General features: G+C 64.7%; 93 protein-coding genes, 13 pseudogenes and 1 riboswitch (1 of these 107 only partly in view). Of the genes and pseudogenes, 68 read left to right on the top strand and 38 right to left on the bottom strand.

Going from position 1 to position 115,343, the window contains the following annotated elements:
• From ACQ86E_RS33120 to ACQ86E_RS33110, 3 genes are all read right to left on the bottom strand, one after another.
• Positions 1-576 carry the beginning of a sugar ABC transporter ATP-binding protein gene (locus tag ACQ86E_RS33120; protein WP_431203519.1) on the bottom strand. Its footprint begins 927 nt before the window's first position, so only the first 576 of its 1,503 coding nucleotides appear in the window; its start codon is at positions 574-576; the stop codon falls past the left edge of the window.
• Between the two features lie 6 nt (positions 577-582).
• Positions 583-1,605, bottom strand: coding sequence for a sugar ABC transporter substrate-binding protein (locus ACQ86E_RS33115; RefSeq protein WP_375314398.1), 1,023 nt, complete (start codon positions 1,603-1,605; stop codon positions 583-585).
• Positions 1,606-1,757: 152 nt separating this feature from the next.
• Entirely contained in the window at positions 1,758-2,162 is a 405-nt protein-coding gene (locus ACQ86E_RS33110) for a globin (RefSeq protein ID WP_431203518.1), read from the bottom strand.
• Positions 2,163-2,642: 480 nt separating this feature from the next.
• Between ACQ86E_RS33110 and ACQ86E_RS33105 the strand changes: the two are divergent.
• The 11 genes and pseudogenes from ACQ86E_RS33105 to ACQ86E_RS33055 all read left to right on the top strand — a co-directional run bounded on the left by ACQ86E_RS33105 (position 2,643) and on the right by ACQ86E_RS33055 (position 13,870).
• Positions 2,643-3,019, top strand: a pseudogene (locus ACQ86E_RS33105) (DUF2946 domain-containing protein).
• A 96-nt stretch (positions 3,020-3,115) separates the two neighbouring features.
• On the top strand, positions 3,116-5,518 hold the full coding sequence (locus tag ACQ86E_RS33100) for a TonB-dependent receptor family protein (protein ID WP_431203517.1): 2,403 nt from the start codon (positions 3,116-3,118) through the stop codon (positions 5,516-5,518).
• Between the two features lie 26 nt (positions 5,519-5,544).
• Entirely contained in the window at positions 5,545-6,756 is a 1,212-nt protein-coding gene (locus ACQ86E_RS33095; protein ID WP_431203516.1) for a sialidase family protein, read from the top strand.
• The gene (locus ACQ86E_RS33090) at positions 6,753-7,250 is read left to right on the top strand and encodes a TlpA family protein disulfide reductase (RefSeq protein ID WP_431206629.1); all 498 of its coding nucleotides are present in this window, start codon (positions 6,753-6,755) and stop codon (positions 7,248-7,250) included. Before ACQ86E_RS33095 ends, ACQ86E_RS33090 begins: the two co-directional genes overlap by 4 nt.
• A 28-nt stretch (positions 7,251-7,278) precedes the next feature.
• On the top strand, positions 7,279-7,800 hold the full coding sequence (locus ACQ86E_RS33085) for a copper chaperone PCu(A)C (RefSeq protein ID WP_431203515.1): 522 nt from the start codon (positions 7,279-7,281) through the stop codon (positions 7,798-7,800).
• Positions 7,801-7,820: 20 nt separating this feature from the next.
• Positions 7,821-8,234: a hypothetical protein gene (locus ACQ86E_RS33080; RefSeq protein ID WP_431203514.1), complete on the top strand. Its 414-nt coding sequence runs from the start codon at positions 7,821-7,823 to the stop codon at positions 8,232-8,234.
• 20 nt (positions 8,235-8,254) lie between these two features.
• The gene (locus ACQ86E_RS33075; protein ID WP_431203513.1) at positions 8,255-8,773 is read left to right on the top strand and encodes a YcnI family protein; all 519 of its coding nucleotides are present in this window, start codon (positions 8,255-8,257) and stop codon (positions 8,771-8,773) included.
• On the top strand, positions 8,773-10,335 hold the full coding sequence (locus ACQ86E_RS33070; RefSeq protein WP_431203512.1) for a copper resistance CopC/CopD family protein: 1,563 nt from the start codon (positions 8,773-8,775) through the stop codon (positions 10,333-10,335). The genes ACQ86E_RS33075 and ACQ86E_RS33070 overlap by 1 nt, the downstream gene beginning before the upstream one ends.
• Before the next feature lie 151 nt (positions 10,336-10,486).
• Positions 10,487-11,806 (top strand): proline--tRNA ligase, encoded by a 1,320-nt coding sequence (proS, locus tag ACQ86E_RS33065; RefSeq protein ID WP_431203511.1) that lies wholly within the window; start codon positions 10,487-10,489, stop codon positions 11,804-11,806.
• Positions 11,807-11,878: 72 nt separating this feature from the next.
• Positions 11,879-13,159 (top strand): lipoprotein-releasing ABC transporter permease subunit, encoded by a 1,281-nt coding sequence (locus ACQ86E_RS33060; protein WP_431203510.1) that lies wholly within the window; start codon positions 11,879-11,881, stop codon positions 13,157-13,159.
• A gap of 7 nt (positions 13,160-13,166) precedes the next feature.
• Positions 13,167-13,870: pseudogene (locus ACQ86E_RS33055) on the top strand (ABC transporter ATP-binding protein).
• Between the two features lie 129 nt (positions 13,871-13,999).
• Here the strand turns inward: ACQ86E_RS33055 and ACQ86E_RS33050 are convergent.
• Positions 14,000-15,078, bottom strand: a pseudogene (locus tag ACQ86E_RS33050) (zinc-binding dehydrogenase).
• A gap of 108 nt (positions 15,079-15,186) precedes the next feature.
• Between ACQ86E_RS33050 and ACQ86E_RS33045 the strand changes: the two are divergent.
• A complete protein-coding gene (locus ACQ86E_RS33045) occupies positions 15,187-15,960 on the top strand; it encodes a helix-turn-helix transcriptional regulator (RefSeq protein ID WP_431203509.1) in 774 nt (257 codons plus the stop codon).
• Between the two features lie 69 nt (positions 15,961-16,029).
• Here the strand turns inward: ACQ86E_RS33045 and ACQ86E_RS33040 are convergent, their stop codons facing one another.
• From ACQ86E_RS33040 to ACQ86E_RS33030, 3 genes are read right to left on the bottom strand one after another with little or no spacing between them, the layout of a single operon-like run.
• A complete protein-coding gene (locus ACQ86E_RS33040; RefSeq protein ID WP_431203508.1) occupies positions 16,030-17,220 on the bottom strand; it encodes a class I SAM-dependent methyltransferase in 1,191 nt (396 codons plus the stop codon).
• Between the two features lie 17 nt (positions 17,221-17,237).
• A complete protein-coding gene (locus ACQ86E_RS33035) occupies positions 17,238-18,035 on the bottom strand; it encodes a DUF1365 domain-containing protein (RefSeq protein ID WP_431203507.1) in 798 nt (265 codons plus the stop codon).
• On the bottom strand, positions 18,032-19,375 hold the full coding sequence (locus tag ACQ86E_RS33030) for an NAD(P)/FAD-dependent oxidoreductase (RefSeq protein ID WP_431203506.1): 1,344 nt from the start codon (positions 19,373-19,375) through the stop codon (positions 18,032-18,034). Before ACQ86E_RS33030 ends, ACQ86E_RS33035 begins: the two co-directional genes overlap by 4 nt.
• A 194-nt stretch (positions 19,376-19,569) precedes the next feature.
• On the opposite strand from ACQ86E_RS33030, the gene ACQ86E_RS33025 reads away from it, so the two are divergent.
• The gene (locus ACQ86E_RS33025; protein WP_431203505.1) at positions 19,570-20,382 is read left to right on the top strand and encodes a DUF1295 domain-containing protein; all 813 of its coding nucleotides are present in this window, start codon (positions 19,570-19,572) and stop codon (positions 20,380-20,382) included.
• A gap of 1 nt (position 20,383) precedes the next feature.
• A complete protein-coding gene (locus tag ACQ86E_RS33020; protein WP_431203504.1) occupies positions 20,384-21,418 on the top strand; it encodes an SAM-dependent methyltransferase in 1,035 nt (344 codons plus the stop codon).
• A gap of 4 nt (positions 21,419-21,422) precedes the next feature.
• On the opposite strand, the gene ACQ86E_RS33015 is transcribed toward ACQ86E_RS33020, so the two are convergent.
• The 4 genes from ACQ86E_RS33015 to ACQ86E_RS33000 all read right to left on the bottom strand — a co-directional run bounded on the left by ACQ86E_RS33015 (position 21,423) and on the right by ACQ86E_RS33000 (position 23,836).
• Complete coding sequence (locus ACQ86E_RS33015) at positions 21,423-21,827, bottom strand: DUF2177 family protein (protein WP_431203503.1); 405 nt, start codon at positions 21,825-21,827, stop codon at positions 21,423-21,425.
• A 53-nt stretch (positions 21,828-21,880) separates the two neighbouring features.
• A complete protein-coding gene (locus ACQ86E_RS33010) occupies positions 21,881-23,047 on the bottom strand; it encodes an MFS transporter (protein ID WP_431203502.1) in 1,167 nt (388 codons plus the stop codon).
• 200 nt (positions 23,048-23,247) lie between these two features.
• Positions 23,248-23,496 carry a DUF3551 domain-containing protein gene (locus ACQ86E_RS33005; protein WP_431203501.1) on the bottom strand — a complete coding sequence of 83 codons (249 nt, stop codon included), beginning with the start codon at positions 23,494-23,496 and terminating at the stop codon, positions 23,248-23,250.
• Between the two features lie 19 nt (positions 23,497-23,515).
• Positions 23,516-23,836 carry a DUF3551 domain-containing protein gene (locus ACQ86E_RS33000; protein WP_431203500.1) on the bottom strand — a complete coding sequence of 107 codons (321 nt, stop codon included), beginning with the start codon at positions 23,834-23,836 and terminating at the stop codon, positions 23,516-23,518.
• Positions 23,837-24,090: 254 nt separating this feature from the next.
• Between ACQ86E_RS33000 and ACQ86E_RS32995 the strand changes: the two genes are divergently transcribed.
• The 15 genes and pseudogenes from ACQ86E_RS32995 (at position 24,091) to fabZ (ending at position 44,600) form a co-directional block, all read left to right on the top strand.
• Positions 24,091-24,810, top strand: coding sequence for an outer membrane protein (locus tag ACQ86E_RS32995; protein WP_431203499.1), 720 nt, complete (start codon positions 24,091-24,093; stop codon positions 24,808-24,810).
• A gap of 487 nt (positions 24,811-25,297) precedes the next feature.
• Positions 25,298-28,800, top strand: a pseudogene (gene dnaE, locus ACQ86E_RS32990) (DNA polymerase III subunit alpha).
• Positions 28,801-29,043: 243 nt separating this feature from the next.
• Positions 29,044-29,814, top strand: coding sequence for a carbonic anhydrase (locus tag ACQ86E_RS32985; RefSeq protein ID WP_431203498.1), 771 nt, complete (start codon positions 29,044-29,046; stop codon positions 29,812-29,814).
• Between the two features lie 171 nt (positions 29,815-29,985).
• Positions 29,986-32,513 (top strand): annotated as a pseudogene (locus ACQ86E_RS32980) (caspase family protein).
• Between the two features lie 207 nt (positions 32,514-32,720).
• Entirely contained in the window at positions 32,721-33,716 is a 996-nt protein-coding gene (locus tag ACQ86E_RS32975) for a 30S ribosomal protein S2 (protein ID WP_431203497.1), read from the top strand.
• 137 nt (positions 33,717-33,853) lie between these two features.
• Positions 33,854-34,777 carry a translation elongation factor Ts gene (tsf, locus tag ACQ86E_RS32970; RefSeq protein WP_015685823.1) on the top strand — a complete coding sequence of 308 codons (924 nt, stop codon included), beginning with the start codon at positions 33,854-33,856 and terminating at the stop codon, positions 34,775-34,777.
• Positions 34,778-34,837: 60 nt separating this feature from the next.
• Positions 34,838-35,554, top strand: a complete 717-nt coding sequence (gene pyrH, locus ACQ86E_RS32965) for a UMP kinase (RefSeq protein WP_151649973.1) — start codon at positions 34,838-34,840, stop codon at positions 35,552-35,554.
• Between the two features lie 69 nt (positions 35,555-35,623).
• Positions 35,624-36,172 (top strand): annotated as a pseudogene (gene frr, locus ACQ86E_RS32960) (ribosome recycling factor); the annotation flags it as partial.
• 24 nt (positions 36,173-36,196) lie between these two features.
• Positions 36,197-36,955 carry an isoprenyl transferase gene (locus ACQ86E_RS32955; RefSeq protein ID WP_431206628.1) on the top strand — a complete coding sequence of 253 codons (759 nt, stop codon included), beginning with the start codon at positions 36,197-36,199 and terminating at the stop codon, positions 36,953-36,955.
• Entirely contained in the window at positions 36,952-37,794 is an 843-nt protein-coding gene (locus ACQ86E_RS32950) for a phosphatidate cytidylyltransferase (RefSeq protein WP_431203496.1), read from the top strand. The genes ACQ86E_RS32955 and ACQ86E_RS32950 overlap by 4 nt, the downstream gene beginning before the upstream one ends.
• 4 nt (positions 37,795-37,798) lie before the next feature.
• The gene (gene dxr, locus ACQ86E_RS32945) at positions 37,799-39,022 is read left to right on the top strand and encodes a 1-deoxy-D-xylulose-5-phosphate reductoisomerase (protein ID WP_431203495.1); all 1,224 of its coding nucleotides are present in this window, start codon (positions 37,799-37,801) and stop codon (positions 39,020-39,022) included.
• Between the two features lie 44 nt (positions 39,023-39,066).
• Positions 39,067-40,218, top strand: a complete 1,152-nt coding sequence (gene rseP, locus ACQ86E_RS32940) for an RIP metalloprotease RseP (RefSeq protein ID WP_015685829.1) — start codon at positions 39,067-39,069, stop codon at positions 40,216-40,218.
• 173 nt (positions 40,219-40,391) lie between these two features.
• Entirely contained in the window at positions 40,392-42,950 is a 2,559-nt protein-coding gene (gene bamA / locus ACQ86E_RS32935; RefSeq protein ID WP_431203494.1) for an outer membrane protein assembly factor BamA, read from the top strand.
• Positions 42,951-43,075: 125 nt separating this feature from the next.
• Positions 43,076-44,142: pseudogene (lpxD, locus tag ACQ86E_RS32930) on the top strand (UDP-3-O-(3-hydroxymyristoyl)glucosamine N-acyltransferase).
• The gene (gene fabZ / locus ACQ86E_RS32925; protein WP_008131325.1) at positions 44,139-44,600 is read left to right on the top strand and encodes a 3-hydroxyacyl-ACP dehydratase FabZ; all 462 of its coding nucleotides are present in this window, start codon (positions 44,139-44,141) and stop codon (positions 44,598-44,600) included. The pseudogene lpxD and the gene fabZ overlap by 4 nt, the downstream one beginning before the upstream one ends.
• Positions 44,601-44,609: 9 nt before the next feature.
• Here the strand turns inward: fabZ and ACQ86E_RS32920 are convergent, their stop codons facing one another.
• Positions 44,610-44,933 carry a KTSC domain-containing protein gene (locus ACQ86E_RS32920; protein WP_431206627.1) on the bottom strand — a complete coding sequence of 108 codons (324 nt, stop codon included), beginning with the start codon at positions 44,931-44,933 and terminating at the stop codon, positions 44,610-44,612.
• Between the two features lie 176 nt (positions 44,934-45,109).
• Between ACQ86E_RS32920 and lpxA the strand changes: the two genes are divergently transcribed.
• The 3 genes and pseudogenes from lpxA to lpxB all read left to right on the top strand — a co-directional run bounded on the left by lpxA (position 45,110) and on the right by lpxB (position 47,957).
• A complete protein-coding gene (lpxA, locus tag ACQ86E_RS32915; protein ID WP_431203493.1) occupies positions 45,110-45,904 on the top strand; it encodes an acyl-ACP--UDP-N-acetylglucosamine O-acyltransferase in 795 nt (264 codons plus the stop codon).
• A 7-nt stretch (positions 45,905-45,911) separates the two neighbouring features.
• The gene (locus tag ACQ86E_RS32910) at positions 45,912-46,781 is read left to right on the top strand and encodes an LpxI family protein (RefSeq protein ID WP_431203492.1); all 870 of its coding nucleotides are present in this window, start codon (positions 45,912-45,914) and stop codon (positions 46,779-46,781) included.
• Positions 46,778-47,957 (top strand): annotated as a pseudogene (gene lpxB / locus ACQ86E_RS32905) (lipid-A-disaccharide synthase). The gene ACQ86E_RS32910 and the pseudogene lpxB overlap by 4 nt, the downstream one beginning before the upstream one ends.
• Positions 47,958-48,077: 120 nt before the next feature.
• On the opposite strand, the gene gltA reads toward lpxB, so the two are convergent.
• Together gltA and gltX are read right to left on the bottom strand one after the other, a co-directional pair.
• The gene (gltA, locus tag ACQ86E_RS32900) at positions 48,078-49,382 is read right to left on the bottom strand and encodes a citrate synthase (RefSeq protein ID WP_431203491.1); all 1,305 of its coding nucleotides are present in this window, start codon (positions 49,380-49,382) and stop codon (positions 48,078-48,080) included.
• A 145-nt stretch (positions 49,383-49,527) separates the two neighbouring features.
• Positions 49,528-50,955, bottom strand: a complete 1,428-nt coding sequence (gltX, locus tag ACQ86E_RS32895) for a glutamate--tRNA ligase (RefSeq protein ID WP_431203490.1) — start codon at positions 50,953-50,955, stop codon at positions 49,528-49,530.
• A 154-nt stretch (positions 50,956-51,109) separates the two neighbouring features.
• Here gltX and ACQ86E_RS32890 point away from each other — a divergent pair.
• The 4 genes and pseudogenes from ACQ86E_RS32890 (at position 51,110) to ACQ86E_RS32875 (ending at position 55,913) form a co-directional block, all read left to right on the top strand.
• A pseudogene (locus ACQ86E_RS32890) lies at positions 51,110-52,792 on the top strand (glutamine--tRNA ligase/YqeY domain fusion protein).
• Between the two features lie 39 nt (positions 52,793-52,831).
• Positions 52,832-53,218, top strand: a complete 387-nt coding sequence (locus tag ACQ86E_RS32885) for a nuclear transport factor 2 family protein (protein ID WP_431203489.1) — start codon at positions 52,832-52,834, stop codon at positions 53,216-53,218.
• 83 nt (positions 53,219-53,301) lie between these two features.
• Positions 53,302-53,535 (top strand): DUF2171 domain-containing protein, encoded by a 234-nt coding sequence (locus tag ACQ86E_RS32880; RefSeq protein ID WP_431203488.1) that lies wholly within the window; start codon positions 53,302-53,304, stop codon positions 53,533-53,535.
• Between the two features lie 95 nt (positions 53,536-53,630).
• On the top strand, positions 53,631-55,913 hold the full coding sequence (locus ACQ86E_RS32875) for a ComEC/Rec2 family competence protein (RefSeq protein ID WP_431203487.1): 2,283 nt from the start codon (positions 53,631-53,633) through the stop codon (positions 55,911-55,913).
• Positions 55,914-55,923: 10 nt separating this feature from the next.
• Here ACQ86E_RS32875 and ACQ86E_RS32870 read toward each other — a convergent pair whose 3' ends face one another.
• The 7 genes from ACQ86E_RS32870 to ACQ86E_RS32840 form a co-directional block, all read right to left on the bottom strand.
• A complete protein-coding gene (locus ACQ86E_RS32870; protein WP_431203486.1) occupies positions 55,924-56,352 on the bottom strand; it encodes a hypothetical protein in 429 nt (142 codons plus the stop codon).
• A 188-nt stretch (positions 56,353-56,540) separates the two neighbouring features.
• On the bottom strand, positions 56,541-56,756 hold the full coding sequence (locus tag ACQ86E_RS32865; protein WP_431203485.1) for a hypothetical protein: 216 nt from the start codon (positions 56,754-56,756) through the stop codon (positions 56,541-56,543).
• A gap of 172 nt (positions 56,757-56,928) precedes the next feature.
• Positions 56,929-57,630 carry a transcriptional repressor LexA gene (gene lexA / locus ACQ86E_RS32860; protein ID WP_014494969.1) on the bottom strand — a complete coding sequence of 234 codons (702 nt, stop codon included), beginning with the start codon at positions 57,628-57,630 and terminating at the stop codon, positions 56,929-56,931.
• Between the two features lie 176 nt (positions 57,631-57,806).
• Positions 57,807-59,018: a molybdopterin molybdotransferase MoeA gene (locus tag ACQ86E_RS32855; protein ID WP_431203484.1), complete on the bottom strand. Its 1,212-nt coding sequence runs from the start codon at positions 59,016-59,018 to the stop codon at positions 57,807-57,809.
• Between the two features lie 256 nt (positions 59,019-59,274).
• Positions 59,275-59,457, bottom strand: a complete 183-nt coding sequence (locus tag ACQ86E_RS32850; RefSeq protein ID WP_431203483.1) for a hypothetical protein — start codon at positions 59,455-59,457, stop codon at positions 59,275-59,277.
• 143 nt (positions 59,458-59,600) lie between these two features.
• Complete coding sequence (locus tag ACQ86E_RS32845) at positions 59,601-60,230, bottom strand: HAD family hydrolase (protein ID WP_431203482.1); 630 nt, start codon at positions 60,228-60,230, stop codon at positions 59,601-59,603.
• An 8-nt stretch (positions 60,231-60,238) separates the two neighbouring features.
• Entirely contained in the window at positions 60,239-61,372 is a 1,134-nt protein-coding gene (locus ACQ86E_RS32840) for an alpha-hydroxy acid oxidase (RefSeq protein ID WP_431203481.1), read from the bottom strand.
• Positions 61,373-61,666: 294 nt separating this feature from the next.
• Here ACQ86E_RS32840 and ACQ86E_RS32835 point away from each other — a divergent pair, with 294 nt between their 5' ends.
• Positions 61,667-63,004, top strand: coding sequence for a S41 family peptidase (locus ACQ86E_RS32835; RefSeq protein WP_431203480.1), 1,338 nt, complete (start codon positions 61,667-61,669; stop codon positions 63,002-63,004).
• Positions 63,005-63,079: 75 nt separating this feature from the next.
• Here the strand turns inward: ACQ86E_RS32835 and ACQ86E_RS32830 are convergent, their stop codons facing one another.
• The 6 genes and pseudogenes from ACQ86E_RS32830 to ACQ86E_RS32805 all read right to left on the bottom strand — a co-directional run bounded on the left by ACQ86E_RS32830 (position 63,080) and on the right by ACQ86E_RS32805 (position 71,441).
• The gene (locus ACQ86E_RS32830) at positions 63,080-63,835 is read right to left on the bottom strand and encodes an SDR family oxidoreductase (RefSeq protein WP_431203479.1); all 756 of its coding nucleotides are present in this window, start codon (positions 63,833-63,835) and stop codon (positions 63,080-63,082) included.
• Positions 63,836-64,142: 307 nt separating this feature from the next.
• Positions 64,143-66,875: a bifunctional diguanylate cyclase/phosphodiesterase gene (locus tag ACQ86E_RS32825; RefSeq protein ID WP_431206626.1), complete on the bottom strand. Its 2,733-nt coding sequence runs from the start codon at positions 66,873-66,875 to the stop codon at positions 64,143-64,145.
• A gap of 291 nt (positions 66,876-67,166) precedes the next feature.
• On the bottom strand, positions 67,167-67,691 hold the full coding sequence (gene moaC / locus ACQ86E_RS32820; RefSeq protein WP_431203478.1) for a cyclic pyranopterin monophosphate synthase MoaC: 525 nt from the start codon (positions 67,689-67,691) through the stop codon (positions 67,167-67,169).
• 1 nt (position 67,692) lies between these two features.
• A complete protein-coding gene (gene trpC / locus ACQ86E_RS32815; protein ID WP_431203477.1) occupies positions 67,693-68,511 on the bottom strand; it encodes an indole-3-glycerol phosphate synthase TrpC in 819 nt (272 codons plus the stop codon).
• 7 nt (positions 68,512-68,518) lie between these two features.
• Positions 68,519-69,531 (bottom strand): annotated as a pseudogene (gene trpD, locus ACQ86E_RS32810) (anthranilate phosphoribosyltransferase).
• Positions 69,532-69,545: 14 nt separating this feature from the next.
• Entirely contained in the window at positions 69,546-71,441 is a 1,896-nt protein-coding gene (locus ACQ86E_RS32805; protein ID WP_431203476.1) for a SurA N-terminal domain-containing protein, read from the bottom strand.
• A gap of 222 nt (positions 71,442-71,663) precedes the next feature.
• Between ACQ86E_RS32805 and tpiA the strand changes: the two genes are divergently transcribed.
• The 8 genes from tpiA to glsA all read left to right on the top strand — a co-directional run bounded on the left by tpiA (position 71,664) and on the right by glsA (position 81,624).
• A complete protein-coding gene (gene tpiA, locus ACQ86E_RS32800) occupies positions 71,664-72,419 on the top strand; it encodes a triose-phosphate isomerase (protein WP_431203475.1) in 756 nt (251 codons plus the stop codon).
• 153 nt (positions 72,420-72,572) lie between these two features.
• Positions 72,573-72,959 (top strand): preprotein translocase subunit SecG, encoded by a 387-nt coding sequence (gene secG, locus ACQ86E_RS32795; RefSeq protein ID WP_431203474.1) that lies wholly within the window; start codon positions 72,573-72,575, stop codon positions 72,957-72,959.
• A gap of 166 nt (positions 72,960-73,125) precedes the next feature.
• Entirely contained in the window at positions 73,126-74,757 is a 1,632-nt protein-coding gene (locus ACQ86E_RS32790; RefSeq protein WP_431203473.1) for a CTP synthase, read from the top strand.
• 85 nt (positions 74,758-74,842) lie between these two features.
• Positions 74,843-75,169, top strand: a complete 327-nt coding sequence (locus ACQ86E_RS32785; protein ID WP_431203472.1) for an NIPSNAP family protein — start codon at positions 74,843-74,845, stop codon at positions 75,167-75,169.
• 124 nt (positions 75,170-75,293) lie between these two features.
• Positions 75,294-76,157: a 3-deoxy-8-phosphooctulonate synthase gene (gene kdsA / locus ACQ86E_RS32780; RefSeq protein WP_431203471.1), complete on the top strand. Its 864-nt coding sequence runs from the start codon at positions 75,294-75,296 to the stop codon at positions 76,155-76,157.
• The gene (locus tag ACQ86E_RS32775) at positions 76,157-77,368 is read left to right on the top strand and encodes an MFS transporter (protein ID WP_431203470.1); all 1,212 of its coding nucleotides are present in this window, start codon (positions 76,157-76,159) and stop codon (positions 77,366-77,368) included. The genes kdsA and ACQ86E_RS32775 overlap by 1 nt, the downstream gene beginning before the upstream one ends.
• A 143-nt stretch (positions 77,369-77,511) precedes the next feature.
• Positions 77,512-79,605 carry a methyl-accepting chemotaxis protein gene (locus ACQ86E_RS32770; RefSeq protein ID WP_431203469.1) on the top strand — a complete coding sequence of 698 codons (2,094 nt, stop codon included), beginning with the start codon at positions 77,512-77,514 and terminating at the stop codon, positions 79,603-79,605.
• A 144-nt stretch (positions 79,606-79,749) separates the two neighbouring features.
• Positions 79,750-81,624 (top strand): glutaminase A, encoded by a 1,875-nt coding sequence (glsA, locus tag ACQ86E_RS32765; protein ID WP_431203468.1) that lies wholly within the window; start codon positions 79,750-79,752, stop codon positions 81,622-81,624.
• Positions 81,625-81,658: 34 nt separating this feature from the next.
• Here glsA and ACQ86E_RS32760 read toward each other — a convergent pair whose 3' ends face one another.
• The 6 genes from ACQ86E_RS32760 to ACQ86E_RS32735 are packed head-to-tail and all read right to left on the bottom strand — an operon-like array spanning position 81,659 to position 87,716.
• Positions 81,659-82,564 (bottom strand): HpcH/HpaI aldolase/citrate lyase family protein, encoded by a 906-nt coding sequence (locus ACQ86E_RS32760; RefSeq protein ID WP_431203467.1) that lies wholly within the window; start codon positions 82,562-82,564, stop codon positions 81,659-81,661.
• Complete coding sequence (locus tag ACQ86E_RS32755; protein WP_431203466.1) at positions 82,561-83,823, bottom strand: CaiB/BaiF CoA transferase family protein; 1,263 nt, start codon at positions 83,821-83,823, stop codon at positions 82,561-82,563. Before ACQ86E_RS32755 ends, ACQ86E_RS32760 begins: the two co-directional genes overlap by 4 nt.
• A complete protein-coding gene (locus ACQ86E_RS32750) occupies positions 83,807-84,205 on the bottom strand; it encodes a hypothetical protein (RefSeq protein ID WP_431203465.1) in 399 nt (132 codons plus the stop codon). The genes ACQ86E_RS32755 and ACQ86E_RS32750 overlap by 17 nt, the downstream gene beginning before the upstream one ends.
• Positions 84,190-84,909, bottom strand: coding sequence for an ABC transporter ATP-binding protein (locus ACQ86E_RS32745; protein WP_431203464.1), 720 nt, complete (start codon positions 84,907-84,909; stop codon positions 84,190-84,192). The genes ACQ86E_RS32750 and ACQ86E_RS32745 overlap by 16 nt, the downstream gene beginning before the upstream one ends.
• Positions 84,902-86,641, bottom strand: a complete 1,740-nt coding sequence (locus ACQ86E_RS32740; protein WP_431203463.1) for an ABC transporter permease — start codon at positions 86,639-86,641, stop codon at positions 84,902-84,904. Before ACQ86E_RS32740 ends, ACQ86E_RS32745 begins: the two co-directional genes overlap by 8 nt.
• On the bottom strand, positions 86,631-87,716 hold the full coding sequence (locus tag ACQ86E_RS32735; protein WP_431203462.1) for an ABC transporter substrate-binding protein: 1,086 nt from the start codon (positions 87,714-87,716) through the stop codon (positions 86,631-86,633). The genes ACQ86E_RS32740 and ACQ86E_RS32735 overlap by 11 nt, the downstream gene beginning before the upstream one ends.
• A 135-nt stretch (positions 87,717-87,851) precedes the next feature.
• On the opposite strand from ACQ86E_RS32735, the gene ACQ86E_RS32730 reads away from it, so the two are divergent.
• On the top strand, positions 87,852-88,523 hold the full coding sequence (locus ACQ86E_RS32730) for a GntR family transcriptional regulator (protein WP_431203461.1): 672 nt from the start codon (positions 87,852-87,854) through the stop codon (positions 88,521-88,523).
• A gap of 213 nt (positions 88,524-88,736) precedes the next feature.
• On the opposite strand, the gene queF is transcribed toward ACQ86E_RS32730, so the two are convergent.
• Positions 88,737-89,174 carry a preQ(1) synthase gene (queF, locus tag ACQ86E_RS32725; RefSeq protein ID WP_431203460.1) on the bottom strand — a complete coding sequence of 146 codons (438 nt, stop codon included), beginning with the start codon at positions 89,172-89,174 and terminating at the stop codon, positions 88,737-88,739.
• Positions 89,175-89,349: 175 nt separating this feature from the next.
• Between queF and eno the strand changes: the two genes are divergently transcribed.
• Together eno and ACQ86E_RS32715 are read left to right on the top strand one after the other, a co-directional pair.
• Positions 89,350-90,633 (top strand): phosphopyruvate hydratase, encoded by a 1,284-nt coding sequence (gene eno, locus ACQ86E_RS32720; RefSeq protein ID WP_431203459.1) that lies wholly within the window; start codon positions 89,350-89,352, stop codon positions 90,631-90,633.
• A gap of 34 nt (positions 90,634-90,667) precedes the next feature.
• The gene (locus ACQ86E_RS32715) at positions 90,668-91,804 is read left to right on the top strand and encodes a zinc-binding dehydrogenase (protein ID WP_431203458.1); all 1,137 of its coding nucleotides are present in this window, start codon (positions 90,668-90,670) and stop codon (positions 91,802-91,804) included.
• Positions 91,805-91,833: 29 nt separating this feature from the next.
• Here ACQ86E_RS32715 and ACQ86E_RS32710 read toward each other — a convergent pair whose 3' ends face one another.
• Positions 91,834-92,571, bottom strand: coding sequence for an SDR family oxidoreductase (locus ACQ86E_RS32710; protein ID WP_431203457.1), 738 nt, complete (start codon positions 92,569-92,571; stop codon positions 91,834-91,836).
• Positions 92,572-92,670: 99 nt separating this feature from the next.
• Between ACQ86E_RS32710 and ACQ86E_RS32705 the strand changes: the two genes are divergently transcribed.
• From ACQ86E_RS32705 to ACQ86E_RS32650, 12 genes and pseudogenes are all read left to right on the top strand, one after another.
• Positions 92,671-93,651, top strand: coding sequence for an AraC family transcriptional regulator (locus ACQ86E_RS32705; RefSeq protein ID WP_431203456.1), 981 nt, complete (start codon positions 92,671-92,673; stop codon positions 93,649-93,651).
• Between the two features lie 118 nt (positions 93,652-93,769).
• A complete protein-coding gene (locus ACQ86E_RS32700) occupies positions 93,770-94,768 on the top strand; it encodes an MBL fold metallo-hydrolase (protein WP_431203455.1) in 999 nt (332 codons plus the stop codon).
• Positions 94,769-94,946: 178 nt separating this feature from the next.
• A complete protein-coding gene (locus tag ACQ86E_RS32695) occupies positions 94,947-95,498 on the top strand; it encodes an NADPH-dependent FMN reductase (protein WP_431203454.1) in 552 nt (183 codons plus the stop codon).
• A 164-nt stretch (positions 95,499-95,662) separates the two neighbouring features.
• The gene (locus ACQ86E_RS32690; protein WP_015685876.1) at positions 95,663-95,980 is read left to right on the top strand and encodes an FtsB family cell division protein; all 318 of its coding nucleotides are present in this window, start codon (positions 95,663-95,665) and stop codon (positions 95,978-95,980) included.
• A 313-nt stretch (positions 95,981-96,293) separates the two neighbouring features.
• On the top strand, positions 96,294-97,316 hold the full coding sequence (gene pdhA, locus ACQ86E_RS32685) for a pyruvate dehydrogenase (acetyl-transferring) E1 component subunit alpha (protein ID WP_431203453.1): 1,023 nt from the start codon (positions 96,294-96,296) through the stop codon (positions 97,314-97,316).
• Positions 97,317-97,345: 29 nt separating this feature from the next.
• Positions 97,346-98,749 carry a pyruvate dehydrogenase complex E1 component subunit beta gene (locus ACQ86E_RS32680; protein ID WP_431203452.1) on the top strand — a complete coding sequence of 468 codons (1,404 nt, stop codon included), beginning with the start codon at positions 97,346-97,348 and terminating at the stop codon, positions 98,747-98,749.
• A gap of 3 nt (positions 98,750-98,752) precedes the next feature.
• Positions 98,753-99,055, top strand: coding sequence for a DUF5076 domain-containing protein (locus ACQ86E_RS32675; protein WP_431203451.1), 303 nt, complete (start codon positions 98,753-98,755; stop codon positions 99,053-99,055).
• Positions 99,056-99,057: 2 nt separating this feature from the next.
• Positions 99,058-99,510: a nucleoside deaminase gene (locus ACQ86E_RS32670; protein ID WP_431203450.1), complete on the top strand. Its 453-nt coding sequence runs from the start codon at positions 99,058-99,060 to the stop codon at positions 99,508-99,510.
• A 63-nt stretch (positions 99,511-99,573) separates the two neighbouring features.
• Positions 99,574-100,941, top strand: coding sequence for a pyruvate dehydrogenase complex dihydrolipoamide acetyltransferase (locus ACQ86E_RS32665; protein ID WP_431203449.1), 1,368 nt, complete (start codon positions 99,574-99,576; stop codon positions 100,939-100,941).
• Positions 100,942-101,076: 135 nt separating this feature from the next.
• Positions 101,077-102,497, top strand: a pseudogene (gene lpdA, locus ACQ86E_RS32660) (dihydrolipoyl dehydrogenase).
• A gap of 27 nt (positions 102,498-102,524) precedes the next feature.
• Positions 102,525-103,766 (top strand): threonine synthase, encoded by a 1,242-nt coding sequence (locus ACQ86E_RS32655; protein ID WP_431203448.1) that lies wholly within the window; start codon positions 102,525-102,527, stop codon positions 103,764-103,766.
• Between the two features lie 82 nt (positions 103,767-103,848).
• Positions 103,849-104,820 (top strand): tripartite tricarboxylate transporter substrate binding protein BugD, encoded by a 972-nt coding sequence (locus tag ACQ86E_RS32650; protein WP_431203447.1) that lies wholly within the window; start codon positions 103,849-103,851, stop codon positions 104,818-104,820.
• A gap of 103 nt (positions 104,821-104,923) precedes the next feature.
• On the opposite strand, the gene ACQ86E_RS32645 is transcribed toward ACQ86E_RS32650, so the two are convergent.
• Positions 104,924-107,110, bottom strand: coding sequence for a lytic transglycosylase domain-containing protein (locus ACQ86E_RS32645; RefSeq protein ID WP_431203446.1), 2,187 nt, complete (start codon positions 107,108-107,110; stop codon positions 104,924-104,926).
• A 322-nt stretch (positions 107,111-107,432) separates the two neighbouring features.
• On the opposite strand from ACQ86E_RS32645, the gene ACQ86E_RS32640 reads away from it, so the two are divergent.
• The 7 genes and pseudogenes from ACQ86E_RS32640 to ACQ86E_RS32610 all read left to right on the top strand — a co-directional run bounded on the left by ACQ86E_RS32640 (position 107,433) and on the right by ACQ86E_RS32610 (position 113,612).
• A complete protein-coding gene (locus ACQ86E_RS32640; RefSeq protein WP_431203445.1) occupies positions 107,433-109,169 on the top strand; it encodes an adenylate/guanylate cyclase domain-containing protein in 1,737 nt (578 codons plus the stop codon).
• A 277-nt stretch (positions 109,170-109,446) separates the two neighbouring features.
• Entirely contained in the window at positions 109,447-109,659 is a 213-nt protein-coding gene (locus ACQ86E_RS32635) for a hypothetical protein (protein ID WP_431203444.1), read from the top strand.
• 100 nt (positions 109,660-109,759) lie between these two features.
• On the top strand, positions 109,760-110,017 hold the full coding sequence (locus ACQ86E_RS32630; RefSeq protein WP_431203443.1) for a hypothetical protein: 258 nt from the start codon (positions 109,760-109,762) through the stop codon (positions 110,015-110,017).
• A gap of 89 nt (positions 110,018-110,106) precedes the next feature.
• On the top strand, positions 110,107-110,328 hold the full coding sequence (locus ACQ86E_RS32625; protein WP_431203442.1) for a hypothetical protein: 222 nt from the start codon (positions 110,107-110,109) through the stop codon (positions 110,326-110,328).
• A gap of 75 nt (positions 110,329-110,403) precedes the next feature.
• A riboswitch (cobalamin riboswitch) is annotated at positions 110,404-110,618 on the top strand.
• A 114-nt stretch (positions 110,619-110,732) separates the two neighbouring features.
• Positions 110,733-111,293: pseudogene (locus ACQ86E_RS32620) on the top strand (TonB-dependent receptor); the annotation flags it as partial.
• Positions 111,294-111,472: 179 nt separating this feature from the next.
• On the top strand, positions 111,473-112,972 hold the full coding sequence (locus ACQ86E_RS32615) for a TonB-dependent receptor domain-containing protein (protein ID WP_431203441.1): 1,500 nt from the start codon (positions 111,473-111,475) through the stop codon (positions 112,970-112,972).
• A 61-nt stretch (positions 112,973-113,033) separates the two neighbouring features.
• Positions 113,034-113,612, top strand: coding sequence for a hypothetical protein (locus ACQ86E_RS32610; protein WP_431203440.1), 579 nt, complete (start codon positions 113,034-113,036; stop codon positions 113,610-113,612).
• Positions 113,613-113,636: 24 nt separating this feature from the next.
• Here the strand turns inward: ACQ86E_RS32610 and ACQ86E_RS32605 are convergent.
• Positions 113,637-113,859: pseudogene (locus ACQ86E_RS32605) on the bottom strand (hypothetical protein).
• Entirely contained in the window at positions 113,859-114,299 is a 441-nt protein-coding gene (locus ACQ86E_RS32600) for a hypothetical protein (RefSeq protein ID WP_431203439.1), read from the bottom strand. The pseudogene ACQ86E_RS32605 and the gene ACQ86E_RS32600 overlap by 1 nt, the downstream one beginning before the upstream one ends.
• A gap of 85 nt (positions 114,300-114,384) precedes the next feature.
• Between ACQ86E_RS32600 and ACQ86E_RS32595 the strand changes: the two genes are divergently transcribed.
• Positions 114,385-114,783 carry a MerR family transcriptional regulator gene (locus ACQ86E_RS32595; protein WP_431203438.1) on the top strand — a complete coding sequence of 133 codons (399 nt, stop codon included), beginning with the start codon at positions 114,385-114,387 and terminating at the stop codon, positions 114,781-114,783.
• Positions 114,784-115,343 lie beyond the last annotated feature (560 nt).

The following is a 115,343-nucleotide window of genomic DNA, read 5'->3' as shown; positions in this document are numbered from 1 at the left end:
GCGCAACCGCCGCAGTGTTGCAAACAGCCGCTCGACCTCGGGCGGGGAGAGGGCGGAGGTCGGCTCGTCCAGGATGACGATGCGGGCGCCGGAGAACAGCACGCGCGCGATCTCGATCAGCTGCTGCAGCCCGATCGAGAGGTCGCCGAGCCGGCTCATCGGATCGACGTCGAGACCCAGCCGCGCCAGCTGTTCGCCCGCCTCTCGCGCCATCCGCCGCCATTGCACGAGGCCGAGCGCGTTGGTCGGCTGGTTGCCGAGGAACACGTTCTCGGCGACCGTGAGGTCGGGCGCGACGCTGAGCTCCTGATGGACCATGGCGATGCCGGCCGCGCGCGCGTCGCGCGCCGAGCGGAAATGGGTCTCCGTCCCGTCGATCAGGAAGCGGCCGGAGAATTCGTTGTGCACGCCGGCGATGATCTTCATCAGCGTGCTTTTGCCGGCGCCGTTCTCGCCGACGAGACCGTGGATCTCGCCGGGGGAGAGCGTGAAGTCGACACCACGAAGCGCTTCGACGCCGCCGAAGCTCTTCGTGATGCCCTGTAGTTCCAGGATGGGCGGACGCACCTCGGGCATGCTGGCTCAGATCAGGAAATGATCCTGCATCCACTGCATGCCCGCAGCGTTGGCCTTGGTCACGACCGGGCCGTCGGTGACGACGTTCTTGGGAATGCCCTGTCCGCTCTTCTCGCCGCCGACGACCGCGGAGACGCCTGCGATGATGGCGCCGCCGTGGATGCGGCAGGACGGGTTGCGCACGGTCGCGAACATGCGGCCTTCGCTCACCGCCTGGATCGCCGGCGGCATGGCATCGACGCCGCCGATCAGGATGTTGGTGCGGCCCCGCGCCTTCATGATGTTGGCGGCGGCCAGCGCCATGTCGTCATTATGGAAGAACGCCGCGTCGATCTGCGGATACTTGGTCAGATAGGTTTCCCAGAGCCGCGCGGTCTTCGAGACGTCCCAGTCGGCGGGCTGGGTGTCGAGCACCTCGATGCCGGGGAATTGCTTGACGACATTGTTGAAGCCCTTCGCGCGTCCTTGTGCGCCGGTATGGCCAAGGGCTCCCTGCGTCATGATGATCTTGCCCTTGCCGCCCATGGCGTTGCAGAGCGCCTGCGTGACGGATGCGCCCATGAACTCGTTGTCGGGAGCGAGGAAAGAGTGGACGTTGATCTGGTCGAGCGGCGCGATCAGCGTGTCCATGTCGATCACCGGCGTGCCGGCGTCGATCATCTTCTGTACCGGCTGGGTGAGGGTGCCGATGCCGAAGGCCTGGATCGCGACGAAATCCCATTTCTGCGAAGCCATGTTGTCGATCGCGGCACGCTGCTTCACCGCATCGAGCTGGCCATCAAACCAGGTGACTTCGACATTGAACAGCTTGCCCCAGAACTCCGCGGCCTGCTTGCCCTGCGCGCACCAGGTGGCCTGGAGACCCGCATTGGAGAAGGCCGCTTTCAGCGGCTTCTCGCTTCGTCCGACTTCGGCAGCCAGTGCTGGATTTATGCCTAGGCTGCCGAGGATGGCGGCTCCGGCGCCGGCGGTCGCTGCCGCCTGAAGAAGATCGCGCCTCGTCGTCGAGAAATCTTTCGTCCCGGACATCGCTCGCTCCCATATATTTTATCGTCGGCGCGTCATTGGTTGCGCAACCGATCCCGGAAAGTCTCTCACAATCGAAGAGTTCACGCCACCCAATCTGCAATCGCGCGAGGAATCGTCGCGGGCCGCGTTGGTCGTTGGTGCAGCGCAAAGTGCTACGCTGCAATGCCAGCGAAGGCTTCGATCTCGGCGAGCAATGCGTCCCAGGCCTGCGCGATCGCGGGCGACCATTCATCGCCGAGCAACTCGCGCAAGGTATCCCTGATCACGGCGAAGAACGCGATGAACAGCTCGCGCGGGGTCCCGTAGCCGTCGTGCGAGACGACCTCGCAGGCGATCAGCCGGAACGGCCCGCGACGCTCACCGGCGAAATCGAGGATCGCCTCGATCGTCAGCGCAAGCATCGAGCCCTTCACGAGCGCGCTGCCTTGCGAGCGGAACATCGCCTGCGTTTCGGGATGCTCGGTGAACAGGCGTTGGTAGACGAAAGGCGTCAGATCCGCGCAGCGCAAGGCCGCGAGTTCGAAGCTATTTTCGATGGGATGAGAGGAAACATTCATTGGCGCTTCCGCGCTACAGACAAAAAAAGAGCGGGGCCCTAGCCCCGCTCGAAAATTGTGTCGACCCTATTATCCCCGATTCTAAGATTTGCTCTTGATTGACGGGGCGACGCTGCGTTTTGCGCGCCAGGGGCTCCTCCCGAGACTTGGACCACCAGACTTTGACCTCGCGGCTAGCCTGAGCAAGGGGGATGCTAGATCAACTTTTCTCACTTGTCATCATTTTCGGCAACGATTGTTCAAAATTAGAGCAACTGACGAAATGATCGGGCTGTCTCCGGTGTAAACATATGACAAATATAAGAAATCTGTGGACGGGGCTGGCTTACCCGACTGCCTCAAATGCCGGACATCCCGTTCCGTGGGGCGGCGGGACCACAGTTTTCGAGAAATTTGCGCTGGACCAAGGATGCGGCGGAACTGACCTCGACTCAGGTCCCTGCGCGGTGTTTAGTTAGCGCACGAACGAATGGTTCGCGGATGCACGCACGGCTGCAAAAATTCCTCCCCCTGGTCCTGCTCGCGCTGGCGATGCAGGTGCTGGCGCCGATTGCCGCCTGTCTGGCGGCCGGCCAGGCCGTGGCCGATCCGCTGTCTGCCGGCATCATCTGTCACAGCGCGAGCGAGCAGGGGTGGCCCGACCGACCAGAGCGGCGGGCCGACCGCACATGGTGCTGCGTGCGCACTCTGCTGTCTGGCGCAGGCCAGCGCATCGCTCGATCTCGCCGCCGCACGCCGCGCTCTCCGGTCCCTTCCGCCACGCAGAGCGCGTGGTGTGGCATGTGGCGGATGCGTCCACCGTCGTAGCCCATAAGGGCACAAGCGCCCAGGCGCGCGCGCCTCCGCACTCCTCCTGACCTAGCGACAAACCGAACCATTGGCGGGCGATCTGGCTGCGCCGGTGTCGTGTTCAATGGACCGGCCGAAGGTGCCGGATGTCAGGAATTCCAGTGATGTTACGCATTCGTGCGATCGGCAGCGCGAGCTTGCCTGTTCTTTGCGGCGTGCTGTCCTCGATCAGCTCCGACGCGCTCGCCCAGGCTAGCCCGCAGGCGCTCCCCCCGGTTACCGTTGAGGCGCCGCGGGGCCCCCGTCCCAAACCAGTCACGCGGTCGTCGCGGCCCCGTTCGGCTTCGACAAGTCGCGTTGCGAGGCCTGTCGCTACGCCGATCGCGAGCGCCAGCGTACCAACCCAGACCGGGGCAGCGACTGCGAGCGCAGCCCGAGACGGTCTCAATCAGACTCCCTCCGGCCAGACCGCCACGACCATCGATCGCAGCCAGTTCGACAACCGCCCGTCGTTTTCGGTCAGCGATGTCCTGCGCGACAGTCCGGGCATTTCGGTCAAGCAGGGCAATGGCCCGCGCGATTTCGGCATCTCGATTCGCGGATCCAATGCCCGGAACGGTTTCGGCATCCGCAACCTCGTCATCTTCGAGGACGGTTTCCCGGTGACCCAGCCGGACGGCCTGTCGCGCAGCGACCTGATCGATCCGCACGCTTATGGCGCCATCGACGTCGTTCGCGGGCCTTCGTCGGCGCTCTACGGCAATTACGCGACCGGCGGCGCACTCAATTTCCGGACGCGGCCGGGCGGCACGATCGACGGCGTTGAATATGGCGTCGACGGCGGTAGCTACGGCTATCTCAACAACTATCTGGCTGCCGGCAAGAAGGTCGGGAATTTCGAGGGCTCGCTTTTCGCAAGTGACACGCGGGGCGACGGCTATATCGGCAACAGCTGGTTCAATACGCAGACCGTCAACTTCCTCGGAACGCTCAAGGCAACGCCGGACGATCGCTTCACTGTCAAGATCATCAACAACGACCTCAGCACCCGGTTGCCGATCCGGCAGTCGCTGAACCAATACTACACCAATCCCTTCCAGCAGGGATGCGCGACCGGGGCCACGGCGGCAGCCGGATGCGGCACTGTCACGCTGAACAACAACGGCTTCAACCCGACGGCCGGAACCGACAAGGAGACAGCCGTACAGGCCGGGCTCGGCCGCAACGACCGCCGCACCATCGTCGGCGGGCGATGGGAGCACGATTTCGACAACACCACGACCTGGCGCAATCAGCTCGTGTTCGACGACCGGAACATCAGCCAGCCAACCGGCACGACCAGCGCGATCGGCGACTTCCCGTCGTACAATTACATGAGCGATCTGACCAAGCGCGGCGAGGTCTTCGGCCTGGAGTCGATCGCGTTCTTCGGCGCCTTCTACAACACCCTGACGGCATCGAGCGACACGCGGGCCGTGATGCCGGGAGGGAACGCGACGCTCGGAAGGCTGTCGAGTAATCTCTATAGCCAGACGACCAACTATGGTCTGCGCGCGCGAGAAGAGCTCAAGCTGACGACGTCCTTGACTGCTGTCGCAGGCATTGGCTGGGAGACCACTGTTCTGAAGGGGATCAATACAGCGTATGCGTACGCTGGCCCCACTGGTAGTACAACGACAACGCTCACGACGGCGGACCGGCAGTTTCAAAATGCTGCGCCGGAGCTGGCACTCCTCTACAATCTCAACAACGAATGGCTGTTCCGAGGGCGCGTTGCCATGGGCTACGGTACTCCGCAGGTTTCGAATCTTTTCATCCTTCCGACGGGATTGTCGGGCAACAACACCCAGCTCCAAACTCAGAAGAATCTCGGCTACGACCTTGGCTTTGATTGGACGCCGAACAACACGCTCAAGCTGAGCGCAACGGGGTTCTACGAATTTTTCCGCAACGAGATCGTCAGTCAGGCGACTCCAATTGCCGGCACATCCTACACGTTCAACGCTCCGCGTTCGGAGCACCGGGGCGTCGAGCTCGCTGCCGACTGGACGTTCCATCCAGGCTGGCGGCTCATGGCGGCGTACACCTATCTCGATGAAGTCTATACGGAGTATGTCGAGAGTATCACCAACGTCACGTTGTTCAGTTTTAACCGGGCCGGCAACAAGATCCCTGGCATTTCGCCGAACGAACTGACGGCCCGGATCGGCTACGATGAGTTTGGTGGGCCGCTGGCGGGCCTCGGAGGCTTCGTCGAGGTCCAGTGGAAGGATTCCTTCTACATGGACAATGCGAATTTGCTGAAGGCGCCCGGGTACGAACTCGTCAACGCGAATGTCCACTACAAGACCGACTTGGTGTCGGACACCTTTAGGTCCCTGAACCTGTTTCTCGAGGTCAGGAACGTGTTCGACCGCACCTATGTCGCGTCGGCAAACAACATCGCGAACACGGTGACGACGGCCGGCCTTCAAAATCCTGCGAGCACGCTCGCAAACACCACGGGATCGATCTATGCAGGCTCGCCGCGCACGTTCGTCGCGGGTATGAAGGTGGCGTTCAAATGATCCGGGCTCTCAAGGGGAGTCGGCCCATGCTCCGAAGTTGCTTGCTCGGGATCGTCGCTCTCGCATTCCTGCAAGGCGCAGCGTTTGGACAGATGCACGCTCAACATGCCTCCGAAGCGGCTTGTGACGAGCCGGTGCTGCGCTGTGCAACGAAGGTGACGCCGGCCTTCGGTCCGGACGGAACGCTGTGGCTGGCTTGGATGGCGGGCGGGCAGGTTTCGGTCGCGAGTTCGCGGGATGCGGGGCGAACGTTTTCGGCGCCCGTTCAGGTGACGACCAAGCGATTGAATCTCGATTGGGGGCCCGACGCGCGGCCGAAGATCGTGGTCGATCGCAAGGGCGGCATCGCCCTCGCATTCTCGATCTTCAGGGATGAGGCCTTCAACGGTCAGGTGCTGTACACGCGCTCGACCGATAGCGGGAAGAGCTTTGCCGAGTTGAAGCCGATCACCGCCAGCAACGAGAGCCAGCGTTTCGAGGCGCTGGCGCTCGATCAGGACGGAACGGTCTTTGCGGCTTGGCTGGACAAGCGCAATCGTATTCTCGCGAAGGAAGCAGGACAGAAATACGAGGGAGCAGGGCTTTTCTTCGCTTCGTCACACGACGGCGGCACCACATACGCAGAGGCCGCGCTGGCGCGCGAAGGTACCTGCGAATGCTGCCGGTTGGGGCTGGCGTTTGCAGCTCCTGGACGGCCGGCTGTGATCTTTCGAAATATCTTCGACGGCGGCGTGCGTGATCATGCTGTGATGACCTTCGCCGATATCTCGACGCCGGGTGAGGTTCGCCGCGTTAGCAACGACGATTGGCAGATCAACGCCTGCCCGCACCACGGGCCGAGCCTCACCGTTGCACCGAACGGAACCTATCACGTCGCCTGGTACACGAATGGGAAGGTGCGGAAGGGCTTGTTCTACGCCCACTCCCGCGACGAAGGCCGCACATTCTCTGCACCTGTGGCGCTGGGGCAGCCGGGACACAACCCGACGCGCCCCTATGTGCTTGCGGGCGCGGCTGGGACGGTGATGGTGTGGAAGGAGTTCGACGGCGAGAAGACTTCGGTTCAGATGACGATTTCGCGCGACGATGGCGACACGTGGTCGCCGCCGAAGACGATATCGAGCACGACCGACACCTCCGACCATCCCTTGCTGATTTCCAATGGCCGACAGACCTATCTGTCATGGATGACGAAGGCGGACGGCTACCGCCTTACAGCGATCGAGGACCAACCATGACACGTCGATTTGCAGGCATTGTGGGGCTTGGTATCCTGATCGCATCGGTGGCCGCGCTCGGGGCGGCGCCGGCCCTGAAACCGTTCGAGCGCGGCACCTGGCAAAGCGTTCTCAGGGGGCATGCGGGCCGTCCCACGCTCGTGCATTTCTGGGGCGTGACCTGTGGTCCCTGCAAGGTCGAGCTGCCGCTGCTCGGGCAGTTTGCGAAGGACCATCCGGGAATCGATGTGGTCACGATCAGCGCCGATCTCGTGCCGAACCTGCCGGCGGCGACTCAATCGATGCTCGACAAGGCTGGGCTGTCATCCACCGAGAATTTCATCTTCAATGACGGTTTTGTCGAGCGTTTGAGGTTCGAGATCGATCCCGCCTGGCAGGGCGACATCCCCAGGACCTTGCTGGTTTCCCGTGACGGGACCGTCACGACGATCGAAGGTTCTGCTGAAATGGCCGATCTCGAAAAATGGTCGGCCCAACAACTCTCCACACACTGACATTCAATCTGCAAACGGGAAGACTGATATGAAGACGATCTTGAAAGACGTGATGCTCGCGGCGTTCGCACTGGCGCTCTGCGCTGCACCAGCCGTGGCCGACGACGTCAAGGCGGGTGATCTCGTCATCACGCAGGCGTGGAGCCGGGCGACGCCGGGCGGCGCCAAGGTTGCCGGAGGCTATCTCACCATCGAGAACAAGGGAGCGGCGGCCGACAGGCTGGTCAGCGTGTCCGCCGACATCGCGGGGAAGGCCGAGATCCACGAGATGGCGATGGACAATGGCGTCATGAAGATGCGTCCGCTCGACAAGGGCCTCGTCATTGATCCCGGCAAGACGGTAAAGCTCGCCCCCGGCGGTTATCATCTGATGCTCCAGGAACTGAAGGGCGCTTTCAAGCAGGGCGACAAGGTCCCGGTGACGCTTCAGTTCGAGAAGGCCGGCAAAGTCGCCGTCTCCCTCGATGTGCAGGGCGTCGGCGCGCAGGCACCTGGCGACGGCGGACATATGATGAAGAAAATGCCGGATCATTCGGGAATGAAGATGTGATCAGACCGATCAAGGCTCCCATGACCTCGCGTCGAACTAGCATGGGCCTCGTGCTCGGAGCGGCCGCGTTGCTGTCGGTTGCGGTGACGCCGCTTGCGGCGGCGACCGACGACGACAGCTTCTTCACTCATCTGCACACCGATAAGGCGATGGCCAACGTCACGGTCTCGCCGGGCCGCGCCGGCCCGGTCGAAATCGCCATCCAGCTCGAGACGACGGATGAGGCGCCGCTCACGGCTAAGGCCGTGTCGGTGACGCTCGTGGAGTCAAAGACCGGCAGGACCCTCGCGCCGGTCGAGGCTTCACGTGACGGCGAGGACAGCTGGCACGTGAAGGTCGCGCAATTGACGCCGGGACGCTGGATGCTGGGTCTTGGAATTGCGATCTCCGAGGCCGATCATGTCAGCATTGAATCTCCGATCCTGATCAAATGATGATGTTCAAGAGGAAGACCATGTTGAAGAAATCCTGCCTGGTTCTCATCGCAGCGCTCGCCGCATCGCCCGCCGCGGCGCATATCACGCTCGAGACCAAGCAGGCGACGGTCGGCTCCTACTACAAGGCCGTCTTCGCCGTACCGCACGGTTGCAAGGGCTCGCCCACGGTGAAGATCCGTGTGCAGATTCCAGAAGGGGTAATCGCCGTGAAGCCGATGCCGAAGGCGGGCTGGAGCGTCGATGTCGTCGAGGGCAAGTACGCCAATGAGTACGACTATCACGGCAACAAGCTCTCCTCTGGCGTCAAGGAGGTGGCCTGGTCCGGTGGCAAGCTGCCGGACCATAATTACGACGAGTTCGTCATCAGCAGCTTCCTCACCGACACCCTGAAGCCGAACACGACACTGTTTTTCCCGGTCGTGCAGGAATGCGAGACCGGCGTCAGCCGCTGGATCGAGATCCCCGTCGAGGGGGCAAAGCATTCCCACGAAGGTAATTCGCCGGCGCCCGGCCTGAAGCTGTTGCCAAAGCCCTGATGCGTCTGCTCGCCGCGCTCGCGACGCTGCTCCTCGTTGTCGGCTTCGCGACCGGTGCGTCGGCGCATGCCGCGCTTGTCTCGGTCGAGCCGGCGAGCGGCAGCATACTTTTGGGCGCCCCAAAGGCGGTGGAGCTGCGCTTCAACGAGGCGGTAACGCCAGGCGCAATCCAGTTGATCGACGGCGCGGGCAGGGCGCGGGACGATACACGCGTCACCGCATCTGGCGAGACGATCTCGATCGCGATGCCGCCGAACCTGCCGCAGGGCACGGCCGTTGTTAGCTATCGCGTGATCTCGCAGGATGGCCATCCGGTCGCGGGATCGGTTATTTTTTCGATCGGCATGCCGACGGGAACGCAGCCTCCGGCCAATGCGAATGGCGGATTGAACGCGCTGATCTGGCTGGCGCGGGTCGGCCTTTATCTTGGTCTGTTCGTCGGCGTTGGCGGCGTGTTCTTTGCGAGATGGATTGCGTGGGCGATGACCGGCATGACCGTCCCGCGCGTGGCGCTCGTGCTCGGCCTTGCGAGTGCCATTGTCTCTCTCGGTGCGTTGGGCCTCGATCTCCTCGGCCTGCCGCCGGCAGCCCTCGCGACGGCCGCTCCCTGGAAGATCGCGTTCGCGACCAGCGCAGGGCCGGCGCTTCTGGTCGCTATGGTTGCGATGCTGTGCGCTCTGCTGGCGCTGCGTAGCGCGTGGTACGCGCGGGCGCTGGCGATCGTTGCCTTGGTCGGCGTCGGCCTGTCGCTCGCCATGACCGGGCATGCGGCCACGGCGCCGCCAGAGGCGCTGACACGGCCGGCGGTCTTTCTTCATGGGCTCGGCGTCACCATCTGGATCGGTGCGCTCGCGCCGCTGGCCGCTCTGATGTCGAGGCCGGCGATCGCGACGCTCCCTGTGGTGAACCGCTTTTCCCGCATCGCCGGGCTTGCAGTCGGCGTGCTGGCCTTGACCGGCCTTGCACTCGCGCTCGTCCAGCTCGAAAGGCCGTCTGCCCTGGTCGATACCCGTTACGGCCTGATCCTCTCGATCAAGCTCGGGCTGGTCATCCTGCTGCTGGGACTTGCCGCACTCAATCGGTTCCGGCTTACGCCGGCCCTGGCGCGCGGGGAAAAGGCTGCGTCCATCCTCAGGCGTGCGATCCTGCTGGAATGTGTCCTCGCGCTGGCGATTTTCGCTGTCGTCGCCGGCTGGCGCTTTACGCCGCCGCCCCGAACGATCATTCCGGAGACGCCGCTGGCGATCCACATCCATGGCGACAAGGCGATGTTCCAGGTGCTGGTCTCTCCGGGCAAGGCGGGCGTCGACGATTTTGTACTCCAGCTCATGACCGGCGAGGGGGCGCTGCTCAAGGCCAGGGAGGTGACCCTGACGCTCAGCCTGCCCGAACGAGGCGTCGAGCCGATGGAACGGGACGCCTCGCTGGGGCCGGATGGCTACTGGCATGTGCGCAAGGTCGAGCTGCCCTTTGGCGGTCGCTGGCATGTGCGGATCGACGCGCTGGTGAGCGATTTCGAGAAGATCACGCTGGAGGACGAACTCGACGTTTCGCCGCCTTAACAGCCATCATTGCGGCTCAAGCTGAACCTGAAGCCAACGGAAAAATGACAGGAATTCCGTCGCCTTAGCGGCTTTTCCTCATTCCCGGTCTTGTGTTTTCGCTCTCAATCCGGTTTCACTGCAGGCGATCACTGATTCCCAGAGTATTGCCATGCGGTTGTCGCGGTTCTTTCTGCCCATTCTGAAGGAAAATCCGAAAGAGGCGGAGATCGTCTCGCATCGCCTGATGCTTCGCGCCGGCATGATCCGCCAGGAGGCGGCCGGCATCTATGCCTGGCTACCGCTCGGGTTTCGGGTGCTGAAGAAGATCGAGCAGATCGTTCGCGAAGAGCAGGACCGCGCCGGTGCGCTGGAACTGCTGATGCCGACGCTCCAGCTCGCGGACCTCTGGCGTGAGAGCGGGCGCTACGACGCCTATGGCCCGGAGATGCTGCGCATTGCCGACCGCCACAAACGCGAGCTGCTGTACGGGCCGACCAACGAGGAAATGATCACCGAGATATTCCGCGCCTACGTCAAGTCCTACAAGAGCCTGCCGCTCAATCTCTATCATATCCAATGGAAATTCCGCGACGAGCAGCGTCCGCGCTTCGGTGTGATGCGCGGCCGCGAGTTCCTGATGAAGGACGCCTATTCGTTCGACCTCAACGAGGCGGCGGCGCGCGTCGCCTACAACAAGATGTTCGTGGCGTATTTGCGCACCTTCGCGCGGATGGGCCTGGAGGCGATCCCGATGCGCGCCGAGACCGGCCCCATTGGCGGCGATCTCAGCCACGAATTCATCGTGCTGGCCGAGACCGGCGAATCCGGCGTCTTCATCAATCGCGACGTGCTGGACCTGCCGGTGCCGGGCGAGGACGTCGATTACGAGGCCGATCTGACGCCAATCATCAAGCAGTGGACCTCGGTCTACGCTGCCACCGAGGACGTCCACGACGCCGCGCGGTTCGAGCAGGAAGTGCCCGCCGACAAGCGGGTGAACACCCGCGGCATCGAGGTCGGCCAGATCTTCTATTTCGGCACGAAATATTCCGACGCCATGAAGGCGCTGGTGGCCGGCCCTGACGGCGTCGACGTGCCGATCCATGGCGGCTCCTATGGCGTCGGCGTCTCGCGCCTCCTCGGTGCCATCATCGAGGCCTGCCATGACGATGCCGGCATCAAATGGCCCGAAGCGGTCGCACCGTTCCGCGCCGTGGTGCTGAATCTCAAGCAGGGCGATGCCGCGGTCGATGCGGCCTGCGAGAAGCTCTACGCCGAACTCGCCGCCAAGGGCGTCGATGTGCTCTACGACGACACCGATCAGCGCGCCGGCGCCAAATTCGCTGCGGCCGACCTGATCGGCATTCCCTGGCAGATCATGATCGGGCCGAAGGGACTTGCCGACGGCAAGATCGAGCTGAAGCGGCGCGCCGACGGCACACGCGAGAATCTGTCGCCTGCGGACGTGATTGCTCGGCTGGTCGCCTGAATAGTGTTCATCGCGCGATAATGGGCCGGCAATCCGGCCACAATTGACCCCGAATCATGGGATTATCAAGCGATGGATGAAACCATGACCGAGACCAAGCCAACCGCACCTTTTGCGCCTTTCGAGTGGATGCTGTCGGCGCGCTATCTGCGCGCACGCCGCAAGGAGGGATTCATTTCGGTCATCGCCGGGTTCTCCTTCCTCGGCATCATGCTGGGCGTGGCGACGCTGATCATCGTGATGGCCGTCATGAACGGCTTCCGCAAGGAGCTGCTCGACAAGATCCTGGGGCTGAACGGCCACATCCTGGTGCAGCCTTTGGAATCGCCGCTGACCGACTGGAAGGACGTCGCCGACCGCCTCAGCCAGGTTCAGGGCATCCGGCTGGCTGCTCCCGTCGTGGACGGCCAGGCGCTGGCGTCCTCGCCGTGGAACGCGTCGGGCGTGCTGGTGCGGGGCATTCGCGCCGACGACCTCAACAACCTCACCTCGATCGCCAAGAACATCAAGCAGGGCTCGCTGGAAGGCTTCGACGACGGGCAGGGGGTCGCGATCGGCAGGCGCCTCGCCGACCAGCTGTCGCTGCATGCCGGCGACAGCATCACGCTGGTGGCGCCGAAGGGCGCAGTCACGCCGATGGGCACGACGCCGCGCATCAAGCCCTACAAGATCGTCGCCGTGTTCGAGATCGGCATGTCCGAATACGACCTCGGCTTTGTGTTCATGCCGCTTGCGGAGGCCCAAGCCTATTTCAACCGCAGCAATGATGTCACCTCGATCGAGGTGTTCACCACCAATCCCGATCAGATCGTCGCCTTCCGCAAGGCGGTGACGGAGGCCGCGGGCCGGCCGGTTTTCCTGGTCGACTGGCGGCAGCGAAACTCGACCTTCTTCAACGCGCTCCAGGTCGAGCGCAACGTGATGTTCCTGATCCTGACCATGATCGTGCTGGTCGCGGCGCTCAACATCGTCTCCGGCCTGATCATGCTGGTGAAGGACAAGGGGAGCGACATCGCGATCCTGCGCACCATGGGGGCCTCGCAGGGCTCGATCATGCGCATCTTCCTGATCACGGGCGCCTCGATCGGTGTGGTCGGCACGCTGGTCGGGTTCATCGTCGGCCTCGTGATCTGCCTCAACATCGAATCGATCCGGCAGTTCCTGTCCTGGCTGACCAGCACCGAGCTGTTCTCGCCGGAACTCTATTTCCTGTCGAAACTGCCCGCCGACATCGACGTCGGCGAGACCACGGCCGTCGTCATCATGGCGCTGACGCTGTCGTTCCTTGCGACGCTCTACCCGTCGTGGCGCGCCGCGCGCCTCGATCCCGTCGAAGCGCTGCGGTATGAGTGAGGGGCTGATGGAGCAGCAGCAGGGGGCGGAAGATGTACCGGTCATTTATCTCCACGAGATAAAGCGGCAGTACTTGCAGGGCGAGGTGCCGCTGACGATCCTCGACGGCGCCAAGCTCGCGCTGTGGGCCGGCCAGTCGGTCGCGCTGGTGGCGCCGTCGGGCTCGGGCAAGTCGACGCTGCTGCACATCGCGGGGCTGCTCGAAGCCCCGATTCCGGCGAGGTCTACGTCAACGGCGCGCCGACCTCGCAACTGCCCGACATCGAGCGCACCCAGCTTCGCCGCACCGACATCGGCTTCGTCTACCAGTCGCACCGGCTGCTGCCGGAGTTCTCGGCGCTGGAGAACGTCATGATGCCGCAGATGATCCGCGGCCTGAAGAAGTCCGAGAGCGTTAAGCGCGCGAAAGAGATTTTGGGCTATCTCGGCCTCGGCGACCGCATCACCCATCGCCCGGCCGAGCTGTCGGGCGGCGAGCAGCAGCGCGTCGCGATCGCCAGGGCGGTTGCGAACGCGCCGCGGGTGCTGTTCGCGGACGAGCCGACCGGCAATCTCGATCCGCACACCGCGGACCACGTGTTCCAGGCGCTGATGCAGCTGGTCAAGGCAACACGCGTCTCGATGTTGATCGCGACCCACAACATGGAGCTGGCCGGCCGCATGGACCGGCGCGTCTCGCTGTCGAACGGCCAGGTCGTCGAGCTCGAATAATCAAAACTGCGAAAACAACCCCATGCACAGTAGCCGGCTTTGGCCGGCTTCGAGCGAGGTCATAGCTCCCAGCCCTTTGACATGGCGCTCAAAACCGCTGCGGCGGCGCATCGCCGCCGCGGACGGCCGTTATGGCCGGATCACCGTCAGTTTGAACGGTCCGCCATTGGCCGCCGCATGCGCGACGGCGTCGTTGGCGTGGTCGAGGTCGAAGTCCGTCGCCCCGTACTCCTCCAGCCGAAGCAGCCCTGATCGTACCAATGCGATCAGACGGCTTGCGGCGTCCGGCGGATACATCCAGACGCCGTGGATTCTGATGCAATTGCGCATGATCCAGGGATAAGGCAGCTCGAGACCGGCGCCGCCGGACATGCCGACGCCGCCCATCAGCACGACGCGGCCATATGGGCGCACCGTCATGATCGCCGCGCGCACGACGGTGGTGCTGACCGAGGGCGGCATGATGTCGAACACGCAGTCGATGGGCCCGGCGCTGCGCGCTTCATGCTCTCGCGGTCTTCGTCTTCCTTGCCGGTGAGCTTGACCGGCTTCACCCGATCGCCGAAACGGCGGACGAGATCGGCCAAAATTGTCTCGTTACGGCCCGGCGCCACCACGCAGGCGGCGCCCATCGCCAGCGCGACCGATACGGCCGCACTGCCGAAATTGCCGGTGGCCCCGCTCACCAGCACGATCTCGCCCGGCTGAAGGTTGGCGGCGAGGAACCCGCCATAGGGCACCAGCAGCGTCCCCAGTGCGCACCATTGCGTGGCTTCGTCGGATGTGATCGTACCGAGTCGTTTGACGTTCTCGGTCGGCACCCGCATCTGCTCGGCAAACGAGCCATGGCGGAAATGCTGTTGCAGGCGCATGCCGCCCGGACCGGCGGCCGTGAGGCCTTGCAGGGCGATGTCCGGCGCGACGGCGTCGTCGCGCGAACGCACCGTCGGGTCGCAGAACACCCAGTCGCCGATCTGAAGCTTCGTTGCGTCAGGACCGATCGCCCGTACCCGGCCAATGCCGCCTGGGCCCGGGATGATCGGCAGGTCGAGCGCATAATTGCGCTCGCCGCTGAAAACCTCGTTCATGTAGGACAGCACACGCGTGGCGACGATGTCGACGACGACCTCGCCGGTGCCGACGGTTGGTGCCGGAACGTCCTCGATGACGAGCGGCGATCCAAAGGATTTGAGTACGGCGGCTTTCATGATCTCACCTCAAGGTCGGGTGAAGCTGATATGTGCCGTCTTTGCAAGAGCAAGAAGGCCTGGTATTATCCTAGTATCCGCTAGGCCCTCCATCGCGGGAGCGACATCATGGCCGACCCACGCCGCGTCGAATTCGGCGACTTCCTGCGGTCCCGCCGCGAAAAGCTGACGCCGAAGACGGTTGGACTTCCCGCAGGCAGCCGGCGTCGCACCACGGGGCTCCGCCGCGAGGAGGTCGCGCAGCTCGCCGGCATCGGCGTCGACTGGTACATCCGGCTCGAGCAGGGCCGCACCGTCAGCCCGTCCGTCACCACCGTCGACGCGCTGGCCCGCGCGCTACGGCTGAGCAAGACCGAGCACGCCCATCTGAAAGCGCTGGCGCGCGACGGCGATAAGCGCGCGTTCACGCGCGAGATCGTGCCGCCGCCGATCCAGCGGCTGGTCGAGAGCCTGCCGCATCCGGCCTACATCACCGGGCGGCGCTGGGACGTGCTGGCCTGGAACGAGGCCGCCGAGCAGGTGTTCGCGTTCGGGCGATTGCCGGAGGGAGATCGCAACACGATGCTGCTGATGATGACTAACAAACAGACGCGCAAGGCCTACGGCGCCGGCTGGGCGGAGGTCGCCAAGCGCATGGTCGCGATGTTCCGCGCCACCCACGACGTCTGGGCCGGCGATCCCGCCTTCGCCGAATTGCTGACGCGGCTGCGGCAGGGCAGCCCGGAATTCGTCAAATGGTGGGAAGCCCACGAAATCCGCTCCACCGCCTCCGGCCTGAAGACGATGTCGCATCCGACCCTCGGCGTGCTGCATTTCGAGCACACGAGCTTTCAGGCCAATGACGATCCCGCGCTGAAGCTGGTGATCTATACGCCGGTGTAGGGGCAGTGCCATTGAAGATGGCGCGAGAAGCCTGGCGCTCTGAGGAGCCCGGGCAGATGTTCGGCCCAGTCACCGCGTCAGCTTGAAGATGCTGACGTCGATGGCGCTGTGTCGAAACCCGGTTTCGCAGTAGGCGAGATAGTATTCCCACATCCGGCGAAACCTTGTGTCGAAGCCGAGAGATTCGATTTCGGGCCACGACCCCAGGAAGCGATCGCGCCAGTCGCGAAGCGTGCGGGCATAGCTCAGACCGAACGACTCCCGATCCGTTACCGTGAGCATGGCGTTGGCGGCGTGCTCCTCCACGATCTCGGCGGTCGGCAGCATGCCGCCCGGGAAGATGTGACGTTGAATGAAATCGGGACAGGCGCGATAGGCATCGAAGCGCGATGGCGCGATCGTGATGATCTGCAGCACTGCAACGCCGCCCTTGACCAGGCTCGACCGCAGCTTCTCGAAATAGAGCGGCCAGTAGCGTTCGCCGACCGCCTCGAACATCTCGATCGAGACGATTCGATCGAAACGTCCGACGATGTCGCGATAATCCTGGAAGAGAATGGAGGCCTTGCCGGCCTCGATTTCCGCCGCGAGGCGCTTGCGCGCATACTCCAGTTGCGACGTGGAGAGGGTCACGCCGGTGACGGCCGCATCGTAGCCACGAATGAGATGCTCGGCCAGTGATCCCCAGCCGCACCCGATCTCGAGAACCCGCTCGCCGCCCTTGAGGCCGAGATGGCCGGACACCCGTTCGAGCTTGTTTCGCTGCGCGGCTTCAAGCGAAAGCTCCGAGTCATAGATCGCGGAGGAGTAGTTCATGCCCTGATCGAGCCAATGGCGATAGAAGTCGTTACCAAGGTCGTAGTGGGCGGCAATGTTCTTCTTGCTGCCGGTCCTGGTGTTTTCGTTGGCGCGGTGCCGGATCCAATCCAGGAAGCGAGCCGGGCGAGAGCTGGCGAGACTGGCAAAAACCGTTTCGTTTCGAATGAGAAAGTCCAGCACGCCGACAAGATTGTTGGTCGACCAATCACCGGCAATATAGCCATCGGAGAAGCCGGCCTCGCCGGTGAGCCAGATTCGCCGCAGGGCCCGCCAGCGATGCACCGTGATGGTGACGTCGCTGCCCAAATCCCGTGTGCCGAAATCGAGATGCTGACCATTCGGTAGGGCGATCCGCAAATGGCCCGACTGAACCCGTGGAAGCAGCCGTTCAAACATCCAGGTTGCGAGCCGCGAGGGCCCGGAGGCGACGTCGGAGGACATCAAGGAGGAATCGGACCTCAAGATTGCATACCTCGACCGTTGACGACTTTGACCGCGCCATGCGCCGGCTGACGTGCATGAAAGCGAAAGCCCTTCAGCACCATCCGCAACGCATGCCAATGAATGCCCGCGATGACCTTCATGGTCAGCAACGGGTGGCTGGCAAAAGCCTTCAGAAGGACACCGTCGGTCAATTCGTGACGGGCTCCGGAAAGCGATGCGGCGATGATGGTCTTGTCGTTCTCCTTGCCTTGGATGGAAACCTCCACCCGCGCGGCCGGAGGCCGGACGCGAAATCCGTAGGACATGTCCATGCCGAGAAACGGCGAGACGTAGAACCCTTTGGGGCAATGCTGCTCGACGATCTCCGACGCGCGGCCGTTCACCGGCCCCTGGACCGGCATCACATAGCTGTGCCGCTCTCCGAAGGTGTTGTGAACCTCGTAGATGATCGCCTCGAGCGAGCCGTCTTGCCTGACGCAAAAATAGACGCTCAGCGGATTGAAACCATAGCCGAGGATGCGGGGCATGCAGAGCAGCTTGATGACGAGCTGGTCAGCCTGGCATCCAGCCTGCCGCAGCAGGGCCCTGGCCTGCTTCAGAAGCGGCAGGTCACTGCCATCGCCATGGTCTGAATCATGGAAGCTGGCGAGATTGAACCGGTTCCGGGAGAAGAAGGTCAGCTTTTTCGAAAGGCTTTCGACTTCGCTCAGATCGAGCAGCATCCAGAACACCCGGTAGCGCAGACGATGCGCCCGGGGCATAAAGCGTCGGTGAACAACCTGACCAGTATATAGGCACGAAGAAGACGTCATGCGGCAAGTCGCCCGCTCTGATGACAGCTCGCATCGTCAATGTAGATGCGGCCGGACTCGTTTTCAACACGCCATGGTCGCCTGACGCCGCCGAGTGTTTCGGCAACGGCGAGCCCGGACTGGAGCCCGTCCTCGTGGAAGCCGGCGCCGAAATAGGAGCCGCAGAACCACAGGCGATCCTGGCCTTGCAGGGACCACAAGCGGCGCTGTGCGCTCATCGCGGCGGCATCGAAAATCGGGTGCTCGTAGCATTCCTCGTGCAAGACCTGCCTGGGCTCGACCAGGGGATTGAGCGTCACGAACAAATTCTGCGCGGTCGGCAGGCGCTGCAGCGCGTTCATCCAGTAGGTCACGGTTGGACTGTCCGCGGCGCCTCGGCCGCCGATGTAGTTCCAGCTCGCCCAAGCCGCCTTGCGCTGCGGCATCAGCACCGGATCGCTATGGAGCACGGCGCGGTTCTGGCTGTAGCGGAATGCCCCGAGCAGGCTCCGCTCCTCTATGGTGGGCTCGTCCAGCAGCGCAAGGGCCTGGTCGGCATGCGCAGCGATCACCACGTCGTCGAAATGATCCAGATGGCCGCCGCAATCCCTGACCTCGACGCCGTCCGGGCGCCTGCGGATCGCCGTGACACCCCGGGCAAGACGGATGCGGTCCCTGAAGCGATGCGTCAACGCATCGACGTAAGTCCGGCTGCCGCCGACGACCGTCCGCCATTGCGGCCGGTTGCGCAGGCGCAGCAGGCCATGATTGTCGTGAAAGCGAATGAACGAAGCAGCAGGATATTGCAGCATCAGGCTCGGCGACGACGACCAGATCGCGGCCGCCATCGGCAACAGATGGTCGCTGCGGAAGACCTCGCCGTAAGTGCCAGCATCGAGATACTGCTCCAGGGAGGACAGGTCGTCGAGGGATGACAGATCCCGCGGCGCTTCGCGATAGAAGCGCCAGAGATCGCCAAGCATCGACCAGAACCGCGGGCGGAACACATTGCTGCGTTGCGCGAACAGCCCGTTCAGGCTGCTTCCCGAATATTCCAGCTCGCCCTCTTCGAGGGAGACGGCGAACGACATCTCGGAGGGATGCGTCGGCACATCGAGATGGCCGAACAGCGCCGTGAGATTGGGATAGGTCTTCTCGTTGTAGACAATGAACCCGGTATCGACCGGGACCGTTCCATCAGGCGTGCTGACCTCGACGGTGTTGGAGTGACCGCCGAGCCGGCGGTCTTGTTCATAGACCGTCACGTCGTGCTTCTGGCTCAGGAGCCACGCCACGGACATTCCGGAGATACCGGTTCCAACGACCGCGATCCGCTTCCGCGGTCCGATTTCACCCTGCATCTGCCCCGTCCTCGTGGTTACCTGCGCCCGATCGCCGATCTTTACGTCCAGAGACAGATACGGATGAGATGCGGCTTTGGATCAGGTCGATCCGCGATGATCCAAAGCCGTTCTGCATGCGTATCAAGTCGTATGCAAACCACCAGTGTAGCGGTCAGGGCCAGGCCCCGATCACCACGAGCCAAGGGGCCTGAATGACGGCCTCCACATTTACACTCGGTCTGGCCTCCGTATCGGCGGCACTGTCCGTCATCATGACCATGGCCTGGCTGGTCTGGCGCGCGTCGCGAAATTCCGGCTGGGTCGATACCATCTGGACGTTCGGGCTTGGCTTCGTCGGCTTTGCCGGCGCCTTCACGGCCAGGCCGATGCATTTTCACAGCGTCCTCGTCGCGGCGATGGCGGCGATCTGGGCGCTTCGGCTCGGATCCCACATCGCGCGCCGCACCCGGGGCATCACCGACGATCCGCGCTATGCCAGGCTCATTCGGGACTGGGGCGCGGACGCACCATCGAACATGTTCTGGCTGTTGCAGAAGCAGGCGGTCGTCAGTATTCCGCTCGCCCTGTCAATGTGGCTGGCCGCAAATGCGCCGGGGCCGGTGTCTCCGGCGCAAACCGCGATCGCGATCCTGATTTTCGTCGTGGCCGTCGCAGGCGAAGGGATCGCCGACGAGCAACTTCGGCGGTTTCGCCATGACGCAGCCAACAGGGGCAAAATCTGCGACGTCGGGCTGTGGCGGTGGTCGCGTCACCCCAATTACTTCTTCGAATGGCTGGGTTGGCTTGCCTATCCCGTCCTCGCCATCGACCTCGGCGGACACGACCCCTGGGGCTACGTCGCGCTGGCGGCGCCGCTCTGCATGTACTGGCTGCTGGTCTATGTCTCCGGCATTCCTCCGCTGGAGGAGCACATGCTGGCGGCTCGCGGCGATGCGTTCCGGAGATACCAGGCCCGCACGAACGTCTTCTTTCCATGGCCGCCAAAGACAACCGCAGGAGGCTAGCATGATATTGGCAGAGACGGCGATCCAACTGGGCGAAGCACTGCCGTGGCCCGATCGTGTCAGCACGGCGGTCATCGGCCGCCTGGTCGAACGCACCCGGCGCAGCCTGGCGCTATGTCCTGAGGGTTCGGACGCAGGCTTCGCGCGTGCCATCGCAGCGTTGCCGATCGCGATCAACACGGCCGAGGCCAACGTCCAGCATTACGAGATCCCGGCGCGGTTCTTCGAGATGATCCTCGGTCCGCAGCGCAAATACTCCTGCTGCTTCTATGCCGACGATCGCGATACGCTGGCGCTGGCCGAAGAGCGCGCGCTGGAGCTCACCGCCGGGCATGCGAAACTGGCGGACGGGCAGGATATTCTCGAACTGGGATGCGGCTGGGGTTCCCTGTCGTTGTGGATGGCGCGGCGCTATCCGCGCTCACGCATCACGTCCGTCTCGAATTCGGCGTCGCAGCGCGACTTCATCCGTCGGCAGGCCTTGGCTGGGAATCTTCGCAACCTCTCCGTCGTCACCGCCGACATGAACGAATTTGTTCCCCAGGGAAGTTTCGATCGGATCGTCTCGGTGGAGATGTTCGAGCATATGGTCAACTGGCGGCCTTTGTTGACGCGCATGCGCGCCGCGTTGCGCTCCGATGGCCTGCTGTTCCTGCACATCTTCACCCACAAGTCCGGCTCGTACCGGTTCTCGCCTGAGAACCGGGCGGACTGGATTGCGCAGCATTTCTTCACCGGCGGCATCATGCCGAGCCGGGGGCTGATCCGGCAGTTTGGCGATATCTTCGGCGTCGACGAGGAGTGGCAGTGGAACGGCCGGCACTATGAGAAGACAGCGAGGGACTGGCTGGCCAATTTCGACCGAAATCGCACAGAGATCTTCGACGTGCTGAGACAGGTTTACGGCAAGGACGCGCGCCTCTGGCAGCGGCGATGGCGATTGTTCTTTCTCGCCACGGCCGGCCTGTTCGGTCACGCCGGCGGCGAGGAGTGGGGTGTCAGCCACTTCCTGCTGGCGCCATCACCTTCCGCTTGAGGTGTCAGGCGTTCGAAACGGCGCGAACCACGAGAAAGCTGACGAAGGCAGCAAGAGCGGAAGCCGCTGCGCCATAGACGATATCGAGCACGGTGAGCTGGAGCGTCCAATTGCGCAGGGTTGCGTAATTGGTCAGGTCGTAGGTGGCGTAGGCGAGGGCGCCGAACAGCGCGCCATATCCGACGGCCGCGGTGGGCGAGCCGGACTTCAACCCGGGCATGACGGCGAAGACCAGAAGTCCTACCGGATAGATCAGATAGAACGCGATCGCGGGGGCGATGCGGAGATCGGTCAGCAGAATGTCTCCAAGCGTCGGCTTGTAGAGGCGGGGACCCATCAGGCTGAGCCAAACGGCGTCGACTGCAGCGAAAGGTATCAGCACGGCGATGTAGCCGATCAAATAGGTCATCGGGCGCTCCGAGATTGACGACCTGACTTATACGCCTGTCGACGGCCGCTGGATCAGCGCGGCTGCATTGCAGCCTGGGAGACCGCGGCCGTTCCACGGCCGGAATCCCGCCACGCGACGATCCAGATCAGGAAGCCGAGCAGCGCCAGCCCGGCGCCGACCGGACCGGTGGAGGTCCAGCCCAGCCCCTCGCGAATGGCGAGGCCGCCCAGGAACGGGCCGAGCGCATTGGCGGTGTTGAAGGCCGAATGGTTCAGCGCCGCTGCGAGCGCCTGCGCATCGCCGGCGACGTCCATCAGCCGGGTCTGCAGGATGGCGCCGAGCGAGACGCTGGCGCCGATGGCGAAGATGTCGGCCGCCAATAGCCACGGATCATGGGCCGCCAGTGGAAACAGCAGCAACGCGACCGCGGCAAACAGCAGGATGGCACCCGCCGTCGGCATCAATGCGCGGTCCGCAAAGCGTGGCACGAACAGATTGCCGAGCGTGGCGCCGACGCCGAAGATGGCGAGGAAGAACGGAATCGCCGCGGTGCTGACCCTGGTGACCTCGATCAGCGTCGTCGCCAGATAGGTGTAGACGGCGAACATGCCGCCGAAGCCGATGGCGCCGATGCCGAGCGTGAGCCAGACGCGGCCGCTTCGGAGCGCGCCAAGCTCACGCAGCGGATCCGACCTGCCGGCCCGGTCGCGCGGCGCGAACAGCGCGCAAAGCATCACCGTGAGCAACGCCAGCACCGAGACGAGGCCGAAGCTCGCGCGCCAGCCGACTGCCTGCCCGATCAGATTGGCGAGGGGCACGCCGATGATGGTGGCGCCGGTCAAGCCGAGCATGACCTGGCCGATCGCCTGCGAGCGTCGGTCAAAGGGAACGAGCGAGGCTGCGACCAAAGCCGCGATGCCGAAATAGGCGCCGTGCGGCAGCCCCGAGAGGAAGCGGGCCGCGATCATCCAGCCGAACCCGGGTGCAAGCGCGGTGAGCGCGTTTCCGAGCGCGAACACGATCATCAGGACCAGCAACTGCGTCCGCCGGGCAAAGCGCGCACCGAGCACGGCGATTAGCGGCGCGCCCAGCACGACGCCGAGCGCGTAGGCACTGATCGCGTGTCCCGCGGTCGGCTCGTCGATTCCGAGGTCGGCGGCGAAAAACGGCAGCAGGCTCATCGATGCGAATTCGGTGGTTCCGATCGCAAAGCCGCCCATCGCGAGCGAGAACAGCACGATGGCGAGGTGAGGGGGAGCCGATGGCGCGCTTGCGCGGGGGAGGTCGCTTGAGGCGAGGTCGTCATATGTCCTGCATTGGTGGCGTCAACGGGAACCAGCCCAGCGAACGTCGCCACCCCTGCAAGATTTCTCCGTCGTACTTAATCCGGGGGCAGACGGCGTCAACACCGGAGCTCCCTTGCGAGGGCCGCCGCATATCAGCGTCCCGATTGGCCGTCGATGCGCTTCGGCCGGCGAGGGGCCTTCGGCTTGCCCTGCGCAAAATACGGATTCACGGCGCAGCTCGCCGAACGCCCGACCGCGAGATATCGGCACTGCGCGAGCGAGGTGTAACGGCAATCGAAATAGCCGACGGGGCCGTAGATCTGCATGCAGACTGGATAGCTCGGATCATAGGTCTGGGCGCGGACAGCCCCGCTCGCAAGAAGCAGCCCGGTCACGAGCATGAGGGCGGCGCAGCGCATCTCAGCGCGGCAGGTAGTAGCCCGGTGAAAAGCCCGGCACCTGTGCGCGCGGACGATTCTGATAGGCGTAGGGATCATCGCTCTGGCCGGCGAAATAGGGATTCGCGATGCAGGTGAGCGCACGGCCCGAGGAACTCGCCTGACATTGCGCATACGTGTCGAACGTACAATTGCTCAGCCCCGGCCATTCATCGCCGGTGAGGCAGAATGCGTGATGCGTTCCGAATGCGCGTGCCGGCGTGCTCGCACCCATCGCAAATGCAAATGTGGCGATGGCAAGCGAAAATGTGGCGACAATGGGAAGAGCAATTCGTCCACGCATTTCGATTCTCCAATCACGGAATTGTGCGTGCGTCGGTGTTTACGCGCGCATGCAGTTTAAGTCGTGTAGTCGACATTGGAACTCATGAAAACTCTTGTTTCAAAGGGTTTCCTGCGCGCGCTGCTAAACATCCATTAACGCAGCGTCGGCCTTTGGCTGGGACTGTTGCGTCGCGGTTACAGCAATTCCGTCGATCACTGTTATGACCACGACACGGCCCGGGGGCCTACTGAAGAAACTGGAACGGGATTCAAATGAACAAGAATTTGTTGCTTGCCGCTGTCAGCCTCGTTGCGCTCAGCGCGACTGCGCCGGCGCTGGCGGCTGACCTCGCTGCGCGGCCTTACACCAAGGCGCCGGCGATGGTCGCCACGATCTATGACTGGAGCGGCTTCTACATCGGCATCAACGGCGGCGGCGGTTCGTCGCACGCGACCTGGGATTTCGTCGGCGTCGGCCGCGAAGGTTCGCATGATGCGACCGGCGGCACGGTCGGTGGCCAGGTCGGCTATCGCATGCAGTCAGGTCAGTGGGTGTTCGGCATCGAAGGCCAGGGCAACTGGGCCGACTTCTCGGGCGACAACGCCAGCGCGCTGTTCGCCACCCGTAACCGCACCAAGATCGACGCGTTCGGTCTGATCACCGGCCAGGTCGGCTACGCCTGGAACAACGTCCTGGTCTACGTCAAGGGCGGTGCCGCCGTGGTCAGCGACAAGTACGAGATCTCCAGCGCCGCCGGTGCGCTGCTCGCTTCGACCAGCGACACCCGTTGGGGTGGCACGGTCGGTGCCGGCCTCGAGTACGGCTTCGCCCCGAACTGGTCGGTTGGCGTCGAGTACAACCACATCTTCCTGTCCGACAAGGACGTGACCTTTGCTGGCTTCGCCGGCACGGAGCGCATCAAGCAGGACGTCGACATGGGTCTCGTCCGCCTGAACTACAAGTTCGGTGGCCCGAGCCTCGCCCGCTACTAAGACACGCCGCTTCGCAAGAAGCGATCGTGGAAAGCCCCGGCCTTGTGCCGGGGCTTTTTTATTACGTAGATTCAGCGAGTTAACCATCCCATTTCGAGATGGCACAGACGGCTTGACTCCCAAGAACGAAATGAGAACAATGTTCTGTATCCGTTCTGGTGATGGAGTAAGCCATGTTCAAGATTTTCGTGGAAGAAGCCGCCGCACTCGCCTCGATCTCGCTGTTCGTCGGGATGATCGCAATCTGGGCGCAGGTGATTCCGCAGCTCTAGGGCAGCAATCGGCGCCCTGGACCCCGACTGAGGCCCGCGGCGTGGGCTTGGGGAAAAGCAGGACGACGCGGCCGATCGGCCGCTCGGGCGTGGACTCTGAAGCAGTGACGCCCCACCATTGTCAGGCGAGTCGGCCGGGCGGATGCAGAATGCTCTCATGATCCCCTGGAGCCGGCGACCGCTCCATCTCATCTGCAAGAGGCCGTCACGCGACCATGCCGAGCGCCGGATTTGTCCACCTTCACGTTCACTCGGCCTATTCGCTGCTTAAGGGCTCGATCAAGATCGCCAAGCTCGCCGAGCTCGCGAAGAAGGATCATCAGCCGGCCCTGGCGCTGACCGATACCGACAACATGTTCGGGGCGCTGGAGTTCTCCGACAAGATGGCGGGCTCCGGCATCCAGCCGATCGTCGGCTGCGAGCTCGCGATTGATTTCGGCGACCAGGATCCCAGCGCGCGCAACGCGCTTCCGCCCTCGCGCGTGGTGCTGCTGGCGGCGCAGGAGCGCGGCTATCGCAGCCTGATGCGGTTGAACTCGCGGGCGTTCCTCGAATCGCCTGACAGCCACGCACCCTTCATCAAATTCGATTGGATGGAAGGCGAGACCGAAGGCCTGATCGTGCTGACCGGCGGCCCTGACGGGCCGATCTCGCTGGCGCTGTCGGCGGGACACGTCGAGCTTGCGGCCGTGCGCTGCGAGCGTCTGGCAAATCTGTTCGGCGATCGCCTCTACGTCGAATTGCAGCGACACAACATCGACAGGGAGCGGCGCGTCGAAAGCGGCCTGATCGACATCGCCTACGCCAAAGGCCTGCCGCTGGTCGCCACCAACGAGCCGTATTTCGCCGCGACCGACGATTACGAGGCGCATGACGCGCTGCTGTGTATCGCCGGCGGGCGGCTGATCGCCGAGACCGATCGCGTGCAGCTCACGCCCGATCACCGCTTCAAGACCCGCGCCGAGATGGCGGTGCTGTTCGCCGACATTCCGGAGGCGTTGGCCTCGACGGTGGAGATCGCCGAGCGCTGCTCGTTCCGCCCGATGACGCGCAAGCCGATCCTGCCGTTCTTCACGGTCGGCGCCGCCGCAAGCTCGGATGCCGCCGCGGTCGAAGCGGCAGAATTGAAGCGGCAGGCGGAGGAGGGGCTTGCCAACCGCCTGCGCGTGCACGGCCTCTCGCAGGGGACGACGGACGAGGACTACAGCAAGCGCCTGGCGTTCGAACTCGACGTCATCATGCGCATGAAGTACGCGGGCTACTTCCTGATCGTGTCGGACTTCATCAAATGGGCGAAGGGCCAGGGCATTCCGGTCGGGCCAGGCCGCGGCTCCGGCGCAGGCTCGCTGGTGGCCTGGGCGCTGACCATCACCGATCTCGATCCGATCAAGTTCGGCCTGCTGTTCGAGCGCTTCCTCAATCCGGAGCGCGTCTCGATGCCGGACTTCGACATCGACTTCTGCCAGGATCGCCGCGGCGAGGTGATCAAGTACGTGCAGGAGCGCTACGGCCGCGATCAGGTCGCGCAGATCATCACCTTCGGAACGCTGCAGGCGCGTGGCGTGCTGCGCGACGTCGGTCGCGTGTTGCAAATGCCCTACGGCCAGGTCGACAAGCTGACCAAGCTGGTGCCGCAGAATCCCGCCGCACCGGTGACGCTGGCGGCCGCGATCGAGAGCGAGCCGAAGCTTCAGGCGTTTCGCGACGAAGACCCGGTGGTCGCGCGTGCCTTCGACATCGCGCAGCGCCTCGAAGGCCTGACCCGCCATGCCTCGACGCACGCGGCCGGCATCGTGATCGGCGATCGCCCCTTGAGCGAGCTCGTGCCGATGTACCGCGATCCCAAGTCGGACATGCCGGTGACCCAGTTCAACATGAAATGGGTCGAGCCGGCGGGCCTCGTGAAGTTCGACTTCCTCGGCCTGAAGACGCTGACCGTGCTCGACGTCGCGATCAAGCTGCTCAAGCCGCGCAACATCCACGTCGATCTCGCCACGCTGCCGATCGACGATGCCGAGAGCTACCAGATGCTGGCGCGCGGCGACGTGGTCGGCGTGTTCCAGGTTGAAAGCCAGGGCATGCGGCGCGCGCTGATCGACATGCGCCCCGACCGTTTCGAGGACATCATCGCGCTGGTCGCGCTGTATCGCCCGGGTCCGATGGCGAACATCCCGACCTATTGCGCGCGCAAGCACGGCGACGAGGAGCCGGAATATCTCCACCCCGTGCTGGAGCAGATTCTCAAGGAGACCTTCGGCGTCATCATCTACCAGGAACAGGTGATGCAGATCGCGCAGGTGATGTCGGGCTATTCGCTCGGCGACGCCGACCTGCTCCGCCGCGCCATGGGCAAGAAGATCCGCGCCGAGATGGACAAGCAGCGCGACATCTTCGTCGCGGGCGCGGTGAAGAACGGCGTGCCGAAGGGGCAGGCCGAGACCATCTTCGAGCTGCTCGCCAAATTCGCCGACTACGGCTTCAACAAGAGCCACGCGGCGGCTTATGCGTTGGTGTCCTACCACACCGCCTACATGAAGGCGCATTATCCGGTCGAGTTCATCGCGGCGTCGATGACGCTGGACCTGAACAATACCGACAAGCTCTCCGAATTCCGCGCCGAGGCGCAGCGCCTCGGCATCAAGGTCGAGCCGCCGAACATCAACCGGTCCGGCGCGACCTTCGAGGTCGGCGACAAGACCATCTACTATGCGCTCGCCGCCCTGAAGGGCGTCGGCATCCAGGCCATCGACCAGATCATCGAGGAGCGCGCCAGGCGGGGACTGTTCACCTCGCTCGCCGACTTCGCCGCGCGGGTCAATCCGCGTGCGATCAACAAGCGCATCATCGAGAGTCTCGCGGCCGCCGGCGCCTTCGACACGCTGGAGCCGAATCGCGCCCGCGTGTTCGCCGGTGCGGATGCCGTGCTCGCCGCCTGTCAGCGTTCCCATGAAGCGGCGACCGTCGGGCAGAACGACATGTTCGGCGGCGCCGCCGACGCGCCGACGATCATGCTGCCGCAGGTCGAGCCGTGGCTGCCGGCCGAAAAGCTTCGCCGCGAATACGACGCCGTCGGCTTCTTCCTGTCCGGCCACCCGCTCGACGATTACGCCACCGTGCTGAAGCGGCTGCGGGTGCAGAGCTGGGCCGAATTCTCGCGGGCGGTGAAGACCGGCGCGACCGCCGGCAAGGTCGCCGCCACCGTGGTGTCGCGCATGGAGCGGCGCACCAAGACCGGCAACAAGATGGGCATCATGGGCCTGTCCGATCCGACCGGCCATTTCGAGGCGGTGCTGTTTTCCGAGGGCCTCGCGCAATATCGCGACGTGCTGGAGCCCGGTGCCGCCGTGCTGCTCCAGCTCGGGGCCGAGCTTCAGGGGAGGACGTCCGCGCCCGCGTGCTGCACGCCGAGCCGCTGGATGACGCCGCCGCCAAGACGCAGAAGGGCCTGCGCATCTTCGTGCGCGATACCAAGCCGCTGGACTCGATCGCCAAGCGATTGGCCGGACCCGACATGGCGGCCTCGAACGGCGCCGCGCCGAAGACCGCCAGTCCCGGCCTCGCGCCGCGCTCCAACGGCGATGGCGAGGTTTCGCTGGTGATGATGCTCGACCTCGAGACCGAAGTGGAGATGAAGCTGCCCGGCCGCTTCAAGGTCTCGCCGCAGATCGCGGGTGCGATCAAGGCCGTCGCGGGCGTGGTGGACGTGCAGCAGCTCTAAAGCGCGACAAGATCTGGATGAATCGTCGTACTCGGGTCTTGCGCGAACACGACCTCTCTGTAAGGCCGCTGACGACTTCCTGATGCTCCGGCAGCCGATCTCGAAGATTTGCAGGCGGGCGCAGGCCGGTGCAGTTTCGCGCCGCAGCAATCATAAGATGCATGGGGCGTTTTTTGTGATTTTTTCACATTGGCGTACCTATCATTGCGACGCTTCCATTCATTCCACACCGGGAAACGTCATATGTGCGATAAGTGCTCTGGAGCTCGGCTCGAAGAATCTCTGCACCAAAACATCGTGCCGTCGCGACGGTCCGCGATGTTGTTCGGCGCCGCTGCGTTTGGCATGGCCATCGCTGGCGGAGCTTTCGCAAACGGCGCCTTGGCAAAGGGAACGAAGCAGCCTCCTAAGCCTGATAACGTGCTGTCGCCGGACGCATCGCTGAAGCGGCTGATGGAGGGCAATGAGCGCTACGTCTCGGGCGTGTCGCGGCGCCATGACTTCAAGCACGAGCGCGAGGCCCTGGTCGGTGGACAGAATCCGTTCGCGGCCGTGCTGAGTTGCGCCGACTCGCGCATCGCGCCGGAATATGCCTTCGACACCGGTCGCGGCGATCTGTTTGTCTGCCGCGTCGCCGGAAACTTTGCCGGCACCGAGACCGTCGCCAGCATGGAGTACGCGGTCGCCGTGCTCAAGACGCCGCTGATCCTCGTGCTCGGCCACGATGCCTGCGGCGCGGTCGATGCGACGCTGAAGGCGATCAAGGACAATAGTACTCCGCCCGGCCACATTCCAACACTGATCGATGCAATCGCGCCCGCCGCCAAGGCCGCGATGCAGCAGGGCGGTGACGTCCTCAACAAGGCGATCCGGCAGAACGTGGTCGACAACATCGCCAAGCTGAAGACCGCCGCGCCGATCCTCAACGCGGCCGCGGAGCAGGGCAAGCTGAAGGTCGTCGGCGGCATCTATCGGCTATCGACGGGGGCAGTCGATCTGATCGCGGAGAGCTGACCGGGCAGGAGCCTCGCGCCGCAATATCGCGAGGCTTACACGGGCCTGACGCCGGGTTTGGTCGGCGGCCATGCCGCCGCCTCAATCCCTGCTTTTCGTTCAAGAGCCATTCAGCCGGCCGCATGTCTCATGTACGGTGGCAGCTCAACAACGAAAGCGGGCAAGCAAGCCATGCGTGGAACGCTCAGAATCTTCATCCGCCTTCTCCTGCCCATCGTGGTGGTCGCCGCGGGCGCGCTCGGCCCGGCACGCGCGCAGCAGCAGGAAAAGCGCATCGCGCTCGTGGTCGGAAACGGCGCCTATGCCAAGTCGCCGCTGGCGACGACCGCGAACGATGCCGGGCTGATCGCGCAGACGCTGCAAGCGGCGGGCTTCGACGTCGTCGGCGCGCGCGATCTCGACGGCGACACGATGCGCAAGAGTTTTCGCGATTTCATCCAGAAGGCGCAGGCCTCGGGACCCGGCACGGTCGCGATGGTCTATCTCGCCGGATACGGCGTACAGCTTGCCGGCGAGAACTATTTCATCCCGGTCGATTCCAACATCACCCGCGATACCGATGTTCCGACCGAAGGCCTGCGCGTCAGCGACTATCTGCGTCAGCTCGCTGCCATTCCGCTCAAGGCCAACATCGTCGTGCTCGACGCCGCACGGGCGCAACCCTTCATCGAGGGCGGCCAGCCGATCGCGAGCGGGCTGGCGCTGGTCGAGCCTGATCCGAACATGCTGATCGCCTTCAATGCTGCGCCCGGCACCGTGGCACCGGAGGAGCCCGGGCCTTACGGCATCTATGCGCAGTCGCTCGCGGAGATGATCCGCACCGGTGGCCTGCCGCTGCCCGAGGTGTTCGATCGCCTGCGCCTGCGCGTCAACGAGGCCAGCAAGGGTGCGCAGGTGCCGTGGAACGAGCAGAAGATCTCCGTGCCATTCTCGTTCTTCGAGCGTGGACCCGACGCCCCGCCGCCGCAGACCGCGCCGGACCAGGTCGCGGCGACCCGTAACAAGCCTATTCGCGATCTCGGTGCGCAGGATGCCTACGCGGCCGTGCTCGAGCGTGACACGCTGCCGGCCTATGAGGAGTTTCTCGCGGCCTATCCGAATGACCCGATGTCGAAGCGGGTGATGGCGATCGTCGCGGCGCGCCGCGAGGCGATCACCTGGCGGCGGACCTATCGAAACGACACGCCGGAAGCCTATTGGTCCTATCTGCGCCGCTATCCGCGTGGGCCCCATGCGGGTGACGCGCGCCGGCGCCTCGCGATCCTCACGGCGCCGGTCGAGCCGCCGCCGAGCTTCGCGATGATCGACTATGACGTGCCGCCTCCACCGCCGGAGGAGATCGTCTATGTCGACCGTCCGGTGCTGCTGTTCGGCGATCCCGTGTTCGGCTTCGCGCCGCCGCCGCCGCCGCCGGTCTACTATTTGCCGCCGCCGCCGCCGGATTTCGTCGTGCTCGAGCCGCCGCTGCCGGTGGTCGGCCTGTTCGTGCTGCCGCAGCCGATGTTCGTGCCGATCCCGGTGTTCGTCAGACCGCCGATCTACGTCGCGCCGCCGCCGAACAACCTCATTTACCGGAACATCCATAACACCACCGTCATCAACACCGTGATCAACCGGCCGCCGATGCCGCCGCCGCCGGGCGCGGGGCCCGGCGGTCGACCTGGACCTGGCGCTGGACCGGGAGTCTTGCGCCGGCTGTTGCCGGCCGCGCCAACCCGGTCGGTCCAGCCGTGCCGCAGGCGGTCGCGCAGCGCGCGGCCCTGATCCAGCAGGGCAAGGCGCCGATGCCGCCGAGCGCGACGATGCAGCCGACGGCGAGGCCCGGGACTCCGCCGGCGACGCCGGCCAATGTCGCGCCAAATGCAGGACCGGGCGCGAGACCAGGTGCCGTACCGAATGCCGTCCCCGGCGCTGCATCGACCGCTGCGCCGCCGACCAGGTTGCCCCAGGCCAATACGCTGCCGGTTCCCGGAGCCCATGGTGGCCCGCCGGCGCCGCCAGCGGGGGCAGGGACCCCGCCGGGCGGTCGGCCCGCGCCGACGTCGAACTTACCCGGCGGGCCGCTGCATCCGGGTGTGCCGACCACTGCGGCGCCAGGCACGACACCGCCCGGTCGCCCCGGTGTGCCAACGGCTGCCGCTCCGGCGACGGCTGCGCCCACCGTCACAAATCCGGCCGTTGCACCCGGCCAGATGCCGAAGCCGCCAGTGGCACAGACACCGCCCGCTGCGGGCGCGCCGGGCACGCCGCCCGGCGGCATCGCGGGACGGCCGGTTGTCCCGCTGCCCTCGGCAGCTCGCGAGCCAGCCAGGCCACAAAATCTGCCGTCGGCTGCTCCAGCTCAGGCGTCCCGGCCATCGCCATCGCCACCATCACGGCCTCAGGCCGTGGCGAGGCCGACCGCTCCGCCGCCGCAGATGACCCGGCCCGCACCGCCGCCGCGTGTGGCATCGCCTCCGCCGGTCCGGGCGGCTCCGCCCGTGGCCGTAGCACGGCCTGCGCCGCCACCGATGGCGCGGCCCGCGCCCCCGCCGCAGATGGCTCGGCCGGCACCGCCGCCGCCGGTCGCCCGGCCGGCACCGCCACCGCCGCCCCGGATGGCTGTCGCGCCCCCGCCGCGCCCGGCGCCACCCCCACCGCGTCCCGCGGCGCCGCCGCCTGCTGCGAAGAAATGCCCGCCGAACCAGCCGAGGTGCTAGCGGAGGGCGGCAATCGTGGAATGGGCCTTCGGCGGGCGAAAACCGCCCCTGAAGGCCCTTATTTCCTTGCTTCTGGCCGAAATGACGCTATACAGCGCGCCATCTCACACGGAAACATGGCTCACAAGGCCGTCCGGTGGCAGCCGGGGCGAGAACGCTCCGTTTTGCTCACACGTTTCCGGAGGAACCAACCGGAGAATTAGAACGATGGCACTACCCGATTTCACTATGCGTCAGCTGCTCGAAGCCGGCGTGCACTTTGGTCACCAGTCTCACCGCTGGAATCCGAAAATGGCTCCGTTCATTTTCGGCGCTCGCAACAACATCCACATCGTCGACCTCGCGCAGACCGTGCCGCTGCTGCACACCGCCTTGCAGGCGGTCAGCGACACCGTCGCCAAGGGCGGCCGCATCCTGTTCGTCGGCACCAAGCGCCAGGCGCAGGACGGCGTCGCGGACGCTGCCAAGCGCTGCGCGCAGTATTTCGTCAATTCGCGCTGGCTCGGCGGCACGCTGACCAACTGGAAGACGATCTCGGCCTCGATCAAGCGCCTGCGTCATCTCGACGAGGTGCTCGCGGGCGGCGAAGCCAATTCCTACACGAAGAAGGAGCGCCTGACGCTTCAGCGAGAGCGCGACAAGCTCGATCGCTCGCTCGGCGGAATCAAGGACATGGGCGGTCTGCCCGACCTGATCTTCGTGATCGACACCAACAAGGAAGACATCGCGATCCAGGAAGCCCAGCGGCTCAACATCCCGGTCGCCGCGATCGTCGACACCAATTCCGATCCGAAGGGCATCACCTATGTGGTGCCGGGGAATGACGACGCCGGCCGCGCCATCTCGCTGTATTGCGACCTGATCGCCCGTGCGGCGATCGACGGCATCTCGCGCGCTCAGGGCGATTCGGGCATCGACGTCGGTGCCTCGACCCGTCCGCTCGTCGAAGACCTCCCCGCGGCCTCCTCGAGCGGCTTCCAGGGCCTCGCAGGTCCCCGCGGCACCGCCGACGACCTGAAGAAGCTCCCGGGCGTCTCGGGCGCGATCGAGAAGAAGTTCAACGACCTCGGTATCTTCCACTTCTGGCAGCTCGCCGAGCTCGACCACGATACCGCGCACAAGATCGGCGAAGAAGTCGGTCTGCCGAGCCGTGCGGACGCCTGGGTCGCAAAGGCCAAGGCGCTGACCGCGGAAGCGGAATAGTCAAAACGAGCGATGGGTTGGCCGGACAGGCTCCGGCCACCATTTCATTCAGTTGACGCGAATTCCTGAGATGGACCGCGGCGGGGGCAATTGGATGCCGCGCCGCGGCGAACCGGCAGGCAAAAAGGATTTCAACGATGGCAACGATCACAGCTGCGATGGTCAAGGATCTGCGCGAGTCGACCGGCGCGGGCATGATGGACTGCAAGGCCGCGCTCACCGAGACCGCTGGCGACATGGAAGCGGCGCAGGACTGGCTCCGCAAGAAGGGCCTGTCCAAGGCCGCCAAGAAGTCGGGCCGTGTCGCGGCCGAGGGTCTGATCGGCGCGCTCACCAAGGGCAACAAGGGCGTCGTGGTCGAGGTCAACTCCGAGACCGACTTCGTCGCGCGCAACGGTCAGTTCCAGGGCCTGGTCAAGATGATCGCTCAGGTTGCCTTCGATGTCGGCGCCGATGTCGAGAAGATCAAGGCCGCCAAGGTCGGCGACGTCACGGTGGAAGCCGCGATCAATGATGCGATCGCCACCATCGGCGAGAACATGTCGCTGCGCCGCGCTGCTGCCCTCGAAGTGAGCCAGGGCGTGGTGTCGAGCTACGTCCACGGCGCGGTCGTCGAGGGCGCCGGCAAGATGGGCGTGATCGTCGCGCTGGAATCGCCGGGCAAGGCTGACGAGCTCGCTACGCTCGGCCGCCAGATCGCGATGCATATCGCCGCCACCAACCCGCTCGCGCTCGATCCGACCGGCCTCGATCCGGCGGTCGTGAAGCGCGAGAAGGACGTGCTCGCCGACAAATATCGCCAGCAGGGCAAGCCGGAGAACGTGATCGAGAAGATCGTCGAGTCCGGCCTCAAGACCTACTACAAGGAAGTCTGCCTGCTCGAGCAGGCCTTCATCCACGACACCGGCAAGTCGGTGGCGCAGGCGGTGAAGGAAGCCGAAGGCAAGGTCGGCGGCGCCATCAAGATCGCGGGCTTCGTGCGGTATGCTCTCGGCGAGGGAATCGAGAAGCAGGAAAGCGACTTCGCAGCAGAGGTCGCGGCGGCCAGCGGCAAGAAGTAAGCGCCGGAACGTTCCTTCCGGCGTGCCGCCGGAAGCGGCGCCCGGACGAGGAAAGTGCTCATGACTGATCCGGCTTACCGTCGCGTGGTGATCAAGCTGTCCGGCGAATATCTCGCGGGACAGCAGGGTTTCGGCATCGATCAGCCGACTGTGGACCGGGTCGCGGACGATCTGATCGCCGCCCGTCATCTCGGCACCGAGGTTGCGGTGGTGATCGGCGGCGGCAATATCGTGCGCGGTGTCGAGGTATCGGCCCGCGGCGTGTCGCGTCCGACCGGCGACACCATGGGCATGCTCGCCACCATGATGAACTGCCTCGCGCTGGAATCGGCGATCGAGCGCAAGGGCACGCCGGCGCGCACGCTGTCGGCCTTCGTCATGCCCGAGATTTCCGAGCTGTTTACCCGCACCGCGGCGCACAAATACCTTGCCGAGGGCCGGATCGTGCTTCTCGGAGGCGGAACCGGCAATCCGTTCTTCACCACCGATACGACCGCGGTGCTGCGCGCCGCCGAGATTGGCGCCCAGGCGGTGCTGAAGGCGACCAATGTCGATGGCGTCTACTCGGCCGACCCGAAGAAGGATCCGACCGCGACGCGGTTCGACCGGCTGACGCATTCGCAGGCGATCGAGGGCGGCTACAAGGTGATGGATGCGACCGCCTTCGCACTTGCCCGCGAGACGTCGCTGCCTATCATCGTGTTCTCGATCGCAGAGCCGGGTTCGATCGGCGCGATTCTGCGTGGCGGCGGCCACGGAACCATCGTCGCCGGCTGACGGCTTATCTGGCGCGCCCCAAAGGGAGGGGCGCGGGAGAGGTCGCCGGGATTTTGAAGGAGAAACGTGATGGCTACGGCTAATTTCGACCTCAACGAAGTGAAGCGCCGCATGCAGGGCGCCGTTCAGTCGCTCAAGCACGAGCTCGGCGGCCTGCGCACGGGGCGCGCGTCCGGCTCGATGCTCGACCCCGTGCAGGTCGAGGCTTACGGCAGCCACATGCCGCTCAACCAGCTTGCGACCGTCAGCGTCCCGGAGCCGCGCATGATCTCGGTGCAGGTCTGGGACAAATCGATGGTCAAGGCGGTGGAGAAGGCGATCGTCGATTCCAATCTCGGCCTGTCGCCGGCGACCGAGGGCCAGGTGCTGCGCCTGCGCATTCCCGAACTCAACGAGGAGCGTCGCAAGGAACTCGTCAAGGTCGCGCACAAATACGCGGAAGCCGCCAAGGTCGCCGTGCGTCACGTCCGCCGCGACGGTCTCGATGTTCTCAAAAAGCTCGAGAAGAACCACGAGATGTCCGAGGACGACCAGAAGCGTCATGCCGACGAGGTGCAGAAGGCGACCGACGGCACCATCACCGAGGTCGATCAGCTGCTGGCCGCCAAGGAAAAGAAATTCTCACCGTCTAAGGCTGCCTCCATGTCCAACGCCGCTGCGCCTGCCACCGAAGGACCCGACCGGTCCGACGCGCCTGCGCATGTCGCCATCATCATGGATGGCAACGGGCGTTGGGCGGCTGCGCGCGGTTTGCCGCGTGCGGAGGGCCATCGCCGCGGCGTCGAGGCGTTGCGCCGCGTGGTGCGCGCCTCGCATGAGCTCGGCATCCGCTACCTCACCATCTTCTCCTTCTCGTCGGAGAATTGGTCGCGCCCGGCGACCGAGATCGGCGATCTCTTCGGCCTTTTGCGGCGCTTCATCCGCAACGACCTGGCAAGCCTGCATCGCGACGGCGTCAGGGTCCGTATCATCGGCGAGCGAGACGGGCTGGAGGGCGACATCTGCGCGCTGCTCAATGAGGCCGAGGAACTGACGCGCGACAACACGCGTCTCACGCTCGTCGTCGCGTTCAACTACGGCTCGCGGCACGAGATCGCGAAAGCGGCGCAGAAGCTCGCGCGCGAAGTCGCAGAGGGCAAGCGCGATCCTGCCACGATCGACGCCGAGACTCTCGGGGCCCATCTCGATGCGCCCGACATTCCAGATCCCGATCTCATCATCCGCACCAGCGGCGAGCAGCGCCTGTCCAACTTCCTGATGTGGCAGGCCGCCTATAGCGAACTCGTCTTCGTGCCGATCCACTGGCCCGATTTCGACAAGGCGGCGCTGGAAGGCGCGATCGCCGAATTCGCCAGGCGCGAGCGCCGTTTCGGCGGTCTCGTCGCGAAAACCGCCTCGTGAGCGAACACGACGCGGCACCGGCGCGCTCGCAGCCGGCCCCGAGCAATCTCGTGATGCGGGTCCTCGCAGCCCTGGTGCTGGCGCCGCTGACCATTGCGGTCGCGTATGTCGGTGGATGGCTCTGGGCGCTGCTCGTCACCCTGGTGTCGATCGGGCTGTTCGCGGAATGGCTGATGGTGGTGGGCGCCGGCTCAGCCGCGCTGACCGGGGCAGGGACGATCACCATTGCCATGATGGGGGCCTGCGTCGCCTTCGGCGCGCTCAAGACCGCGATCATCGTTGGCTGCGTCGGCGGCGCGATCGTGACGCTGATCGCGCGCGGCAAGTTTGTCTGGGCCGCGACGGGGTTCGCCTATGCCGCGGCGGCGCTGCTGGCTTCGATCCTGGTGCGGAAGGACCTCGTCAACGGCTTCTCAGCGCTGATGTTCGTCCTGCTCGTGGTGTGGGCGACCGACATCGGCGGCTATTTCGCCGGCCGCAGCATTGGCGGACCGAAACTATGGCCGCGCGTGAGCCCGAAGAAGACCTGGGCCGGCGCGCTCGGCGGCTTCGTGGCGAGCCTGGCGGTGGCGGGCGGCTTTGCGGCCTGCGGGCTCGGGAAGGCGGTTCCACTGCTGCTCGTCAGCGCCATCCTGTCGGTGGTCTCGGCCTTGGGCGACCTGTTCGAATCCGCGGTGAAGCGGCGCTTCGATGTCAAGGATTCCAGTCACTTGATTCCCGGCCATGGCGGTCTCATGGACCGTCTGGACGGTTTTGTCGCCGCCATCCTGATGGCATGGATTATCGGCTTCCTCCGCCATGGTGTGCATAGCGCTGGAAGCGGTCTTATGGTTTGGTGAGAATATGAGCGCGGTCCCATTGCGTAACAACAAGGCTGCGGCGTCCGCCGTCCGCAGCGTCACGGTTCTCGGCGCCACCGGCTCGATCGGCGACAGCACGATGGATCTGCTGCGCGCCTCTCCCGAGCGCTACCGGGTCGAAGCCCTGACGGCGAACAGCAATGTCGAGGCGTTGGCAAAGCTCGCCAGGGAATTCTCAGCGCGTTTCGTCGCGATCGCCGACACCTCCAAGCTTGCCGAGCTGAAGGCTGCATTGGCGGGCACAAGCACCGAATGCGGCGCCGGCGAAAGCGCGGTGATCGAAGCCGGCGCGCGTCCGGCCGACTGGGTGATGGCGGCCGTCAGCGGCGCTGCCGGACTGAAGCCAGCATTGGCTGCGGTCGATCGCGGCGCGCATGTCGCGCTGGCCAACAAGGAATGCCTCGTTTGCGCCGGCGATTTCTTCATGCAGCGCGCAGCGAAAGCGGGCGCCTGCATCCTGCCGGCCGATTCCGAACACAATGCGCTGTTCCAGGCGCTCGCCTCGGGCAATCGTGACGAACTCGTTCGCGTCATCATCACGGCATCCGGCGGCCCGTTCCGCACCTGGAAACCTGCCGACATCGAGCAGGCTACGCTGGCCCAGGCGCTGAAGCATCCGAACTGGAGCATGGGCCAGAAGATCACGATCGATTCCGCCTCGATGATGAACAAGGGCCTCGAAGTGATCGAGGCGTCCTACCTGTTCGCGCTGAGCCCGGACGAGATCGACGTGCTGGTTCATCCGCAGTCGATCATCCACGGCATGGTGGAGTTCTCGGACTGTTCGGTCGTGGCCCAGCTCGGCGCCCCCGACATGCGTACGCCGATCGCGCACTGCCTGGGCTGGCCGGACCGGATCAAGGGACCGGCGGCCAAGCTGGATCTCGCCAAGATCGGGCAGCTGACGTTCGAAGCACCGGATTTCGAGCGCTTTCCCGGGCTGCGCCTCGCCTTCGATGCGCTGCGGACCGGGAAGGGGGCGACCACCGTCTACAACGCCGCCAACGAGGTTGCGGTCGCAGCCTTCATTGCCGGCAAGATCCGGTTCGGCGCGATCGCGCGGCTGGTCGAGGCGACGCTGGACGACTGGATCCGGGGCGGGAACCAGACCCCGCTGACGTCAGCCGACGATGCAATCTCTGTTGACCATGTTGCGCGAAATAGAGCTGCCGCCCTATTGCCTCAAATTGCCTTAAAGGCATCCTAGATGGTTCGGGGCCAGGGCCTAGCGGCGCTGGATGAGGGAATTCGATGATCGACTTTTTCGTCCATAGTTTCAATACGTTGAGCCATGGGCTCCTCGGCTACGCAGTTCCCTTCCTGTTCGTCCTGACGATCGTCGTGTTCTTCCATGAGCTCGGCCATTTCCTGGTCGCGCGCTGGGCTGGCGTTCGTGTCTTAACCTTTTCGCTCGGTTTCGGACCTGAGCTGGTCGGTTTCAACGACCGCCATGGCACCCGCTGGAAGATCTCGGCGATCCCGCTCGGCGGCTACGTCAAGTTCTTCGGGGACGAGAGCGAGGCCTCGACGCCGTCGTCCCAGACGCTCGCGGCCATGACGGCCGAGGAGCGCGCCGGCAGCTTCCACCACAAGAAGGTCGGCCCGCGTGCCGCCATCGTCGCGGCCGGACCGATCGCCAATTTCATCCTGGGCGCGCTGATCTTCGCCGGCATGGCGCTGTACTACGGCAAGCCGAGCACGATCGCGCGCGTCGATGGTGTCGTGGCCGACGGCGCGGCGGCTGCGGCCGGCTTCAAGATCGGCGACGTCGTGGTGCAGATCGATGGCAAGCCGATCGAGAGCTTTGCCGACATGCAGCGAATCGTTGCGATGAATGCCGGTTCAGCGCTTGCCTTCCAGGTCAAGCGGGACGGCGCCATCGTGGCGCTGACCGCGACGCCGGCGCTGCTGGAGCGCAAGGATCCCTTCGGCAACAGCCACCGTCTCGGCGTGCTCGGCGTCGAGCACAAGGCTCAGGCCGGCGAGGCCTCGACCACGCCGGTCGGCGTCGGCGAGGCGCTCAAGATCGGGGTCGAGCAGGTCTGGTTCATCATCACCAGCACCTTCAAGTTCCTGGGCTCGCTGTTCGTCGGACAGGGCAATCCCAACGAGGTCAGCGGCGTGCTCGGCATCGCCAAGATGTCGGGGCAAGCGGCCAGCGCCGGGTTCCAGTTCGTGATCAATCTGTGCGCGGTGCTGTCGGTGTCGATCGGCCTGCTGAATCTGTTCCCGATTCCGCTGCTCGATGGCGGTCACCTCATGTTCTATGCGGCCGAGCTGGTCCGCGGCCGCCCCTTGTCCGAGCGGACCCAGGAGATGGGATTCCGGATCGGGCTCGGTCTGGTGCTGATGCTGATGGTGTTCGCCACCTATAACGACATCCTGCGGATGGCGGCGTCCTGATAGGGGCTTTTTGTGGCGTTGCTGATCAGCAACGTCTTGGAATGAAATTGAAATTACGGTGTCTGCTGCCGTTTGCGGCACCGAGGAAATTGGCTACAAGCGGCTTCGAACTTGGGGAATCTCCCGGACCGGCGTTGGGGTTGGGTCTGGTACTGATAAGGGCGCGTTGCGCAATGAAGTTTGGACTGCGACTCCGGGGTGGCTTGCTCGCAACCCTGATCATGTTCGGCGCGCCGGTGCTTGCCCCGGTTGGGGCTGCTTTCGTGTCTTCGTCTGCGCTTGCTCAGACCGTCCAGTCGATTTCCGTCGAAGGAAATCGCCGTGTCGAGGTGGAGACCATCCGCTCCTATTTCAAACCGGGCCCGGGTGGCCGCCTGGATCAGGGCGCCGTCGATGACGGCCTGAAGGCGTTGATCGAGACCGGCCTGTTCCAGGACGTGCAGATCAACCGTGGCGCCGGTGGTCAGATCATCGTCTCCGTGGTGGAAAACCCGGTGATCGGTCGCGTTGCCTTCGAGGGCAACAAGAAGATCAAGGACGAGCAGCTCACCACCGAGGTCCAGTCCAAGGCGCGCGGCACCTTCTCCCGCGCCATGGTGCAGTCCGACACGCTGCGAATCGCCGAGATCTACCGCCGGTCCGGCCGCTACGACGTGCGCGTCACGCCTGAAGTGATCGAGCAGCCGAACAATCGCGTCGACCTGATCTTCACGGTCGAAGAGGGCTCCAAGACCGGGGTCAAGTCGATCGAGTTCGTCGGCAACAACGCGTTCTCGTCCTACCGCCTGCGCGACATCATCAAGACCCACGAATCGAACCTGTTGAGCTTCCTCGCCAGCAACGACATCTATGATCCGGATCGCGTCGAAGCCGACCGCGACCTGATCCGCCGCTTCTACCTCAAGAACGGTTTTGCCGACGTCCAGGTGGTGGCCGCGCTCACCGAATACGATCCGGAGAAGAAGGGCTTCAACGTTACCTTCAAGATCGAGGAAGGCTCGCAGTACCGCGTCGGCACCGTCGACTTCCGCTCCAGCATTCCGAACTTCGATCCGACCTCGATGCGCGCCTATTCGCGCGTCAATGTCGGTGCGCTCTACAACGTCGAATCGGTCGAGAAATCGGTCGAGGAGATGCAGATCGAGGCGTCGCGTCGCGGCTTTGCCTTCGCCGTGGTCCGCCCCGGCGGCGACCGCAACTTCGAGGCGCACACCGTCTCCGTCGTGTTCAACATCGACGAGGGCCCGCGCACCTATATCGAGCGCATCAATATCCGCGGCAACACCCGCACGCGCGACTACGTGATCCGCCGCGAGTTCGACATCTCCGAGGGCGATGCCTACAACCGTGCGCTGGTCGACCGTGCCGAGCGCCGCCTGAAGAACCTCGACTATTTCAAGACCGTGAAGATCACGACCGAGCCCGGCTCCTCCAGCGACCGCGTGGTCCTGGTCGTCGACCTCGAAGAGAAGTCGACCGGCGATTTCTCGGTCTCGGGCGGTTACTCCACGACCGACGGTGCGCTGGCCGAAGTCTCTGTCTCCGAGCGCAACCTGCTCGGCCGGGGCCTGTTCGCCAAGGCGTCGGTGACCTACGGCCAGTATGCCCGCGGCTATTCGCTGTCGTTCGTCGAGCCGTACCTGCTCGACTACCGCGTCGCGCTCGGTCTCGACCTCTATCAGCGCCAGCAGCTCTCCAACAGCTACATCTCCTACGGCACCAAGACGCTGGGCTTCAGCCCGCGCCTCGGCTTCTCCTTGCGTGAAGATCTGGCGCTCCAGCTGCGTTACTCGATCTACCAGCAGGAAATCCAGCTGCCGAGCTATCTGGCGAACTGTAACAACAACCAGTTCCTGGCAGATGGCGTGACGCCGAATCCGGCCTTCAATCCAAGCCCGGCATTCTCGAATGCGACAGGTATTCCGCTGAATGCAGGGACCAACGGCCTCGGCTGCTACAGCGATGGCGAAGCCTCGCTGCCGGTGCGCAAGGAGCTTGCCAACGGCAAGACGTTGACCTCGGCGCTCGGCTACACGCTGACCTACAACACGCTGGACAACAACAAGAACCCCACCGACGGTCTGCTGGTCGACTTCCGTCAGGATTTCGCCGGCGTCGGCGGCGACGTCTCCTATCTGAAGTCCGTGGTCGATGCGAAGTACTATGCTCCGCTGGTCTCGGACATCGTCGGTCTCGTCCGCGTCCAAGGCGGCATGCTGAACAAGATCGGCAGCCAGGATCTGCGTATGCTCGATCACTTCCAGATGGGCCCGAACCTGGTCCGCGGCTTTGCCCCGAACGGCATCGGTCCGCGCGATTTGAATCCCTACGGCACGCAGGACGCGCTTGGCGGCACCAAATATTGGGGCGCTTCGCTCGAATTGCAGATGCCGTTCTGGTTCCTGCCGAAGGAAGTGGGCTTGAAGGGCGCGGTCTACGCCGACGCCGGCGGCCTGTTCGACTACCAGGGCCCGACGACGTGGTCGGTGACCAACGAAATGACCACGACGAAGAATTCGAATTGCGTCGGGTCGACCGTCAACCCTGCGACGCCTGGAACCTGCACCGGCCTCGTGTATGACAACGGCAATGTCGTCCGGTCGTCGGTGGGTGTCGGCCTGATCTGGCAGTCGCCATTTGGACCGCTGCGCTTCGACTACGCCGTGCCGCTCACCAAGGGCAAGTACGACCGTACGCAGGAGTTCAGGTTCGGCGGCGGCACCTCGTTCTAATTCGATCAGCACGGCACGATCCGGACCAGCGGAGCCGGTTTCCGAAAGGGATCGTGCCACTTCAAGAGATGAGGCATGATGCGGCCTGACCGCTTCATGCCGAAGCCGGACCGCGACGGGGTGGAATGGCGCAGCCGACCTTCTTCAAGACACCGCCTGCCTCAGCGCTGGCTGACATCGCCGCGCTGACCAAGGCGCAACTGGTCGATCCCGCGAGGGGCGACCAATTCATCACGGGTCTGGCTTCGCTCGACGAGGCCGGCCCGATGCACCTGACGTTCTTCGACAACCTCAAATATGCCGACGATCTGAAGGCAACCAAGGCCGGTGCTTGCCTGGTGAGCCCGCGCTTCGAGGCGCAGGTGCCCGCGCATGTGGCCGTGCTGCGCGTGGCGCAGCCGTTCCGCGCCTTCGTCGGGATCGCGCGGCAATGGCACGGCGATGCCCTCCGCCCTCAGTCCTGGGTCGGCAATTCAGGCATTGCGCCGTCGGCCATCATCGACCCGTCGGCGCGGCTGGAGGACGACGTCATTGTCGATCCCCTGGCCGTGATCGGCCCGGATGTGGAGATCGGCAGCGGCACCGTGATCGGCGCCGGCGCCGTCATTGGTCCCGGGGTCAAGATCGGCCGGGACTGCAATGTCGGCGCCCGTACGGCCATCCAGTGCGCGCTGATCGGCAATGACGTGCTCATCCACCCCGGCTGCTCAATTGGCCAGGACGGCTATGGCTTCATTTTCTTCGGCCCCGAGGGCCATCTGAAAGTGCCCCAGACCGGCCGCGTGCTGATCCAGAACAATGTGGAAGTCGGCGCCGGCACCACCATCGATCGCGGATCCCTGCGCGACACCGTGATCGGGGAGGGCACCAAAATCGACAATCAGGTCCAGATCGGTCACAATGTGACGATCGGCCGGAATTGCCTGCTCGCCGCCCAGATCGGGCTCGCGGGCAGCCTGACGATCGGCGACAACGTGGCGCTGGGAGCAAAGGTCGGCATCAACAATCACCTCAAGATCGGCGACGGGGCCCAGGTCACCGCGATGAGCGGCGTCAAGGACGACATCCCGCCGAACGGTCGCTGGGGTGGCTTTTTGCCAAGCCGACCAAGCAGTGGTTCAAGGAAATTATCGCGGTGGAGCGCCTGGTACGCGACAGCAAGGCCGATCCGAAGAACGAGGGACGGGAATGACGGCGGAATCACCCATCAAGTTCGAGCTGGTGGATATCAATGCGATCCTCCGGACGTTGCCGCACCGTTTTCCGATGTTGCTGATCGATCGGGTGATCAACATCCGCGCCGACTACAGTGGCATCGGCATCAAGAACGTCACCTTCAACGAGCCGGCCTTCCAGGGGCATTTCCCGGAACGCCCGGTCTATCCCGGCGTGATGATGATCGAAGCGATGGCGCAGACCGCCGGAGTGATCGGCATCACCTCGGTCGAGGGCACGGAGAAGCCGCGCGCGGTGTATTTCCTCACCATCGACAAGTGCAAGTTCCGCAAGCCGGTGCTGCCCGGCGACACCATCGAATATCACATGCGATCGATCGGCCGCCGCAAGGCGATGTGGTGGTTTCACGGCGACGCCAAGGTCAACGGCCAGGTCGTTGCGGAAGCCGACGTCGGCGCCATGCTCACGGACTGAGGCGGCCTCTTACGTCCGGCAGTCGTAGCGGCCGGACACAGCCTCGCGCTTGAGATTCTGCTTGAAGAACCGGCCCATGGACGGAGCGCCCAGCAGGCGCTCGACGATGTCCACCGTCACGCCGCAATAGCGGTCATAGGTGCCGCCAACCGCAACGATGAGGTCCTGCTGCGCGGGGTCGTAGCAGACCCGCTGCAGCACCGTGCTGCGGGTGATGTCGCGGCACTCGAATGTCCCGAGATCGATCAGACGGCGTTCGCCGGTCTCGACCGTCTCGGACACGATCGGTGCGGCTACGAGCTGTGCCAGCAGGATTGCCAGGGCCCTGACCACGATGACTTCAACCTCCACATCAACGCGCTGAAGGGATGCGAGCGTCGGCTCATCCGGCGCCTGAAACAGGCCGATATGATACGTCACTGGACAGATCGGGCAAACTCGCGGTAACCAGCGGAAAACCGAGCTACTTCAACACCTAATCAGACCTTCTTGATGAGTCAGATCGCTTGATGAGTAAGATTGATCCCACGGCACGGGTCGCGGACGGCGCCGTCATCGGCGAGGGCACCGAGATCGGGCCCTATTGCATCATCGGCCCGCATGTCGTGGTCGGCAAGAACTGCAAGCTGATCGGGCATGTGCATATCACGGCGCAAACCACGATCGGCGACGACTGCACCATCTATCCGTTCGCCTCGCTCGGCACGCCGCCGCAGTCGCTCAGCTATCGTGGCGAGCTGACGAAACTCACGATCGGCTCGGGCTGCACCATTCGCGAGTCCGTGACCATGAACGCCGGCACGGTCGCTGGTGGTGGCATCACATCGGTCGGCGATCGCAACTATTTCATGAACTGCAGCCATGTGGGCCATGACTGCCATGTCGGCAACGACGTGATCTTCGCGACGTCGGCGACGCTGGGCGGTCACTGCGAGATCGGCGATTTCGTCTTCATCGGCGGCCTCTCGGCGGTACACCAGTTCACGCGCATCGGCCCACAGGTCATGGTGGGTGGCGTGTGCGGCGTGCGCGACGACATCATTCCGTTCGGGCTGGTCAACGGACAGTACGCGGCGCTTGAGGGCCTCAACATCATCGGCATGAAGCGGCGCAAGTTCACCAAGCAGCGTCTCGCCACCGTGCGTGCATTCTACCAGAAGCTCTTCCACGGGGCCGGCATGTTTGCCGAGCGGTTGCAGGCGGTTCAGCCGCTGGCCGGCGAGGATCCGGCAATTGCCGAGATCCTCGACTTCATCGGCAAGGGCAAGCATCGCCCGCTCTGTCTTCCCGCCATCGCAAAGTGAGACCGGGATGGCCGCGGACGCAACATCGGCGGCTTCTGAGATTTCATCGCCGGTCGGCGTGATCGCCGGGGGCGGCGCGATGCCGTTCGCGGTCGCCGATTCGCTCGCGGCGCACGGCATCACGCCGGTCCTATTCCCGCTGCGCGGCGCCTGCGATCCGGCGCGGGTGGAGGAGTTCCGCCATCGCTGGATCTCGGTCGGCCAGCTCGGCCGCGCCATGCGGCTGTTCCGCGAGGAGGGCTGCCGCGACCTGGTCTTCATCGGCACCCTGGTGCGGCCTTCGCTGACCGAGATCCGGTTCGACGTCACGACGCTGCGGCTGCTCGGCAACGTCATCCGCGCCTTCCGCGGCGGCGACGATCATCTGCTGTCCGGCGTCGGCCGCATCCTCGAGCAGGGCGGCTTTCGCATGGTCGGCATCAAGGACGTCGCACCCGATCTGCTGATGCCCGAGGGCTGCATCAGCCGTGCCTGGCCGAGCGACAACAGCAAGGCGGACATCGAGCGCGGCCGCGCGGTGCTGACCGCGCTCGGTCCGTTCGACATCGGTCAGGCCGCGGTCGTGATCGACGGCCACGTGGTGGCGGTCGAGGACATCGAGGGCACCGACGCGCTGCTGGCGCGCGTGGCGCGCCTGCGCGAGGAGGGCCGCATCCGCGCCGCCACCGGACGGGGCGTGCTGGTGAAGGCGCCGAAGAGTGGTCAGGACCTGCGCTTTGACCTGCCGACGATCGGCCCGCGCACACTCGAGGGCGTCGCCAAGGCCGGCCTTGCCGGAATCGCCGTCGTCGCCGGCAACACCATCGCTGCCGAGCCGCAGGCGATGATCGCGTATGCCGACTCCAAATATCTCTTCGTCATCGGTCTGCCGGCGTGACGCAGACGCGCGATCCCAAGCGGAAGATCTTCCTGATCGCGACGGAGGAATCCGGCGACCGGCTCGGTTCGGCGCTGATGAAGGTGCTGCGCCAGCGCCTCGGCGACGGCGTGCAGTTCGTCGGCGTCGGCGGTCGCACCATGGCGCGCGAGGGGCTCGAGACGCTGTTTCCGATCGAGGAGCTGTCGATCGTCGGTTTCGCCGCGGTGGTGCAGCAACTGCCAAAAATCCTGCGGTTGATCCGCGAGACCGCAGACGCCGTGCTGGAGGCCGCGCCTGACGCGCTCGTCATCATCGACAGTCCCGATTTCACCCATCGCGTCGCCCGCCGCGTGCGCGCGACGAAGCCCGCGATCCCTGTCGTCGATTACGTCTCGCCCTCGGTCTGGGCCTGGCGGCCGGGCAGGGCGCGCGCCATGCTCGGCTATGTCGACCATGTGCTCGGTCTGCTGCCGTTCGAGCCGGCGGAATACCGCAAGCTCGGCGGGCCGCCGTGCAGCTATGTTGGCCATCCCCTGATCGAGCAGCTGCCGTCGCTGCGGCCGAATGCCGAGGAGCAGAAGCGCCGTGATGCCGAGCCGCCTGTGCTGCTGGTGCTGCCCGGCAGCCGCCGCAGCGAGATCAGGCATCACCTCGAAACATTCGGCGCAACACTTGGACGACTCCACGCCGCAGGCCGCGCGTTCGAATTGATGCTGCCGACCATGCCGCACCTCGAAGCCACCATTCGAGAGGGCGTGGCAAACTGGCCGGTCAAGCCGCAGAATCGTGGTCGGCGAGAGCGAGAAACGCGCCGCGTTCCGGATCGCACACGCTGCGCTGGCGAAATCCGGCACGGTGACGCTGGAGCTTGCCCTGGCTGGCATTCCCATGGTGACGGCCTATCGCGTCAGTGCGATCGAAGCCTTCATCCTGCGCCGTGCGGTCAAGGTCTCCTCCGTGATCCTCGCCAATCTCGTGATCGGCAAGGAGGTCATTCCGGAGTTTCTGCAGGAGGACTGCACGCCGGAGAAGCTTGCACCGGCGCTGTCCGAGGTGCTGACGGATTCCACGCTGCGCCGGCAGCAGGTCGAGGCCTTTGCGCAGCTCGATACCATCATGTCGACCGGCAACAGATCGCCGAGCGTGCTCGCTGCCGACATCGTGCTCGCGACGATGCGGAAGGGGCGGCGATAGGCATCTTTCGCTGCCGTTCCGAGACGGTGGGCAGCTTGCGCTTTGCGTACCCTTCAATGCCTACAAACGAAAACGGCGCCATCGCGAGACGGCGCCGCTTCGGAAGCCCTGAGGCTGAACTTACTTCCGGCTTCCGATCTTCACGTAGTCACGCTTGGTGACGCCGGTGTAGAGCTGGCGCGGACGGCCGATCTTCTGCTGAGGATCCTCGATCATCTCGCTCCACTGGCTGATCCAGCCGACGGTGCGGGCGACCGCGAACAGCACGGTGAACATCGACACCGGGAAGCCCATCGCCTTCAGCGTGATGCCCGAATAGAAGTCGACGTTCGGGTACAGCTTGCGGTCGATAAAGTACTGGTCGCTGAGCGCGATGCGCTCCAGCTCGAGCGCCACCTTCAGCATCGGATCGTCGCCATGGCCGGTCTCCTTGAGCACGGCGTGACACATCTTCTGCATGATCTTGGCGCGCGGATCGTAGTTCTTGTAGACGCGGTGACCGAAGCCCATCAGGCGGACTTCGGAGTTCTTGTCCTTCACCTTGGCGATGAACTCGGGGATCTTGTCCACGGTGCCGATCTCGGCGAGCATCGCAAGCGCTGCTTCGTTGGCGCCGCCATGCGCCGGGCCCCAGAGGCAGGCGATGCCGGCGGCGATGCAGGCGAACGGGTTGGCGCCGGAGGAGCCGGCGATGCGCACCGTCGAGGTCGAAGCGTTCTGCTCGTGGTCGGCATGCAGGATGAAGATCTTGTCCAGCGCTTCAGCGAGCACCGGATTCATCTTGTAGTCCTCGCACGGCACGGCGAAGCACATGTGCAGGAAGTTCTCGGCGAACTTGAGCGAGTTCTTCGGGTACACGAAGGGCTGGCCGACGGTGTACTTGTAGGCCATCGCCGCCAGCGTCGGGATCTTCGCGATCATGCGCATGGAAGCGATCATGCGCTGCTTGGGATCGTTGATGTCGGTGCTGTCGTGATAGAACGCGGCGAGCGCGCCGACCGCGGCCACCATTATCGCCATCGGATGGGCGTCGCGGCGGAAGCCCTGGAAGAAGCGGGCCATCTGCTCGTGCACCATCGTGTGATGGATCACGCGGTCGTCGAAATCCTTCTTCTGCGCGGCGGTGGGAAGCTCCCCGAACAGCAGGAGATAGCAGGTCTCGAGGAAGTCGCCGTTCTCGGCGAGCTGCTCGATCGGATAGCCGCGGTATTCCAGCACGCCCGCGTCACCATCGATATAGGTGATCTTGGACTGGCAGCTCGCTGTCGAGGTGAAGCCGGGATCGTAGGTGAACAGGCCGGACTGGCCGTAGAGCTTGCCGATGTCGATGACGTCAGGCCCGACGCTGCCGCTGTGGATCGGAAGATCGTAGTTCTTGTTTCCGACCGTCAGCGTGGCGGTCTTATTGCTTGCTTTTGCGTCCATCAGAGGTCCCCGATGTGTGGTGAAACGGGCCGGACCCGGAAGGCCCCGAAGACATGGTGGGGCAGGCCGGATATTCCAGAAGGTACGGGTGAGATGGGTATATTATTGCTGTGTGCGCTGCAAGATCATGGCAGGCATGGCCTACTTACGTCGTAGACTGATCCTTAAGCCGGCCCAGGCTCTCCTGGCGTCCCAGCACGTCCAAAACCTCGAATATACCAGGCGAGGTAGACCGTCCCGTCAGCGCTGCCCGCAACGGCTGCGCGACCGCGCCGAGCTTGAGACTATTTTCCTCGGCGAAAGCACGCAGCGCGGCTTCGGTGGCGGCGCCGCTCCACGTCACGACTTTCTCCAGCGCGGAATGAAGCTGGCCGATCAGCTTGCGGTTTTCCGCCGTCAGCAGCGCCGCCGCCTTGGGATCGAGCTCCAGCGGGCGGTCGGCGAAGATGAAAGAGGCGCTGTCGATCAGCTCGATCAGCGTCTTGGCGCGCTCCTTCAGGGCCGGCATGGCCTTGAGAAGCTGGGCCCGCGTGCCGTCGTTTAACTTGGCTTTAAGCTCGTCGCGGGCGGGCACCACATGGTCGAGCACGTCCTCGAACATCTTCACGAGTGATTGATCGTCGGCGTGGCGGATGTAGTGACCGTTGAGGTTTTCCAGCTTGGCGAAATCGAAGCGGGCTGCGGCGCGGCCGACGGAGGCGAGGTCGAACGCGGCGATCATCTCCTCGGTCGAGAAGATCTCCTGGTCGCCATGGCTCCAGCCGAGGCGGACGAGGTAGTTGCGCAGCGCCGCCGGCAGGTACCCCATGGCGCGGTAGGCATCGACGCCGAGCGCCCCGTGGCGTTTGGAAAGCTTCGAGCCGTCCGGGCCGTGGATCAGGGGGATGTGGGACATGCTCGGCAGCGCCCAGCCCATCGCATCGTAGATCTGCTTCTGGCGGGCGGCGTTGATCAGATGGTCGTCGCCGCGAATGACATGGGTGACGCCCATGTCGTGGTCGTCCACCACCACCGCGAGCATGTAGGTCGGGTTGCCATCGCCGCGCAGCAGGACGAGATCGTCGAGGTTCTCGTTCTGCCAGACCACGCGGCCCTGGACCTGGTCATCGATCACGGTCTCGCCGGTCTGCGGTGCGCGCAGGCGAATGGTCGGCTTGACGTCAACAGGGGCGGTCGCAGGATCGCGGTCGCGCCACAGGCCGTCATACAGGCGCGTGCGGCCTTCCGCGCGCGCCTTCTCGCGCATGGCGGTCAGTTCCTCGGCCGTGGCGTAGCAACGGTAGGCCTTGCCGTCGGCCAGCAGCTGCTCGGCGACCTCGCGGTGACGAGCGGCGCGGCTGAACTGGTAGATGACGTCGCCATCCCAGCCGAGCTCGAGCCATTTCAACCCGTCCAAAATCGCGCCGATCGCGGCCTCGGTCGAGCGCTCCCGGTCGGTGTCCTCGATCCGGAGCAGCATCTTGCCGCCGTGCTTCTTCGCATAGAGCCAGTTGAACAGCGCCGTGCGGGCGCCTCCGATGTGGAGGAAGCCGGTCGGGGAGGGAGCAAAGCGGGTGACGACGGAATCGGTCATTCTTGGCAGGGCCTATGCATTGGAGGCGGTGGTATATAACAGGACCGGAGCATAACTAAAGCCCGGCAGCGGACCGCCAAAGCCTTGCTTAAGCCCTTGGCTCAGCCACGTGGATTTGGCAGAAGGACCGCTGATTTCCCTACAGGATTCCAGGATGAGCACAGAACCGGTGGCGACTGAGGTTGGGCGCGATTTCATTCGCGACATCATCCAGGCAGACCTCGATCAGGCCAAATACAAGGAGATCGTGACCCGGTTCCCGCCGGAGCCGAACGGCTACCTGCATATTGGCCACGCCAAGTCGATCGCGCTCAATTTCGGCATCGCTCAGGAGTTTCCGGGCCGCTGCCATCTGCGCTTCGACGATACCAACCCGGTGAAGGAAGAGCAGGAATATATCGATTCCATCCAGGCCGACGTGCGCTGGCTCGGCTACGACTGGGGCAAGAATCTGTTCTACGCCTCGGACTATTTCGACCGGCTGTACGAATGGGCCGAGAAGCTGATCCGCGACGGGCTCGCCTATGTCGACGACCAGTCCCAGGAAGAGATCCGGCTATCGCGCGGCACGCTGACCGAGCCCGGCAAGAACTCTCCGTTCCGTGACCGCAGCGTGGATGAGAATCTCGACCTGTTCCGCCGTATGAAAGCAGGCGAATTCCCCAACGGCGCGCGCGTGCTGCGGGCCAGGATCGACATGTCCTCGGGCAACATCAATTTGCGCGACCCCGTGCTGTATCGGATTTTGCATGCGCACCATCCGCGCACCGGAACCAAGTGGAGCATCTATCCAAGCTACGACTATGCCCACGGCCAGTCGGACGCCATCGAAGGCATCACGCACTCGATCTGCACGCTGGAGTTCGAGGATCACCGGCCGCTCTACGACTGGTTCATCGAGAAGCTGCCGGTGCCGTCGAAGCCGCACCAGTACGAGATGGCACGACTCAACATCACCTACACGCTGCTGTCCAAGCGCGTGCTGACGCAGCTCGTCCGCGACGGACATGTCGCGGGCTGGGATGATCCGCGCATGCCGACCATGGCGGGGATGCGCCGCCGCGGCGTGCCGCCGGCGGCCTTGCGCGAATTCATCAAGCGCATCGGCGTGGCGAAAGCGAACAGTGTCGTCGATGTCGGCATGCTCGAATTCTGCATCCGTGAGGAACTCAACCGCACGTCGCAGCGTCGGATGGGGGTGCTGCGGCCGCTCAAGGTGGTGATCGAGAACTACCCGGAAGGGCAGACCGAGGAAGCTCGAGGCGATCAACCATCCGGATGACCCCGGCGCCGGCACGCGGAAAATCACGTTCGGCCGCGAGCTCTATATCGAGCAGGACGACTTCATGGAGAACCCGCCCAAGAAGTTCTTCCGTCTGTCGCCGGGCAACGAGGTGCGGCTGCGCTACGCCTATTTCGTCAAGTGCACCGGCGTGATCAAGAACGACGCGGGCGAGGTGGTGGAGCTGCGCTGCACCTACGATCCCGCGACCAAGGGTGGCAACGCGCCCGACGGCCGCAAGGTCAAGGCAACCATGCACTGGCTGCCTGCGGCAACGATCGAAGCCGGCGGAGATTCGCATCTACAATCAGCTGTTCGCCAACCCGAGGCCCGGACGCCTCGAATTTCGCCGCCGACCTCAATCCGCAATCGCTGGAGGTCTTGGCGGACGCCCGGATCGAGGCATCGGTTGCGGAGAGTAATTCAACCGAGCCGATGCAGTTCGAGCGTCAGGGCTATTTCGTGCGCGACAAGGACTCGGCGCCGGGCAAGCCGGTATTCTCCAGGACCATCGGTCTGCGCGACACGTTCGCGAAGGAAGTCGCCAAGGGCTGAGAAGGTCTGAGAAGGTCCGAGAAGGGTTGAGGGACGACAATGGGCAGTGAAGCCGACGCCATCGTTTCGGCCATCATCGCGAAGTGGTGCGCCGGCTTCGCCACGCTCGACGCCGCCGCGCTGTCGTCGCTCTATGCCAAGAACGCGTTTTTCTTCGGCTCCAACCCAAAGCTCTACAGGGGCAGGGACGGCGTCGCCGACTATTTCAACGGCCTGCCGCGCTGGCGCAGGCCGGGCGCGGTGTTTTCCGAGGTGCAGGCCGCGCAGGCCGGCCCTGACCTGATCAACATGGGCGCGACCATCTCGTTCGATCTTGCCGGCGAACGCCCCGATCTCGTCGTCAAGATGAGCTGGGTCATCATCCGCGAGGACGGCTTCTGGAAGATCGTCAATCACCACGCCTCGGCAAAGGCGCCGCTGATCTGACGGGCGCGCACGGCATCGTCATATCAACCGAAGCAACGAACGTTGCCCCCGTGCGTTGTGTGGGTCCAGAAGAGGATCCCACCATGCAGAACATCGCAGAACATATGGAAGTCATCGGCGCCGATGGCGTCCACGTCGGCACCGTCGACAAGGTCGAGGGCAACCGCATCAAGCTGACCAAGAAGGACAGCGGCGAGGGCAGACACAAGGGCCACCATCACTTCATCGACAAGGTACTCGTCGCCGGTGTCGAGGGCAACAAGGTCCGGCTGTCCGCTAAGGCGGACGTTGCCGTGACGATGGAAGAGGAAAAGTAGGGCTCGCGCCCGCCCGTTCCTGATCCGTACCGCTATTCGCGTGCCTGCACGTTCCGGTAGCCTCTGGCCCGGTCGCGTATCGCAAGGTGCAGGGAATGGCGGAGCCGGGCCGGCCAGTACGGTCCCAGAGTGTCGTGGGGACCTGGCCCGTCGGCCGACCTGCGTCGGCTGGCGGCCTCGCGCCGGCAGGGTCTGGCCTATGGCCTGCCATCGTCGAGACGCTGCGCGAGTGGGGACGCGCTGAGGCCGGCGCCGGGCGGCTGCTGCCGTGGGTCCCCGTCGCCTTCGGCGGCGGCATTGCGCTGTACTTTGCCGCCGATCATGAGCCCGTGCTTTGGGTCGTTGCTGCGACGGCCATCGCGCTCGCACTGGGCGCCGTTCTGCTGCGGCGGAGCCGGCTGTTTGCGCCTGCGATCATGATCGCTGCGGTCGCGGCCGGCTTTGCCGTGGCGACCTGGAAGACGGCGCGCATTGCGCACACCGTGCTGGCCAAGCCGCTCTATTCCGTGTCTCTGTCGGGCTTCGTCGAGACCCGTGACATCCGTGAGCGCACCGATCGTTTCGTGCTGCGCGTCACCGCGATGGAGGCGCAGCGCAGCGATATCATGCTCGAGCGCGTGCGTCTGTCGGTGCGCAAGGGCACCGCGCCCGAGGTCGGCAGCTTCGTGCAGTTGAAGGCGCGGTTGATGCCGCCGATTTCGCCGGTGCGCCCGGGCAGCTACGATTTCTCGCGCGACATGTTCTTTCAGGGCATCGGTGCGTCCGGCTTCGTGATGGGCGCGATCGCTGCATCCGTGCCGCCTGACGCCGGTGGCCTGCGGCTGCGCTATGCCGCCTTCATGCAGGGCCTGCGCGATGCGATCGACGCCCGCATCCGCGCCACGCTCGAGGGCGACAATCGCGCGATCGCAACCGCGCTGCTCACAGGTCGGCGCGATGCGATCACCACGCCCGTCAACGATGCGATGTTCGTCTCGGGTCTTGGTCACGTGCTCTCGATCTCCGGCTACCACATGGCCGTCGTCGCCGGCGTTGTCTTCTTCGCGGTGCGTGCACTGCTCGCGCTCATTCCTGGGCTGGCGGTCGGCTTTGCCATCAAGAAGTGGTCGGCCGCTGCGGCGCTCGTCGCAGCCGCGTTCTACCTGTTGCTGTCGGGGGCGGAGGTCGCGACGCAAAGATCGTTCTTCATGACGGCTGTGGTCCTGATCGCGGTGATGGTCGATAGGCGCGCCATCACGTTCCGCACGCTGGCCGTGGCCGCGCTGATCGTGCTGGCGGTGGCGCCGGAGTCGCTGGTTCATCCCAGTTTTCAAATGTCGTTCGCGGCAACCCTCGGGCTGGTGGCGCTGGTGCAGATCGGCATGCCGAACCTGTTTGCATCGCCCGATCATTCGGCGACGGCACGCATCGCGATGTGGGGTGGCCGCGAGATCGCGATGTTGTTCCTGGCCTCGCTGATCGCGGGGCTTGCGACCACGCCCTATGCGGCCTTTCACTTCCACCGCGTCACGCCGTACGGCGTGCTCGCCAATCTCGGGGCGATGCCGGTGGTCTCGGCGCTGGTGATGCCGGCGGGACTGCTGGGGCTGATTGCGGCGCCGTTCGGACTCGATGGTGTGTTCTGGTGGCTGATGGGGATCGGTATCGACTGGATGGTCGCGGTTTCGCGCTGGGTGGCGGCGTTGCCGGGCGCAGTCGGCCGCATTCCTGCTTTCGGCATCGCGCCACTGATCGCGGCCAGCCTCGGGATCATTGTGATGGGCCTGCTGCGCACGCCACTGCGCTGGGCAGGAGCCCTGGTGCTGGCCGGTGCGATCGTCTGGGCGCTGGGCGTGCGGCAGCCCGATGTCCTGATTGCTGGTGACGGCCAGAGCGTCGCGGTGCGGGGCAAAGATGGCCAGCTCCATCTGATCTCGCAGCGCAAGGATGCGTTCCTGGCCAAAGAGTGGCTCGCGGCCGACGCGGATTCCCGGCAGGCCGGCAGTGCCGCGCTCAGCGAGGGCGTGTCGTGCGACGAGTCGGGTTGCGTGACCGAGCTTGCAGATGGTCGCATCGTGGCACTTGCGCTGCGCATCGACGCGTTGGCCGACGACTGCAGCCGTGCCGCGCTGGTGGTGGCGGCGCGTCCGGCGCCACCGGATTGCGCGGCAATGGTGATCGATCGGCAGCATCTGGCGCGCCAGGGCGCCCTTGCGCTGACACGATACGGCGACGGCTTTGCGGTTCAGCCGGCGAAGGCGAGGGGCGCAAACCGCCCTTGGTCGCCAGCGGTCGCTGGCGACGGAGAGCCCGGGCTGACGACCCTCATGCCGCGGTCAGCCGCGCCCCGCAGCAGAGACGCAACGCCTTCCGAGACCGACCTCGGCGATGAGGACTGAATCGAGCGCGTCAGCCTGTCGGCAGGCGAGTGGTGGCCGGCCTGCTACCGGCGACGATCTGCGGCTTGCTCTCGCCGAGAGGCTGGGTCACCGGCAATTGCAGCACGGTTGCGCGCTGGCCTTCGACGAGCTGCGTCACCAGCACGTATTTGCCGTCGGGGAATTCGATCGCGTCGTGATGACGGTCGGGAATGTGCGGATCGATCTTGCCGAACTTGCCGACGCGGGAGTTGACGGTGCGCGTCCAGATCCAGCGATTGTCGTAGCGGACGTTGTCGGCGAAGGCGAGCTCCGTTCCCGGCAGCAGGCAGACCGCAACGGTCGGATCGGCTGCGGAGGCAAAGCCGCGCGTCGAGGTGCCGCGGAAGGTTGTCGAGACGATCGTCTCGCCGACTTCCGCAGGACGCGATGCGACGGCATGCAGGCTGTAGTCACACATCGGGGTGCTCCTCATGCGAGATAGCAGCCCGCGCCTCTTCTGAGGCGGAGGCCTCTATCAGAGTGGAAGCACCAAGCGTCTGCCCGGTTGTAGGCAAATCTGCGGCTCGCCGCCGCAGTCTGCGATCACATTATCTTTTTCGGATGCACCGGACCAAAGCCCGCTTCCGTGCATAGAAGCCGCGCGTGTCAGCGGCCAGCAGGCGCCGACCAGCCGGAATATTGCCAGCCCGGTTGCGAGGGCTGCTCGGCCGCGTTGCGGCCATTGCGGATTTGTTGGCTGGCCGCCGTCTCCTTGCGGACAGGGTGCCGAGCCTGTGCGGCAAAGGCTTGTGCGACACAGGCTTGCGACGCTGAGGCGCCGATCAGCGCCGCCGCGACTGTGCTTGAGATGATCTTGCGCATGACTTCTCCTCGAAACCTGAAGGCAGCAAAGCAGTGCTGCTTCGTGCGGGGTAACGAGGAGGTAGCGCCGGAAGAGGGGCCGGATAATCTGCGCGGAACCAGAAAGACTATCCAGCGGGAGCGGACAATCGTCCGCTCCAATCGTTGACCGCGATCCTGATCGCGGACGGGTCTAGTATTTCCGGTAAAGCCCGATCAGCTTGCCCTGGATCTTCACCCTGTTGGGCGGCAGGATGCGCACTTCATAGGCGGCATTGGCGGGCTCGAGAGCGATCGAGGCGCCGCGGCGGCGGAAGCGCTTGAGCGTCGCTTCCTCGTCGTCGATCAATGCCACGACGATATCGCCGGTGTCGGCGCTCTCGTTGCGCTGGATCAGCGCCATGTCGCCGTCGAGGATGCCGGCCTCGACCATGGAATCGCCGCGCACTTCCAGGGCGTAATGTTCGCCCGAGCCGAGCATGTCAGGAGGTACGCTGATGGTGTGGCTGCGGGTCTGCAACGCCTCGATCGGCGTACCGGCGGCGATCCGGCCCATGACAGGTACCGCGACGGGACGCTCGCCCTCGTCGGCGGGCGGGCTGGAGGTGGTGCGCACCTTGCCGAGATTGCCCTCGATGACGCTCGGCGTGAAGCCGCGGCGGCTGCCGGCGGCGGCCTGAAGCTCAGGCAGCTTGATCACCTCGATGGCGCGGGCGCGGTTCGGCAGCCGGCGGATGAAGCCGCGCTCCTCGAGTGCGGTGATCAGGCGATGGATGCCTGATTTCGAGCGCAGATCGAGCGCGTCCTTCATCTCGTCGAAGGAGGGCGGCACGCCGCTTTCCTTCAGCCGTTCGCTGATGAATCGCAGAAGCTCGTATTGTTTGCGCGTTAACATCTCGACCAAAATCCCCCGGTTGATGTCGTCCGATTCCGAGACGCTGAATTCAGCAGTAAGCCGCTACATGCTCGAAACAAATCATGAACGGACACTATATGTTCGATACATGTTCCGCAACTGCTTAATTTACCGTGAACGCTGCAGAGTTCGCGGAACGCATGCGAACGAAGCGGTCAGACGGGCAGTCGCAACACCTCGCAGGGCGTGCCGGATTCGGCCTTCGGCGCGAACGGCGCGCGCACGAGAAGTGCCTGTGCCGCAGCAAGATTCGACAGCAGCGAGGAATCCTGGTCATCGACGGGAATGGCAGCGAGCGTGCCGTCATCACGCAGCTCGAGGCGTGCGCGCAGATAATCCTCGCGCTGGTCATTGGCGCGGACGTCGCGGCCGAGCACTGCGCGCTCGCGGCGGTGATAGATCACCTGATGGCCCGACAGCGCACGAATCAGCGGCACCATGAACAGGAAACCGCACACGTAGGATGACACGGGATTGCCGGGCAGGCCGATCACGCGCATCGCCCCGAGCTGGCCGTTCATCATCGGCTTGCCCGGCCGCATCGCGATCTTCCAGAACGCCATCGCGACGCCTTCGTCCCGCAGCGCCTGCTGGACCAGATCATGGTCGCCGACCGAGGCGCCGCCGGTCGTGATCAGGATATCGGCGCCGCTCTCGCGGGCACGCCGGATGCCGGCTGTGGTCGCTGCAAGGGTGTCGGCGGCAATACCGAGGTCGATGGTGTCGGCGCCTTCGCTGCGGGCGAGCGCGTGCAGGGCGTAGCCGTTGGAATAGACGATCTGGCCGGGACCCGGCGCGCAGCCCGGCATCACCAGCTCGTCGCCGGTGGCGAGGATGGCGACCTTCGGACGGCGGCGGACGGGCAAATGCGGGTGATTCATGCCGGCGGCGAGCGCGAGGTCGCGCTCGGTGAGGCGGGCCCCCTTGCGCAACAGCACGTCTCCTTCCGAGAAGTCGACGCCTACGGGACGGATGTGACGCCCGGCCACGGCAGCTTCCCTGATCGTGACGCGCTTGCCCTCGGCAACCGTATCCTCCTGGATCACGACGGCGTCGGCACCATCGGGAACGACGCCCCCGGTGAAGATCCGCACCGCTTCGCCGGCGTTGACCGCTCCGGCGAACGGCCGGCCCGCCGCGACCTCGCCTATCACGGTCAATTGGGAATCGATCTTCGCCGCATCGGCCGCGCGCACCGCATAGCCGTCCATCGCCGACATCGCCTGCGGCGGCTGCGTCCGCCGCGCCGCCACATCGCGCGCAAGGACGCGGTGAAAGGCTTGGTCAAGGGCGACCGCTTCCTCGGCCAGAGGCTCTGCACCTGCCAGCACGGAGGCAAGCGCATCTGAAACCGGCATCAAGGCCACGGGTAAGACTCCTGCGAGCACGTTCTGCAAATCGGCGGCGAGAGTTCTAGCTGAGTGCAGGCGCGGAGGCAAAACAGCGATGGCGCAGGATGACTTATCCTGCGTCGCCTGCTTGCTGAGGAAGGGGGACGTCAAAGAAGGACAGACGTCAGTTCCGCCGCGGCATGATCCGAGAGTGGGAGACAGACCGGCAACAGTTTGGCCATGGCAAGCACGAGAATGACGAGCGCCACGGCTGGCGTCGGTCACGTCTTGGCTATCTGCGCGGATTGACATCCGGCGCTGCGGCGCCCTGGTCCCTGTCGGGCATCGGATCGGCCTGGGATTTCAGATCGGCGGCCTTGCTGATCAGTTTTGCGGACAGGTCAGGATCCGAGGTGGTTCTGGCGAATTTCATCAGCAGGGAGGCCTGCTTGGTAAGGTAGGTTTTGCCCAGCACGATAAGTCCGATCCCAAATTCCCAACAGACTCATGAGTCCGCAAGCGGGCATTCGTTCCCGGAACTGCGTATAAAACTGCACAGAGTGTTTTGGTTCCGCACTGCCGGCTGAAATCGTTCGGGAATTGGCCGTTGCTTCCGTGTCAGATCCCGAGCGCCCTCAGCGCGTTGCCGACATCCGTCGCCGAGGTCACGTGTACGGCCGTCAGGCCGCATGCCCAGGCTCCCTCGATGTTCTCGGCGAGATCGTCGAAGAACACGATCCGGCTCGCCGGCACGCCCATTGCCGCCACGACATGGTCGAAGGCCTCCGCATCCGGTTTGCGCAGCCCGATACTGGACGACAGGTACACTTCGCGGAAATGGTCGAGCAGGCCGGCATACTCTTTCGAGAAATAGTCCACATGCGGCCGGTTGGTATTGGAGAAGGCGTAGAGTGGCAACTGCCTCGCCGCGCGCGGCAACAGTTCGGCGATGTCGGGCATCTCGCCGGCGAAGATCGCGTTCCAGCCCTCGAGGAACTGCGCATCCGAGATGCCGATCCCGAGCGACGAGCGCAGCGAGGCGAAGTAGTCCTCGTCGCTGATCTTGCCGACCTCGTGCAGCCGATAGGCCTCGTCGCGCACATAGCGCGCGACGATCGCTTCGGGCGGGCATCCGGCATGTCCCGCCCAGCAGGCGATCGCCTTGGAGAAGTCGATGTCCAGAACGACGCGCCCGAGATCGAACAGGAGCGCGTCCGCACTGCCGGGAGAGAGCGAGTTCACCTGCATCCTTTCACTCAGTAACGATATGGGTCGTGGTCGAACAGCGGGAACGCGCTGAACACGCTCGGCGCATTGGTTGCGGTGGCCTGGTGCAGGCAGGATTTGTCGACTTCGGCGAACGAGGTGGCGCCGAGCAGGCCGAGGCAGCGCAGCACCTCGTCCTCCAGCAATTCCAGCATCCGCGTCACGCCGGCCTCGCCGTTGGCCGCCAAGGCCCAGCATTGCAGCCGGCCGACGCCGACCATGTCGGCGCCCGCCGCGATCGCCTTGACGATGTCGGTGCCACGGCAGAATCCGCCGTCGACCATGATTTTGGCGCGGCCCTTCACGGCATCGACGATCTCCGGGAGCACGTGCATGGCGCCGCGGCCGTGATCGAGCTGGCGGCCGCCATGATTGGAGACGTAGATCCACTCGACGCCGTGATCGACCGCGATCCGGGCGTCCTCGGCGGTGGCGATGCCCTTGAGGATCAGCGGAATTTTGAATCTGTCCTTGACCATCTTCACGGTCCGCCACTCCAGGCCCTTCTGGTAGTCGCCGCCGGTGGCACGCAGGCGGCTTTCGCGAACATAGCGCTTGGCGATGTCACGTTCGCGGCGGCTGTAATGGGCGGTATCGACCGTCAGGCAGAAGGCGGCGTAGCCGTTCTTCTCGCTGCGGCTGACGACATCGGCGACGAAGGCGTCATCGCCGCGCACATAGAGCTGGTAGAGCCGCAGAGCATCCGGGGCGGCTTCGGCGGTCTTCTCCAGGCCCGGCTCGGACACCGAGCTCAGCATGTGCGCCGCACCGAAGGTGCCGGCGGCGCGCGCAACGCTTGCCGCGCCGTCCGGGTCGAAGATCTCGAGCGCGCCGACGGGGGCGAGCACCACCGGCAGCCGCATCCTGCGGCCGAACTGCTCGACCGAGCCGTCGACCTTGCTGACGTCGCGCAGCACGCGCGGGCGGAAGGCGATCTCGTCCAGCGCCATGCGGTTGCGGCGCATCGTGGTCTCGGTTTCGGCGGCGCCGACGATATAGTCCCAGGCGTTCTGGTTGAGGTTGGCGCGCGCCTTGCGGATGAATTCGTGCAGGTTCTGAAACGGCTCGTTGCTGGAGCCGAGCTCGACGTTCCTTTCCGGCCGGATGCGGGGCGCGTCGTTCATTTGTTGTCCTCCCGAGAATTTGAAGCCTTGTCTCATCGCCTAACCCGTCCGGGCGTCCAAAACCATCCTAATATCGCATAGCTGCGAGGCGTGGTCGGCTGACCGATTCCCGCCTGGCGCGAGACGGTTTCCGAACGTTGCCAAAAGTTTAGGTCAAGGGCGACGCAATTTTGCGGTGTTACCCTCCGGCGGGTATTCCAGCCTTGAAGAAACCGGAATGGTATTGTGAGAACCGGGCCGGATCGCCATTTGCATGGCGGCTCCCGAGCCCCGAGCAAGAAGGCTAACTCATCCATGCGGAAATCCCTGCTGTTCCCCCTTGGCGCGCTCACAGGAGCGTGTCTGACTCTTCTGGTTGCTAGTCCGCACGGCGGCGTCTGGGCGGCACGGGCGGCGGCAAGCGCGGATGATGCCTATTCCCAGCTCAATCTGTTCGGCGAAGTGTTCGAGCGGGTGAAGGCAAGCTACGTCGAGAAGCCGGACAATGCCAAGCTGATCGAAGGCGCCATCACCGGCATGGTGACCTCGCTCGATCCGCATTCTCGCTACATGAACGCCAAGGCCTGGACCGAGATGCAGGAGACCACCTCCGGCGAGTTCGGCGGGCTCGGCATCGAGGTCACGATGGAGGACGGCCTTGTCAAGGTCGTCTCGCCGATCGACGATACGCCGGCCTCCAAGGCCGGCATCATGTCCGGCGACCTCATCAGCAAGATCGACGGCGACGCCGTGCAGGGTATGACGCTCGAGCAGGCCGTCAACAAGATGAAGGGCCCGGTCGACACCCAGACCAAGCTCACCATCGTGCGCAAGGGCGCCGATGCCCCGCTCGACGTCGCGATCAAGCGCGAGATCATCCATGTGCGTCCGGTCCGCTTCCATGTCGAGAACGGCGACATCGGCTATATCCGCGTCACCTCGTTCAACGAGCAGACCACCGACGGCTTGAAAAAGGCGATCGCTGCGATCACCAAGGACATTCCGCAGGAGAAGCTCGTCGGCTACGTGATGGACCTCCGCAACAACCCGGGCGGTCTGCTCGACCAGGCCGTCTCGGTGTCGAGCGCGTTCCTGCAGCGCGGCGAAGTCGTCTCGACCCGCGGCCGCAATCCGGAAGAGACCCAGCGCTTTACCGCGCATGGCGGCGACCTCATCAAGGGCAAGCCGCTGGTGGTGCTGGTCAATGGCGGCTCGGCCTCGGCTTCGGAGATCGTGGCCGGCGCGCTGCACGACCACAAGCGCGCCACGATCATCGGCACGCGCTCGTTCGGCAAGGGCTCGGTGCAAACCATCATTCCGCTCGGCACCGGCAACGGCGCGCTGGCGCTGACCACGGCGCGCTATTACACGCCGTCGGGCCGTTCGATCCAGGCCCAGGGTATCGCGCCGGACATCGAGATTCTCCAGGATGTACCGCCCGAGTTGAAGGGCCGGATGGACACGATGGCGGAATCGCAGATGCGCGGCCACCTACAGGCCGCCGACGGCACCGAGCAGACCGGATCGCAGTCCTACGTTCCGCCGGAAGAGAAGGACGACAAGGCCCTGCACGCGGCCTACGACTTCCTGCACGGCGTCACCGCGAATGCGGTCGCCGCGAAGCCCGCGCCGAAGGCGGCTGTGCCGAACTAAATCTTATCGACGATTTTTAGATATCGCCCGGAAGCGGATGACCGCTTCCGGGTGAATTCGTTTGGTGGCGTTGTCTCAGCTCGGGTTCATGGCCGCAAAGGTCGCCTCGTAGCGGCCGTCCCGCTCGACCCAGCGGCGGGCGCGATCGCGCTCGACCAGCACCTCGCCGCGGGGATGCACGCGCAGCTCCAGCAATTGCATGACTTCCGCGATATAGGCGGGAAGCGGCATCGCGCGCGCGTCGCTGACCTGCTGCGTGCCGGTGAGCTCGGTCTGCACATAGGGCGGTGCGAGCTCCAGCACCTCGACCGGAATCCTGCGGAGCTGGTGGCGCAACGACTGCAGCCAGGAGTGCAGGAACGCTTTGCTGGCGCAGTAGGCCGGGAAATCCGCGCGCGGCACGAAGGCGAGGTTCGAGCTGGTCGCGATGATCGTCGCTTGCGGCTGTCTTTTGAGAATTGGCAGGAACGCCGCTGTCACGCGTAGCACGCCCAGAATGTTGGTCTCGACGATTGCCTCCGCGTCCGCGGCATTCCAACCGTCCGCGGTCATGTCCTCCGGGCGCGAGATGCCGGCATTGGCGATCAGCACGTTGAGTTCGGGAAAGTCTGCGCGGATTTCGGCCACCAAGCGCGGCAATGCTGCGGGATCGTCGAGATCGAGCGGCAAGCCCATCAGGCCAGGGCGTGCAGCCGTGATCTGATCGAGCAGGACCCGCCGTCGTCCGGTGACGATGACGCGGTTGCCGTGGTCGTGGAAAGCCTCAGCGAGTGCGCGGCCGATTCCGCTGGTGCCGCCGGTGATGAGGATCGTGTTGCCAGTCATTTTCATGGTTGCTTCTCGATGGATTTGAGAGCCACGGCAACCCGGGAAACCCCACTGGTGAGCCATCCGGCAGAACAGCAAATCGCAGCGCGGGCGAGCCGTGCCGGAATAGGCGTCTTGAATGGATATGTGGTCGCACAAACGGGGAGAGTGATGGCATGACCGTAGCGTCTCGTGAATCGAGAACTCCCAGCCGGGATCCTCTCGACAAAGGACGCGTTGGATGACGGTAACGCCTACGACAGCGGCAGCTGCGAGCGATGAAATACTTTGGCCTGATGTCCACGTCAAGCGCGACGGGCGGATCGCAGACCTAGCCGGCCTCGCGGCGGCGGCTTTCCGCGCCGTCGCGCTGGGCGAGGCGGCTGCGATGCAGCGCGAATAGCTCCAGCACCTTGTCCGCCGGCTTTGCGGCGCTGAACAGATAGCCTTGCATCTCCGAGCAGCCGAGCGCGCGGAGCAGGCGCTGCTGCTCCTCGGTCTCGACGCCCTCGGCCGTGGTGGTCATGCGGCGGGCGGCGGCCAGGTTGACGACGGCCTGCACGATGCTGGCGGAGCCGTCGGGGCCGGCGATGTCGCTGACGAAGCAGCGGTCGATCTTGATCTTGTCGAACGGGAAGCGGTGCAGATAGCTCAGCGAGGAGTAGCCGGTGCCGAAATCGTCGAGCGCGATGCGTACGCCGATGGCCCGGAGCTGATGCAGGATCGCAAGCGCGGTGTCGTCGTCGCGGATCAGCACGGCCTCGGTGATCTCGAGTTCGAGCCGGCTCGCCGGCAAATTGGACGAGGCCAGCGCCGACATGATCTTCAGCGCCAGCGTGCCGCTCTTGAATTGCACCGGCGAGACGTTGACGGCGAGGCGGATGTCGTCGGGCCAGGTGGCTGCATCGCGGCAGGCGGTTGCCAGCACCCACTCGCCGATCTCGTTGATCAGGCCGGTATCTTCGGCGATCGGGATGAATTCCGCGGGCGAGACTATGCCGCGCTCGGGATGGCGCCAGCGCACCAGCGCCTCGCAGCCGGTGATGCGGTCGTCCTTCAGGCTGAGGCAGGGCTGGTAGTAGACCTCGAGGCCGCCTTCGAGCCCGCCCTGGGCGATCGCGTGGCGCAGGTCGATCTCGAGCTGCCGCCGCTCGCGGACCTTGGCGTCCATCTCCGGCTCGAAGAACCGATAGGTGCGGCGTCCCGCGACCTTGGCGGCGTACATTGCCATATCCGCGTTCTTCAGGATCTGGTCCAGCGCCGTTCCATGTCCCGGCGCCAGCGCGATGCCGATGCTGGCATCGGTGGTGAGATGATGGCCCATGCAGTCGAACGGCGTACGGATCGCCTCGAAGACCCGTGCGACGAGGTCGTTGACCTGGTCGAGTGACGTCACCGCGCTCTGGACGATGGCGAATTCGTCGCCGCCGAGCCGCGCCACGAAATCCTCCGGGCCTGCGCACCGGCTCAGGCTTGCGGCGACCGACTTCAGCAGTTCGTCGCCGACGAGGTGGCCGAGCGCGTCGTTGACGCCCTTGAATTCGTCGATGTCGATGTAGTGCACCGCAAGCTCTTCATTGTCGGCGATGGCGGCGAGCTCCCCGCGCAGGTGCTCGTGGAACATGGTGCGGTTGGGCAGGTCGGTCAGCGCGTCGTAGTGCGCAAGATGGGTGATGCGCTCCTCGATGCGCCGGCGCTCGGTAATGTCCTCGTGCGTCGCCACCCAGCCGCCGTCCGCGAGCGGCTCGTTGAGGATGTGGATCGAGCGGCCGTCGGCGGTGTCGACCACCATGGAGTTGCGCACATGGATGTCGCTCAGCACGCGGGCGACGTAGTCGTCGGTGTCGCCGATGAACGAGCCGGTCGCCTTGCGATGGGCGATGATGTCGTGGAAGTTGCAGCCGGGCTTCACCACGTCGGCGGACAGGCCGTACATTTCGATGTAGCGCTGGTTGCATACCACCAGCCGCTGCTCGGCATCGAACAGCAGCAGGCCCTGGGTCATGTTGTTGACGGCGCGATCGAGGCGCAGCTTTTCCAGCGTCAGCCGTTCGCGGGAGGCGCGGTGCTGCTCCAGCAGCTTGCGCACGATCGCGATCAGCACGCCGGCGATGGCGAGCGCGGATGCGCCGGCGACCGAGATCAGGATGCCGATCTGCTCGCGCCAGTCCATCAGCGCCGCGGCGCGTGTCGTCGTGGCCATCATCAGGATCGGGAAATGGGGCAGGGCGCGCGCCGAGATCAGCCGGTCCTCGCCATCGACGGGGCTCACGAAGCGGCCGGCGAAATGGTCGAGGCCGAAAACCCGCTGCTGCTCGAATGGACCGTTCCTGAAATTGCGGCCCATCAGCTCGCTGGAGTGGGGAAAGCGTGCGAGCAGCGTGCCGTCACGATGCAGCATCGAAATCGTGGCGCCTTCGCCGAGCATGACGGACTCGAAGAATCTCTCGAAGTTCGCCGGCTCGATTCCGCGCCCGACGACGCCCATGAATTCGCCGCCCGGTCCCACGACCTTGCGGACGATCACGATCGTCCATGCCCCGGAAATGCGGCTGTGCACCGGCTCGATCAGGACATCGGGAGCATTGGGGTCATAACGGAAGGTCCGGAAGTAGGCGCGGTCGGCGACGTTGACCTTCGGCACCGGCCATGTCGTCGACGAGTTGACCACATTGCCCTCGGCATCGACGACATTGACGCCGCCCATGTAGGGCAACGCCTCGATCTTCGAGCGCAGCATCCGGTGGACGTCCTCACCCGAGAGACGCTTGCGGTAATCCTCCGCGGTGTTGATGCCGGCGGCGCGGACGTGATCGACGAAATCCTTCTGGATGACCGCGAAATCCTGCAATTGCTGATCGAAATGATGAGCCAGCAGGAGGACGGTGTTTTCGAGCTCGCGCTCGCTGTTGCGCAGGGCGCGCTCGCGGAAATTCTGAGCCATCAGGACCGAGCCGATGGCGATTGCCGCGATCAGCAGCGTGCCGCCCACAACGAGCCAGCGGATCGGGCCGCTGCGCACGAAGGCCTGGTCGAAAAGGCGGCTGCCGTAGTTCGTCATGATGTCGATCGCTGCCGTGCACACGTCAGGATCAATTCTTGATCCCCATAACATCCGTCGGTTTACGGGCACGATGTGGAGGCGAAGTTAGCAAGCGCGGTTAACGCGGCATGAAATACCCTTCGCAAATGCGATCGATGCACGCGACGAGAAGCGCGCAGGATTTGCCGGGAGCTGTTGCGGCCATCGTTTCCCGCCGGTCGCGGCAACCAACCAAGGCTTAACCATACAGCCATTGCCGGTCTTCAAGCGCGCGATGGCACGATCAGCGCGTCGCTGAGGTGAACGCGCTCTTCAGACGCGGTAGTGGCCGGACTTGCCGCCGAGCTTCTCGACGAGGTGGATGCCCTCGATACGCACGCCGCGCTCGACCGCCTTGATCATGTCGTAGATGGTGAGGCAGGCGACCGTCACGGCGGTAAGTGCCTCCATCTCGACGCCGGTCGGTCCGCTCACCTTCACGCTGGCGCGGACGATGCAGCCCGGCAGCCTTGCGTCCGGCTCGATGTCGACGGTGACCTTCGACAGCGCAAGCGGATGACAGAGCGGGATCAGCTCCGAGGTGCGCTTGGCGGCCATGATGCCGGCAATGCGCGCGGTGCCGAGCACGTCGCCCTTCTTGGCATTGCCCGACACGATGAGGTCAAGCGTCGCCCTGGTCATGACGACGCGGCCTTCGGCGACGGCAAGCCGCTCGGTCGCGGGCTTGTCCGAGACGTCGACCATGCGCGCCTCGCCGGAGGCGCCGATATGGGTGAGGGCGGGGCTGGCCTTCGCCTTTGGCGTTGTTGTCCTGGGCTTTACCGGATTGCGCGCCATGTCAGCGCGTGCCCGTGGCGCGCGCAGTCTCGCGCGCGAGCAACGTGCGCGTGGCGGCAGTGACGTCGGCCTGCCGCATCAGGCTTTCGCCGACCAGGAAGGTCGACATGCCGACGCGCTCAAGCCGGGCGAGGTCGGCGGGCGTGAAGATGCCGCTCTCGCCGACCATCAGCCTTTCCGCAGGGATCAGGGGCGCCAGCGCCTCGCTGGTCGCAAGCGTGGTCTCGAAGGTGCGTAGATTGCGGTTGTTGACGCCGATCATCGGCGAGCGGAGTTTGAGCGCGCGATCGAGTTCGGCGCGGTCGTGGATCTCGATCAGGACGTCCATGCCGTAGGCGAGGGCGGCGTCCTCGAGATCTTTGGCAACTGCATCGTCGAGCGCGGCCATGATGATCAGGATGCAGTCCGCGCCATGGGCGCGCGCCTCGGCCACCTGATAGGTGTCGAACATGAAATCCTTGCGCAGCACCGGCAGCGATGCGGCCGCGCGCGCCGCTACCATGAAGTCGAGATGACCCTGGAACGAGGGCGTGTCGGTCAGCACCGAGAGGCAGGCGGCACCGCCGGCCTCATAGGCCTTGGCGAGATCAGGCGGATCGAAATCGGCGCGGATCAGCCCCTTCGACGGTGAGGCCTTCTTCACCTCTGCGATCAGGGCGTAGTCGCCCTTGGCGTGCTTGGCCTTGATCGCGTGCACGAAGCCGCGCGGGGCGGCTTGCGCCTTGGCTTTCGCCTCGACCGCCGAGAGCGGCTGCGCGCGCTTGGCCGTTGCGATCTCCTCGCGCTTGTACGCTTCGATCTTGGTCAGGATGTCCGACATGTCAGGCTCAGCCGTTCGAGACCGCGATCAGATGTTTCAGCCGCGCGCTCGCCGCGCCGCTGTCGAGTGACGTCGTGCCAATGGCGACGCCTTCCTTGAGGTCCCTGGCGCGTCCCGCCACGATCAGGGCGGCGGCTGCGTTGATCAGCGCCACATCGCGATAGGGGCTCGGCTTGCCGTCGAGCACGCTCTGCAGCGCGATCGCGTTGGCGTCGGCGTCGCCGCCTTTCAGCGCACCGGGCTCGCAGCGCGACAGCCCGGCTTCCTCGGGTGTCACCTCGAAATTCCGGATTTCGCCATTGTGGAGCGCGGAGACGAAGGTCGGGCCGGTGAGGGTGATCTCGTCGAGCCCGTCGGAGCCGTGCACCACCCAGGCGGATTCCGAGCCGAGATTTTTGAGCACTTGCGCCAGCGGCTGAACCCATTGCCGCGAGAACACGCCGACCATCTGCCGCTTCACCCCGGCAGGGTTCGACAGGGGCCGAGCAGATTGAAGATGGTGCGCGTCGCGAGTTCGACCCGGGTCGGGCCGACGTTCTTCATGGCGGGATGGTGGGCAGGGGCGAACATGAAGCCGATGCCGCATTCACGCACGCAGCGGCCGACCTGATCGGGCCTGAGGTCGATCTTGACCCCGAGCGAGGCCAGCACGTCGGCGGCGCCGGAGCGCGACGACAGCGCGCGATTGCCGTGCTTGGCCACCGGCACGCCGGCACCCGAGACGATGAAGGAGGCGCAGGTCGAGACATTGACCGAGCCGGACCCGTCGCCGCCGGTGCCGACGATGTCGACGGCATCGGGCGGCGCCGTCACCGTCAGCATCTTCGAGCGCATCGCCGAGACCGCGCCGGTGATCTCCTCCACGGTCTCGCCGCGCACCCGCAGCGCCATCAGGAGGCCGCCCATCTGCGAGGGGGTGGCCTCGCCGGACATCATGGCGTCGAAGGCGGAGACCGCTTCGTCACGCGACAGGCTGGCGCCGGTCGCCACTTTTCCAATGATCGATTTCAGGTCGTCCATCGCGTGCTTTCAACTCACTGGTTCGCGCCGGTCACCTGCGCGAAGGCGGCCTGATTAATGGTGGTCCCGATGTCGGTTTGAAGCTTGTTGACATAGGAAGCGACCTGCTCGTCGGTGAGCGCGCGGTCGAGACTGTCCTTCAGCTTCTTCACCGCGTCGGATGCGGCGTCGACGGAGGGATCGACGATGTCGGTGACGCGGAAGACGACGACTTCGCCGCTGCCCGCCGCGGTCTGTCCAACGCCGTCCTTGGCGGTGCGGAACGCGGCCGACACGACGGTCGCGGGCACGCCGGCGGGCGAGTCGTCACGCTTGAAGCCGCTGGCGGTCTCGACCTTGGCGCCAACCGCTGCGGCTTCTTCGGCGAGCTTGCCGCCCTGTTCGAGCTTCTGCACCATCTCGGCCGCCTTGGCCTTCAGCTTGGCTGCGATCTGATCCTGGCGCCAGCGCGCCTCGACCTGGTCGCGGACCTCGTCGAGGTTGCGATCGCGCGAGGGCGTGATGGCGAGCACGTCGTACCAGACATAGCCGCCCTTGAACGAGATCGAGTCGTTGTCGACGCCGACGTCGCTGTTGAAGGCCTGTGACACCACGTCGAGCCCCTGCGGGATGCTGGCGACCGGCTGGCCGTCCGGGGCGCGGCCGGAGCGATCGACGGCATCGACGGTCACGGCGGTGAGGCCGAGCTTCTGCGCCGCGTCGATCACGCTGGAGCCGCCGCCGCGCTCGTCCTCCATCTTGTCGCGGAGATCCGCGACCTTGACGCGCGCCCGCTCAGTGGCGAGCTCGCGCTTGATGTCGTTGGCGAGGCTGGCGTAGTCCGCCTCCTTGCCCGGCTCGATCTTGTCGACCTTGACGATCGAGGTACCCAAGGGCCCCTGGATCGGCTGGCTGATCTCACCCGCGGGCAGCGCGAAGGCGGCATTCCCGACCGTCGCGTCGAGCGAGGACTTGGTCACGAGCCCGAGGTCGACGTCCGAGGCGTTGAGCCCGCGCTCCTTGCCGAGGTCCTCGAACGACATTCCGCCGGCGAGACGCTCGCGCGCGGTCTGCGCCTCGGCGAGGGTGGGAAACACGAGTTGCTGGATTTGGCGCTTCTCCGGCGTGCCGAGCCGGTCCTTGCGCTGCTCGAACACCTTCTTGGCGTCCTCGTCGGAAACGTCGCTCCATTTGCCGATCTCTTCCGGCGAGACCACGACGAAGGAGATCTTGCGGTATTCGGGCGCGCGGAACTGGACCTTGTGATCCTCGAAATATGCGGCGAGCGCCTCGGGCGAGGGCGCGTCGATGGCACCTGCCTGCGCGGCGTCGAGCTTGACGAACTCGATCGCGCGCTGCTCGTTCTGGAAGCGTGTCAGCACGTCCAGCATGGCCTTCGGCGGCTCCAGGCCGGCGCCGATGGTGCCGGTGATCTGGCGGCGCAACGACACCTTCCGCTGCTCGGAAACGTAGCGCTGCTCGGTGTAGCCGAAATTGCGGATCACCGCCTGGAAGCGGTTCGCGTCGAATTTGCCGTCGACACCCTTGAAGTTGGGGTCGCTCATGATGAACTGGCGGATCTGGTCGTCGGACTGGCCGAGCCCGAGCCGGCGCGCTTCTTCATCGAGCGCGGCTTCGGCGATGGTCTGCTGGAGCACCTGACGGTCGAGGCCGAAGGCACGGGCTTGGTCGGGCGTCAGCGGACGGCCGACCTGGCGGCTGATCTGTTGCAGTCGGTCGGTGTAGATCTGGCGGAACTCATTCAGCGAAATCTCGGTGCCGCCCACCTTGGCCACGGTGGACTGCCCGAAGCCCTTGAAGATGTCGGCGATGCCCCATACGCCGAAACTGATGATCAACACGCCCATCACGATGGCCATGATGGTCTTGCCGAGCCAGTTTGATGAGGCCTTGCGCATTCCTCGAAGCATTTGGTCCAACTTGTTTGGCAGGAAGGGGAACGGGAGCGCGTCTTAATGCAGATTCCGCAAAAGCGCGTCACCAAATTGATCGATCATCATAAAGTGGCGGCTTTCCCCCCGCAACCTCGGGCCCGTGGTTGCTTCATGGTGCGGTGAAAGGCCCCGGGTCTCTTTAACTGTGTCAGGACCTCTGCTAGCGCATCCACAAACCTCATTTTGCTGGAAATTGACATGACCGACGCCGTCCGACCGCTGATTGCCGGCAACTGGAAAATGAACGGCCTGAAGAGCGCGCTTGCCGAATTCGACGCCATGCTCAACGGAGCGGCAGACGTCGCCGGCAAGGCGGATCTCCTGGTCTGCCCGCCTGCGACCCTGATCGCGGCCTTCGCCGACAAGGCACGCGGCAAGATGGTCTCGGTGGGCGCCCAGGATTGCCATCCCAAGGCCTCCGGCGCACATACCGGCGATATCTCAGCCGAAATGCTGGCGGATGCGGGAGCGACCGCCATCATCGTCGGCCATTCCGAGCGCCGCGCCGACCATGGCGAGGGCGACGCCCTGGTCAGGCAGAAGGCCGAGGCGGCCTGGCGCGCCGGGGTCACCGCGATCGTCTGCATCGGCGAGACCCAGGGCCAGCGCGATGCCGGCCAGACCCTGGACATTCTGCGCGGCCAGCTCGACGGCTCGCTACCGGACGGCTCGACCGCCGCCAACCTGGTCGTGGCCTATGAGCCGGTCTGGGCGATCGGCACGGGTCTGACCCCCACGGCCCGGGATGTTGAGCAAATTCATGGCTTTATCCGGGAGTTCCTGACCTCCCGGTTCAAGGCCGACGGCGCCAGGATGCGGATCCTTTATGGCGGCTCGGTCAAGCCCTCGAATGCGGCCGAACTGATGGCGGTCAAGAACGTCAACGGCGCTCTGGTCGGTGGCGCCAGCCTGAAGGCGGCCGATTTCCTTGCGATTGCGAAGGGCTGCCCCTAGCTAATTCAAACCGCTGGTTATTCGAAGCGTGGTGTCGGCCGATCGGGGGTGGCAATGCCGTTTCCGATCGTGTAACACCGCGCAACTTCAGGAAAACCCGCGAAGCGCGATCGGCCGACGTCAGGCGCCGCCCGCTTGTGACGGAAGGGCACTATGCAGACTGTTGTCATCGTCATCCACCTCATGATCGTCGCCGTCATGATCGGCGCCGTCCTGCTCCAGAAGTCGGAAGGCGGCGGCCTCGGCATGGGCGGAGGCGCAGGCTTCATGTCGAGCCGCGGCACTGCGAACCTTTTGACGCGGACCACTGCGATCCTGGCGGCTGGCTTCTTCCTGACCAGCCTGTTCCTGTCCTGGCACGCAGGGTATAGCCGCGCGCCGACGTCGATCATCGGCGCGCCTGCGTCGCAGACCCAGCCGGCCGGTGGCGGGCCGATTGCGCCGCCGACCTCTGGCGGCATCCTCGATTCGCTGAAGAAGGCGGATGAGCAGCAGCAGGCCCCGGCACCGAGCGGCCCGCAGGTGCCGCGTTCGCAATAAAGCTGGGGGGCCATGCAGGGCGACCGCTACCGTCCTGCATCAACAATCCCCATCAAGGCACTGTCACCATTCTTAGTTCTGGCTCACCCACAGGCCCGCAGAATCTTTCGGGCGGAATACGAATCGCTTTGGCGAATCGAATTCGAGGGATTAGAGGTTAAGCCCCATGGCGCGGTACATATTCATCACCGGCGGCGTGGTTTCTTCGCTCGGCAAGGGTTTGGCTTCAGCGGCACTCGGTGCCCTGCTGCAGGCCCGGGGCTACAAGGTCCGCCTCCGCAAGCTCGACCCCTATCTCAACCTCGATCCCGGAACGATGTCGCCGTATCAGCACGGCGAAGTGTTCGTGACCGATGACGGCGCGGAGACCGATCTCGATCTCGGTCACTACGAGCGCTTCACCGGGCGGCCTGCGACCAAGCAGGACAACATCACCACGGGGCGCATCTACCAGGACATCATCTCCAAGGAGCGCCGCGGCGATTATCTCGGCGCGACCATTCAGGTGGTTCCGCACGTCACGAACGCCATCAAGGAGTTCGTCCTCTCCGGCAATGACGATTACGATTTCGTGCTGGTCGAGATCGGCGGCACCGTCGGCGACATCGAGGGCCTGCCGTTCTTCGAGGCGATCCGCCAGCTCAAGAACGAGCTGCCGCGCGATCACGCCATCTACATCCATCTCACGCTGCTGCCATACATTCCGAGCGCCGGCGAGCTGAAGACGAAGCCGACGCAGCACTCGGTGAAGGAACTGCGCTCGATCGGCATCCAGCCGGACATCCTGCTTTGCCGCACCGATCGCGAGATTCCAAAGGAAGAGCGGCGCAAGCTGGGGCTGTTCTGCAACGTGCGCGAAAGCGCCGTGATCGAGGCGCGCGATGCCGACAGCATCTACGCGGTGCCTGAAGCCTATCACGTGGCAGGCCTTGATGACGAAGTGCTCGCCGCCTTCGGCATCGAAGCGCGCATACCGCCGGTGCTCAAGAGCTGGCAGCAGATCAACGAGCGCATTCGCAATCCCGAGGGCGACGTCACCATCGCCATCGTCGGCAAGTACACCGGCATGAAGGATGCGTACAAGTCGCTGATCGAGGCGCTCTCGCACGGTGGCATCGCCAACAAGGTGAAGGTCAATCTCGACTGGATCGAGAGCGAGATCTTCGAGAAGGAAGATCCCGCGCCGTTCCTCGAGCATGTCAACGGCATCCTGGTGCCCGGCGGCTTCGGCCAACGCGGCGCGGAAGGCAAGATCCGTGCGGCGCAATTCGCCCGCGAGCGCGACGTGCCGTATTTCGGCATCTGCTTCGGCATGCAGATGGCGGTGATCGAGGCCGCGCGAAATCTCGTCGGCATCGAGGAGGCCAACTCTACCGAATTCGGCCCGACCAAGGAGCCCCTGGTCGGCCTGATGACGGAATGGCTCCGCGGCAACGAGCTCGAGAAGCGCTCGAAGGCCGGCGATCTCGGCGGCACGATGCGCCTCGGTGCGTATCCCGCGGCGCTGAGCCGCGGCAGCCGCGTCTCGCAGGTCTATGGCGACGCGACCGAGATTTCCGAGCGTCACCGCCACCGCTACGAGGTCAATACCGCCTACAAGGACCGCCTCGAGCAGCACGGGCTGAAGTTCTCAGGCCTGTCGCCCGACGGCGTGCTGCCTGAAATCGTCGAGTACGAGGATCACCCCTGGTTCATCGGCGTCCAGTTCCACCCCGAGCTGAAGTCGCGCCCTTTCGAGCCGCACCCGCTGTTTGCGTCCTTCATCCAGGCAGCGGTGGTGCAGTCCCGCCTCGTCTAGGAGGCGCGGCGTGCCTTTGACGCGTACGTCATTTGTTGCGACAACGCTCCGCCGCAAGAGCAAAGAGCCAGGGAGTTAGATTTCGATGATCTACGAAATGCGCGTCTACCATTGTGTGCCCGGTCGCCTGCCGGCGCTGTTGAACCGTTTCGAGACGGTGACGCTCAAGCTGTGGGAAAAGCACGGCATCAAGCAGGCCGGCTTCTTCACCACGCTGATCGGTGAATCCAACCAGGAGCTGACCTATTTCCTCGCCTGGGACTCGCTCGCCGATCGCGAAGCGAAGTGGGGCAAGTTCATGACCGACCCGGATTGGATGAAGGCCCGAGCCGAGAGCGAAGCGGACGGCCAGATCGTCGCCAACATCGTCAGCCAGATTCTGACGCCGACCGCCTTCTCGTCGGTCAAGTAGCGGCCATTGGCACAGGGCGCGCCGGGGGCCCCCGGCGCAACCCTGATATTCTGACAGCCCCGGCCGAATGGGGTTGATCCGCCTCTCGCCGCAGCTATGGTCGCGGCGAAACGAGGGAATTGCCTTGAGCTCTCCAGCATCGGCGGCGCCGGTCGTCACCATTGGCACGGTCAAATTCGGCAATGATCTGCCGATCTCGATCATCGCAGGACCCTGCCAGCTCGAAAGCCGCCAGCACGCGCTGGAGGTGGCCTCCGCGCTGAAGGAGATCGCTGCGCGGTTGAAGGTCGGGCTCGTCTACAAGACCTCGTTCGACAAGGCCAACCGCACCAGCGCATCCGCTGCGCGCGGCCTCGGCCTTGCGCAGTCGCTGCCGATCTTCGCCGAGATCCGTTCCTCGCTCGGCCTGCCGGTGCTGACCGACGTGCACGATGCCGCGCAGTGCGCCGAGGTGGCGCAGGCGGTGGACGTCCTGCAGATCCCGGCCTTCCTGTGCCGGCAGACTGATCTGCTGCTGGCTGCGGCCGCGACCGGCAAGGTCGTCAACGTCAAGAAGGGGCAGTTCCTCGCGCCCTGGGACATGGCGAATGTCGTGGCCAAGATCACCAGCGCGAACAATCCCAACGTGCTCGTCACCGAGCGCGGCGCATCCTTCGGCTACAACACGCTTGTTTCGGACATGCGCGCGCTGCCGATCCTGGCGCGCACCACCGGCGCGCCCGTGATCTTCGATGCCACCCATTCGGTGCAGCAGCCGGGCGGGAAGGGGACCTCGTCGGGCGGCGAGCGTGAATTCGTGCCGGTGCTGGCACGCGCGGCCGTCGCGGTTGGGGTTGCCGGCGTGTTCATCGAGACCCATCCGGATCCCGATCACGCGCCCTCGGACGGCCCCAACATGGTGTCGCTGCGCGAGTTCGAAGCGCTGATCCGCAACCTGATGGCGTTCGACGCGCTGGCCAAGAGTATGCCGAAGGGCACCACGCGCTGATGCAGCAGCCTGTGATCAGGCCGTCCTCCGAGCAGAAGTTTCCGCCCGCGATCAATATCATTGCGCTCGCCGGCTTCTCGGCGGCGTTGTCGACACGGGCGCTCGATCCGGTCCTGCCGCATGTCGCGGAGGATTTTTCGATCAGCATCACGACGGCCGCGAGCATCGCGGCCGGCTTCGCCTTGATCTACGCGCTGGTTCAGCCCGCGATCGGAGCCGCCGCCGATCTGTTCGGCAAGGCGCGGTTGATGACGGCATGTCTGGCACTGCTCGGCGTCGCCTGCATCATGGGTGCACTCGCTACTTCGTTCTCGGGCCTGTTCGCGACCCGCATCCTGGCCGGCATCGCCTCCGGCGGTGTGTTTCCCGTCGCGCTCGGCCTGACGGCCGACCTTGTCGCGCCTGCCAAGCGACAGGTCGCGATCGGGCGCACGATGGCGGGCTCGATGACGGGCAATCTGCTCGGTGCATCTGCCAGCGGAATCATTGGCGATCTCATCGGCTGGCGTGGCGTGCTCGTCATCCTCGGCGCGCTCGGCCTGATTGCGGCCGTCGCAGTCGCGGCGGGCTTTCGCGGTGCCGCGCTGACGGCGCCGCCCAAGACCGACCTGAAGACCCTGAGGCAGGGCTACCGCACCATCTTCGCCAATCCCAACACGCGCTTCTGCTATTCGGCCGTGTTCGTGGAGGGCTGCTGCGTGTTCGGCCTGTTCCCCTTCATCGCAGCCTTCCTGTTTGATCTCGGCGAGAAATCGCTGTCGATCGCGGGGATCGTAATCGCGGGTTTTGCGGTCGGCGGGTTGCTCTACACCTTCACCGTCTCGCGCATGCTGCCGCGGCTTGGCGTCAAGGGAATGATGATCGCTGGCGGCTGCCTCGTGGCATTGCAGCTCGGTGCGCTCGCATTCGGTCCGGGCTGGAAGCTGCAATTCGCCAGCATGCTGGCGATGGGCTGGGGCTTCTACATGATCCATGGCTGCTTGCAGGTGTTCGCCAGTGAGCTGTCGATCGGGGCACGGGCGACGGCGATGTCGCTGCACTCGTTCTTTTTCTTCATGGGGCAAACCGTCGGCCCACTCGCCTATGGCTTCGGCCTTCAGCATGGCGGCAAGATACCGACGCTGCTCGCAAGCGCGGCGATCATGGTTGTGCTGGGCCTTGTCTGCGCGCGGCTGCTCAAGCAGAGGGCACCGTCGGACGCGCGGGCCTGACGATAGTATTTCGTTACCGACGTCTCCGTATTTTCCCGTGGACGAATGGTCGCCATTTCCTTTCAATCTTAAGTCAAATCTCACCGTTCGCTCCGTAGATTGCCGGGAATCGCTAACCGGCGGCAACATCTGTGGATCTGTCGATGCAAAAGCAGCGTTCGGTCGCCCGTATCCTCGGGGCGGTGGTTGGGTCTCTCGGTCTCGTCCTCATCGTCATCTGCGCCTACGCGCTGAAGCTGGCGGTCACCCGTTATTCGGACAGCAACCGCATCGTCTCGCTCGCTGTCGCAAGCCGCGACCTGACCAGCACGCTGGTGATCTTTCGCCTGGAGCGCGGCGACACGCTGAGCTATCTGGCGGCGGCCGCACCCGCGCCCGACAGCGTCATGACCAGCCTCGCCGGGCAGCGGGCTACCGTGCAGAAGAATTACGCGCAGGCCTTGCAGAGCCTCGCCGCCGTCCAAGCACCCGGTCTTGCCGACAAGCTCGACAAGCTCCGCGGCATCTGGGCCCAGCTCGAGGAGCTGCGGCCGCGCGCGATCATCGCTTTGAAGCAGGAGAAGGGGGCGCGTGAAGCCAGCCTGACGCCGAGCTGGGCGAAAATCAGCGATGCCTATATGGATGCGATCGGCGACGTCACCGCCCATGTCGACAACGCGATGACGCTGATCGACCCCGTGGTCGATCGTCTCCTGATCGCCAAGCAGGCCTCCTGGCAGGCCCGCGCCAATGCCGGCCAGACCATTCTCGTCCAGTTCTCCTCGATCCTCGCCAACAAGACCTGGACCGCAGCCGATGGCGTTCTGTTCGCCGACCTGCGCGGCCGCATCCAGCAGTCCTGGCTGGTGGTGCGCGACCTCGGCCCGGAGATCGCCTCGCCCGAGCTGCTGCAGGCGATCCGCAACGCCGAGCCGGAAATCTCGGGCGCGCTCAGTGACGAGCGCAACGCGATTGCGACCAAGCTGCTCGCCGGTGAATCCGCCGGCGTCGCCGGCATCGATTACCGCGATCGCCAGCTGGTCGGCGCCAACAATGTCGTCATCGTCACGCAGACCGCGCTCGCCAATATGATCTCGCGGGCCGAGGAGGGCGCCTCGCGCGCCCGCTTCAGCCTGATCCTGTTCGGCCTGCTGATGCCGGCTTCGCTCGCGCTGACCGTCGGCGGACTGATGCTGATGCGCAACCGCGTCACGCGGCCGTTGACCGCGATCACCGGCGTGATGACCCGCTTTGCCGCGCATGATTTCGCCGGCGAGGTGCCGGGCCTCGACCGCAACGACGAGATCGGCCGCATGGCCGCGGCCCTTCAGGTGTTCAAGGAGGCCATGATCAACGCCGAACGCCTGTCCGGCGACCAGGCCGCCGAGCGCGCCGACAAGGAGAAGCGCGCGTCCGAATTGTCCGGCCTCGTGCGGCAGTTCGAGGGCCGGATCGGCCAGATGGTGCAGGCGCTGTCGAGCGCCACGGGCGAACTGGAGACGACGGCGCGCTCGATGTCGGGCACCGCGGCCGAAGCCCAGACCCAGGCCGGCTCGGCCTCGACGCTTGCCGACCAGGTCGGCGGCGGCGTGCAGACCGTCGCGGCTGCGGCGGAGGAGCTCAACGCCTCGATCCGCGAGATCAACCGCCAGGTCGAGCAGGCCACTCGCGCCACGGAGCAGGCGGTCGTCACCGTCAAGGAGACCGACAGCACGATGCGCGCGCTTGCCGACGGTGCCGGTCGCATCGGCGAGGTCATCGGCCTCATCACATCGATCGCCGGTCAGACCAACCTGCTGGCGCTGAACGCAACCATCGAAGCGGCGCGCGCCGGCGAATCCGGAAGGGGCTTTGCGGTCGTGGCGAGCGAGGTGAAGAACCTCGCCTCGCAGACCGCGAAAGCCACCGAGGAGATCAGCGCCCAGATCACGGAAATCCAGGGCGCGACACAGAAGGCGGTCTCGGCGATCGACGGCATCGTCAAGACCATCGAGGAAGTCTCCAGCATCAACCGCGTCATCGCTGCCGCCATCGAGGAGCAGAACAAGGCGACCGCCGAGATCGCAAACACCGTGCAGCACACGGCGGAGGCGACCTCGACCGTGACGCGCAACATCGCAACGGTGTCGTCTGCCGCGAACGAGACCGGTCGCGCGGCATCCAGCGTGCTGAAGGCCGCCGCCAACCTTTCGGGGCAGTCGACCTCGCTGACCTCGGAGGTCGACGGCTTCATCAGCAAGGTGCGTGCGGTGGCCTGACGCGCCGGCGACACGACCAATTCGACCGGCCGTCGCGGCCTCCAGCTGCGGCTGCAATCGTCTTCGTGGCATCGTGCCACGGCGCCCTGCGGTATACATGGCACAAGGATTGCTTTGATTTTGGGCAAATCGAGGTGCGAGATCGTGGACGCCCAGACCAGCCGTTCGCCCAGCCCAGCCAGCGGGCTGCGATCCACCGGATATCCGACCAAGCCGCCGCTGCGGCGTTTCCTGACCGATTGCCACGAGGAATTCCGCGCCGACAATTCCGGCGAGCTCGCCGATTACATTCCCGAGCTGAAGCGCGCCAACCCCGACCATTTCGGCATCGCGCTCGTCACCATCGACGGCCATGTCTACGAGGTCGGCGACAGCGCGGTGCCGTTCACGATCCAGTCGGTCTCGAAGGCCTTCGTCTTCGCACTGGCGCTGGAGATGGTGGGCGAGGCCCGGGTCGCGGCCACCATCGGCGTCGAGCCGAGCGGCGAGGCCTTCAATTCGATCCGGCTTACCAACGACAACCGGCCCTTCAACCCGATGGTCAATGCCGGGGCAATCGCCTGCTCGGGCCTGATCTATGAGGTGGACGGGACGGGCGCCTTCGAGCGCGTCCGCTCAAAGCTCAGCCAGTTCGCCGGCCGCGAGCTCGGCGTCGACGAGGCCGTGCATGCCTCGGAGACCGCGACCGGCAACCGCAATCGCGCCATCGCCTGGCTGCTGCGGAACTACGCGGTGCTGCCTGACGACGTCGATGCCGTGCTCGACGTCTATTTCCGCCAGTGCGCGATCCTCGTCACCGCGCGCGACCTCGCGATCATGGCGGCCACGCTCGCCAATCGCGGCATCAATCCGGTGACGGGCGTGCAGGTGATCACGCCGCACGTCGTCGCGCGCACGCTGTCGGTGATGACGAGCTCGGGCATGTACGACTATGCCGGCGAGTGGACCTACCGGGTCGGCATTCCCGCCAAGAGCGGCGTCGGCGGCGGTATCGTCGCGGCGCTGCCCTCGCAGCTCGGGCTTGGCACCTTCTCGCCGCTGCTCGACAACCACTTCAACAGCGCGCGCGGCCTGAAGGTCTGCGAGGCGCTGTCGGCCCGGTTCGACCTGCATATGCTGAACCGGAATGCCGACGTCCGCTCCAGCATCATGGCGGACTACGACATCTACGGCATCTCGTCGCGCCGCAGCCGCCAGCCGCGAGAGCAGCAGATCCTCGACGAGCGCCACAGCGACATCCGCGTGCTCGAGCTGGTCGGCGCGATGAACTTCGGCACCATCGACTACGTCACGCGAAGGCTCGCCAGCGAGCCGCCGAATGCGCCGCTCCTGATCATCGATTTCCGCCGCGTCCCCGATATCACGGCGGCCGGCGCGGAGCTGCTGGGCGAGACTCTCACCGCGCTCGGCAATGCCGGCGTCACCACGATCCTGTCGGGCTTCGAGGAGACCTCGGCGGTGTGGGCGGCGATCTCGGCGCGGACGGCCGACCCGCGCCGGCTGCGGCGCTTCGCGCTGCTCGACGATGCCATCGAATGGGCCGAGGACCAGGTGATCTACCGCTTCGGCGGCTTCACCGACGTCAAGGAGAGTGCGCATCTCGGCGAGCAGGCGCTGCTGGCCGAGCTCGACACGGACGAGATCACTGCCATCGTCGGTCTGTCGACCACCCGCCGTTACGCCGCCGGCCAGCGCATCATCGCCGCCGGCGAGCCCGCCAATTCGCTGTTCTTCCTCCAGAGCGGCATGGTCAGCGTCAAGCTGCGGAGCGGCGTGCGGCTGGCGTCCCTTGGTCCCGGCATGGCGTTCGGCGAGATGGCGATCCTGGAGCAAAGCCGCAGCGCGGATGTGTTCGCTGATACACCCGTCACCTGCCTCGAACTGCCGCTCGACAGCTTTGCCGACTACCGGCGGGTGCATCCCGAGACGTCGCTGAAGATCATGCGCAATCTCGCCGCGATCCTTGCACGGCGGCTGGTGCTCGCAAATGCGAAGGTCGATCTGCTGAGCGCGTATTGAGGCATCGTTGTCGTCACGGTGGCATCTAATGTCGTCAGCGAGACCGATGCGTACGCGCATCGATCGCTTGCGCGCGTTCGAGGAGTGCTTCCGCACGCTGAACGATCGGGATGTCGATCATCTTGCCGTCGATGGCGAAAGATGCGCGCCCCTCTGCAGCCGCTTGCTTGTTGAGTGCGACCACGCGCTCAGCGTCAGCCACCTCCTGAGGCGATGGACTGAAACCTGCGTTGAGGATCGGCACCAGGGACGGGTGGATGCAGGCCGAGCCGACAAAGCCGAAATCCGCCGACCGCCTGACGATCCTGGTATAGCCGTCCAGATCGGCGAAATCGGCCACCGAGCCGATGGTGCCGAGCGGCATGATCCCGGCGGCCCGCGCCGCTTGCACAATTTGCTGCTTGGGCATCAACAAGGTTTCTTCCGTCGGTTTGGCGCCGATGGCGGTGGCGTAGTCTTCCGCTCCCAGCGAAATGCCGGCCAGCCGTGGAATCGATCGCGCGATGTCATGGGCCCGGGAGAGCGGACCCGGCGCCTCGATCAGGCCGACGAACCAGATCTTGCCGACTGGAAGTCCGCGCTCGATCTCCAATCGCGTCACCATCTCGTCGAGCAGGCGCAGATGCTCGGCACCTTCGACCTTGGTGATTTTGATGGCGTCCACGCCGGGGATCACGGCCGCTTCCAGATCGGGCACTGCCAGTTCGAGAGGCTGGTTGATCCGCACCATGACGTCCGAATTTCCGGTGTCGCGAAACCGCTTCACGATGCCCGGGATCAGCGCGCGGGCGTTCGCCTTTTCGGCCAGCGGCACGCTGTCCTCGAGATCGATGATCAGTGCGTCCGCACCGCGCTCGACGGCTTTGACGACGAACCGTTCGACGTTCGCGGGTACGAACAGTGCGGAGCGCCAGACGGGGAATTTTCGCTGAGCTGTCATGTGCTGGTTTCCTTCACAACGCCCGAGGCTAGGGCGGCATCGATATCGTCGGGGCTGAGGCCTGCTTCGGCCAGGATGGTACGGCTGTGCTGTCCGAGGCGTGGCGCCGGCGTGCGGATGCTGCCGGGCGTCTCGGAAAGGCGTACGGGGACGGCGTGCATCGGGAACGTCCCCATGTCATCGTCGGGGTAGTCGGCCAGCAGTTCTCGCGCCTGCACATGGGGGTCGTTCATCAATCGGACGGTGTCGTTGACCGGACCGATGGTGACTTCAGCCTCCTCAAAGAAGGTCACGTTGTCATCGACCGTCCGCGTCGCAATGAAATCGCCGATGATCTTGTCCAGTTCGGCGACGTGCACGAGCCTCTGTTCATTGGTCTTGAACCGCGGATCCTCGCAAAGCTCCGGACGGCCGATCGAACGCAACACCCGCATCGCCATACCTTGCGTGGAAGCAGACAGGCAAACCCAACCGCCGTCGCGCGTGCGATAGACGTTGCGCGGCACCGAGCCGCTCGAGCGACTGCCGCTGCGCGGCTTGACCACGCCGGTCAGCCGATAATTCGCAGCCTGTGGGCCGAGCGAGTTGACGATTGGATCGAGCAGAGGAAGATCGATCACCTGTCCCTTGCCGCCGTTGATCTCGACTTCCCGCAACGCCGCCATCGCCGCGAATGCTCCGGTGAGACCGGACAAGGCGTCGGCCAGATACATCGGCGGCAACACCGGCTCGCGGTCCGGAAAACCGTTCATCTCGGCGAAGCCGGAAAAGCCCTCGACCAAAGTCCCGAACCCGGGCCGGCGATGGTAGGGACCAGTTTGCCCCCACCCGGATATACGAACGATCACGAGCTTTGGCTCGAGCCGCAGCAGTTCCTCGGGGGACAGCCCCATCTGTTCGAGCGTTCCGGGGCGGAAGCTTTCAATCAGCATCGCCGCGCCGGGAATCATCTTGCGGATCAGCGGTACCGCTTCGTCGTGGCGGAACTCCACGCAGATGCTGCGCTTGTTGCGCGAATGAATCTTCCAGTTCGTCTCGACGCCTTTGGTGCGCCAACCCCGCAGCGTGTCGCCTTCGCGCGGCTCGACCTTGATGACGTCGGCGCCGAAGTCGGCGAGATGCTGGGTGAGGAGATTGCCCGCAACCAGTCTCGAAAGATCGATGACGCGGAGCCCCGTCAGCGGCCCGCGGACACCGGGCGTGTAATCGGCGCGATGCAGTCCGTTTTCGGGAGAGGTGGCCTCAGTGGGATTTGCCATGGTTCCGTTCTGTAAACAGGATGCCGCCGGTGACAGGCAGCCACAGGCGCAACTGGCGGTCAGACGTTGCTTCCTGGGTTTCGATGCGGAGCAGGTCGCCTCCGACGCTCAGTCCGATTTGCCAACGGCCGCCGACATAGGAGTGGCTGACGACGTCCGCCTGGATGATCGAACCTCCGATTGCCTGGTCGTTGGCTGCAGCCATGCGCATCTGCTCGGGGCGATAGGCAAACGTGACCTTGTCGCCCAGCGCGGGACGTTTGTCGGACTTGATCAGGACGCGCTGCCCGTCGGCAAGACTGACCAGCGTCTGTCCCTCGCCGTCGGGCGCTCCGACCACGTCGCCGTTCAGGAAGTTCGTCGTTCCTATGAAGTCGGCCACAAAACTGTCCGCCGGCCGCGTGTAGATCTCCTGGGGGATCCGATCTGGCTGATACGGCCGCCATTCATGACCACGATGCGATCGGACAGAGCCAGCGCTTCGACTTGGTCGTGCGTCACGTAGATGGTGGTCAGACCAAGGCGCGTGCGCAGTTCGGCAAGCCAGGTCCGGGCACGGTCGCGCAGCTTCGCATCGAGATTCGACAGGGGTTCGTCGAGCAGGAGGATGTCCGGCTGGTAGACCAATGTTCGCGCCAGCGCGACACGCTGCTGTTGGCCGCCCGAGAGCTGGTGCGGATAGCGGTCTTGAAAGCTTTCCATCTCGACGAGCCCGAGGCTCTCCTCGACGCGGCGCTTGCAATCGGCGCTCGACACCTTGCGCAGCCTGAGCGGAAACACGACGTTGTCGTAAACCGTCATATGCGGCCACAAGGCATAGCTCTGGAAAACGAGTCCGCAATGGCGGGCTTCCGGCGGCAGGAAGATGCCTTTCTCGCCGTCGAAATAGGTTTTGTTGCCGACACGGATGCGTCCGCTCGTCGGCTGATCCAGTCCGGCAATGGCGCCGAGCGTCGTCGACTTGCCGCACCCCGACGGTCCCAGCAACGTGACGAATTCGCCATCCGCAACTTGGATATTGATGTCGTCGATCGCCTTGACCGGACCGAACCGCTTGTGGAGGTTCTCGATCAGCAACTCAGCCATAAAGCTTCACTCCGAGAAAAGCGCGCGCCGCCGTAACACAGACGCCGATCACGAGGATCTGGATGGTGGCGAGTGCGGAGACCAGGCCGACCTCGCCCTGCGTCCACGCTTGAAGCAGCGTGGTCCCGATCACTTCGCTGCCGGGTGCGAACAGGAAGATCGCGGTCGTGTACTCCTTGAAGAACGTAATGAAGAGGATGATGAAGCAGGCAACGAGAGCCGGCCGCAGCAACGGCAGAACGATACGCCGGCTCGTCGTCCACCAATCCGCGCCCTGCGTGCGGGCCGCGCGATCGAAGTCCGGGCTCATCTGCAAGAGCATCGGCGCGATCGCACCGAGGCCCACCGGAATAAAGTGCATGGTGAAGGCGGCGACCAGAATCCAGATCGTGTTGCGAAGGCCCCCGAGGCCCGGAACAAGCGCAAACGCGTAGAAGAATCCGATGCCGGCGACGACGCCCGGCACAGCGCGGGGAAACAGGGCGATGTAGTGCAACGGGCCACGCCAGCGGAAGTCGGATCGCAGCGCGATGATGGCGATCAGGGCGACCATCGCGGTGGCGATCACACCGCCGACCGAACTGACGATCAGCGAATTCCAGATCGAGCGCGGATAGACCGGGTATTCAAGCATGTTGGCGAAGTTGTCGAGCGTCAGCACGTCGCCGATCGGCACCATCGGCGACAACAAGCTGGTGAAGGCGCGCAGAAACAGCGCGCCGATCGGCATCGCGACCGTTGCAATGATGTAGATTGCCGAGACGATGCAAAGCGGCCAGCGCAGGCTGTTCAGGCGGAACGGGCGCGGCCGGGTGGCCTTGCCGCCGAGCGTGACGAAGCGCCGGGTGTTGCCGAGCAGGCGGCCTTGCAGCCAGACCAGCACGCAGACGACGGCAAGCATCAACACGGCCGCCGTTGCCACAAGCCCGTGATCCGGGCGGGCCGACGCCACGCCGTTGTTGTAGAGGAACGTGGTGAGCACTGTGATGCCGGCGGGATCTCCGAACACCAGCGGAATCGCGAGCAGTTCAAGTCCCACCGTGAAATTCAAAACGGCGCTGTAGGCGATCGCCGGCATCAGCAGCGGCAGCGTGATCCGCCACAGGGTCCTCAAGGTGCCGGCGCCCGCGACGCGCGCGGCTTCCTCCAGCGTTGGATCCGTGATCGAGGCCGACGACATGCAGTAGATGTAGGCCACGGGCGCCTGCGAGACGCCCGCAATCATCGCCATGCCCGGCAAGGAGTAGAGGTTCCACGGTGCGCCGTCGAAGATCGACTGAAACAGGAGCGTGAGATAGCCGGCCGGCCCGTAGATGGTGTACCAGCCGAACGACAGCACCAGCGCCGAGAGATAGACCGGCCACAGGAAGAGCTCGCCGAACAGCCGCGCAAACGGCATGTCGGTGCGGCCGAACAGCACCGCTGCCAGTGTGCCGAGGACCTGCGAGATCAACGTGGTGAGGGTGGCGAAGACGAACGTATTCCAAAGGACGAGCGCGAAGCCATCGGTGCGAAGCAGGCGGCTGAAATTGCCCAGCGTCAGCTGCTGGCCGGAATCGTAGAGCGCACGATCCAGGAACGATTGATAGAGAACGGGAAGGAGAGGCGCTGCGATCAGGACAATGGTCAGCAGTGCCATGCCGTATTGGATGACGGTGTCGCGGCCGGGCAGCGGCTTCGGCAAACTGTCCGTGACCGACGACCCCAGCGCGGTGCTTGCGTCAAGCGACATTGAACGTCTTTTTCCATCGCGCCACGAAGCTGTCGTAGTCGCGCACCGCGTCGCGATCGTAGCCGATGTAGCAGATGTTCTGCTCGCCGACGGCTTCCACGATCGACGAATAGGTATGGCGGATTCCATCGCCCGGCTTCACGCCGGGACGCGCCGGCGTCAGGCCGCCCCGTCCGAATGCGCGCTGTCCGTCCTCGGAGATGACGTAGTCGAGCATCAACTTGGCGGCGTTGGCGTTCTTCGATCCCTTGGGAATGGCGATGCCGCGCAGCACCACCGGCTGACCGTCACCGATGAAGCTCCAGCCGAGGATCTTGGCACGTGCCGGATCGTTCAGGCGCGGCCAGAACGTGATAGCGGACACGAAAAAGCCCATGACGTATTCACCCGAGGTGACCTTTTCGGTCATCGGTCCGCCGGAGCGTTCGAAGCGAGGCGCAAGCTTGGCAAGCTGGGCAAACCAGTCCCAGGCCTTTTCGCCGTGTTTTTTTACGAAGGCATAGCTGATGCCATAGCCGAAGGTCGTTTGATGCACGCCGTAACTGGTGATGCGGTTGCGCCAGGCCTTCTCGTTTGCGACCGCGAGTTCGACGAACTCGGCAAGCGTCTTGGGCCGCTTGCCGTCCGGCACCAGCATGTTGTTCCAGATCAGCGCCATCGGGTCGGACGAGACGGTGTAGATGCCGGGAAATGGCTTGGCCCAATCCGGCCAGGCCTTCGCTTCGGGAGACGCATAATCGAGCACTTCGCCGCGTTCCTGGAAGTCGATCCATCCGCCCGGATCGGCCGTCGCGATGAGGTCGCAGGTGCGGCTGTTGGTGCTCCGCTCTGCCAGATAGCGCTCGAAGCTTTCGCGGGAGGCGGGAAGATCAAGGGTCTCGACCTTGATCTTCGGGTAGAGCTTGTTGAAGCCCTCGATCACGGGCCGCCAGTTTTCCGGCGACATGATCGAATAGATCAGGAGGCTCCCTTCGTTGTGGGCATCATCGATGATTTTTTGATAGGTCTCGGGATAACCGGCCGGCGCAGCCTGCGCCGCGCCACGGAGACCCATCGTGGCGCCGAGGACCGACATCACCATTAAGCTTCTACGATCGATGCCGGACATTGCCTGTTCCTCCCGCCGTCGCGATTTGTTATGCACATTTATTGGCGCCAATTTGTGCGCATTATGTTTGGCAAGTCAAGCGCTCCGGAAGGGGAAGCAGCCATGAAAGTACGGAAGGAGCAGAAGCGGCTGTTGGCGGCTGAAATCGGTGCCGCCATCCTGCAAGGCGACTATCGGCCAGGCGAATGGTTGCGCCAGATCGACCTGGAGGAAGCCTTTGCGGCCAAACGGTTCGACGTCCGGAGCGCGCTGACCCAGCTCGCCGCAAGCGGGATGGTGACCCACGTCGAAAATCGCGGCTACCGGGTCGCGCAACCGGACTTGAACGTCGTTCGCGAGATATTGGCGATCCGCATGTTGCTGGAGGTCGAAGCAGCGACCCTGGCGCTGCCGAATATCGGCCCGGTCGAGCTGGCGGAAATCAAGCAGGCTCAAAAGGGCTTTGAAGATGCGGTAGCCCGCGGAAGCAAGGCGGATCAAGCCAACACGAACGCGGTCTTTCACGACGAGATCTATCGCCATGGGGCGAACCAAACGCTCGCCAATCTCATCGTCGAGATCCGAAACCGCGCTAGACCGGGACCGATCGCGTTGTGGCCGTCGAATGCCGAACTGCAGAGAAGTGCGGCGCATCACGTCGAGATCGTTGAGGCGATCGAGGCGCGTGATCTGACTGCACTCGTTGCCGCGGTACGCCGTCACATCGCCGAGTCCGGCGCCAACTATCCCTCGCGTGATCCAGGTGTGGTCAACAAAGTATCCGCCGCCGACTAAGCAAGCGTGCTTGCGAATTTAAAGTCGATGTGCCGAGAACCATTCGAGGCGCGGACGTGGCTCGGTCCGAGCCAATTCGCTCAGCCGATCGGCTCCATCATCACCCGGACTTCGGCGGCCTCGGGCGTGCCGGTAAACCACAGGACGCCCAGTAGACCCAGGACAACATTGCGGACTGTTGTTGATATCGATGCCATCGTCCGTCCTCTCCAGCTAACCCCGCCCGCGATAGGGCGCGACGCCTTGCTCCGGCACCCACAGCCCCTTCGGCACCCGGCCGGTCTGCCAGAACACGTCGATCGGGATGCCGCCGCGCGGATACCAGTAGCCGCCGATGCGCAGCCATTTCGGCTTGATCTCGGAGGCGATGCGCTTGCCGATCATCACGGTGCAGTCCTCATGGAAGGCGCCGTGGTTGCGGAAGCTCGCGATGTAGAGCTTCAGCGACTTCGACTCCAGCAGCCACGGGCCGGGCGCGTAGTCGATCATCAGATGCGCGAAATCCGGCTGGCCCGTCACCGGGCAGAGCGAGGTAAACTCGGGGACCGTGAAACGGACCAGATAATCGGTGCCCGCTTGCGGATTGGGCACCCGATCGAGCTTGGCCTTCTCCGGCGTATCAGGCCATTCCACCGCGCGGCCGAGCTGCAATGCAGCCGAGCTGGCAGGGGAGTTCTTCGCTTTGCTGGGTTTTTCGACATCAGGCCGCCTCCGTGGCGCCCTCTTAGCCAATCATGCGAGGGCCGTCACCCGGCCTTTTCCGCCTCGATGCATTGCGGTAGAAGCACCGCCAACTGCCCCCTTTGTTCCCCGAAAAGAGGCCCTCATGACCGCCATCATCGACATCATCGGACGCGAAATCCTGGATAGCCGCGGCAATCCCACCGTCGAGGTCGATGTCGTGCTGGAAGATGGCGCACTCGGCCGCGCCGCCGTGCCCTCCGGCGCCTCCACCGGCGCCCATGAAGCCGTGGAACTGCGCGACGGCGACAAGGCCCGCTATCTCGGCAAGGGTGTCACCAAGGCGGTCGGTGCCGTCAACGGCGAGATCTTCGAGGCCCTGAGCGGTCTCGATGCCGAGCAGCAGGTCCAGATCGACCAGATCATGATTGACCTCGACGGCACCGCGAACAAGAGCCGGCTGGGCGCCAACGCCATCCTCGGCGTCTCGCTCGCCGTCGCCAAGGCGGCCGCGAACTCGCTCGACATGCCGCTCTATCGCTACGTCGGCGGCACCTCGGCGCGCCTCCTGCCGGTGCCGATGATGAACATCATCAATGGCGGCGTGCATGCCGACAACCCGATCGACTTCCAGGAGTTCATGATCCTCCCCGTCGGCGCCTCGTCCTTCGCAGAAGGCCTGCGCTACGGTGCGGAGGTCTTCCACACCCTGAAGTCCGAATTGAAGAAGGCCGGCCACAACACCAATGTCGGCGACGAGGGCGGTTTCGCCCCAAACCTGCCCTCGGCCGACGCTGCGCTGGAATTCGTCATGAACGCGATCGGCAAGGCTGGCTACAAGGCGGGCACCGACATCGTGATCGGCCTCGACTGCGCCTCGACCGAATTCTTCAAGGACGGCAAGTACGTCTATGAAGGCGAGGGCAAGACCCGCTCGATCTCCGAGCAGGCCAGATATCTCGCCGACCTCGTCGGCCGCTATCCGATCGTCACCATCGAGGACGGCATGTCGGAAGATGACATGGACGGCTGGAAGGAGCTCACCGACCTGATCGGCGCGAAGTGCCAGCTGGTCGGCGACGACCTCTTCGTCACCAACGTCAAGCGCCTCGCCGATGGCATCAAGGCCGGCCGCGCCAACTCGATCCTGATCAAGGTCAACCAGATCGGCACGCTGACCGAGACGCTCGCCGCCGTCGAGATGGCGCACAAGGCCAGCTACACCTCGGTGATGTCGCACCGCTCGGGCGAGACCGAGGATTCCACCATCGCCGATCTCGCGGTCGCCACCAACTGCGGTCAGATCAAGACCGGCTCCCTTGCGCGGTCCGACCGCACCGCCAAATACAACCAGCTCCTCCGCATCGAGCAGCAGCTCGGCAAGCAGGCGCTGTACGGCGGCAAGGCGGCACTGAAGGCGCTGGCATAAGCCGGCGTCTGGACGAGAACAGGGGAGGATCGACATGAGCGACGGCAAGACCGGCCTGCAACTGCGTTCGCTGATCAAGAAGAGCGGAGAGCTCGAGATCTCGCTGCTCGACGTGCCGACCCCCGAGCCCGGCCCGGACGAGGTCGTCGTCCGCGTCGAGGCGGCCCCGATCAACCCATCCGACCTCGGGCTCCTGATCGGCGCCGCCGACATGAGCACGGCGAAGGCATCCGGCACGAAGGAAGCCCCCGTCATCACCGCCAAGGTGCCTGAGGGCGCGATGCGTGCGATGGCCGGTCGGCTCGACGAATCCATGCCGGTCGGCAACGAAGGCGCGGGCGTGGTCATCAAGACCGGCTCGTCCGATGCCGCCAAGGCGCTGATGGGCAAGACCGTTGCGATGATCGGCGGCGCGATGTACGCGCAGTACCGCACCCCGAAAGTGCGCGAGTGCTTGCCGCTGCCTGAGGGCACCACGGCGGCGGAAGGCGCGTCCTGCTTCGTCAATCCGCTGACCGCGCTCGGCATGACCGAGACCATGCGGCGCGAGGGCCACAAGGCGCTGGTGCACACCGCCGCCGCCTCCAATCTCGGTCAGATGCTGAACAAGATCTGCATCAAGGACGGCATCCCGCTGGTCAACATCGTGCGCAGCAAGGAACAGGCCGACATCCTGCACAAGATCGGCGCCAAATATGTCGTCGATTCCACCGCGCCGACGTTTCACGCCGATCTCACCCAGGCGCTGGTCGAGACCGGCGCCACCATCGCCTTCGACGCGATCGGCGGCGGCAAGCTCGCCGGCGACATCCTCAACTGCATGGAAATCGCGATCAACAAGACCGCGAAGGAATACAGCCGCTACGGCTCCAACGTGCACAAGCAGGTCTATGTCTATGGCGGGCTCGACATCCGCCCGATCGAGTTGCCGCGCGGCTTCGGCATGGCCTGGGGCGTCGGCGGCTGGCTGCTGTTTCCGTTCCTGATGAAGATCGGTCCGGCGGACGGCGCCAGGCTGCGCCAGCGCGTGGTCGACGAATTGAAGACCACGTTCGCGAGCCACTATACCAAGGTGGTGTCGCTTCAGGAGGCGCTCGATCCCGCCAACATCGCGGTCTACGCCAAACGGGCCACCGGCGAAAAATTCCTCATCGCCCCGAACAAGTCGTGACGTGCGACGGCGTCCGGGCCTGATCGAACTCAGGCCTGAGCGGTCGGGCGGATCACGATCTCGCCGACATCCACATCATCCGGTTGCGCGATCGCGAAGGCCATTGCCTCCGCGATAGCGCGCGCTGGAATGGCCAGCGCCTTCATGCTCGTCCGCCCTTGCTCCCGTAGCGTAGAATCCGTCATGGAGGATGGGAGCTCGGTGTCGACATAACCGGGCGAGATGGTCGTCACCCGAAGCGATGGTCCGGCCTCTTGACGAAGCCCTTCGGAAATCGCCCTGACGGCGTTCTTCGAGCCCGCATAGACGGCCATTGTCGGAACGATCTTGATGCCGGCGGTCGACAGGGTGTTGACGAAATGGCCGAAGCTCTGACGACGGAAGACGGGCAGGGCTGCGGCGATTCCGTAGAGCACACCCTTCACGTTCACGTCGATCATGTCGTCCCAATCGTCGACCCTCAGATCGTCCAGACGCGAAATCGGCGCTATCCCCGCATTATTGATCATGACGTCCAACTTCCCGTATCGGTCTGTTGCGAGTCCGACGAGCCTGGCGACATCCTCGCGTCGCCTGACGTCAGTGACGAGATACGACGCCTTTCCGCCCTTTGACGCGATGCTCGCGGCCAGCGCCTCCAGCCTATCGGAGCGCCGTGCGCCGAGGACCACGATGGCGCCACGTTCTGCGAGATGCCGGGCGGTGGCGTCGCCAATTCCGCTGCTGGCGCCCGTGATGGCGACGACCTTACCCGCGATGCCTGTCATAGGGTGTTCCATCCATTTCGTTGCGGGAGGAAGTTCGCATCGGAAGCGAGGATGATCTATGCTCGAAGTGCCCGAAAATCGTCGAGATCGGATCAAGCCTTGGACAACCTCTCGGATAAGACCTTGGGCAAGACTTTGGGCAAGGCCTCGGACCCGCTGTCTCAGGTCTTCTCGCTCCTGGACGTTCGCGCTGCGCGTTGCACGAGGTTCGAGGCGGGCGGCAATTGGTCTTATCGATTTCCGGCAAAACCCGCCCTGAAGTTCGGCGCTGTCATCCGAGGCGATTGCTCGATCGATTTTGGCAACGTTGCCCATCATCGGCTTGTCACCGGCGACTGTTTTCTTCTCGCCAATGCACCCGCCTATGTTCTTGCCAACGACGTACGCCTCGCTCCCGAAGACGGTATGGCGGCGTTCGATTGGACGCGGTCGGATGTCGCGCGTCACGCGGGCAGCGATACCGTTCTGCTCGCCGGCAGTTTCGACTTTGAGGTGTCTGACGCCGAACTGCTGCTCGATGCGCTTCCACGCTTTCTGCTCATACCAGCGCGCAGTCCGTCGGCGTCAGTCATTCATTCCACGCTCCAGATTCTCGACCTTGAAATCAGGGGGACAGCAATCGGAGCGGCCGTCCTCACCGACAGGCTCGCCGACGTCCTGCTCGTCCAGGTGCTCCGCGCGGCGCTGGATCAGCGCGCCAGTGAGGGTCTTGGATGGATCAACGCGCTGGCCGATGCCAGGATCGGCAGGGCAATCAGGCTGATGCACGAAAACGTCGCTTACCCCTGGACCCTGGACGCATTGGCTGGCGCGGTCGCCATGTCGCGATCCGCGTTTTCGAAGCGGTTCAAGTCGCTGGTGGGGCTGTCGCCGCTCGATTACCTTCTTCGATGGCGCATGCGCCTTGCACGCGATCGGCTGCGGCGTGGAGCGACCGTTTCGGCAATTGCCGCGCAGCTGGGATACGCGTCGGAGAGCGCCTTCGGACATGCCTTCAAACGAGTCTACGGCCATGCACCGAAGCGATACTGGCGTGGACAGGCCACGGGCGAAAAATTCCCCGACGTCCCAAATAAATAATCGTGACATGCGACGGCACGTCGCCGAAAGAAGGTCTTGCCTTCTGAGCGAAGCGGGAGATTATTCCGCCGCCATTTGAAAGCGAAAAACCGCAGGCGCTCAGAAGGGGACCTCTTCCATGACCGATCTCAATCGCCGCCATTTGCTCGCAGGCGCCGCTGCCGTCGGTGCGGCGGCCATGACCGGCCTGCGGCCGACCGCCTCCAGTGCCGCAGTGCCGCAAGCCGGGACGCAGGCGCCGGGCTTCTACCGTTACAAGGTCGGCGCGTACGAGTGCACGTCGATCAATGACGGTGCGCGCACTTTCCCGATGCCGGACAAGTTCGTCGTCAACGTGCCGAAGGACGAGGCGCTGGCCGCCGGCGAGGCGTCCTACATGCCGAAGGGCATGGTCACTGTTCCCTTCAATCCGCAGCTCATCAACACCGGCTCCAAGCTCGTGCTGATCGACACCGGCAACGGCGTCGCCAATCTTGAGCCGAGCAAGGGCGCGGTCGGCCGCACGCTGCAAAACCTTCAGGCCGCCGGCGTCGACCCGAAGAGCATCGACGTCGTGCTGCTCTCGCATCTGCATCCCGACCATACCAACGGCATTCGTCTCGCCGACGGCGCGCTCGCGTTCCCCAACGCGGAGATCATGGTGCCGGGCAAGGACTGGGAGTTCTGGATCAGCGGGGACAACGCCGCCAAGGCCGAGTCCAACGGCATGATGAAGAACTACTTTGCCAACGTGAAGAAGACCTTTGCCGGCCTCGAGTCCAAGGTGACGAAGTTCGAGTGGGGCAAGGAAGTCGCGCCCGGCATCACCTCGATCGCGACGCCCGGCCATACCCCGGGTCACACCTCCTTCGCCGTCGCCTCGGGCGATGCCAAGGTGCTGATCCAGTCCGACGTCACCAACATTCCGGAATTCTTCCTGCGCAATCCGGACTGGCACGTGATGTTCGACAACGACGCCGCGCTGGCGCAGGAGACGCGTCATAAGTTCTACGATATGGCGGCGGCCGAGAAGGCGACGGTGATCGGCTTTCATTTCACCTTCCCTTCGGTCGGCCATGTCGAGAAGGATGGTGCCAAGTACCGCCTGATCCCGGCGGCGTGGAACCCGACGATCTGACCGCGGTTGCAGATTTGCGCGAAAGATCAGGCCGCCGCTTGGCGGCCTGATTGTTTTAGCATCTGCTTTCGCGAAACTCAGCGTTTCCAAACCGGACCGGTTCATGCACTTGCATCGATTGGTCCGGACCGCTTAAGTGCCGGCCCGGCAATCCCGCTCAAGCCCCCAAGGACAATCCATGGCCTACAACATCGTCACGATCGCCGGCAGCCTGCGCAAGGACAGCTTCTCGCTGAAGATCGGCAATGCGCTCGCCAAGCTCGCGCCTGACACGCTCAAGCTCGAGGTCATCACGCCGGCGGGTATCTCGTTCTTCAACCAGGACCTCGAGGGCGCGCCGCCGGCGGACTGGCTGGCCTTCCGCGACAAGCTCCAGAAGTCGGACGGCGTCCTGTTCATCACGCCGGAATACAACCGTGCGATCCCGGGCGTGCTCAAGAACGCCATCGACGTCGCCTCGCGCCCCTATGGCAAGAGCTCGTTCAACGGCAAGCCGGTCGGCATCATCTCCAACTCGCCGGGCCCGCTCGGCGGCGTCAGCGCCGCCAAGACGCTGCAGAACATCCTGCCTGGCATTTCGGGTCCGATCATGCAGCAGCCGGAGGCCTATCTCAACGGCGTCGGCGACGCCTTCGATGCCGAGGGTAATCTGGTCAAGGACGCATTGAAGGGCGTGCTCCAGGCCTATATCGACGCCTTCGCGGCGCACGTCGCCAAGCACCACGGCTGACCCAGGTCTCGGTCATGGCCGGGCTTGTCCCGGCCATCCATGTTCTTGCTTGCGATGACGAAGAACGCGGATGCCCGGCACAAGGCCGGGCATGACGATGACGTTTGGTGCGCGGGCAGGGTGCGTTAGCTGCTCCTTAACCAACCTTGCCGCATCTTCCCAAGATGGTCTCCCGTGCCCGCCTGAAATCCATTCTGACCGGCCTTGCCCTCTATGCGATGGCGGCCGCGATCGTCGGCTATTTCGGCGTCAACGCCTATACCGGCAAATACGGCCTCAACGCGCGCCAGGAGCTCGATCAGGAGATCATCGCGCTGACCAGCGAACTGGCGCAGCTCAAGCGCGAGCGCGCCAGGAGCGAGCAGCGCGTCTCGCTGCTGCGGACCGCGAAGATCGACCCCGACATGCTGGACGAGCGGGCACGGTTCCAGCTCGACTATGTCAATCCGCACGATCTCGTTCGTATGATCCCGGCGAAGTGATGCGCCTCGATGAAGACTGCTGCCGCGCGAGCACGCGACCTTTCACTGATTCCATCGATCCGTCACGATCGAGACATGCGCAAGGCGCGTTGCCGTCGTGCTGTTGACGCCGGCGTGTCTGCGCCGGAGCAGTCTCTACACCTCGGCGTGAGCGCGCGGAGCTAATGTTGCCCGATCAGAGCCAAACATTGTGCAATATTTCGACCACGTTGCAGTGCGGCATAACGAAACCTGTGCCGCGTCGCCGCGGTGCTTTCGCGCGCGTTTGAACTGGGTTAGAGAGGTCGAAAGTTTTCTCTGACCCGGAATTCCAATGGCCGCACCCAAGAAAGCCGCCGCAAGCACTCCACAGGACAAGACCAACGGCGGCTCGCCTCCGGAATTCACCAGGGAGCAGGAGCTCAAGGCGTTCCGCGACATGCTCCTGATCCGGCGTTTCGAGGAAAAGGCCGGCCAGCTCTACGGCATGGGCGCGATCGGCGGCTTCTGCCATCTCTATATCGGCCAGGAGGCCGTGGTGGTCGGCATGCAGATGGCCCTGAAGCCGGGCGATCAGGTCATCACCGGCTACCGCGATCACGGTCACATGCTTGCCACCGGAATGGAGGCCAACGGCGTCATGGCCGAGCTCACCGGCCGCCGCGGCGGCTATTCCAAGGGCAAGGGCGGCTCCATGCACATGTTCAGCAAGGAGAAGCACTTCTACGGCGGTCACGGCATCGTCGGCGCCCAGGTTTCGCTCGGCACCGGTCTCGCCTTCGCCAACAATTATCGCGGTAACGACAATGTCAGCGTCACCTATTTCGGCGATGGCGCGGCCAACCAGGGCCAGGTCTATGAGAGCTTCAACATGGCGGAGCTCTGGAAGCTGCCGGTGATCTACGTCATCGAGAACAACCGCTACGCCATGGGCACCTCGGTCTCGCGCGCCTCGGCACAGCAGGATTTCTCCAAGCGTGGTGCCTCCTTCAACATCCCCGGCCGGCAGGTCGACGGCATGGACGTCCGGGCCGTGAAGGCCGCCGGCGACGAAGCCGCGGCCTGGTGCCGCGCCGGCAACGGGCCGATGATCCTGGAAATGCAGACCTACCGCTATCGCGGCCACTCCATGTCCGACCCTGCAAAATACCGCACGCGCGAGGAGGTTGAGAAGGTTCGCCACGACCAGGATCCGATCGAGCAGGTGCGCAATCGCCTGCTGGCGGCCAAGGTCAGCGAGGCCGATCTGAAGGCGATCGACGCCGAGGTGCGCGACATCGTCAACGCGTCTGCCGACTTTGCCCAGCATGATCCCGAGCCGGATGCCGCCGAGCTCTGGACCGACATTTACCGCTGAACGCGCGCAAGCTTTCTCTTGGAGTCGATATGCCAATTCAAGTGCTGATGCCCGCGTTGTCGCCCACGATGGAAAAGGGCAACCTTTCCAAATGGCTTAAAAAAGAGGGCGAGACGATCAAGTCGGGCGATGTCATCGCCGAGATCGAGACCGACAAGGCGACCATGGAGGTCGAGGCGACCGATGAGGGCACGCTCGGGAAGATCCTGATCCCGGAAGGCACCGCGGACGTCGCCGTGAACACGCCGATCGCGACCATTCTCGCCGATGGCGAGAGCGCCGCCGATCTCGCCAAGGCGCCCGCGCCGGCCCAGCAGGAGAAGGCCGCGGAGTCCGCTCCACCCGCCGCGGCAAAGGCCGAGGCGCCTGCGCCCAAGCCTTCAGAGTCGAAGGCCGCTCCGGCGCCGCAGGCCGTTGCCGAACCCGATCCGGAAGTCCCCGCCGGCACCGAGATGGTGACGCAAACTATCCGCGAAGCGCTGCGCGACGCCATGGCCGAAGAGATGCGCCGCGACGCCGATGTCTTCGTGATGGGCGAGGAAGTCGCTGAGTATCAGGGCGCCTACAAGGTGACCCAGGGCCTGCTGCAGGAATTCGGGCCCAAGCGCGTGATCGACACGCCGATCACCGAGCACGGTTTTGCCGGCGTCGGCGTCGGCGCCGCCATGTCGGGCCTGAAGCCGATCGTCGAGTTCATGACCTTCAACTTCGCCATGCAGGCGATCGACCAGATCATCAACTCCGCCGCGAAGACCCTCTATATGTCCGGCGGCCAGATGGGTTGCTCGATCGTGTTTCGCGGGCCCAACGGCGCCGCCGCCCGCGTCGCCGCCCAGCACAGCCAGGACTACTCGGCCTGGTATTCGAGCGTTCCGGGCCTCAAGGTCGTCGCGCCGTTCTCGGCTGCCGACTACAAGGGCCTGCTCAAGGCCGCGATCCGCGATCCCAATCCGGTGATCTTTCTCGAGAACGAGGTGCTCTACGGTCACACCGGCGAGGTGCCCAAGCTCGACGATTTCGTGATTCCGATCGGCAAGGCGCGTATCGCGCGCACCGGCAGCCACGTCACGATCATCTCCTGGTCGAACGGCATGACCTATGCGCTGAAGGCGGCCGATGAACTCGCCAAGGACGGCATCGAGGCCGAGGTGATCGACCTGCGCACGCTGCGGCCGATGGACACCGAGACCATCATCGCCTCTGTCAAAAAGACGGGGCGCGCCGTCACGGTGGAAGAGGGCTGGGCCCAGAGCGGTGTCGGCGCCGAGATCGCCGCGCGCATCATGGAGAACGCCTTCGACTATCTGGACGCGCCGGTTACGCGTGTCTCGGGCAAGGATGTGCCGATGCCCTATGCCGCGAACCTGGAGAAGCTCGCGCTGCCCTCGGTGGCCGAAGTGGTCGAGGCCGCCAAAGCTGTCTGCTACAGGTAGGCCATGGCGGGCCCGAAGGAGCAGCCATTGCCACCCGACGTGCTTGCCCGCGACGACGCGGTCGAGATCCTGCGCGTCTTCGTGCTGGACGGCGGGCTGTCGATGGCGTTCCAGCGCGCCTTCGAGGAGCCCGACATGTGGGGCCTGCTGCTGGTCGATCTCGCCCGCCACGCCGCGCGCGCCTATGCGCGTGAGAGCGAATATACCGAGGAAGACGCCATGAGCCGGATCCTGGAGATGTTCCAGGCCGAGATCGAGCGTCCTACGGACACCGGCACGACGACACCGCGCGGGAAGGGACACTGACCGTGGCGATCGAAGCCCACCATTTCGACTTCATGCTGGAGGCGATCCGCGAGGCGGAGGCCTCGATCGCGCAGGGCGGCCTGCCGATCGGCGCCGTGCTGACGCGCGACGACAAGATCATCGCCCGCGGCCACAACAATCGTGTGCAGGAGAACAACGTGATCCTGCATGGCGAGATGAGCTGCCTGCGCGAAGCCGGCGCGATCACGTTCCACGACACCGTCATGTACACGACGTTGTCGCCATGCTCGATGTGTGCTGGCGCGCTCGCTCTGTTCAAGGTCAGGCTGGTTGTGATCGGGGAATCCGTCACCTTCGAGGGCTCCAAGGACATTCTCGACAAGTTCGGCATCCTCTGGATCGATCTTGCCGACGATCGCTCCATCACCATGATGAAGAATTGGCGTTCCGTCCCGGCCAATGAGCGCCTGTGGCAAGGCGACATCGGCAACTAAATCCAGGTCCTGTTCGTCCTCGCTCCCGGGGACGAATTTTTGAAAGTTTGTCTTGAGGTCAGCATGCCCATCAACATCCTGATGCCCGCTCTCTCGCCGACGATGGAGAAGGGCAACCTCGCCAAGTGGCTGAAGAAGGAAGGCGACAAGGTCAAATCCGGCGACGTCATCGCCGAGATCGAGACCGACAAGGCGACCATGGAGGTCGAGGCCATCGACGAGGGCACGATCGCCAAGATCCTCGTGCCCGAGGGTACGCAGGATGTCCCCGTCAACGACGTGATCGCGGTGCTCGCCGGCGAGGGCGAGGACGTGAAGGCCGCAGGTAGCGCCAAGCCCAGCGCTTCGGCGGCGCCGCCGAAAGTCGCCGAGAAAACGGCTGAGCCTCCCACTGCCGCGCCGGCTCCGGCCGCTGCGCCTGCCGCCCCCAAGGCTGCACCGCAGCCCGCTGCTCCGGCACCGCAGGCCGCGGCTCCTGCCGCGCAGAGCAACGGCCATGGCGGCCGCGTGTTCTCGTCGCCGCTGGCGCGCCGTCTCGCCAAGGACGCCGGCATCGATGTCTCGATGGTATCAGGCACGGGCCCGCACGGCCGCGTGGTCGCCCGCGACGTCGAGCAGGCCAAGTCCGGCAAGGGCCTCAAGGCGCCCGCGGCGGCACCGTCCGGCGGTGCGCCCTCGATCGCGCCGACCATGTCGGACAAGCAGATCCTGTCGCTGTTCGAGCCCGGCTCCTACGAGATCATCCCGCATGACGGCATGCGCCGCACCATCGCGCAGCGCCTGACCGCGTCGATCCAGAACGTCCCGCACTTCTACCTCACCATCGACTGCGACATCGGCAAGCTGCTCGCCGCGCGCGAGGAGATCAATGCGGCTGCTCCCAAGGACAAGGAGAAGAAGCCGCTCTACAAGATCTCGGTCAACGATTTCGTCATCAAGGCGATGGCGGTGGCGCTTCAGAAGATCCCGAACTGCAATGTGAGCTGGACCGAAAGCGGCATGGTCAAGCACCACCATTCCGACGTCGGCGTCGCCGTGGCGATGCCCGGCGGCCTGATCACGCCGATCATCCGGAAAGCCGAGACCAAGACGCTCTCGACCATCTCCAACGAGATGAAGGATTTTGCCGCGCGTGCCCGCTCGCGCAAGCTGAAGCCGGAGGAATACCAGGGCGGCACCACCGCGGTCTCCAACCTCGGTATGTACGGCATCAGCCACTTCACGGCCGTCATCAACCCGCCGCACGCGACCATCCTCGCGGTCGGCACCAGCGAGGAGCGGCCCGTGGTTCGGGGCGGCAAGATCGAGATCGCGCACATGATGAGCGTGACGCTATCGTGCGATCACCGTGCCATCGACGGCGCACTCGGCGCCGAGCTGATCGGCGCCTTCAAGCAGCTGATCGAGAACCCCGTGATGATGATGGTGTGAGATTCGCGTCGTCATTGCGAGCGAAGCGAAGCAATCCAGGGCGGAACCGGCAAACTGGATTGCTTCGTCGCAAGAGCTCCTCGCAATGACGGTCTCGAAGATTGAGGCCGGTTGAAACGAGAACGAGCGCTAGGCATGGCCGACACATCCTTCGACGTCATCATCATCGGCTCCGGCCCCGGCGGCTATGTCGCCGCGATCCGCGCCGCGCAGCTCGGTCTCAAGACCGCGATCGTGGAGAAGTCCTATCTTGGCGGCATCTGCCTGAACTGGGGCTGCATTCCGACGAAAGCGCTGCTGCGCTCGGCCGAGATCTACCACTACATGCAGCATGCCAAGGATTACGGCCTGTCGGCCGACAACATCTCGTTCGATCCGAAGGCGGTGGTGCAGCGCTCGCGGGGCGTCTCGAAGCGGCTGAACGACGGCGTCGGCTTCCTGATGAAGAAGAACAAGGTGAGCGTGATCTGGGGCAAGGCCACGATCGATGCGCCCGGCAAGATCACCGTGGGCAAGTCCGACGCCGAGGCGCCGAAGGGCGCGCTGGGCGAGGGGAGCTACCAGGCCAAGCACATCATCGTTGCGACCGGCGCGCGACCCCGCGTGCTGCCGGGGCTCGAGCCCGACAAGAAGCTGATCTGGACATACTTTGAGGCCATGGTGCCCGAGAAGATGCCGAAATCGCTGCTTGTGGTCGGTTCCGGCGCGATCGGCATCGAGTTCGCCTCGTTCTTCCACACCATGGGCTCCGATGTGACCGTGGTGGAAGTGCTGCCGCAGATCCTCCCCGTCGAGGACGCGGAGATCGCGGGCCTTGCGCGCAAGCGTCTGGAGAAGCAGGGCATCAAGATCATGTCCTCGACCAAGGTCACGAAGCTGGAGAAGAAAGCCGACAGCGTCGTCGCCACCATCGATGACGGCAAGGGCAAGCCCGTCACCACCGAGTTCGAGCGCGTGATCTCGGCGGTCGGCGTCGTCGGAAATATTGAGAACCTTGGCCTCGAAAAGCTCGGCGTGAAAACCGACCGCGGCTGCATCGTGATCGACGGCTACGGCAAGACCAACGTGCCCGGCATCTATGCCATCGGCGACGTCGCGGGCCCGCCCATGTTGGCTCATAAGGCCGAGCATGAGGGCGTGATCTGCGTCGAGGCGATCAAGGGCCTGCATCCGCATCCCATGGACAAGCTCCTGATCCCCGGCTGCACCTATTGCAACCCGCAGGTCGCTTCCGTTGGCCTCACCGAAGCCAAGGCCAAGGAGGGGGCCGCGAGATCCGCGTCGGCCGCTTTCCCTTCGTTGGCAACGGCAAGGCGATCGCGCTCGGCGAGGACCAGGGCCTGGTCAAGGTCATCTTCGACAAGAAGACCGGCCAGCTTCTCGGCGCCCACATGGTCGGCGCTGAAGTGACCGAGCTGATCCAGGGCTACGTCGTCGCCATGAACCTTGAGACCACAGAAGAAGAGCTGATGCACACGGTCTTCCCGCATCCGACCCTGTCGGAGATGATGAAGGAAGCCGTGCTGGATGCGTATGGCCGCGTGCTGAATATCTGATCCCTCCAGCAACACGAAGGAATAATCGTGAAAGACAACGACAACCTCACCATCGAACGCCCGAACTTCGTCACCCACCTCGAATGCGCGATGGAGGGCGACCACTACGCGGCCGATCAGGTCCACAATCTCTCGAAGGCCGGCAAGCCGCTCTTGGTGCGCTACGACCTCGCAGGCGTGAAGAAGGCGCTGACCAAGGACGCGCTCGCGCAGCGTCCCGCCGACATGTGGCGCTATCGCGAACTGCTGCCGGTGCGCAAATGCCAGGACATCGTCTCGCTCGGCGAAGTCACCACGCCGCTGATCCGGCTGCCCAAGCTCGGCAAGAAGCTCGGCGGCGGCGAGATCATCGTGAAGGACGAGGGTCGCCTGCCGACCGGCTCGTTCAAGGCGCGCGGCTTGGTGATGGCGGTGTCGATGGGCAAGGCGCTCGGCATCAAGCACATGGCGATGCCGACCAACGGCAATGCCGGCGCAGCGCTCGCCGCTTACGCCACGAGCTGCGGCATCAAGACCACGATCTTCTGCCCGGCCGATACGCCCGAGGTGAACGTCAGCGAGATTGAGCTGCAGGGTGCGACCGTCTACCGCGTCAACGGCTATATCGACGATTGCGGCAAGATCGTTGGCGAGGGCAAGGCCAAGGTCGGCTGGTTCGATACCTCCACGCTGAAGGAGCCGTACCGCATCGAAGGCAAGAAGACGATGGGCCTGGAGCTCGCCGAGCAGCTCGACTGGGACGTGCCCGACGTGATCTTCTATCCGACCGGTGGCGGCACCGGCCTGATCGGCATGTGGAAGGCGTTCGACGAACTGGAGAAGATCGGCTTCATCGGCAGCAAGCGCCCGCGCATGGTCGCGGTGCAGGCGTCCGGCTGCGCGCCGATGGTGCGCGCCTATGAGGCCGGCACCGAGCATGCGACGCGCTGGGAGGACGCTCACACCATCGCCTCCGGCATCCGCGTGCCGCAGGCGATCGGTGATTTTCTGATCCTGCGCGCGGTGCGGCAGAGCAATGGCTTTGCGATTGCGGTCGACGACGAGAAGATCTCGGCCGCGCTGAACGAGGTCGCGCGTGAGGAGGGGCTGCTGCTGTGTCCCGAGGGTGCCGCGACCTACGCCGCCTACAAAGACAGCCTCGCCGATGGCCGCGTCAGCAAGACCGATCGCGTGATGCTGTTCAACTGCGCGACCGGCCTGAAATATCCGCTGCCGCCGGTCGCCCGTACGCTCGATCGCCACAAGCCGATCGACTACACGCAGTTCTGACGCGTCAAGACGCAACGAGCGATTCCTCTTCCCGCACGCGGGAAGAGGCAAAAAACAACAACGACATCGCTGGGAGAAAACAATGAAGAAGGCCGCCTGGGCTGCGCTGATCGGCATTGTCACGTTTACCGGCGCCGCGCGCGCCGACGACTATCCATCACATCCCATCACAATCATCGTGCCCTTCGCGGCCGGTGGCCCGTCCGATGCGATGGCGCGCGTGCTCGCCGAGCGGATGCGGACCTCGCTCGGTCAGCCGCTGGTGATCGAGAATGTCACCGGCGCGGGCGGCTCGATCGGCGTCGGCCGCGCCGTGGCATCGGCGCCTGATGGATACACCGTCTCGTTCGGGCATCTTGGCACCCACGTCGCCAACGGGGCCGTCTACAAGCTCAAATACGACCTCGTCGCCGACCTCGAACCGGTGGTGCTGCTGCCGAGCAACCCGATGATCGTCGTCAGCAAGAACGCGGTGCCTGCGACCTCGCTGAAAGAGCTGATCGAATGGCTGAAGTCGCGCACCTCATCGCCGACCGCAGGCACTGCCGGCGCAGGCTCGGGCAGCCACATCGCCGGCGTGTATTTCGAAAGCGTCTCTGGCGTCAAGCTGCAATACGTGCCGTATCGCGGCACGGCGCCTGCGCTGAACGACCTCATCGCCGGCCAGATCGACGTCATCATCGACCAGACCTCCAACTCCATCAACCAGGTCCGCGCCGGCACCATCCGCGCCTACGCCATCACCGACAGCAAGCGCCTGGCCTCGGCGCCGGACATCCCGACTGCGGAGGAAGCCGGGCTCAAGGGCTTCAACATGACGCTGTGGTCGGGCCTGTGGGTGCCCAAGGGCACGCCGAAGGAGATCGTCACCAAGCTCAACGCCGCAGCCGTGGAGGCGCTGAACGACCCCGCCGTGAAGAAGCAGCTCGAAAGCCAGGGTCTGGAAATGACGCCGAAGGATCAGCTCACGCCCGAAGCGCTTGGTGTGCGGCAAAAAGCCGAGATCGCCAAATGGTGGCCGATCATCAAGGCCGCGAACATCAAGGTGGATTAAGAGGGGCGTAGGGTGGATTAGCCGAAGGCGTAATCCACCTCTTCTCGTGCGGCGACGGAAGTGGTGGATGACGCTTCGCTAATCCACCCTACAAGGCCAGCATCTACTCGCGCCCCACAAACCCGACCGGCGTCGCCACGGCGGCGGCATCCTTCGTCACCACGCGCTGGTCGCTCTTGCCCGCCACGACGCCGCTGCCCTCGAACCTTGCGCGGTAGACCAGCACGTTCTCGATCACGCGCTGGACGTAGTTGCGCGTCTCCGACAGCGGGATGCGCTCGACCCAGTCGATCGGATCGACCTTGGGATCCCTGGGGTCGCCGCGCGCCTGCACCCATTCGCGGACACGGCCGCGGCCGGCATTGTAGCCGGCGAAGGTCATGATCTGGTTGCCGCGATATTCCGACAGGAGCGCGCTCAGCTCGGCCGCGCCCATCTGGGTGTTGTAGACGGGATCGGAGACCATCTTGTCCCAGTCATAGGTCAGGCCGAAGCGCTTTGCGGTATCGCGGCCTGCTTCCGGCGTCACCTGCATCAGGCCGACGGCATTGGCGGGCGACTTGTCGCGCTGGTCGAATGAGCTTTCGGTGCGCGCCACCGAATAGATCACGCTGGTCTCGATCGCGGGCGCGACCTGCTTGTGCTCGGGGATGCCGATGGTCGGGAAGGCGTAATGGTCGAGCGCGAGCCCGCGCGCCAGCGCCAACTTGCCGACCTCCAGCATCACGCGCGCATCGTTGCGCCGGCTGGCGAGTTCGCCGAGCGCTTCGAGCGCCGCGACGTCGGTGCTCTCCTTGGCGAAATCCTCGGCATAATAGAACACCATGTCGCGTTCGCCGATGCCGTAGAGCATCTCGGCTGCGCGCACGCGCTCGTCCGTGGGCGGCATGTCGGCGGCGGCCAGCGCGGGCGAGGGCGGACGCAGATCGATGCGGTCGAGACCGAGCTTTGCGCGGGCCAGCTGGCCGTAATACGCTGTCGGATAGTGCGCCGCGGCCTGATAGCTCAGGCGCGCGTCGGCTGTTGCATTCATCGCCTCGGCGGCGCGGCCCCGCCAGTAATGTGCCCGCGACAGCGCGAGCGGATTGGCGGAGCCCGCGTCGATAGCAGCAAAGTGCACCATGGCCGCCCTGGGATCGTCGAGAAAGCGCAGCGCGATCCAGCCGCACATGAAGTGATAGTCGACCCGGTAGACCTCCATCGCCGGCACGGCCGCCGTGCGCACCAATTCGTAGGCCGTTTGTGACTTGCCCTGGTCGAGCAGCTTTCGCGCCAGCAGGCGCCGCTCGCGCCACCAGGCGTCGGTGTCCTGCGCCGCCATCGTGTCGGGCGCGGCAGCGAGGATCACGGCGGCGGCGTCGTCGATGCGGTCGTTCTGGAGGTGCCATTGCGCGCGGCACAGCACGTAGCCGAGATCGCGGCGCGCTTCAGTCGAGACATCCTCGAGATAGTCCTTGGCCTTGCTGGCCTTGCCGGTGACCGCGGCGCAGGCCTTCACGATCGCGAGCGCATCCTCGCCGAGCCGTTTTGCGGCGCGCCGCGCTCCGGCATAGTCCTTGGCGCCGAGGCGCTTGTCCATGCGGGCGCGATGGTCGTCGGCGGTCAGCAGATCGCGAAACGCTTCATAAGAATCCTCCTCGCTGCGCTCCGACAACTGGTCGGTGCGCCAGGCCTCGCGGACGAGACGCGCGGCTCTGTCGCTGTCACCTTCAGCGAGCAACACGCGGGCGAGCGCGAACTTGCCCTTGGCACTGGTCGGCCGGTCCATGGTGAATTTGTGCACGGTGGCCGCATCGCTCTTCTCCTGCCACAGCCGCGCCTCGGCGCGGCGGCGGAGCAGGGCGCTGCTCGGCCAGTCCGGATTGGCGGCGAGAAAGGCCGCGTAGCGCCTGAAATTCGCGGTGCTGTCGGAATGGCGCAGCATGAACCAGTCGGCGAGCTTCTGCCCGGCGGGGTCGGCAATGCGGTCGCGCGCCGCGCTCGCGTCGTCTGTCTTGCCCTTCCGCGCAAGATCGATCGCATCTTTCAGCGCGGCGAGGTCGCCGGTCAGCGGCGGGGCGGCCGGCTTGTCTGAGATCTCGTCGTCCTGCGTCCTTGACTTGCGTTTGGCCTCGGCATGCTTGCCATGGCGCGACTTCGCCGCAGCGTGACGCTGCTTGCCGGCTTTCGCCTCATGCGTCTTCTTCGACGCGGACGATTTGTGACTGCTCTTCGCTGCCAGCTCGGTAGGAATGAGGGCCAAAGCGGCCACTGCAACGACACACGCGAGCGAGCGTAGGCACTGGTTCATTGCGTGGTCCCCCTGCGAAACCAGTACAAACCAAAGTCCGCGACGACATGCGGCTCGAGAATCAAGGACAACAACCAGACGATGCCACGACATCGTTTCGCATTCCTCACGCTCTCGCAACAATGCGGCGAAATCCAGATGGGGGCTCCGGAACGTCCGAAACCGGAGAGGTTGCGACTTTAACCTTTATTAACGAATAGGGCCGGCGGGACGGTTGCGTACGGTTCACCGCGACGAGACGGCCGGATTGCGCGTGTTCCCACGGCGAAATCCAGTGTATTGAGTTCCCTGAAGCCCTCCTTTCAGCGTTTGTTCCGCCCTCATGCCGCTTTTCAACCAGTCGATCCGGCGCAAGATCGTCGGCATCGCCCTCGGATTGATCGTCCTGATGCTCGTCACCTCGATTCTGTCGATGGTGATGTCGAGCCAGGTCGGTGTTCTGCTTGGCGAACTGACCAACCGGTACATCCCGGCCTATAGCCATCTGGCGCACGCCAACATCCGCTCGCTGGAGCGGGCGCTGGCGCTGCGGCGAATGGTCATGACCAGGATGGAGTCGCCGTCCGACGAGGCGGCCTACGCGGCGCGACTTCGCGACTTCAATGCATTGGACCGCAAGTTCGAGGAGGAGGCCGAGAGCGCGCGCGAGCTCATCAACGCCATCATTGAAGATCCCAGGACCTATTCCGACAACGCCGCGCTGGGACGGCTCGACGTCCGCATCGAGAGCGCCGTCACCGAGTTGCGGCGCAATCTGGACGAGGGCAACGCGAAACTGCTCAAGCACATCGAGGCCCAGGACATGGTCGAGGCCCGCGGCACGCTTGAACAGCTCGACTCGCTGCGCGATGCGTTCAATCAGAAGGTCGACGCGATCCGCGGCGATATGCTGACACAGGTCTTCTTCTCGACCTCGCAGGTGATCGGCCGGCAGCACCAGGCGATCATCGTGTCGGGAGCCGTGACCTTGCTCGCAGCAATTGTCGGATTTGCTTTCGCGCTGCTCGTCTCCAGCGGCATCACGCGCCCCGTGCGTCTCTTGCTTGCCGGCACCCGCGAGGTCGAGGCGGGCCGCTTCGACAAGACCATCACGGTCTCGACAACGGACGAGATCGGCGAGCTGGCCGCCGCCTTCAACCGCATGACCGAGCAGCTCAGGCACAATGAGCGCATCCGGGAGACCTTCGGGCGCTACATCGATCCCAAGGTGGTGCAGGGGCTGATCGACCGGCCCGAGGTCGCAATCGACGGCCAGCGCCGGATCATGACCATCATGTTCGCCGATATGAGCGGCTTCACCGCGATGAGCGAAGGCATGACCCCGCGCGGCCTCGTCAAGGTGATGAACCACTACTTCACGGTGATGTCCGCGCCGGTCCGGAGCAATCGCGGCATCATCGACAAATATATCGGCGACGCCGTCATGGCCTATTGGGGCCCGCCCTTCGTCGAGGAGGACGAGCCCGCGCTGCTCGCCTGCGTCGCCGCGATCGAGATGGCTGACCAGGTGCCCGCACTGCAGAAGCAACTGCCTGACCTGCTGGGCATCCGCGCCATGCCGGCGCTGTGCGACCTGCGGATCGGCATCGCCACCGGCGAGGTCCTGACCGGCAGCATCGGCTCCGAGCTGATGATGAGCTTTACGGTGATGGGTGACGCCGTGAACCTCGCTTCGCGCCTGGAAGCGGTCAACAAGACCTACGGCACCCGTATCCTGATCTCGCAGGCGACGGCGGAGGCGATCGGCACGGCCTGCGAGCTGCGTGAGATCGATCGTCTGACGGTCGCCGGCCAGAGCGTGCCGCAAGCCATTTTCGAAGTGATGAGCAAGGCGCACGGGCTCGGCGTACCGCAGGAGAGCCTGCGCACGCGCTATGCCGAAGGCCTCGCCGCCTATCGCGCCCGCCGCTTCGACGAGGCTCGCGCCGCGTTCCATGCGGCGCTCGAAGCCGTCCCCGGCGACGGTCCCTCGCGCACAATGCTCGCCCGCATCGAGCGGTTCGAAGCCAGCCCGCCGGACGCCGACTGGGATGGTGCCTGGCGGCTGGAGCAGAAATAGGCGACTGCGGCGTCTCCGCGCCGATGTTTCGCAGTGAGCTATTTCGCCGACTCGGGTTTATCGTCGCTGAGGTCGAGCTTGTCGTAAGCCTCGAACATGCAAACCATTGCATGATGCGTGGACCATGGCGGTGGCCGCGCAGCCGAAAGCCGTTTTTAACATTTGGCTCGCATCCTCGATGTCTGGATGCGCTCGCTGCGATTCTCCGCTATGGGAAATCCGTTGCGACGCAGCGCGCCTCGCGACCGTTGCCTATCGATCCTCACTGGGCCGTCCCATGCGCCTCCTTGCGGTGATTATTCTCGCGCTGATGACGGCGGCCTGCAATCGGGAGCAGGACATCACCGGCTCGACCCCGGTCTGCGCGATGCGGGCCTACAGCTCGTACAATCCCCGCGACATGAACCAGTGCGTTGCTGCCTGCAAGGCGTGCGACCGCGGCAACACCGTCACCTGCTCGACATCCTGCACGCTCAAGGGTGCGCACTGAGCTGCCACGGTTCCAGGGGCGGGAGTGACGGTGCCCCGGCACCGGAACGATTGGATCGGATCATGATTAGAATTGGCAGGCAGGACACGGAGTCCAAGGAATGGGGATGCTCGATCCCGGTCGGTTTCTGGTGTCGTGCTCGCATTGCGAGGCATGGCCGATGGCGGCCAATGTGAAACGCGCGAACTGGTCGGCATCTCCGCACGAGGTCCGCTTCATGTGCCCGCGCTGCCGCCGCGAGGAGACCGCTATCATCTCCGCTTCCGGGCAGCTGATGCCGATCAAGCGCGCTGACATCCCGACGCACGACGTGGCCGCGGCCCAATCCCGGGCCCAGCGGTCAAGAGGGCGAGCGTAGCGCGCCCGTTCAAGCGCTGATCCCGTTTTGGAACCCGGGCGACGCCCGGGCGTTTCTGCCTCGACATCAATGCATCGAGGGCCGTGCGAATGATCAGCGAACATTTCGACACCCGCACACGGATCAACATGAAGCTGGCGCTGGACCGGATCTGCCGCAATCGCCCCGCTGGCGAGGACCATGGCTTCCGCAGGTCGGTCGCCGAGAAGATCGTCCGCTGCGCGCTGACCGGCCGTACCGGCATCGGCCAGCTCGTCGATGCTGGCGAGCGGGCGATGGTGCGGACGCGCTTCGAAACCGAACCGACCTGATTGCGCCAGCTCAATCTTCGGTGCGGGACTTCGGTGCTCATGCAACCGGCCAATTGACTCCCCACTTGCCCGCCCCGTAGATTGCTCCGTGACGGTTCTCCTCACGGAGATCAAAAGGGAACGTGGTGCGGGATTGTCCCAACGCCGGGATTGTCTCAATGCCATGGCTGCCCCCGCAACTGTAAGCGGTGAATCTCTCGTCATATGCCACTGGGAATCTCGGTCCCGGGAAGGCGACGCAGAGGTAACGACCCGCGAGCCAGGAGACCTGCCGTCAGCCGTGGTCACACGCGAAGATGTCGGTCGGGGAGTACAGACATTGGCTTCATCGGAGCGATCCATCGCTCCGCATTGAAACCTCGTTCGCTGTGACGTGCCACTGACGTCACACCGAGGTTATAGCTGTGTCCCGTATTGTCTCTGCCGCCAGGCGCCTCAGCGCCGGCCTGTTCGCAACCACGTCTCTTTGTTTGCTCGATCCGTCGCTCGCCCGCGCCCAACAAGCCGTCGCCGAGCAGTTGCCGCCGATCGAAGTCACCAGACCCGACGATCCAAACCGCACGCGCGCCCGGGCCACTAGCGACGGCGACACGACGAGCCGGCGCGCGCCCCCGAATGCCGCCCGGAGCGGAGCGCCGGCAGCCGGTTCCTCCGGTGCCCCCCGTGAGGCCGTCGCCGGCACCGGCGGCATTGTCGGGGCCGCCACGACCGTGATCACGGCCGCGGACATCGCACATGCGCCGTCGCAGACGCTCGCCGAGATCATCGCGGTGCAAGTCCCGGGCGCCCAGATCACGACGCTCTATGGCGGCCCGGTCGCCGCGAAGACCGGCGTCGATCTGCGCGGCTTCGGCGCCTTTGCCACCGCCAACACGCTGGTGCTGGTCAACGGAAGGCGCCTGAACGACATCGACATGGCGCAGGTGGACCTCTCCACCATCCCGCTCAATTCGATCGAGCGTATCGAGGTCACGCGCGGCAATTCCGGCGCGGTGCTCTACGGCGACAATGCGGTCGGCGGCGTGATCAACATCGTCACCAGAAACGGCGTCGGCGGACCGCCGGTGGCCGCGCGCATCGAGGCCGGCTTCGGCTCGTTCAACACCAGGCTTGGCAATTTCTCGACGTCGCTCAATTCCGGGCCGTGGTCGACCTCGTTCTACGGCAATGCCGTCAGCACCGACGGCTACCGCGACAACAATCGCTATGTCCAGAAGAACGGCGTCGGCAATCTCAACTACACGACATCAGGCCTGACCGCTTTCCTGACCGTGACAGGCGACGATCAGGAACTGCGGTTGCCGGGCGGCCGCACCGTCGATCCCTCCATCGGCCTCGACGAACTCGCAACCGCCCGAAGGGGGACCAGCACCCCTTCAACTACGCCAACCAGCAAGGCTTCAGCGCCACCGCGGGCTTCACCAAGACCCTGGTCAACGGCGTCGATCTCATCGTCGATGGCGGCGTGCGCGACAAGAAGCAGCAGAGCGCGTTCTTTGCGAGCCCAGCGCCGGTGCCCGCATTCTTCACGTCGACCTATGTCGGCGCGGATCTGACGACCTGGTCGATCACGCCGCGGCTGAGCGTGAAGAGCCTGCTGCTGGGACTGCCGTCGCAGCTGTTGACCGGCATCGACTATTACGATGCGAGCTTTCAGCAGAACCGCGGTGCCGGGCAGGGGCTCGCGCCCTGGCACAATTACGACCTCAGGCAGCAGACGGTTGCGGGCTATTTCCAGCACACACTGGGCGTGGCGCCGACCACCGAATTGTCCTATGGCGCGCGGGTGCAGACCGTCAGCCTTTCGGCCCGCGACAAGTTCGATCCGGCAGCCCCGTTCAACGCCGACATCGGCGCGCTCCCGCTCACCAGCAATGAGACCCAATACGCGCTGCATCTCGGTGCCGAGCATCGCCTCAACGACACGGTCTCGTTGTTCGGCCGCGCCGCGCGGGCGTTCCGCACGCCCGACGTCGACGAGCGCGTGTCGTCAGGTCCGTCGTTCGATCCCTTCACCTTTGCAGCGATCCCGCAGACGTTCCAGCTCAAGACCCAGACCTCGCAGGATGTCGAGGGCGGGCTGCGCATCAAGGCAGGCGGGCTGCAATTGCAGAGCAGTCTCTATCTGATGGACCTCAGCAACGAGATCCATTTCAACCCCATCCTGTTCTACAACACCAATCTCGATCCGACCCGCCGCTACGGCTCGGAGACCAGTCTGTCCTATCGCGTCAACGATGCCCTGCTGCTGCGTTCCGCCATAGCGGTCACGCGGGCCGTCTTCCGCGAAGGCGTCTGGTCCGGCAACGACGTCCCGCTGGTGTCGCGCTACACCGCCAGTGCGGGTGTCACCTGGAACATCTGGCAGAACTATGTGGTGCTCGATGCCACCGCGCGGTTCTGGAGCGAGCGGCGCATGGACAACGACCAGGCGGGAACCCAGAAGCCGATTCCTGCCAACGGCACGATCGACCTCAAGCTCAGCGGACAGGTCGAGCGCTATTTCTGGTCGCTGAGCGCCAACAATGTGCTGAACGCGCTCTATTACGACTATGCGATCGCGAGCACCTTCACTGACGGTCGCTTCAGCGCGTATCCGCTGCCCGGCCGCACTTACCTGCTCAAGGCCGGCGCCACATTCTGAACGAGATGGGGCTGTCACAGGCCTCCAAATGGACTAGAATTCAAACAGAAGGAGATCATCCATGGTTCTCGACATCCTGCCGTCTCACGGCGACCGTCTGCGGCTTCATCCGGTCGCGCCGCGCCTTGCGCCGATGTTCGGCTTTGTGCTGCTGACACTGTCATGCGCGCTGGCAAGCTTCGCGTTCGCCTGTGCCACACCGTTCGCGGCTTTCGCCGTCGTCGCCGCGGCGATGCTGCCGCTGCGTCCGGCGCTGCTCGTCGTCACCGGCGCCTGGCTCGTGAACCAGAGCATCGGCTTTGGCGTGCTGCACTATCCCATCGATGGCAGCACCATCGCCTGGGGCTTCGTCATCGGCGCGGCCGCGCTTCTCGCGACCATTGCTGCGTCGAGCATCCTGCGCATGCTGCCGCAGGGCCGCACGCCGTTGATGCTGGCGCTCGCGCTGGTCGCCGCCTATGCGGTCTATGAGCTTGCGCTGCTTGCCGCGACACCGTTCCTCGGCGGCGAGGGCGCCTTCACCGCCGCCATCGTGACGCGCATTGGCCTGACCAGCGCCGTCTGGCTCGCCGGCCTCGTCGCCGTCTGCGAGATCGTCCGCCTGGTCGATCCGTTCGGCCGTGCGATGCGGAACGCGTAAGGCGCCTCCGTGGTTCAAGTCCGGTCATTGTGATGACCGGACCTTGACCCACCGCCGCAAGGCGACGACCGCCCAGACCGTCTCGACGAACCCGAACGGCCAGGTGCCCTGGAGAAATCCGTAAATCCCGCTCAGCGCGCACGCCGCCGCGAAGGCCAGCACATAGTGCGGCCCGCGCGGCTCGAGCCGCGTAGAACAGCAGCATCGCGCTGACCGACAGCAGCCCGAAGATCGCCAGGGCGTCCATCAGCTCGCCGGCGGCTTCGGCTTCTTGGCGACCCCGAGGGCGTGGAAGACGGCGGGCTCCATCACGGGCCACAGCGCCGCCGTTGCTGTCAGCACGGTGGCGGCGCACATCGCCGCCAGCACAGACGTTCGAATTTTCAGGCCCGCCGTCCGCGCCCGCCACACGATCCAGCCCCAGGCGCAGAGCACCACGGCAATGGACAGCTTCGTCATCAGCCCGTGCGCGTGGTCGAGCACCGCGATCAGGCTTCCTGCACTCGCGAGTACGACGGCAGGCAATGTGAAGGGCAGCACACAGCACACCGTGCAGGCCGCGGCGACCATTGCGGTTGCAACGGCCGTGCCCGCGGCCTTGCCGCCGGCTTGCTCGGTCCCGGCTGCGCAGCCGCATCCTGGCGAGGTTTCGGACGGAATGTTGCAGGACGGTCCAATAACGCTCATGTGATTCTCCTCATGCTTGTGCGTCGTGGACCGGATCGCTACGCCCTCAAGCCACTTGAGGTTCAAGCGAAAAGTGAGAGCTTCCATGAGAATTGGCGTCCTCGCCAGCACGGCCGGCGTTTCGGTCCCCGCCATCCGCTATTACGAAAGCATCGGTCTTATGGCGCCGCCGGCGCGGCAAGGTGGCCAGCGCATCTATGGCGGTGACGATCTGAAGGCGCTCAATCTGATCCGGCACTGCCGCGAGCTGGATTTTTCCATCGACGAGACGCGCGAACTGCTCGCGTCGGTTCAGAAGCGATTGCCCTGTAGCGAAACGAAGACCTTCGCGGAGAAGCATCTCGGATTGGTCAGGCGGAAGATCGCAGAGTTGCGTGCGCTGGAGGCGACGGTGGCGTCGCTGGTGAGTGGCTGCGAGACGACATGCTGCAACGGTGCGGCACCCGATTGTGTGATCCTGCGGCCGGAGCCCAACGCCGCGTGACGCAGGGCAAGGTAGCCTGAACATGGCCCGTTACCCGTCGGGCGAAACACCTGAATTGCCGTCAATCCCTTCGAGAATATTCTACTTTATCGAATTCGGAATTATCGTATCATTGCCTATCCCGGCCGATCCTTGAGCGACCAGGCAAAGCTCGGGCGAAATGCGCCGCGAGAATGAGAAGGCGGTCTGCAACCACATATTCTCTGTCATCGTCCGGCTCGACCGGACGATCCAGTACTCCGAGACAGTTGTGGTTCAACGGAGAGGCCGCGGAGTACTGGATTCCCGCCGGAGCCTGTTATCGGGCTCGCCGAAGGCGAGACCCGGTGGCGGGGAATGACGTTGGTGTTTGGAGACAGCTATTGCCACCGGAGCCGTTGTTGGTCCGACTCACCCGTCCGCGCTCAGTCCCCGAACCAAATCCGGGCGCACCGTTCTCGTCATAAAATCTGAAGTTGTGGACGGTCCTTTTCGCAAGGTATTCAAGTAAGCCAGTCCGTGTCCTCCGGGCCACGATTGTGCTGTCCACGCAACAGTTCCGGGCGATTTAACCGTTATCG

Origin of the sequence: Bradyrhizobium betae, assembly GCF_050632175.1 — a bacterium.
Classification (GTDB): Bacteria; Pseudomonadota; Alphaproteobacteria; order Rhizobiales; family Xanthobacteraceae; genus Bradyrhizobium; species Bradyrhizobium betae_B.
Note: the sequence above shows the minus strand (reverse complement) of the source record. Positions and strands in the feature narration are given on the sequence as shown.

What these genes read in the sequence shown, in the direction of transcription:
- ACQ86E_RS33115 (WP_375314398.1), bottom strand. Translation starts at nt 1,605, where the DNA reads ATGTCCGGGACGAAAGATTTCTCGACGACGAGGCGCGATCTTCTTCAG.
- ACQ86E_RS33110 (WP_431203518.1), bottom strand. Translation starts at nt 2,162, where the DNA reads ATGAATGTTTCCTCTCATCCCATCGAAAATAGCTTCGAACTCGCGGCC.
- ACQ86E_RS33100 (WP_431203517.1), top strand. Translation starts at nt 3,116, where the DNA reads ATGTTACGCATTCGTGCGATCGGCAGCGCGAGCTTGCCTGTTCTTTGC.
- ACQ86E_RS33095 (WP_431203516.1), top strand. Translation starts at nt 5,545, where the DNA reads ATGCTCCGAAGTTGCTTGCTCGGGATCGTCGCTCTCGCATTCCTGCAA.
- ACQ86E_RS33090 (WP_431206629.1), top strand. Translation starts at nt 6,753, where the DNA reads ATGACACGTCGATTTGCAGGCATTGTGGGGCTTGGTATCCTGATCGCA.
- ACQ86E_RS33085 (WP_431203515.1), top strand. Translation starts at nt 7,279, where the DNA reads ATGAAGACGATCTTGAAAGACGTGATGCTCGCGGCGTTCGCACTGGCG.
- ACQ86E_RS33080 (WP_431203514.1), top strand. Translation starts at nt 7,821, where the DNA reads ATGACCTCGCGTCGAACTAGCATGGGCCTCGTGCTCGGAGCGGCCGCG.
- ACQ86E_RS33075 (WP_431203513.1), top strand. Translation starts at nt 8,255, where the DNA reads ATGTTGAAGAAATCCTGCCTGGTTCTCATCGCAGCGCTCGCCGCATCG.
- ACQ86E_RS33070 (WP_431203512.1), top strand. Translation starts at nt 8,773, where the DNA reads ATGCGTCTGCTCGCCGCGCTCGCGACGCTGCTCCTCGTTGTCGGCTTC.
- proS (WP_431203511.1), top strand. Translation starts at nt 10,487, where the DNA reads ATGCGGTTGTCGCGGTTCTTTCTGCCCATTCTGAAGGAAAATCCGAAA.
- ACQ86E_RS33060 (WP_431203510.1), top strand. Translation starts at nt 11,879, where the DNA reads ATGGATGAAACCATGACCGAGACCAAGCCAACCGCACCTTTTGCGCCT.
- ACQ86E_RS33045 (WP_431203509.1), top strand. Translation starts at nt 15,187, where the DNA reads ATGGCCGACCCACGCCGCGTCGAATTCGGCGACTTCCTGCGGTCCCGC.
- ACQ86E_RS33040 (WP_431203508.1), bottom strand. Translation starts at nt 17,220, where the DNA reads ATGTCCTCCGACGTCGCCTCCGGGCCCTCGCGGCTCGCAACCTGGATG.
- ACQ86E_RS33035 (WP_431203507.1), bottom strand. Translation starts at nt 18,035, where the DNA reads ATGACGTCTTCTTCGTGCCTATATACTGGTCAGGTTGTTCACCGACGC.
- ACQ86E_RS33030 (WP_431203506.1), bottom strand. Translation starts at nt 19,375, where the DNA reads ATGCAGGGTGAAATCGGACCGCGGAAGCGGATCGCGGTCGTTGGAACC.
- ACQ86E_RS33025 (WP_431203505.1), top strand. Translation starts at nt 19,570, where the DNA reads ATGACGGCCTCCACATTTACACTCGGTCTGGCCTCCGTATCGGCGGCA.
- ACQ86E_RS33020 (WP_431203504.1), top strand. Translation starts at nt 20,384, where the DNA reads ATGATATTGGCAGAGACGGCGATCCAACTGGGCGAAGCACTGCCGTGG.
- ACQ86E_RS33015 (WP_431203503.1), bottom strand. Translation starts at nt 21,827, where the DNA reads ATGACCTATTTGATCGGCTACATCGCCGTGCTGATACCTTTCGCTGCA.
- ACQ86E_RS33005 (WP_431203501.1), bottom strand. Translation starts at nt 23,496, where the DNA reads ATGCTCGTGACCGGGCTGCTTCTTGCGAGCGGGGCTGTCCGCGCCCAG.
- ACQ86E_RS33000 (WP_431203500.1), bottom strand. Translation starts at nt 23,836, where the DNA reads ATGCGTGGACGAATTGCTCTTCCCATTGTCGCCACATTTTCGCTTGCC.
- ACQ86E_RS32995 (WP_431203499.1), top strand. Translation starts at nt 24,091, where the DNA reads ATGAACAAGAATTTGTTGCTTGCCGCTGTCAGCCTCGTTGCGCTCAGC.
- ACQ86E_RS32985 (WP_431203498.1), top strand. Translation starts at nt 29,044, where the DNA reads ATGTGCGATAAGTGCTCTGGAGCTCGGCTCGAAGAATCTCTGCACCAA.
- ACQ86E_RS32975 (WP_431203497.1), top strand. Translation starts at nt 32,721, where the DNA reads ATGGCACTACCCGATTTCACTATGCGTCAGCTGCTCGAAGCCGGCGTG.
- tsf (WP_015685823.1), top strand. Translation starts at nt 33,854, where the DNA reads ATGGCAACGATCACAGCTGCGATGGTCAAGGATCTGCGCGAGTCGACC.
- pyrH (WP_151649973.1), top strand. Translation starts at nt 34,838, where the DNA reads ATGACTGATCCGGCTTACCGTCGCGTGGTGATCAAGCTGTCCGGCGAA.
- ACQ86E_RS32955 (WP_431206628.1), top strand. Translation starts at nt 36,197, where the DNA reads ATGTCCAACGCCGCTGCGCCTGCCACCGAAGGACCCGACCGGTCCGAC.
- dxr (WP_431203495.1), top strand. Translation starts at nt 37,799, where the DNA reads ATGAGCGCGGTCCCATTGCGTAACAACAAGGCTGCGGCGTCCGCCGTC.
- rseP (WP_015685829.1), top strand. Translation starts at nt 39,067, where the DNA reads ATGATCGACTTTTTCGTCCATAGTTTCAATACGTTGAGCCATGGGCTC.
- bamA (WP_431203494.1), top strand. Translation starts at nt 40,392, where the DNA reads ATGAAGTTTGGACTGCGACTCCGGGGTGGCTTGCTCGCAACCCTGATC.
- fabZ (WP_008131325.1), top strand. Translation starts at nt 44,139, where the DNA reads ATGACGGCGGAATCACCCATCAAGTTCGAGCTGGTGGATATCAATGCG.
- lpxA (WP_431203493.1), top strand. Translation starts at nt 45,110, where the DNA reads ATGAGTAAGATTGATCCCACGGCACGGGTCGCGGACGGCGCCGTCATC.
- ACQ86E_RS32910 (WP_431203492.1), top strand. Translation starts at nt 45,912, where the DNA reads ATGGCCGCGGACGCAACATCGGCGGCTTCTGAGATTTCATCGCCGGTC.
- gltA (WP_431203491.1), bottom strand. Translation starts at nt 49,382, where the DNA reads ATGGACGCAAAAGCAAGCAATAAGACCGCCACGCTGACGGTCGGAAAC.
- gltX (WP_431203490.1), bottom strand. Translation starts at nt 50,955, where the DNA reads ATGACCGATTCCGTCGTCACCCGCTTTGCTCCCTCCCCGACCGGCTTC.
- ACQ86E_RS32885 (WP_431203489.1), top strand. Translation starts at nt 52,832, where the DNA reads ATGGGCAGTGAAGCCGACGCCATCGTTTCGGCCATCATCGCGAAGTGG.
- ACQ86E_RS32880 (WP_431203488.1), top strand. Translation starts at nt 53,302, where the DNA reads ATGCAGAACATCGCAGAACATATGGAAGTCATCGGCGCCGATGGCGTC.
- ACQ86E_RS32875 (WP_431203487.1), top strand. Translation starts at nt 53,631, where the DNA reads ATGGCGGAGCCGGGCCGGCCAGTACGGTCCCAGAGTGTCGTGGGGACC.
- ACQ86E_RS32870 (WP_431203486.1), bottom strand. Translation starts at nt 56,352, where the DNA reads ATGTGTGACTACAGCCTGCATGCCGTCGCATCGCGTCCTGCGGAAGTC.
- ACQ86E_RS32865 (WP_431203485.1), bottom strand. Translation starts at nt 56,756, where the DNA reads ATGCGCAAGATCATCTCAAGCACAGTCGCGGCGGCGCTGATCGGCGCC.
- lexA (WP_014494969.1), bottom strand. Translation starts at nt 57,630, where the DNA reads ATGTTAACGCGCAAACAATACGAGCTTCTGCGATTCATCAGCGAACGG.
- ACQ86E_RS32845 (WP_431203482.1), bottom strand. Translation starts at nt 60,230, where the DNA reads ATGCAGGTGAACTCGCTCTCTCCCGGCAGTGCGGACGCGCTCCTGTTC.
- ACQ86E_RS32840 (WP_431203481.1), bottom strand. Translation starts at nt 61,372, where the DNA reads ATGAACGACGCGCCCCGCATCCGGCCGGAAAGGAACGTCGAGCTCGGC.
- ACQ86E_RS32835 (WP_431203480.1), top strand. Translation starts at nt 61,667, where the DNA reads ATGCGGAAATCCCTGCTGTTCCCCCTTGGCGCGCTCACAGGAGCGTGT.
- ACQ86E_RS32830 (WP_431203479.1), bottom strand. Translation starts at nt 63,835, where the DNA reads ATGAAAATGACTGGCAACACGATCCTCATCACCGGCGGCACCAGCGGA.
- moaC (WP_431203478.1), bottom strand. Translation starts at nt 67,691, where the DNA reads ATGGCGCGCAATCCGGTAAAGCCCAGGACAACAACGCCAAAGGCGAAG.
- trpC (WP_431203477.1), bottom strand. Translation starts at nt 68,511, where the DNA reads ATGTCGGACATCCTGACCAAGATCGAAGCGTACAAGCGCGAGGAGATC.
- ACQ86E_RS32805 (WP_431203476.1), bottom strand. Translation starts at nt 71,441, where the DNA reads ATGCTTCGAGGAATGCGCAAGGCCTCATCAAACTGGCTCGGCAAGACC.
- tpiA (WP_431203475.1), top strand. Translation starts at nt 71,664, where the DNA reads ATGACCGACGCCGTCCGACCGCTGATTGCCGGCAACTGGAAAATGAAC.
- secG (WP_431203474.1), top strand. Translation starts at nt 72,573, where the DNA reads ATGCAGACTGTTGTCATCGTCATCCACCTCATGATCGTCGCCGTCATG.
- ACQ86E_RS32790 (WP_431203473.1), top strand. Translation starts at nt 73,126, where the DNA reads ATGGCGCGGTACATATTCATCACCGGCGGCGTGGTTTCTTCGCTCGGC.
- ACQ86E_RS32785 (WP_431203472.1), top strand. Translation starts at nt 74,843, where the DNA reads ATGATCTACGAAATGCGCGTCTACCATTGTGTGCCCGGTCGCCTGCCG.
- ACQ86E_RS32775 (WP_431203470.1), top strand. Translation starts at nt 76,157, where the DNA reads ATGCAGCAGCCTGTGATCAGGCCGTCCTCCGAGCAGAAGTTTCCGCCC.
- ACQ86E_RS32770 (WP_431203469.1), top strand. Translation starts at nt 77,512, where the DNA reads ATGCAAAAGCAGCGTTCGGTCGCCCGTATCCTCGGGGCGGTGGTTGGG.
- ACQ86E_RS32760 (WP_431203467.1), bottom strand. Translation starts at nt 82,564, where the DNA reads ATGACAGCTCAGCGAAAATTCCCCGTCTGGCGCTCCGCACTGTTCGTA.
- ACQ86E_RS32755 (WP_431203466.1), bottom strand. Translation starts at nt 83,823, where the DNA reads ATGGCAAATCCCACTGAGGCCACCTCTCCCGAAAACGGACTGCATCGC.
- ACQ86E_RS32745 (WP_431203464.1), bottom strand. Translation starts at nt 84,909, where the DNA reads ATGGCTGAGTTGCTGATCGAGAACCTCCACAAGCGGTTCGGTCCGGTC.
- ACQ86E_RS32740 (WP_431203463.1), bottom strand. Translation starts at nt 86,641, where the DNA reads ATGTCGCTTGACGCAAGCACCGCGCTGGGGTCGTCGGTCACGGACAGT.
- ACQ86E_RS32735 (WP_431203462.1), bottom strand. Translation starts at nt 87,716, where the DNA reads ATGTCGGTCCTCGGCGCCACGATGGGTCTCCGTGGCGCGGCGCAGGCT.
- ACQ86E_RS32730 (WP_431203461.1), top strand. Translation starts at nt 87,852, where the DNA reads ATGAAAGTACGGAAGGAGCAGAAGCGGCTGTTGGCGGCTGAAATCGGT.
- eno (WP_431203459.1), top strand. Translation starts at nt 89,350, where the DNA reads ATGACCGCCATCATCGACATCATCGGACGCGAAATCCTGGATAGCCGC.
- ACQ86E_RS32715 (WP_431203458.1), top strand. Translation starts at nt 90,668, where the DNA reads ATGAGCGACGGCAAGACCGGCCTGCAACTGCGTTCGCTGATCAAGAAG.
- ACQ86E_RS32710 (WP_431203457.1), bottom strand. Translation starts at nt 92,571, where the DNA reads ATGACAGGCATCGCGGGTAAGGTCGTCGCCATCACGGGCGCCAGCAGC.
- ACQ86E_RS32700 (WP_431203455.1), top strand. Translation starts at nt 93,770, where the DNA reads ATGACCGATCTCAATCGCCGCCATTTGCTCGCAGGCGCCGCTGCCGTC.
- ACQ86E_RS32695 (WP_431203454.1), top strand. Translation starts at nt 94,947, where the DNA reads ATGGCCTACAACATCGTCACGATCGCCGGCAGCCTGCGCAAGGACAGC.
- ACQ86E_RS32690 (WP_015685876.1), top strand. Translation starts at nt 95,663, where the DNA reads ATGGTCTCCCGTGCCCGCCTGAAATCCATTCTGACCGGCCTTGCCCTC.
- pdhA (WP_431203453.1), top strand. Translation starts at nt 96,294, where the DNA reads ATGGCCGCACCCAAGAAAGCCGCCGCAAGCACTCCACAGGACAAGACC.
- ACQ86E_RS32680 (WP_431203452.1), top strand. Translation starts at nt 97,346, where the DNA reads ATGCCAATTCAAGTGCTGATGCCCGCGTTGTCGCCCACGATGGAAAAG.
- ACQ86E_RS32675 (WP_431203451.1), top strand. Translation starts at nt 98,753, where the DNA reads ATGGCGGGCCCGAAGGAGCAGCCATTGCCACCCGACGTGCTTGCCCGC.
- ACQ86E_RS32665 (WP_431203449.1), top strand. Translation starts at nt 99,574, where the DNA reads ATGCCCATCAACATCCTGATGCCCGCTCTCTCGCCGACGATGGAGAAG.
- ACQ86E_RS32650 (WP_431203447.1), top strand. Translation starts at nt 103,849, where the DNA reads ATGAAGAAGGCCGCCTGGGCTGCGCTGATCGGCATTGTCACGTTTACC.
- ACQ86E_RS32645 (WP_431203446.1), bottom strand. Translation starts at nt 107,110, where the DNA reads ATGAACCAGTGCCTACGCTCGCTCGCGTGTGTCGTTGCAGTGGCCGCT.
- ACQ86E_RS32640 (WP_431203445.1), top strand. Translation starts at nt 107,433, where the DNA reads ATGCCGCTTTTCAACCAGTCGATCCGGCGCAAGATCGTCGGCATCGCC.
- ACQ86E_RS32635 (WP_431203444.1), top strand. Translation starts at nt 109,447, where the DNA reads ATGCGCCTCCTTGCGGTGATTATTCTCGCGCTGATGACGGCGGCCTGC.
- ACQ86E_RS32630 (WP_431203443.1), top strand. Translation starts at nt 109,760, where the DNA reads ATGGGGATGCTCGATCCCGGTCGGTTTCTGGTGTCGTGCTCGCATTGC.
- ACQ86E_RS32625 (WP_431203442.1), top strand. Translation starts at nt 110,107, where the DNA reads ATGATCAGCGAACATTTCGACACCCGCACACGGATCAACATGAAGCTG.
- ACQ86E_RS32610 (WP_431203440.1), top strand. Translation starts at nt 113,034, where the DNA reads ATGGTTCTCGACATCCTGCCGTCTCACGGCGACCGTCTGCGGCTTCAT.
- ACQ86E_RS32600 (WP_431203439.1), bottom strand. Translation starts at nt 114,299, where the DNA reads ATGAGCGTTATTGGACCGTCCTGCAACATTCCGTCCGAAACCTCGCCA.
- ACQ86E_RS32595 (WP_431203438.1), top strand. Translation starts at nt 114,385, where the DNA reads ATGAGAATTGGCGTCCTCGCCAGCACGGCCGGCGTTTCGGTCCCCGCC.